Below are 115,343 nucleotides of genomic sequence, written 5' to 3' on the forward strand. Positions count from 1 at the left end.
ACCAGGCCATCCTCGCTCAGCCCGAGGGCGCGGTGCAGGGCCAGATCCGGCTCACCGAGCAGGGCGAGGTGATCGGCGCCAAGTACGGCAACCCGGAAGTGGGCCGGCGCAACCTCGAGGTGCTGGTGGCCGCCACGCTCGAGACCAGCCTGCGCCCGGTCAGCGCCGCGCCCACCCCGGCGGCCTTCCTCGAGGCCATGCAGGCCTTGTCGGACGCCGCCTTCGCCGCCTACCGCGGCCTGGTCTACGAGACCGAGGGCTTCGAGCGCTACTTCTGGGAATCGACCGTGATCAGCGAGATCGCCGCGCTCAACATCGGCAGCCGCCCGGCCTCGCGCAAGAAGAGCACCGCCATCGAGGATCTGCGCGCCATCCCCTGGGTCTTCAGCTGGTCGCAGTGCCGGGTGATGCTGCCGGGCTGGTACGGCTTTGGCAGCGCGGTGCAGGCCTTGCTCGCCCGCCAGCCCGCGGACGGCCTGGCGCTGCTGCAGCGCATGAACCGCGAGTGGCCCTTCTTCCAGACCCTGCTGTCGAACATGGACATGGTGCTGGCCAAGACCGACCTCGCGATCGCCAGCCGCTACGCCGAGCTGGTCAAGGACGCCGCGCTGCGCGAGGCGATCTTCGGGCGCATCCGCGCCGAGCACCAGGCCACCGTCGAGGCGGTGCTCAAGATCACCGGCCAGGCCGCACTGCTCGACGGCAACCCACTGCTCAAGCGCTCGATCCGCAACCGCTTCCCCTACCTGGACCCGCTCAACCACGTCCAGGTCGAGCTGCTGCGCCGCCACCGCGAAGCCGCCGCCGCTGCCGGCAGCGACGAGCGCACCCGCAACGGCATCCATATCTCGATCAACGGCATCGCGGCGGGCTTGCGCAACAGCGGCTAGGGCGCAGCACAGGACGCGCGCCTATACACCAAGCGCCTGGCGGACCGCAGGCCACTGCCTGCGGCTGACCGCCAGGCGCTCGTCCACGCCCTTGAGCAGTACCGCCCAGTGGGCCTCGCCGTCCTGCTCACCGGCGCGCTCGACACCGAGCACCGCCGCACGCGCCACCAGGCAGTTGCGGTGCAAGCGCAGGAAGCGCTGGGGAAACTCCTCCTCGAGCTGGACCAGCGATTCGTCGAGCACGTAGTCGCGCTCTGCCGTGCGCGCTGTGACGTACTTGAGCTCGGCACGCAGGTAAAGCACATCGGCCACCGGCAGCAACAGGATGCGCCCACGCTCGCTGACGCTGAAGTGACGCCGCTCGCCCGGCGCCAGGCCGGCCAGCGTGGCGTCGGCTACACGCGCGGGCGGGCGCAGCTTGCCCAGCGCAGCAGCCAGGCGCTCGGCGCGCACGGGCTTGAGCAGGTAATCGACCGCCGCAAGGTCGAAGGCCTGGACCGCATACTGGTCGTAAGCAGTCACGAAGATAACCGCCGGCGGCTTGTCGAGGCGGCCCAGGTGGCGGGCAAGCTCCACCCCATCCATCACCGGCATGCGGATGTCGGCGAGGACGACGTCGGCCGGCTCGGCCTCCAGGATGCGCAAGGCCTCCACGCCATTGGCCGCCATGCCCACGACCCGGCTCGGCTGCCCCGCACCGATGTCGCCGAGCAGGTCGCGCAGGCGGCTGCGTGCAGGCGCTTCGTCATCGACAATCAGGACCCGCAGTGCGGGCGCTGCTCCGCCCCCCTCAGGCTTCATCGTTCCATGCTCCCAAAGCACCCCCGGTACGGTAAGGCAGTCGGATGCGCACGCGGTATCGCCTGCCATCGTCGTTGATCTCAAGCCCGGCCTCGAGGTCATAGAACAGCATCAGGCGCTCACGGATGTTGTCGAGTGCCATGCGATTGCCGGCATGGTGGCCACCTGCATCGCACACCGGGTTGTCGACCTCGAGCCTCAGCTCCTTGCCGTGGCGCGCCAGACGCACGACCACCTCACCGGCCTGGGCAGCGGGCTCGATGCCGTGATAAACCGCGTTCTCCAGCAGCGGCTGCAATAGCAGCGGCGGGACTCGCGCTTCGAGCAAGGCCTCGCGCCCGCCCTCACCTTCGCCAAGCTCCCAGCGCACATGCAGGCGCTCGCCCAGACGCAGGCGCTCGAGGTCGATATAGCGCTCGCACAGCGCCAGTTCGTCGCGCAGCGGCACCTGCTCGCGGTTGTCCTGCATCAGCGCACGAAACAGGTCTGCAAGCTCTTCGAGGGCGCGCTCGGCCCGACGGGGATCGGTCCGGATGACCCCAAGCACACCGTTGAGGCTGTTGAAGAAGAAATGTGGCCGGATGCGCGCGGTAAGCGCAAGCAGACGCGCCTCGGCAAGTGCGGGCGTATAGCGGCAGCGCACATAGTCGAGGTAAAGCAGGCACAGCATGGCGGCCAGTGCCGCCCACACCGCGCTGCGCGCGCCCTCGGCGACCACATCGCCGCCGACCAGCACCACCCCCGCAAGCGCCGCAGCAACAGCCAGGCCGACAACGGCGAACCACGCGCGACGCGCACCAGCGCGCAGCAATGCGGGTGCCACGCCATAGAGCAGCAGCACGGTGAGCAACAGCGGCAGCGCCACCTGCCCGGCCATCAAGACCAGCGCTGCCGGCAGCTCGGCGGGCTCATCGACACGCACGCCAACGGTGAGAACGACGAGCAGGCTCACCAGCACAAGCACGCGCAGGATGACGCCCAGATTGCGGAAATCCGGCAGGCGGGGCGGGCCAAGCCCGGCTGGCTTTTGCTTTATAATTTCCATCGTTCCCGAGCGCCGTGACCACGGCCTCACATCCACGCGCAGGGCCGGCTTCAATACGCCGGCCGATTCATTTCATCGGCACCATTATGACAGACACCACGACGCCGGCAGCCGGCGGCAACGAACCCGCCAAGGCCTGGTCCGGCCGCTTCACGGAGCCCGTCTCAGAACTCGTCAAGCGCTACACCGCCAGCGTGTTCTTCGACCAGCGCATGGCGACGCAGGACATCCGCGGCTCGCTCGCGCACGCCAGGATGCTCGCCCGCCAGGGCATCATCGGCGCCCAGGATCTCGCCGATATCGAGCGCGGAATGGCGCAGATCAAGGCCGAGATCGAGCGTGGCGAGTTCACCTGGAACCTCGACGACGAGGACGTGCACCTCAACATCGAGAAACGCCTTACCGCGCTCGTGGGCGACGCCGGCAAGCGCCTGCACACCGGCCGCAGCCGCAACGACCAGGTCGCCACCGACATCCGCCTGTGGCTGCGCGACGCGATCGACCAGATCCTGGCGCTGATCGCCGAGTTCCAGAAGAACCTGCTCGATGTCGCCGAGGCCAACGCCGACACACCGATGCCCGGCTTCACCCACCTGCAGGTGGCGCAGCCGGTTACCTTCGGCCACCACCTGATGGCGTATTACGAGATGAGCCGGCGCGACGCCGAGCGCTTTGCCGACTGCCGCAAGCGTACCAACCGCCTGCCGCTGGGCTCGGCCGCGCTCGCCGGCACCAGCTACCCGATCGACCGCGAGTTCGTGGCCGCGGAGCTGGGTTTCGACGAGGTCTGCTACAACTCGCTCGACGCCGTCAGCGACCGCGACTTCGCCATCGAGTTCTGCGCCGCATCGGCGTTGCTGATGACCCACCTGTCGCGCCTGTCCGAGGAGCTGATCCTGTGGATGAGCCCCCGCGTGGGCTTCATCGACCTCGCCGACCGCTTCTGCACCGGCAGTTCGATCATGCCGCAGAAGAAGAACCCCGACGTGCCCGAGCTCGTGCGCGGCAAGACCGGCCGCGTCAACGGCAGCCTGATCGCCTTGCTCACCCTGATGAAGGGCCAGCCCCTGGCTTACAACAAGGACAACCAGGAAGACAAGGAGCCGCTGTTCGACACCGCCGACACCGTCATCGACACCCTGCGCATCTATGCCGACATGATCACCGGCATCAAGGTCAAGGCCGACGCCATGCGCGGCGCGCTCTGCCAGGGCTATGCCACCGCCACCGACCTCGCCGACTACCTGGTCAAGAAGGGCCTGCCCTTCCGCGATGCGCACGAGGCCGTGGCGCTGGCGGTGCGCGCAGCCGATGTCAAGGGCTGCGACCTGCCGCAGTTCTCGCTCGACGAGCTGCGCATCGCCATGGCGCACGTGCCGGGCGCAGCCGAGCGCCTGGGCGAGGACGTGTTCGGCGTGCTTACGGTCGAGGGCTCGCTGGCCTCGCGCAAGCACATTGGCGGCACCGCACCGGAGCAGGTTCGCGCCGCCGTTGCACGCGCGCGCAACCGGCTCGGCTGAGTGCGCCGCAACTCGATGACGGCACACAAAGGCGCTGCGGCGCGGCGACGATGAACACGGCAACGGCTGAGTTCATCGGCAAGTACGAACTTCGCCGCCTCATCGGCCGCGGCGCCACCAGCAGCGTCCACCTGGCCTGGGATCCGTTCCGCCAGACCGAGGTCGCCATCAAGCGCCTGCGTCGCGAGATCGTGAGCGACCCGCAGCGTGGCCGCCTGCTACGCCAGCTGTTTCTCAACGAGGCCACCTTCGCAGGCAAGCTCAAGCACCCCCACATTGTCCGCATCCATGACGCCATGGTGGGCGACGACAGCGCCTGGCTGGTGATGGACTACATACCCGGCGGCACACTCGACGCCATCGCCACCCCAGGGACGCTCGCCCCCTTCGAGCGCGTCATAGAAATCGTCTTCAAGGCCACGCGCGCGCTCGACTACGCCTTTCACCAGGGCATCACCCATCGCGACATCAAGCCGGCCAACATCCTGCTGATGGAACCGGAGGGCACCGACATCCGCATCTCGGACTTCGGCGCCGCGCTGCACACGGCACGCGAGACCACCCAGATCTCCGGCGTCGGCTCGCCTGCCTACATGTCACCACAACAGGTGCGCGAGGTGCCGCTGGACCACCGCACCGACATCTATTCGCTCGGCGTGGTGATGTTCCAGTTGCTCACTGGTCGCCTGCCCTTCGAGCACGACAACAACTACAGCCTGCTCTACAGCATCGCCAACGATACGCCACCACTCCCCTCGGAGCTGCGCCCCGAGGTACCCGAAGCCCTCGATGCGATCGTGCGTCGCGCCACCGAAAAGGACATCGAGCGTCGCTACCAGGACTGGGCCGAGTTCTCGCACGACCTCGCGCTCGCATTCCGCAACCATGGCGTGCACCTGGCCGCAAACAGCGTCCCCGATGCAGAGAAGTTCGAGGCCCTGCGCGCGATCCACTTCTTCCGCCGCTTCTCGGATGCCGAACTGTGGGAGGTCATCGGCCTGTCGCGCTTCAGTCGTGCCCATAGCGGCACGGTGATTTTCAAGGAAGGGGAGCGCGGCGACGCCGTTTGTTTCGTGCTCGAAGGCGAGGCGCATGTGCGCAAGCACGGGCATCTGCTCAACGTGTTGAGCACCGGCGAGTGCTTCGGCGAGGTGGCGGTGTTCTCGGCGGCTGCCGGCATACGCTCGGCCTCGGTCGAAGCGACCACCGACACAGCGCTCATCACCATACGCGCAGCGGCCCTGCAACGCGCCAGCGACACCTGCCGCATGCATTTCTACCAGGGCTTCCTCGAGGTCCTCGCCACCCGCCTGTCCCAGGCCAGCGCACGCATCGCGAACCCATGAGCACACCGCCCCACCCCGCCCTGCCCGACATCGAACACGCAATCCGCAACGCGACCGGCAGTGCCTTCCACATCGCCGAACTGACACCAGCCAGAGGCGGTAGCACCCACCAGGCGATGACCGTCTACGGCACCGACGGCAGCCGCCACTTCGTCAAGGTCGGGCCCCGCGCCTGTGCAGCGATGTTCGCTGCCGAATCAGACGGCCTCGCCGCGATCGCAGCCAGCGCAACGTTCCGCACGCCTGCCGTCATTGCCCGTGGCGAGTCCGCCGAGCACGCCTTTGTCGTCCTCGAGCACCTCGACCTGCTGGCTGTGAGCTCTGCGGCCGACGGCGTCCGCTATGCCGAAGCGCTGGCTGCCCTCCATCACACGACGGGCGACAGCTTCGGCTGGCGATGCGACAACTTCCTCGGCCGCAGCGCCCAGCGCAACACGCCAAATGCGAACTGGGCCCAGTTCTTCATCGAACAGCGCCTGCGCCCCCAGTTCGCCCTTGCGCGCGAGCGCGGCTTCGTCGGCGAGCTGCAGAAGCAGGGAGAACGCCTGCTCCCACGCGTGCCCGCACTCTTCCTCGACTACCGTCCACGCGAGAGCCTCGTCCACGGCGACCTCTGGCACGGCAACGCAGCCCTGCTCGCAGACGGCACGCCGGTTGCGTACGACCCCGCGGTGCACTTCGGCGACCGCGAGTCGGATATCGCCATGAGCGAGCTTTTCGGCGGCTTCCCGTCGAGCTTCTATGCGCGCTACCGCCAGGCTTGGCCGCTGCACGAGGACTACGAGCAGCGCAAGCTGCTGTACAGCCTGTATCACATGCTCAACCACCTCAACCTCTTCGGGCGCGGCTACCTGGGCGAAGCGCTGAGGCTTGCGACCAAGCTCAACCAGGAACTGTCGCTGCGCCGGGATTGAGGACAGGCGTCAAAGTGCGCCGCGCATCACGCCTCGCTGCGAAAGGCCTTGTTGAGCAGATGAACTGCCAGCAATCCTGGCGGCATGCGCAGCCAGTGGCTGCGCACGAAGGCCATCCAGCGCGCAAATCGGACGGACGATGTGGTGCACGAGGGGTGATCGGGCAGAAGAGCGCGGCGCAGCATCCAGTCACGGAGCGCGCCGACGCCGCGCCACGACCGCGCTCGAACGACTTGTGCCAGCTCGACCTCAGGCACAGCGGTATGGAACACCCGCGCACAATGCTGAAGCGCATCGTTCAGCGGCTGCTCCAGCCCAGTCTCGAAAGCCCTGCGCCGCAAGACCGTCCAGAACGCCGGCACATCGCCAAAATGCGTCAGCAGACGATGCAGGTCGTAGAGGTCGCGCAAGCCCTTGTGGAACTCATTGAAGAACAAGTGCGCGGCCGAGTGCAGGACCATGTCTTCCGGCGCCAGCACCCTGAACATGCCCAGCCTGTCGGACTCCAGACCGTTCAGGGGCTGCGCGCGCTCGAGCAGCACATTTGCGTCAGGCACGACACCGGAGGTCGGCGGTACGATCGTGTGGTGCACGTCGAGCACAGTGCCGCGTGATTTGTGTTCAAGCGGCGGAATCTCATGCATCCAGCGCCTGTAGTAGCGCTGGTCATAATCGTTGACGATCTGCGGAATCCAGCCCGCATCGAGCAAGGCGTACTCGACCGTGGTGATCGCGGCATGCGGCACCATGATATCAACGTCATTGAATACGCGGCCTTCCGCCGCCGGATAGTCCGCGAGGGCGTAAGCGGCTCCCTTCAGCAACACCACAGGAACGTCAAGCTTGCGCAGGGCACGCGCGATGTGAAGCACCTCCCAGCGCACGGCCTCGCGATGGCGCATGGACAGTTGCCAGGCTAGATCAAGGTGGCGGCGCGCCGCCTGAGGCGCAAAATGGAGCGCGGCGGCACACGAAAGGCGCGCATGCAACTGACCGAGCATTTCGGCATTTCTGGCCTGTCCGATCAGAACCGACCACGCCGCCGCATCGAGGCCGGCCACCCGCCCAGGCTCGGCAAGCACAGCGGCAATCAGGCTCGTGTCGAGCACGCCGACCCCGCTCATGAGCGATCCGCCGCGGTAAGGCGGTCGATCTCGGGGAGTATCTGCGTCAGACTGCCATAGCCAGCGCGAAAGGTCTCGCTACGCTCGATCAAGCCGGCCAATGCGTCGAAGGCAGAGGCGCCAAGGAAGCCATAGTTGAAGGCGTGGCGCACCATCTCCATGAAAGCGTGCGCCTTGCCGACCGGCTCGACGCTGAGCTGACCGCCGCGCGTGAAGCGAGGAAAAACCAACCAAGCCGGCAGCGCCATCTCCGCTCTCCGCGCCACACTATCGGCAGGCGGGCGCATATGCGCGACGGCGCCCTTGGTCGTATCGGCACATACTGCGCTGAGCTCGACCTCATCGCCAAGACCGCGCACGACCTCGATAGATTCATTCTTGAGGCTGATCGGTCGCGCCACCGGCCGCACACGCCCGGACGACAACTCGAGCAAGGCCAACTCGTCCGACAGCAGGCGCCAGCCCGCATGCACGAGGCCTGCACACAAGGTGCTCTTGCCCGATCCCGGATCAGCAGACAACAGAAGGGCGCGCCCGTCACGCTCGAGAACAGCGGCATGCAGGACGAGATGGTCGTGAGCGTGGGTGGAGATCACCCAGTTGAGCCCCCACTCGAGCATCGGAAAAGCCTGATGACGCGGCAGAGGCTTGAAAGGCGCACGACCATCGCAGTAGAAGCCGACCTGCGGCCGCAGGAAACGCCGAGCCAGGCCTGGCGGACGGACTTCGACCTCGAAATCGACAAAGCCCCCCTCTGGCATAAGGGGGAAGTCTCGATAGAGACGCTGCAAGCCCTCGACGATCTCTGCGCTTCGCGTACGCAATCGGACCACGAAAGGGCCACATGGCAACAATAGCCCGGCGCCCGCCAGCCTTTGCTGCAATTCAACCCGGGAAAGCGCTCCGAGCGTCAATCCCGGCCCCGGAGCGCCGCAAGTCGCAACAATGCGTCCGCCAGCGCGGACTCAGCCTCGCCACCAACCGCTGCCGCGGACCAACCCTCGGCACTCGCGGCGTCAAGCAGAAGCGCCTCGGCTGCACCAGGCAGCATTACGGTCTCGGCACTGCGTGGCGAAAACAGCACCACACCGTCAGCCCAGGCATGCCAGCGCACTTCCGGGTTCAAAAAGAAGGTGGTCATCTATACCTGAGGGAAACTGCACGCCCGTGCGCACGGCCCGCGATACCGCCCCGGTCTGGCGGGCCGCGGTCAATCAGTACTTCTGAGTCCAGTCCTTCTCACCTGTGGTAACGCCGTTGAAGCACCACAACTCGCCAGACTTGTCATACACATCCAGATGGCTCTTGAGCGCATTGAGCGCGCTGCAAGGACTGGGACTCGACAACGCAGTCTGCAGTGCAGCGATCACCGCGCCCGGGGTCTGGTAGCCTGGCGCAGGATAGCGATCACCATAGAAGGACGCATTCAGCAAGCCTGCGATCACATGGAACAGACTGGCCGAGAGCGAAGTACAACCCTTGAGCTTGCTCATCGCAAGTTCGGAGTCCGCGACCTTGTTGCTGCCAGGCCCCAGATCGATCAGCCTGCGGTTGGAGGTTGTCTTGAAAAGCGTGACCCCGAACACTGAATTGAAGGTCTTGTAGGGACCATAGTGCGCGGGAATGATGTCGGTATCGCCCCACTTGATGATCCCGTGCGGGCTGCGCCACCAGAACCCAGGGCTGCAGCCGCATGACGACACCTCGCCATGCCGAGACATTGCCGCCGACACCGACTCCGAGCCACACTGGCCGAAGCCGGTACCGAGCGCCGAGCGGGAACTCAGCGACATCAGCACACCCGCGCCGGCAAGACCGGCCGTAGTCAGCTTGCGTCGCTTGGGATCGGACACGGATTCGACCTGGCCGGAAGCTTCCGCACCAGGATCTGAGGGTTTGTTCGGCGTATTCATCAAGTATCTCCGTCAGCGCACCGCACCGTATCACAGCTCGCCAGTCGCGAGCGTGAACAACGGCACGGATTCGAATGCTGTCATTCCTGCGCTTTTCGAAAGACGTAAAGCAAGATTCACGCCCACCCCTGCAAACAACTGAACAACAAGAACAAATTACCCTGCTGTTGCTACACCCTGCGACCAGAGCAGCGAGAGTGTCAAAAAAACCGACACTGCGAGCAACGCCATGCCTCGACGACTCAGGCGGCGTCGGACACACCTGCATCCTTGAGCATCTGCTGCAGCTCGCCGCTCTCGTACATCTCGCGCATGATGTCGCTGCCGCCGACGAACTCGCCCTTGATGTAAAGCTGCGGGATGGTAGGCCAGTTGGAGAAATCCTTGATGCCCTGGCGGATCTCGGCGTCGGCGAGCACGTTAACCGCCAGCACCTCGCGCACGCCACAGGCCTTCAGGATCTGCACCGCGGTGGACGAAAAGCCGCACTGCGGGAACTGGGGCGAACCCTTCATGTAAAGCACCACGTCGTTGGTGGCGACCTGTTCGCGGATGACGTCCTGGATGTCCATGGAAAAACCTGCAAAAGTTGAGTTAAACAGTCGGAAATTCTAGGGATGGCCCTGGAAGGCGTCAAGCCGGACGCACAAAGCCGGTCGCAGACGCACCCGGTGCTCAGCCCCTGCCCAGCCAGCGCCCACCGGAGACGCGCTCGATTCCGGCCAGATCCCTCCAGGACGCAATCTGCGCGAAGCCCGCATCCGCCAGCAAGCCCCGCGCCGCGGAAGCCTGGTCATAGCCGTGCTCGAGGAAGAGCCAGCCGCCCGGCACGAGACGCGCTGGCGCCCCGGCGACGATCTCGGCGAGGTCGTCCAGCCCCTGCGGGCCGGCAGCCAGCGCGCTGCGCGGCTCGAAGCGCACGTCGCCCTGCTCGAGGTGCGGATCCGCCGCGGCAATGTAGGGCGGATTGGAGACGATGAGCTCGAAGCGCTCGTCCCCCAACGCACCGAACCAATCGCTCTGCACGAAGGACACGCTCGCGCCCAGGCGGGCGGCATTGGCCATCGCCACCCACAAGGCCTCGCGCGAACGGTCGAGGGCGACGACATCCGCCCCGTCGAGCTCGAGCGCAAGCGTGACGGCCAGCGCACCGCTCCCCGTACCCATGTCAAGTACGCGCACGCCGCGCTGTCCGGCGAAGTGCGCCAGCGCCAGCTCGACCAACAATTCGGTGTCCGGACGCGGGATCAGCACCGCGGGCGTGACCAGGAACTCGCGACCGTAGAATTCGCGACTGCCTGTCAGGTAGGCCACCGGTTCGCCCGCGCAGCGGCGCTCGACGAGCGCACGGTACTCCGCCCAATCGGCAGCCTCGAGACGCTGCTCGGGCCAAGCCACCAGGCGCGCCGCAGGGCATTGCAACACATGGCGCAGCAGCACTCGCGCATCGAGCATATCGATGCGCGCGCGCGCCCAGGCGAGCGCACCAGCGATATCGACACCGGCCACCGGCACCCCCGAACGCTCCTCGCCCATCAGTCGTCCGCCAGCGCTGCGAGCAGCGCCGCCTGGTGCTCCAGCGTCAGCGCAGCGACGATCTCGTCGAGTTCGCCCTGCATCACCGCATCGAGCTTGTAGAGGGTGAGGTTGATGCGATGATCGGTGACACGCCCCTGAGGAAAATTGTAGGTGCGGATGCGTTCAGAGCGGTCGCCACTTCCGACCAGGCTCTTGCGCTGCGCAGCCTCGGCGCTCTGCTGCGCACGCACCTTGGCGTCATACAGACGCGCCGCCAGCACAGCCATCGCCTGCGCCTTGTTGCGGTGCTGCGAACGGTCGTCCTGGCACTCGACGACAATCCCGGTCGGCAGATGGGTGATACGCACCGCCGAATCGGTCTTGTTGATGTGCTGGCCGCCCGCGCCAGAGGCACGGAAGGTGTCGATGCGCAGGTCTGCAGGATTGATGTCGACGGCCTCGACCTCGTCCGCCTCAGGCAGCACCGCCACTGTGCACGCCGAGGTGTGAATCCGCCCCTGCGTCTCGGTGACCGGGATGCGTTGCACGCGATGACCGCCGGATTCGAACTTGAGTCTGGAATACGCCCCCGCGCCGACCACGCGCGCGATGACCTCCTTGTACCCCCCCAAGTCAGACTCGCTCGCCGACACGATCTCCACTCTCCAGCGCTGGCGCTCTGCGTAGCGTGTGTACATGCGCAGCAGGTCGCCAGCGAACAAGGCGGCCTCATCGCCACCCGTACCCGCACGGATCTCGAGGAAGAGGTTGCGCTCGTCGTTGGGGTCGCGCGGCAACAAGGCGCGCTGCAACTCGCCATCGAGTTCGCCGATGCGCGCCAGCCCAGCCTCCAACTCCAGCTCGCCAAGCTCGCGCATCTCGGGCTCGGCGATCAGCTCGCGCGCGGTAGCGCAGTCCGCTTCAGCCTGAAGGTAGTCGCGATACAGCGCAACCACCGGCTCGATCTCTGCACGCTCGCGCGAAAGCTCGCGAAAGACGTTCATGTCACGCGCAGCATCTTCTGCCGCGAGCGCACGGTCGAGCTCCTCGAGCCGGCTGGCAAGGTGTTCGAGTTTGTCGCGGATGCTCTGCTTCATCGTGATGAGCGACATGCGCCTGCACCGCCCCTGCGGGCGGCCCGGCGTATGCCGATGGGCCTAGTGTTGATCGCGATGGAGGTCGCGGGGCAGGCTGAAAAGATCGCGCACGACGCGGCCGGCTTCGGCCTTGTGCTCGCCTTCAGCCTGGTTGAGGAAACGGGTGGGCCCGTGCATGAGCTTGTTGGTCAGACCCTGCGACAGCGCATCGAGCACCTTGTGTGGATCCTCACCCTTGGCAAGCAGGCGCATGGCACGTTCGAGCTCGCTGCGGCGCAAGGACTCCGCATGGTCGCGCAGCGCGCGGATCACCGGCACCGCGTCACGATTGGCCATCCAGCTGAGGAAACCGTCGACACGCGTGTCGATGATCTGCTCGGCCTCGATCACCGCCTGCTGGCGCGACTCCATCCCGGCCTCGACGACCTGGGCGAGGTCGTCGACGGTGTACAGGAAGATGTCATCGAGCCCGGCAATCTCGGGCTCGATGTCGCGCGGCACGGCGAGATCGACCATCACCATCGGGCGGTGGCGGCGCGCCTTGACCGCGCGCTCGACCATGCCCAGGCCGACGATCGGCAAGGGCGCGGCCGTACAGGACACGACCACGTCGAAGCGCGGCAGCGCGTCGGCAATCTGCTCGATGCGCATGGTCTGGGCGCCAAAGCGCGAAGCCAGCGCACGCGCGCGCTCCTCGGTGCGATTGGCCACGGTCATGGACTTGGGCTTTGCCCCGCCGAAATGCGCAGCGCAGAGCTCGATCATCTCGCCTGCGCCGATGAACAGCACATGCTGGTCGGACACCCGCTCGAAGATGCGCTCGGTCAGGTGCACGGCGGCGGCGGCCATCGACACCGTGTTGGCCCCGATCGCGGTGGTCGAGCGCACCTCCTTGGCCACCGCAAAAGTGTTCTGGAACAGCTTGTGCAGCAGCACGCCCATGGTGCCCGCCTCTTCGGCGTGGCGCGCGGCATCCTTGACCTGGCCGAGGATCTGCGGCTCGCCGATGACCATGGAATCGAGCCCGCTGGCGACGCGAAAGACGTGGCGAATGGCGTCGCGCTGCGGGTAGGAATACAGGTAGGGCGACACTTCCGGCAAGGGCACGCTGTGAAAGCGCGCCAGCCAGTCGGCCGCGTGCTGAGGCTGCTCGGCCGCGAAGTAGAGCTCGGTGCGGTTGCAGGTCGACAGGATCGCCGCCTCGCGCACCGAATCGGCATGCGTCAGATCGTGCAGAGCCTGATCCAGCCGCTCGGGCTGGAACGCCACGCGCTCACGGATGGCGAGCGGCGCGGTGTGATGGTTCAGGCCAAGGGCGAAGAGTTGCATGCGGAAACCGGGTTTTCGGGCGTGGCGCATTATAGCACCGCGAAACAAGCGTAAAACTTGAGCAGAATCAGCCACTTCTGACCCGAAATTCCAGCCCGGAAAGCAAACGGGCCGACACAAGTGTCGGCCCGTCCTGGGAATCGTGGTGGCCAGTCGCGGAATCGAACCACGGACACGCGGATTTTCAATCCGCTGCTCTACCAACTGAGCTAACTGGCCAACGAGGACGCCATTATAGTGAAATCTTTTCCGATGTCAAAGCCTAATTCAATGCAAATGCGCGACGTGCTGGATGCACGCTCGAGGGAAGACCTCGAGCGCGGCACAAGGCCTCAACCCAGCGGATCATGATCGCCCTGCACGATCGGTGGCGGCTGCAGATTGCTGCGCGGGAAAACCACCCGCGCCAGCGTGCCCTGCCCGGCCGGATTGGCATCCAGCGTCACCGTGGCGCGATGCAACTCGGCAATCTCGCGCACGATCGGCAAGCCCAGGCCGGAGCCATCCACGCCGCTGCCGAGCACACGGTAGAAGCGCTCGAACACGCGCTCGCGGTCGACATCGGGGATTCCCGGTCCGGTGTCCTCCACCTCCAGGATCGGCGATCCCGCAAAGCGGGTGCGCGCCGTCACCCGTCCGCCGTGCGGGGTGTACTTGACCGCGTTGTCGACAAGGTTCTTGACCATCTCACGCAGCAGGACGGGGTTACCCTCGATCACCAGTTCGGTGTCGCCGGCCTCGACGCCGAGGTCGATCTGCTTGACCTGAGCGCGCGGGTAAAGCTCGAGCGCCACCTCCCGCACCACTGCATCGAGACTGACCGGCTCCACGGTATAGAGCTTCTCGAAGCTTGCCTCGGCGCGCGCCAGCGACAAAAGCTGGTTGATCAAGTGGGCAGCGCGGTCGGTACTTTCTGCAATACGCGTGAGCGACTCCCGCAACTGCACGGGGTCGGTCTCGTGCAGCGCAAGATCGGCCTGCATCTTCAGGCCGGTCAGTGGCGTGCGCATCTGGTGCGCTGCGTCAGCAATGAAGCGTTGCTGTGCCTGCAGGTTCTCTTCGAGGCGGACCATCATGTCGTTGAAGGCGACGATCAAGGGACGAACCTCTTCCGGGACGCTGCCGGGCGCGACCGGAGACAGGTCGGTCGGCCGGCGGCGCCGGATCAGGCTCTGCAGCCGGTTGAGCGGCGCAATGCCGCGACTGAGGCCGACCCAGACGAGGATCACCGCGAGCGGGATGATCGCGAACTGAGGCAACAGCACCCCCGTGACCACTCGCGAGGCCAGATCCGTACGCTTGTTGCGCGTTTCAGCCACCTGCACTACCACAAGCAGCTCGGGCCGCGCGGGATCAAGGCGCAGGAAGCGGTAGGCGATACGCACATCTTCGCCGTGGATCAGCTCGTCACGAAAGAAGATCTGCTCGCCGTCGATGGAAACGGGCAAGGGAGCCGGGAGGATCTCGGGGTCGCCGCTGACGGTCACGCCACGCCAATCCGCCACCTGGTAATAAACCGCGTCGTCCTGATCGGCACGAAACAAAGCGCGCGGTGGCGCCGGAAAGTTGACAACGGCACGCCCCTCATCGATGACGACGAAGCGCGCCAACGCCCTCACACTGTCGGCGAGCGCGAGGTCGTAGGGCTGATTGGCGATACTGTCCGCCACGTTATGGGTGACGATGATGGAGATCGGCCACAGGAAAAGCAGCGGCGCGAGCATCCAGTCGAGGATCTCACCGAAAAGCGAGTTTGGGGGCGCAGTCTTGCGCGCCGCCCCCGCCTTCTCAGGCTTTCGCCGCAGGGGCAGCATCGGGGTTTTCCAGACAGTACCCCAGACCGCGCACGGTCACGATGCGCACGCCGCTGTCCTCGAGCTTCTTGCGCAGGCGGTGCACATACACTTCGATTGCATTGCTCGACACCTCCTCGCCCCAGCCGCACAGGTGGTCGACGAGCTGGTCCTTGCTCACCAGGCGACCGACCCGCAGCAGGAAGACCTCGAGCAAGCCGATTTCGCGCGCCGACAGGTCGATCATCTGACCGCCGACCTTCACCACGCGATCGGCCTGGTCGTAGCTGAGCTGGCCGATCTCGATGCAGCGCGGCTGCCCGGTACCGCGCCGCGTCAGCGCGCGCACGCGCGCCTCGAGCTCGGGCAGGGCGAATGGCTTGGTAAGGTAGTCGTCGGCACCGGCGTCGAGTCCGCGCACACGATCATCGACACCGTCCTGGGCCGTCAGGATCAGCACCGGCTGCGCCGATTTGCGCGCCCGCAGGCGTTTTAGGACGTCGATGCCGTTCATGCGCGGCAGACCAAGGTCGAGGATCAGCAGGTCATAGCCCTGGGTGGAAACCGCCGCATCGGCCTCGGCGCCGTCGGCCACATGGTCCACTGCATAGCCGCCACGCCGCAACGCGCGACAGATGCCATCGGCAATCACCGGGTCGTCTTCAGCCAGCAGAATCCGCATAGTGTCCAGGCTGTAAGTGATTTGTAAGCGGACCTTCATACAGTTGGCCCGCTGTTCTCCTTTTGCTCGGCCTTGGGAGCCGCCAGCGCTAGCGCGCTGGCGGCTCCGGGGAGCGGGCGGCCACTGCGCCAGCTCACTCCCCGCCGACCTTTCTCCCTACCAAACCTATGGATTATCCCACGCTTCGCGCGGCTTCGTGCGCGGCGATGCATGCTCGCGCCTGCGTCTTCGGCCCTGCGTAAACGCAGACGGCCCCGCCTGAGCGGAGCCGTCTGCGTTACTGCGGGCGCGACCCGGGCATGCCGGGTCGCAGGCAGGCACTTACATGCCCATGCCCATGCCGCCCATGCCACCCATGCCGCCCATGTCGGGCATGCCACCGGCCGGCTTGTCTTCTGCCAGCTCGCCGACCATGCAGTCGGTGGTCAGCATCAGGCCAGCGACGGACGCGGCGTTCTGCAGCGCGGTGCGGGTGACCTTGGTCGGGTCCAGCACGCCCATCTCGACCATGTCGCCGTACTCGCCGGTGGCGGCGTTGAAGCCGTAGTTGCCCGAACCCTCGACCACCTTGTTCACCACCACGCTCGGCTCGTCACCAGCGTTGGCGACGATCTCGCGCAGCGGCTGCTCCATCGCGCGCAGCACGATCTTGATGCCGGCGTCCTGGTCGTGATTGTCGCCCTTCAGCTCGCCCAGTGCAGCACGGGCGCGCAGCAGCGCCACACCGCCGCCGGGGACGATGCCCTCTTCCACTGCAGCGCGGGTGGCGTGCAGGGCGTCTTCGACGCGGGCCTTCTTCTCCTTCATCTCGACTTCGGTGGCAGCGCCGACCTTGATCACCGCAACACCACCCGCCAGCTTGGCGACGCGCTCCTGCAGCTTCTCGCGGTCGTAGTCCGAGGTCGCTTCCTCGATCTGCACGCGGATCTGCTTGACGCGGGCTTCGATGCGCTCGGCCTGGCCGGCGCCGTCGATGATGATGGTGTTTTCCTTGCCGATCTCGATGCGGGAGGCCTGGCCGAGGTCGTCCAGGGTGGCCTTCTCGAGGGTCAGGCCGACTTCTTCGGCGATGACCTGACCGCCGGTGAGGATGGCGATGTCTTCCAGCATGGCCTTGCGACGGTCGCCGAAGCCCGGAGCCTTGACGGCGCAGGTCTTGAGGATGCCGCGGATGTTGTTCACCACCAGGGTGGCCAGGGCTTCGCCCTCGACGTCTTCGGCGATGATCAGCAGCGGACGACCGGCCTTGGCAACCTGCTCGAGCACCGGCAGCAGGTCACGGATGTTGGAGATCTTCTTGTCGAAGAGCAGGACGAAGGGCTGCTCGAGAATGGCAACCTGCTTGTCCGGGTTGTTGATGAAGTAGGGCGACAGGTAGCCGCGGTCGAACTGCATGCCCTCGACGACGTCGAGCTCGTTCTGCAGCGACTTGCCGTCCTCGACGGTGATCACGCCTTCCTTGCCGACCTTGTCCATGGCGCGGGCAATGATGTCGCCGATGTCGCTGTCGGAGTTGGCCGAGATCGAGCCGACCTGGGCGATTTCCTTGTTGGTCGAGCACGGCTTCGACAGCTTCTTCAGCTCTTCGATGGTGGCCACGACAGCCTTGTCGATGCCGCGCTTGAGGTCCATCGGGTTCATGCCGGCGGCGACGTACTTCATGCCTTCGCGCACGATCGACTGGGCCAGCACGGTGGCGGTGGTGGTGCCGTCACCAGCGATGTCCGAGGTCTTGGAAGCAACTTCCTTGACCATCTGTGCGCCCAAGTTCTCGAACTTGTCCTTCAGCTCGATTTCCTTGGCGACGGAGACGCCGTCCTTGGTCACGGTGGGGGCGCCGAAGGAGCGCTCGAGCACCACGTTGCGACCCTTCGGGCCCAGGGTCACCTTGACCGCGTTGGCCAGGATGTTGATGCCGGCGACCATGCGCTCGCGGGCGGAATCACCAAACTTGACTTCTTTAGCTGCCATTCTTCAGAACTCCTGAATTGTTTCGATTAGCGTTGCAGGGGCTTGCAGGAGGCTCAGGCCTCGACCACGCCCATGATGTCTTCCTCGCGCATCACGAGGAGTTCTTCGCCTTCGACCTTCACGGTCTGGCCGGCATACTTGCCGAACAGCACCTTGTCGCCCACCTTGACGGCCATCGGACGCACCTTGCCGTCGTCCAGGATCTTGCCGTTGCCGACAGCCAGGACTTCGCCCTGATCGGGCTTCTCGCCGGCGCTGTCCGGGATCACGATGCCGCTGGCGGTCTTGCGCTCGGCTTCCAGACGCTTGACGATCACGCGATCGTGCAGGGGACGAATCTTCATCGAGTTCTCTCCTTGTTACGGTTCAACTGTTTGGGTTGATTGATCCGCGGGTAAAGCCCGCGGGTGAATCTGCAGTGGCTTGAGCGCCAACGGGGCGACTGATCGCCGCCACGTGTTAGCACTCACCGCCAACGAGTGCTAATAATAGGGACGGCCCAAATGGATTTCAAGGGTGGGAGGCCGAAACTATTTGTTCGGCAGCATCGCTCATGCGGCGCAGGCTGCCTGCCTCAACACCAGAACTCGACCAGCACAGCATTGTTCAGCACTCGGGGAAGCTCACCGCTAGGCCGCCGCGCGAGGTCTCCTTGTACTTGTCGAGCATGTCGCGACCGGTATCGCGCATGGTGCGGATCGCCTGATCGAGCGAGACCGTGTGTGCGCCGTCGCCGCGCAGGGCAAGTTGGGCGGCGTTGATGGCCTTCACCGAGGCCATCGCGTTGCGCTCGATGCAGGGCACCTGCACAAGACCGCCGACCGGGTCGCAGGTCAGGCCGAGGTTGTGCTCGAGGCCGATCTCGGCCGCATTCTCGACCTGCTCGGGGCTGCCGCCCAGCACCTCGGTCAAGCCTGCAGCAGCCATCGCACAGGCCGAACCCACCTCGCCCTGGCAGCCGACCTCCGCGCCCGAGATCGAGGCGTTCGTCTTGCAAAGCACGCCCACGGCCGCCGCCGCAAGCAGGAAGTCCTCCACGTCGCGCGTACTGCTGCCCGGCATGAACTTCATGTAGTAGTGCAGCACGGCAGGGATGATGCCAGCTGCTCCGTTGGTAGGCGCGGTAACCACGCGACCACCGCCGGCATTTTCCTCATTGACTGCCAGCGCGAACAGATTGACCCAGTCGAGCGCTGCCATCGTGTCGCTGATCAGGTTGCGGCCCGCCGCCCGTGCGCTGAGCTTGCGATGCAGGTCCGGAGCGCGGCGCCGCACATTGAGCCCGCCTGGCAACACGCCCTCATGGCGCATGCCCCGTGCCACGCAGGCCTGCATCACCGCCCAGATGCGCTGCAGTGCCTGCCGCGTATCATCCTCGTTGCGCCAGGCGCCCTCGTTGGCAAACATCAGCTGACTGATGCGCAGACCATGGCGGCGACACTGCGCGAGCAACTCGGACGCGGTGGCGAAAGGGTAAGGCAGCGCCAGCTCCTCCGCGGCCAAGTCACCTGCCTGGGCTTGCGCCTCGTCGATCACAAAGCCGCCACCGACTGAGTAATAGGTGTTCTCATGCAGGAGGCCGGCCTCGCCGTAGGCCGCCAGGCGCATCGCGTTCGGGTGGTAGGGCAAGCTCACGGGTAGCAAGCGCATGTCGCGCGCCCAGTCGAATGCCAGCTCTCCCCCACCGGGCAACGGCAATACGCCATCGATACGTACGGCATCCACCGCATCAACCAGGAAATCGGGATCAACCTCGTCCGGGCGAGCCCCCATGAGGCCTGCAACCACGGCCCGGTCGGTGCCATGACCGACACCCGTCGCCGACAGGGAACCGTAGAGTTTCACCTCGATCCGCGTCACCGCATCCACCAGCCCACGGCCCCCGAGCGCTGCGACGAAATCGTGGGCGGCACGCATGGGGCCGACGGTGTGCGAACTGGACGGGCCGATACCCACCTTGAAAAGGTCGAGGACACTGATGGACATGGTGAAACTCCGGTCTGAAAAGTGGCCTTGCTTCAATTCCGCCAGGGACGCAAATGCTCATACACTCATGAGCGGCATTCTCGACCTTGAAACCAGGCTGCTCAACCGGGGGTTCTTCATCGCCACCCGCATTTATCCGGCAACCTCGGAGCAATCGGCTGGGCTCAGGTCAAGACCCTCAGCGGCGCACGACCCGCTACCCCATCATCTGCCCGGGAAGCCACGTCACCAGCCCGGGAAAGACATAGAGCAGGATCAGCGCCAGCACCATCAACAGGAAGTATGGCAGCGCGTAGACGGCGATGGTGCTGATCTGCTTGCCTGACAGCGCCTGCAGCACGAACAGGTTGAAGCCTACCGGCGGAGTGATCTGCGCCATCTCCACGACCACGATCACGAACACGCCGAACCACAGCGGATCGATGCCCGCCGCCTGGATCGTCGGCAGCAGCACCGCCATCGTCAGCACGATGATCGAGATGCCGTCGAGGAAGCAGCCGAGCAGCACGAAAAAGATCGCAAGGGCGAACAGCAGCATGCCGGGCGTGAGGTTGAGCGTGCCGATCCACTCAGCCAGATGGCGCGGCAGGCCGATGTAGCCCATCGCCAGGGTCAGGAAGGCCGAGCCGGCGAGAATGAGCGCGATCATGCAGTACAGCCGGGTGGCGCCCATGAGGCCGGCAATGAAGCTCTCGCGGGTCAGCGACTTCTGCGCCGCGGCGATGATCAGGCTGCCGATCACGCCTATCGCCGCCGCCTCGGTGGCGGTGGCGATACCCGAATAGATCGAGCCGAGTACGCCGGCGATCAGCAGTACCACCGGGATCAGGTTTCTCGACGCGGCGAGCTTCTGCATGAAGCTGGTCTTGAGGTCCGCCGGCGGGATCTTGCCGCGGTTCATCAGCGACCAGATCACCACCCAGCCCATGAACAAGGACGCGAGCAGAATGCCCGGCAGCACGCCCCCGATGAAGAGCTTGGAGATCGAAACATCGGCCGCCACGCCATACACGATCATGATGATCGAAGGCGGGATCAGCAGCCCGAGCGTGCCCGCGCCGGCCAGGGTGCCCAGCACCATGGACTCGGGATAGCCGCGGCGGCTGAGCTCGGGCATCGCAATCTTGCCGATGGTGGCGCAGGTCGCCGCCGACGAGCCCGACACCGCCGCGAACAGCGTGCAGCCGATCACGTTGGTGTGCAGCAGGCGGCCGGGCAGGCGCTCGAGCCAGGGCGACAGGCCCTTGAACATCTCCTGCGACAGCCGGGTTCGGAACAGGATTTCACCCATCCACAGGAAAAGCGGCAGCGCGGTCAGGGTCCAGCTCGAGCCGTGGCTCCAGATGGCAACGGCCATGCCGTCGCCGGGGGCGCGGGTGGTGAAGCCGAGCATGCCGAGGATGCCGATGGCCATCAGGGAGAGGCCGATCCAAAGGCCGCCGGCGAGCAGCAGTACCATCAGGCCGATGAGAACGAGTGCAGCGGTGAGTTCCATGATGGCCCCTTATTCCATGTGCGCCATTTCTTCGGCGCTGGCCTTGGCCAGGCGCTGCGGCTCGCGCCCGAGGCTGACCTGGATGAAGTCGTCGACCACGGCGATCAGCAGGATCACCGACCCGATCGCCATCGACAGCTGCGGGATCCACAGCGGCGTGGCGTCGATGCCCTGCGAGATCTCCTCGAATTCATGCGACTGCCAGGCCAGGCGTACCGCATACCAGGCGAGCATGGACGCCACTACCACGCCGGCGCCGTGCGCGAACCACTCCGCCACGCGCCGCATGCCCGGCCCGAGGCGCTCGATAACCAGGCTCACGCGAATGTGCTCGCCGTGCTTGAAGGTGTAGGCAAGCGCGAGGAAGCCGCAGGCCGCCATCGCATAGCCCGCGTAGTCATCGGTACCCGGCAGGTAGATGTTGAAAGGCCGGGTGAATACGCCGGCAGCGACCATCACCAGCGTGAAGATCATGCCGACGGCGGCGAGGGCACCGGACAGACGGTACAGCGAATCGAGGAACGCTCTCATGGCGGTCTCCGGAAAGGCCGGGGGCCGCACGTGCGGCCCCCGGCGACGGCACGGACTTACTTCAGCTTGCGGTAGGCGTCGAGGATGGCCTGACCATCGGAGCCTGCCTTCTCGGCCCATTCGGCCGCCATCTGCTCGCCGATCTTCAGCAGGTCGGCCTGCAGCGCGGCGGGCGCAGGCACCACCTTCATGCCGTTGGTCCTGAGCTGATCGATGTACCACGCGGTCTTCTCTTCCGAGACCTTCCAACCGCGCTCCTCGGCAGCGGCAGCCGCCTTGAGCAAGGCGTCGCGCGCGGGCTGGTCGAGCGCATCGAAGGCCTTCTGCGAGACGAACACGATGTTCTTCGGCAGCCAGGCCTGGATGTCGTAGTAGTGGCTGAGCTGCTCCCAGCTCTTGGTGTCATAGCCGGTGGCCGAGGAGGTCAGGTTGGCCGACACCACGCCGGTCGACAGCGCCTGAGTGAGGTCGGCGGCCTGCACGGTCACCGGTTGGCCACCCATGAGCTGGATCATGCGTGCCACGGTCGGGCTGTAGGAGCGGATCTTCATGCCCTTGAGGTCGCCGATCGTGTTGAGTTCGGTCTTCGAATACAGCCCCTGCGGCGGCCACGCCACCGAATACAGGATCTTCAGGCCGTTCTTCGCCAGGCGCGCCTCGACCGCCTCCTTCGACACCTGCCACAGCTTCCTCGAGTCCTCGTAGCCGGTGGCGAGAAAGGGCACGGTGTCGAGCGCATAGAGCGCATCCTCGTTGGCCAGGCCGGAGATGATCACCTCACCGATCTGCGCCTGACCGCCCTGCACCGCACGCTTGATCTCGTTGGCCTTGAACAGCGACCCGTTTGCGTGGACGGTGATCTTGAGCTTGCCGCCGGTGGCCTCGGCGACCTCGTTGGCGAACTGCTGGATGTTCTCGGTGTGGAAGTTGCTGGCCGGGTAAGGCGTGGGCATGTCCCAGACGGTCTGAGCCTGAGCAGCAGCGGCAATGCCGAGCCCAAGCATTGAAGCGGTGATCGCCTTTAGCAAAGGGTGCGAGAAAGTCATGGCATGTACTCCTGAGTATGGGAGGGCAAGCGCCCCGAGAGGCTGGTGATTAGGCGGCAACCTGCAATCCATAAGTCACCGTTATTGCACGATAGAGATTTTATGGTTATCTTGTCAACAAAACGTATACGTTTTTTTAACGAAACATATTTATAACGCACTCGAAATACCTTCAACTCCCTGAACACCCATCCCACCACTGCCCCGGAGACTGTCATGAGTGAGGCCAACCGCATCGTGTCTTCCCAACACCTGGTGTCATCCAAGTCGCCCGAACTGTCCGAGTTCGAGTTCGGCCTGATCATTGCGTGGCACGCCTTTGCGCGCTGGATGACTCGGTGCATGACGGCTGCCGGCGTCAAGGACATGACGCCGACCGACGTGCTGGTCCTGCACCACGTTGCCCACCGCGACATCGAGAAGCGCCTCGGTGACATCGCTTTCGTGCTCAACATTGAGGACACCCACGTGGTTTCCTACTCACTGCGCAAGCTGGCCGCTCTCGGCCTGGTAAAGAGTGCCAGGCGTGGCAAGGAAGCCTTCTTTTCGCTTACCGAACAAGGGCACGATGTGTGCATGGCATATCGCGATGTACGCGAGGATTGCCTGATGCCCGGATTCACCGGCACACCGGAAGACAACGCCCAGATCGGCGAACTCGCCCGTCTGCTGCGCACCCTGTCCGGCCGCTACGACCAAGCCGCCCGTGCGGCATCGACGTCGTCCCTGTAAGCCGGAGCGCGCCAGTGAGCCACCGCATCCTCGACGCCGGCGACGCCGCGCTGACCATCGAGTTCGGCAACGTCATCGACCCCGCCCTGCTCGCCGCCGTGAACGCCCTGGACGCCGCCATCCTGCGCCTGCAACATGGCGGCGGGCTACCGGGCGTGATCGAGTCCATGCCCACCTTCCGCTCGCTGACGGTGTTCTTCGACCCGCTCGTCACCGACCGCGACACCCTGCTCCCAGCGCTGCAGCCGCTGATCGACGCTGTCGAGCACTGCACACCCACGGACGGCCGCCACTGGCAGCTGCCCGTCTGCTACGAGGGCGAGGCCGCACCCGACCTCGCCGAAGTGGCGAGTACGCTCGGCATCGACGCCGCCGAGGTGGTGGCGCTGCACAGCGGCACCGAGTACCTGGTTTACATGCTGGGATTCCTGCCTGGTTTTCCCTTCATGGGTGATCTGGCCGAGCGCCTGCACCTGCCACGGCGCAGCCAGCCCCGCGTGCGTGTTCCCGCCGGCAGCGTGGCGATCGCAACCGGCCTTACCGCCATCTATCCTTGGGAAAGCCCCGGCGGCTGGCACCTGCTCGGACGCTGCCCGGTGCCGCTGTTCGACGCCCGCCGCGCATCGCCCTCACTGCTCGCCGCCGGCGACAAGGTGCGCTTCGTCCCCGTCAGCGCGGACGAATACCGCACACTCGAAGCCGGGCTACGCCGCGGCGAGATCGACCCGATGCAGTGGTGCGTCGCCGATGCCAGCAGCGCCAGAGAGGCTGCCGCATGAACGCCAGAACCGAACTCGAGATCGTCTCACCGGGCGCCTTCGCCTCGATCCAGGACGACGGCCGGCGCGGCTTCCGTCGCATCGGCGTGCCCTGGGCGGGCGTACTCGATCGCCAACTGATGCGCATCGCCAACGCTCTGGCCGGCCGCCCCGAGTACGCACCGGTGATCGAGTGCTTCGATGGCGGGCTGCATGTCGTGGCACACGGCGGCGCGGTGAAGCTGGCGGTCGCAGGGGACGCGGTGGTGGAGATCGATGACACCGGTGGACGCCGGCAGCTCGCCCCCTGGCGCTCGCTGACGCTGGCCGCAGGCGAGGCGCTGCGCATCCGCAAGATGGACAACGGCCGCATTGCCATGGTCGCGGTCGCAGGGCTCGATGTTGCAGCGGTGATGGGCAGTGCCTCGACCTATGCACGCGCTGGCCTCGGCGGGGCAAACGGCAGCGGCCGCGCGCTGACCACCGGCACACGCCTGGCCCTGGCCCCAGCCACTGACGAGAGCCGAGGCCTTGACCGCGTGCTCGCCCAAGCGCCCGCAGCCGACACGCGCCCGATCCGCGTGGTGCCCGGCCCGCAGGCCGACCATTTCGGCACCGATGCGCTGGCGACGCTGGTCAGCGGCAACTACCGCGTCAGCGCGGAAGCCGACCGCATGGGCATCCGCCTCGAAGGCGCGCGCCTCGAGCATGCCGGCGCCGCAGAAATTGTGTCCGACGCCACCGTGCCCGGCTCCATCCAGGTGCCCGGCGCCGGCCAGCCGATCGTACTGCTCGCCGACGCCCAGACCGCAGGCGGCTATCCGAAGATCGCCACCGTGATCACCGCCGACCTCGGCCGACTCGCCGCATTGCGCCCCGGACAGACGCTGCGCTTTGCCGCCGTTACGGCCACCGAAGGGGCACGGATCGCGCGCGCGACAGAGGCCGAGACCCGGGCATTGATCGCCTCGATCCGCCCTCTGCCTGCCGACGGCGTGGACCTGGTGGCGCTTTACAGCAGCAATCTGGTCGACGGCGTCGTTCATGCGCTCGGCCCCGAATACCGGCCGCTGTATTGAAACTCAGAGCCGCCCCTGCCTACGGAGACTTGCACATGAACAAGACCATCAATCTGAACGCCGACCTCGGCGAATCCTTCGGCGCCTGGACGATGGGCGAGGACGAGGCACTACTGCAGGTGGTGCGCTCGGCCAACATCGCCTGCGGTTTTCACGCCGGTGACCCGGTCGTGATGCGCCACACCGTGCGTTGTGCGCTTGCCGCCGGGGTCAGCCTGGGCGCCCATCCCGCCTACCCCGATCTGCAGGGCTTCGGCCGCCGGCCGATGAAGATGGCGCCAGCCGAACTCGAAGCCATGATCATCTATCAGGTTGGTGCGCTCGCCGGCTTGGCCGCGGCCGAAGGTGGGCGCGTCACACACGTCAAGCCACATGGCGCGCTGAACAACCAGGCCTGCGAGGATGCAGCGCTCGCTGACGCGGTGGCGCGTGCGGTGAGCGCCATCGACCCACAGCTCATTCTGCTCGCCCCCGTGTTGTCCGAGCTGTACTTCGCCGGCCAGCGTGCAGGCCTTCAGGTCGCTGGCGAGATCTTTGCCGACCGCGCCTACACCGACAGTGCCACCCTGGTGCCACGCGCTCAGCCGGGCGCCGTCATCCATGACCCTGAGCAGCTCGTCTCCCACGTGCTGCGCATGCTCGACGCCGGCGCCGTAGTCAGCCAGAACGGCAAGGTCCTGCCGGCGACGATGGACAGCATCTGCGTACATGGCGACACCCTGGGCGCGGTGGATAGCGCACGGCTGCTGCGCACTGCGCTGGAAGCGCGCGGCTGGACGGTGAGCGCGCTACCCGCACTGCGCCATGGCTGAAGCGCAGCCTGCATGCTGTGGCGCTGTTCCGCGCACACACTCCACCGCTCGCGGTGAAGGTGTACTCAAAACGCGATGGCGACGCCGAAGTGCAAGCGCAGGCTGCGCGCCTGGTGGCCCCATGCGAGGTCGATTGCGAGCGGCCCAGCCGGGCTGCGCCAGCGCGCTCCAACGCCATAACCGACGCGCAGATCGAAGTCGTCGCGCGTATCCGCGGCATCACCTGCATCCACGAATACGGCGCCCCCCCACTGCGGCTTGAACCAGTGCACATACTCTGCACTCGCCGCTGCGAGGAAGCGGCCACCGACGGTGGCGCTGCCCTCCCTGACGCCGAGGCTCTGGTAGTCGTAGCCGCGCACGGTCTGCGCGCCACCGGTGCGGAAAAGGAAGTCCTGCGGGATACCCTCACGGCTGTCTGCAACCGTCATGCCCGCCTCGGCGCGCAGGATGAAGACATCGCTGCCGCGCACCGGCTGATAGCGAACGAAGCGCGAATACAAGCGGACGAAGTCCTGCTCGGCCAAGGCGATCGCGGTACCACCGCCAACCTGGTACTCGAATACATAGCCACGGGTGGGATCGAGCAGGTCATCAACCGCCCGCTTCACCCATGTCCAGTTTGCGGTAAGGGTGTTGTTGGAACGCTGCGGCGCACCAGCGGGCGCGATGTTCTCGTGCTGCAAGCGCAGCGCCAACTGGGTTTCGATGTCGCCACGGGTTGCACTGCGGGTCGCGCCCACGGCTTGCGAGGTGACGACGAGGTTCTCGAGATCACTGCGCTCGACGAGCGCGCCGAAGCTGTCGCGATGCCGCCCCTTAGGCGGCAGGAACACGTCGGCGTACAGCGCCTGGCGGCGCTGCTCGACACGCAGGCCGGTGGCGAACTCCCAGCCACGGCCACGCAGGTTGGAGTCGCGATAGGTGGTCTCGACGCGCGCCCCGGTGTTGGTGGAGAAACCCGCCCCGAAACCAACGTACTTCGGCAGCGCCTCGGTCACCTGCACCCGTATCGGTACTGCTGCAGCCAATGCGGGGTCGCGCTCGATGTCGACGATCACCGAGCCAAAGTGCGGCGTATTCTGCAAGCCGGTCTGGAAAGCCAGAAGCTCTTCGCGGTCGTATGGCGTACCCGGTCGCAAAAGGCTGTAGCGCTGAACGAGGTCGGCCGGCAGATGCTCGAGCCCCTCGACCTCGAGAGCACCGAGGTAAAAGGCCGGCCCGCTGTCGAGCGTCACGCTGAGCCTTGCCGTTGCGGCCTCGGGATCGATCTCTGCACGGCTGCGAACGATGCGGGCGGCGGCGTAGCGACGCGCGCTTACGGCATCGAGGAGTTGCTGCTTCGCGCCGTCCCACGCGCCCTGAGTGAAGGCGTCGCCCACCGGCAGGGACCAACGCGAACGCAGGTCCTGGAGACGCTCGAGCTCCGCAGTGGCGCCGGGCGCGGCAAGCTCGCCCTCGAACTCGATGTTGACCGCCGCAATCGTGGTACGCGGCCCGGGTTCGACCTGAATTACCCACTGCCCGGCCGCGCTGCGGTCGATGCGGACACGCGGGCTGAAGTAGCCCTCGGTGGCAAGCAACTCGGCGACCTCACGGCGCGTCCGCCGTGTCATCGCCGCGCGGTCGGCGTCCGCCTCGGGAACCACAAGGTCTGCACGACGCAGCAGGCGAACGTGACGCTCGAGCAAGGGCTTGACGGCATCGGGCGCATCCAGGCCGACCGCCAGTGCCTGCTGCGCATACGCGCCGGGCACGGGGAGCAGCGCCAGCCCCCCAAGCACAGCGGCAACCCGCACCAAGCACCGCATCCGACCCACCCGGCTCAAGCCTCGAGGTGATAGGAGACGACGCGCTCGACTTCGTTCTTCGAGCCCAGGATCACCGGCACGCGCTGGTGCAGCTCGGTGGGCTTGAGGTCCATGATGCGCTCACGACCGGTAGAGGCTGCGCCGCCAGCCTGCTCGACCAGCATCGCCATCGGGTTGGCCTCGTACATGAGACGCAGCTTGCCCCCCTTTGCACGGCACTTCTCATCCATTGGGTACATGAAGATGCCGCCACGGGTCAGGATGCGATGGACGTCGGCGACCATCGACGCCACCCAGCGCATGTTGTAGTCCTTGCCGAGCGGGCCGCCCTTGCCCGCCTGCATCTCATCCACGTAGCGCTTCACCGGCTGCTCCCAGAAGCGCGCATTGGATGCGTTGATGGCGAACTCCTGGGTGTCGACCGGGATGGTCATGAACGGCTGGGTATATACGAAGCTACCCATCTCGCGATCGAGGGTGAAGCCATGCACACCATTACCGACGGTGAGAACCAACTGGGTCGACGGGCCATACACCGCATAACCTGCAGCGACCTGCTCGCTGCCCGGTTGCAGGAAGTTGGCCTCGGTCGGCTCGCTGCCGCCCGCGGGGTTGCGCAACACCGAGAAGATCGTGCCCACGGAGATATTCACGTCGATGTTCGAGGAGCCGTCGAGCGGATCGAACAGCAGCAGGAAACCACCTTTGGGATAGTCGAACGGAATCTGGTGCACGGTCTCGACCTCTTCCGAGGCCATGGCCGCAAGGTGGCCACCCCACTCATTGGCCTGCAGCAGGATCTCGTTGGCGATCACGTCGAGCTTCTTCTGCGCCTCGCCCTGCACGTTGTCGGTACCGGCCTCGCCGAGCACGCCGGCGAGCGCCCCCTTGGATACGTTGACGCTGATGGCCTTGACCGCACGCGCAACAACCTCGATCAGCAGACGCAGATCGGGGCTAATGCGACCTGCACGCTGCTGCTCGATCAGGAACTGGGTAAGGGTGACACGGCGCATGAAGGAACTCCAATCGACTCGATAGACGGACAGGCGTGGATTATCGCGGTTCCACGCCGGCAGCGCACGGGGTAAATGCCCTTAGCACTGCCGGCAAGCGGTTCCGCGCGCTGAAGCGCGGGGGTATGATCGCAGCCCCGGAACCCATCCCCGGCCCTCAACAGAAGGCGCACGCCCCACCCATGCATGTCCTGGTCCTCGGTGCCGGCCTCTCCGGCGTCACCACAGCCTGGTATCTGCACCAGGCCGGGTTCGACGTCAGCATCGTCGACCGCCAACCCGCGGCAGCGCTCGAGACCAGTTACGCGAACGGCGGCCAGATCTCGATCAGCCACCCGGAGCCCTGGGCCAACCCGGGTGCACCGCTGCAAGTGCTGCGCTGGCTCGGCCGTGACGATGCGCCGCTGATGTTCCGCCCCACCACCGACCCGGCCCAGTGGCAGTGGGGGGCGCGCTTTCTGTTCGAATGCCTGCCCTGGCGGACACGCCGCAATACGGCTGCGATCGCGCACCTGGCGCGCTGGAGCGGCGAGCGCCTGCGCGCCCTGCGCGCGGAACTCGACCTGCACTACGAACAGCTCGAACGCGGCATCCTGCATCTGTTTCACAGCCCGGCAGAGTTCTCCCAGGCCGGCAGGCGGGTGCAGGAACTCACGCACTTCGGCATCGCAGCCCGGGTCTGCACCAAAGCCGAATGCCTGCGCATCGAGCCCGCACTCGCGGCACAGGCGGACTCGCTGGCAGGCGGGCTGTATGCGCCAGGCGACGAGTCGGGCGACGCCCACCTCTTCACCCAGATGCTTGCCCTGCGCCTGTCGACCGCTGGGGCACGCATGCACTGGGGGTGCGAGATCATGCGCATCCTGAGCGCTGCGGTAGCCGGGCGGGAGTGCGTCGAGGCCGTCGAAATCCGCGACACGCGCGGCGAGTTGCATCTGCTGCATGCCGACGCCTTCGTTGTCTGCCTGGGCAGCTACGGCCCGCGTCTGCTCGCACCGCTGGACGAAAAGCTACCGATCTATCCGGTAAAGGGCTACTCGATCACGGCACCGGTGGTCGACCCGAGCCGCGCGCCCAGCGTAAGCCTGACCGACGAATCCCGCCGCATCGTCTGCTCGCGACTCGGCGATCGACTGCGCATCGCAGGCACGGCGGAACTCAATGGGTTCGATACGAGGATCAGGCCGGAACGCGTAGCGGGAATCCTCGACTGGGCGCGCACCCGCTTCCCGGGTGCAATCGACATCGCCGAGGCCGAAGCCTGGGCCGGGCTGAGGCCGGCAACACCCGGCAATGTTCCGGTGATCGGCCGCGGCCGGCACGACCGGCTGTGGTTCAACACCGGGCACGGAACGCTGGGCTGGACGCTGGCCTGCGGCTCAGCCGCAGCCCTGGCCGAACTCATGAGCGGACGCCAGCCCGCGCTCGACTTTCCTTTCCGCGACGGCCGCAGGACCTGAAAACCGCGTCGCGATCAACTGCAACGCGCAGGGAATACGCCAGCAGAGTGCCCTGGTCAGCCCGAACAGGCCGGGCTACGCGCAGTCTCCGGCTGGCATGCGGACTCCGCACTGAGGCTGGCGCACGCACAGCCTTCACCGCGCTGCTCGCCCTCGGCGAGCGCAGGCAGCACGCCAGCCTCGAAGTCGAACCCTACGCTCTGCAAATGGAATGCGAGCGCGGCATCCATGCCGTCGACATGATTGCGGAACCAGGCCGGCAACTCCTCGACCAGGCGTTTGAAGAAGAAGGTGTCGCCCCCCGCGACGCGCTTGCGGATGTCGTACATGACTGCAAGCACGCGATCGTGCTCGGCGCGATGGCAACCTGGAAAGTCGACGGCTTCCATCCACCCGTTCTCGAGCGCAAAGTGCTCTTCGGTGTGCGCGATGAGCGCATCGAAGGCCGCCAGCAACTGCTCGGGCGCCGCCTCGACTACCGCGTTGTAGCACGCCACGAACTCGCGGTGGGTGGCGTCCATCGGCTCGAGCTTGTTCTCGAGCGCTTCGCTCCAAACCAGACCTGTCACGGCATGCTCCTTACTTGACCAGCTTGAGATGACTGCCGCGCGGCGGGCGTGGAGAGGCATCGCCGGCGCCATCTGCAGCTTCGGCGCGGGCCTGTGCCGCCGCGTCGCCCATGTCTTCGACCACGGCCTCCGTGCCGGCAGCTTCTTCGCCGTCGACAGCCTCATCCTCGAGGCCGGCCGCGTCCTCTTCGAACTCAGGCTCGAAGGCCATGCCCTGCCCGTTCTCCCGCGCATAGATGGCGATCACGTTGGCGACAGGGATGACCAGCGAGTGTGCAACACCACCGAAGCGCGCCTGGAAGCTGATGAAGTCGTTCTCCATCTGCAGTTGGCCCGTGGCGTCAGGGGCGAGATTCAGCACGATCTGGCCATCGCGGGCGTAACCGGGCGGAACACGCGTGTGCTCGTCAACGGCAGTTGCGATATAGGGCGTGAAACCCTGGTCGATGCACCACTGCCAGATTGCGCGCAGCAGATACGGCTTGGTCGAAACGATGCTCATCTTCACTCCGTTGATCGGGGCTGCGCCACATGGACGCCCGCCCCGGCCCGCTCAGCGGCGCATGACCTTCTCGGACGGGGTCAGTGCGTCAATGAAGCCCTGGCGGCTGAAAATGCGCTCGGCGTATTTCATCAACGGCGCGGCAGCCTTGGGCAGCTCGATACCGTAGTGCTCGAGGCGCCACAGCAGCGGCGCGATCGCGACGTCAAGCATCGAGAACTCGTCACCCAGCATGAACTTCTGCTTGGTGAACACCGGCGCGAGCTGAGTCAGGTGGTCACGCACATGGGTGCGCACCTTGTCGACACCCTTCTGCCCGGCCTCGAGCGCCTCGAGGTGCGTGAACAGCTCCTGCTCGAAGGTATGCAGCAACTGACGTGCACGAGCGCGCATGATCGGGTCGGGCGGCATCAGCTGCGGATGCGGGAAGCGCTCGTCGATGTACTCGTTGATGATGTTGGACTCGTAGAGCACGAGGTCGCGATCCACCAGCACCGGCACGCGGTTGTAGGGATTGATGACGGCGATGTCTTCGGGCTTGTTGTAGAGATCGACGTCGATGACTTCGAAATCCATGCCCTTTTCGAACAGCACGATCCGGCAGCGGTGACTGAAGGGATCGGTCGTGCCGGAATAAAGGTTCATCATGGTGTTGCCACTCCGGAATTCATAAAGCAAAAGCGCACCACGCGGTAGCGCGTGGTGCGTCTGGGGTCGGACCGCGCTAACCGGCCTTGCGGCCTGCCGCGTTTTCGATCAATGAATGTCCTTCCAGTAGTTCTTCTTCAGCGCGTAGCTGAGCACGAACATGCCGGCCAGGAAGATCAGCACGACGGTACCGATCGCCTTGCGCTTCTCGGCGATCGGCTCGCTCATCCAGACCATGAAGGACACGAGGTCGGCGACGGCCTTGTCGTACTCTTCTACGCTCAGCTTGCCCGGCTTGGCGAGCGACAGCTGCACGTTCTTGGTGCCATCGGCGTTCTCGGTGATGTTGGCCACCTGCTCGCCCTGCAGCTCCCAGAACACGTGCGGCATGCCCACGTTCTCGAACACCACGTTGTTCCAGCCCGAGGGACGCTCCGTGTCACGGTAGAACTGACGCAGATAGGTGTAGAGCCAGTCCGCACCACTGCCGTCCCCCGAGTTGCGCTGGCGCGCTACCAGGGTCAGGTCGGGCACCGCGGTGCCGAACCAGACCTTGGCATCGGCCGGGCGCATGGCCACAGTCATCAGATCACCGACGCGCTCGGCGGTGAACATCAGATTGTCACGGATTTCCTGCTCGGACAGGCCGATGTTGGTGAGCATGTTGTAGCGCTTGAAGCTCGCGCTGTGACAGCTCAGACAGTAGTTGACGAACAGCTTGGCGCCATGCTGCAGGGCAGCCGGATCTGTACTGACCGGGGCCTTGTCGAGCTGCACCGAGGCCGCCGCCGCCAGCGCCACGGCCGGGGCGAACAGCAGCACCGCTGCTGCCCGCTTGATGAGGTTGATCACGCGCATTTTCATTTGAAAGTCACCCTTTCCGGTTCGGGTTTGCACTTGTCGAGCTTGCTGTACCACGGCATCAGCAGGAAGAAGGCGAAATACAGCACCGAGCAGATCTGCGACACCAGGGTGCGACCCGGGGTCGGCGGCAGCACGCCAAGGTAACCGAGGATGATGAAGCACACCACGAAGATGGCAACTGCAGCCTTGAAGATCGGGCCCTTGTAGCGCATCGACTTCACCGGGCTGCGATCCAGCCACGGCAGGAAGGCGATGATCACCACCGAGGCCCCCATCGCGACCACACCCCAGAACTTCGCATCGAGGCCGAACAGCGGGAAGGTGACCGCGCGCAGGATCGAGTAGAAGGGCGTGAAGTACCAGACCGGCGCGATGTGCGGCGGGGTCTTCAGCGGGTCAGCGGGAATGAAGTTGTTGTACTCGAGGAAGTAGCCACCACCTTCAGGCGCAAAGAACACCACCGCGCTGAAGAAGAACAGGAAGGCGACGACGCCGACGATGTCCTTTACCGTGTAGTACGGATGGAAGGGGATGCCGTCGAGCGGGATGCCGTTGGCGTCCTTCTTCTTCTTGATCTCGACACCGTCCGGGTTGTTGGAACCAACCTCGTGCAGCGCGATGATGTGCGCAACGACGAGGCCGATCAGCACCAGCGGCACGGCGATGACGTGGAAGGAGAAGAAGCGGTTCAGCGTGGCGTCGGACACGACGAAATCGCCGCGGATCACCAGCGCCAGATCGGGCCCGATGAGAGGAATCGCCGAGAACAGGTTCACGATCACCTGCGCGCCCCAGAAGGACATCTGCCCCCACGGCAGCAGGTAGCCCATGAAGGCTTCGGCCATCAGCACCAGGAAGATCAGGGTACCGAAGATCCAGATCAGCTCGCGCGGCTTGCGATAGGAACCGTAGAGCAGGCCACGGAACATGTGCAGGTACACAACGACGAAGAACGCCGACGCGCCGGTCGAGTGCAGGTAGCGGATCAACCAGCCACCCGGCACTTCACGCATGATGTACTCGACACTGGCGAAGGCCACCGGCACGCCCGAGGCGTTGAGCGAGGCATCCGGCTTGTAGTGCATGACCAGGAAGATGCCGGTGAGGATCTGGATGACCAGCACCAGCAGGGCGAGCGAACCGAAGAAATACCAGAAGTTGAAGTTCTTCGGCGCGTAGTACTCGGTGAGATGCCCCTTGATCGACGACGTAAGCGGAAAACGCTCGTCGATCCAGTTGAGCAGGGCTTGTGATTTGGTCGTCATCGCTTAGGCCTTCCCGTCTTCGCCAACAAGAATGGTGGAATCCGCGAGGTACTGGTGCGGCGGCACTTCGAGGTTGTCCGGCGCCGGCATGCTGCTGTAGACGCGACCGGCCAGATCGAAGAGCGAGCCATGGCAGGGGCACAGGAAGCCACCCTGCCAGTCGGCGCCCATGCCGCTCTCGGCACCCATCTTGAACTTCTCGGACGGGGAACAGCCGAGGTGGGTACAGATACCCACGGCGACGAGGTACTCCGGCTTGATGGAGCGATGCTTGTTCTTTGCGTAGTCCGGCTGCATCGGCTTGTCCGAATTCGGATCGCTGACGCGCGCATCGGTCGCATCGAGCGACGCGAGCATTTCGGGCGTGCGGCGCAGCACCCACACCGGCTTGCCCCGCCACTCCACCGTCATCATCTCGCCCGGAGCGAGCTTGCTCACATCAACTTCGACCGGCGCACCGGCTGCCTTGGCGCGCTCGGACGGCGTCAGGCTGGCAACAAACGGCACCGCGGTCGCCACTGCGGCCACGCCGCCGGCGGCGGACGTAGCGAGCAGCAGAGTGCGGCGGCTGCTGTCCATCTTTTGATCAACGCTCATGACCCTCTTCCCAGAAAGGAAAATGAAAGACCTGGATACAGATAACCCGAGAATTATACCGGAGTCACCGCAGCAGAGAAAGCGCAAAGCGCGCATCGCCTTCTGCCACAAGGCTTTCCGCGACAATGCGAGGGCTTTCGGTCGGTCTCCGGGCGGGTCAAATGTGGCGCTGCAGCATCCTCGCCACCGGCCGCGTCATGAAGCCTGGGATGGGTCAGAGCGCACGCCGCTCCACCAGGGCCTGGGCAATGGTGCCGGTGTCGGTATGCTCGAGCTCTCCACCAACCGGCACCCCACGCGACAGGCGGCTCACCTTGACCCCACGCGCTGCGAGCAGGGTGGCCACCGTGTGCGCCGTTGCCTCGCCCTCGTTGGTGAAGTTGGTGGCAAGGATCACCTCGCGCACGCTGTCGTCCGTCGCCCGCGCGATCAGCTTGTCCAGGCCGAGCTCACGTGGCCCGATGCCATCGAGCGGCGACAAGCGCCCCATCAGCACGTAGTAGAGGCCATTGTAGGTCTGGGTCTGTTCGATCATCGCCAGATCGGCCGGCATTTCCACCACGCACAACAGAGACGCGTCGCGGCGAGGATTTGCGCAGCGCTGGCACACCACCTCCTCGGAAAACGTATTGCAGCGCTCGCAGTGACGCAACACTTCGAGCGCATGCGTGAGCGCACGACCAAGGCGCGCTGCGCCGCGCTGGTCGCGCTGCAGCAGGTGGTAGGCCATGCGCTGGGCCGACTTCGGCCCCACTCCGGGCAGGCAACGCAGCGCCTCGATCAGCTCGTCGAGGCTGGACGGCGACATCGGACGGCTGCGCTCAGAACGGCAGCTTCATGCCGGGCGGCAGATTCAAGCCCGCGGTGACACTCGCCATCTTGTCCTGGGTGGCGGTTTCGACCTTGCGCACCGCATCGTTGAGCGCCGCGGCGACGAGATCCTCGAGCATCTCCTTGTCATCCATGACCGAGGCATCGATGGAGACGCGGCGCACATCGTACTTGCAGGTCATCTGCACCTTGACCATGCCGGCACCGGACTGCCCCTCGACTTCGATCGAGGCCAGTTGGTCCTGCATCTTCTTCATGTTTTCCTGCATCTGCTGGGCCTGCTTCATCAGGCCGGCAATACCGCCTTTCATCATGATGTGCGCTCCGTCGTATGGTTGGGATTCAGGGTAAATGTTTCAGGAAGGGTGTGCCGCAGGCCGACACCGCAAGCAGCGGCTCAAAGCGGCTTCACGGTACTCTCGACGAGCGTGGCATCGAAACGTTCGATCAGCTCGCGTACGAAGGGATCGGCCTCGAGCGCGGCAACGGCCTCGGCATGGCGCGCACGACGCTCGACCTCGTCGCGCTGCGCCGGCGTCTCACCGGCAATGTCGCCGACGATGATGCGCAGTTTGAGCGTACGCCCGAGGGCCGACGACAGACTGTCCTGCAGGCGCTCGAGCGCCCCTGGATTCATGTCGAGCAGATGACGGTGCGCCACTGACAGGCGCAACTGCAGGCCCTCATCGCTGAAATCGACCCATTCGCAATGCTGGGCAAGTTCGCGCACGAGGCCACCGAGTTCAAGCGCACGCACCAGCCCGCGCCAATCACCAAGCGCGAACAGGGTCGCAGCATCGCCGCGTGCAGGCTTGCCGGCAGCTGCATCCGGCGCCATCGTCGCCTCCGGCACTACCACGGACTTCTCTGCGGCAGCAGCCACTGAGGCAGAAGCCACCGGGGCAGGAGCGGGCGCTGACGCAGCCTCGCTCGCTGCTCCCAGCGAAGACGACACGGCATGCACGCGTTCGACAACGGCCGCGCTGTCGGCATAGGCCTCGGGCGGCAGATCCTCCCACGGCGGCACGTCATGCCCCGACACCGCTTGCGCGGTGCCGACCGCCGCCGGCTTGGCCTCGGCAGGCTGCGGAGCCATCGCTGGCGGCCGCTCTGCGGCAGGCTGTGCGACCGCGGCAGGTGGCGGTGTTATGGCCGCGACCGGCGGCTCCGGCCTCGCCGCAGCAACCGACGCGGACACCGTTGGCGCCGGCCTCGCCGACGCAGGCACCGCCCGCGCCAAGCCACCACCCCCAGGCGCCACGCCCGGCCCACCGAGCGCTGCGGGTTGCTCGGGACGGAATGCATGCAGGCGCAGCAGCGTCATCGTGAAGCCGGTGTACTCATCCGGCGCAAGCGGTAGCTCGTCACGGCCGTGGATGGCGATCTGATAGGCAAGCTGCAGGAACTCGGCATCGAAGGCCTGCACGTAGGCCGCCACGCGCGCGCGCTCGAGTTCGTCGGTGATCGCCTCGGGCGCAAACTGCGCCAGGGCAATGCGGTGCAGCAGCGTCGCCAGCGACTGCAGGGCCGCATCGAAGGCCAAGCTGCGCGCCTCCATGCCATCAGCCACTCGCAGCAGCGCAGGGACATCAGCCGCGACCAGGGCATCGAGCACCGCGTACAGATGGTCGTCGCCCACCGTGCCCAGCATGTGGGTAACCTGCTCCTCCTCGACCTTGCCCGCGCCATGCGCGATCGCCTGGTCGAGCAGGGACAGCGCATCTCGCATCGAGCCGTTCGCCGCCTTGGCGAGGTGGCGCAATGCACCAGGCTCGAATGACACCTGCTCAGCCTGCAGGATGCGCGTGAGGTGCTCGACGATATGCCCCTGCGGCATCTGCTTGAGGTTGAACTGCAGGCAGCGCGACAGCACCGTTACCGGGATCTTCTGCGGGTCGGTGGTGGCGAGGATGAACTTGACGTGCTCGGGCGGCTCCTCGAGCGTCTTCAGCATGGCGTTGAAGGCATGCCCGGTGAGCATGTGCACTTCGTCGATCATGTACACCTTGTAGCGCCCCTGCACCGGCGCATACACCGCCTTGTCGAGGAGCGCCGCCATATCGTCCACGCCACGGTTCGAAGCCGCATCCATCTCGACGTAATCGGGAAAGCGGTCGGCGTCGATCGCGCGACAGGCGTCGCAGGTGTTGCACGGCTCGGGGGTGATGCCGGTCTCGCAGTTGAGCGCCTTGGCCAGAATGCGGCTAATCGTCGTCTTGCCGACACCGCGCGTGCCCGTAAACAGCCAGGCGTGATGCAGACGGCCGGTGGCGAGCGCATGCGACAGCGCACGCACCACGTGCTCCTGACCGACCAGCGTACCGAAGGACTTCGGCCGCCACTTGCGCGCAAGGACCTGATAGCTCATGGCGGGCGATTCTAGCAGAGCGTGGCCGCCGCGCCCCCCCCTGCAGTAGCAGCGCCCGCCGCGAGGGCCCGAAGGAGACTGCACTCGGATCTGCCGGGGTATCAGCGGAATCGATGGCCTGCGCCGCTGCGCCCGTGGGCTGCTCCACCGAACTGATTGGCATCGAAACTTCCTGCCGCCGGGAAAGTGTCGGCATTCCTTACACATGCCCGCCCCAACTCGGCGTCGATCACAGCCGGCTGCGACTTGCCAGCGGGATATACCACTCGCACAAAAATTGCTTCGACCACTCTGTCCGGGCGAACACCGGACACCTACAAAACAACAACCCGCAGGAGACTCGCATGAACACAAGAAACAGCTTATCGCCGCAGAGGGTAGCCCTGACGGCGGCAATGAGCCTTTGCCTGCTGCAGGCGAGCACGGCGGACGCCGCCATCACCGTCAGCGACAGCTATCACTTCCTGGACAATCGCAGCGACAACTCCGTACGCATCTTCGCCGGCGTAAGGCAGACGATCGGCGCCTTGAACGTCACCCCCAATCCAGGCTCCACACCCAGCGCCGCCACCCAGATCATCGCCACCCAGGACGGTGTGCACTACACCAGTCTCGTCTACGATCCGGTCACCGTCGCGCCGAACCAGTATGCGCGCTCGGTCGGGGACGGCATGCTGTTCTTCAATGCCGAGTTGGGTGAGAACGTGCCCTACAACCCCAGCACGGCCGGCTGGAGCCTGTTCGGTCGGAGCGACCCGACGGATGCATATGCCGCTGTCGGCACCCTGCCCTCCATCGAAGGCGCAACTGTGCTGCCCTTCGTCTCCAACATGCGTGTCAGCGGCAGTGGCGAGGACATGACCTTCAATTGGGGGGTCTATGAAGATTCGAGCCACGACAGCGTGCGGGTGCAGATATGGAGCCTGGACTACAAGCCCGGTGACTCCATCTCGGGCGACATCCTGTTCAGCCGCAGCTTCATGGCGCCCGATGTGTCCTCGTTCCGGATCGGCGATTATGCCGATCTCGGCACCCTGCTGAGCGGCGACAAGATGTACTCGGTCGAGGTCAGCCTGATCGACCGCCGCGACGAATCCGCGCCGGTGTCGAACGCCAACATCCTGAGCCGCTCGCGCAGCTTCTTCGACTTCATGCTGCTGCCCGAAGGGGCGCCGGACGGTGTCTACCTGCCCAGCGGCGGAATCGACCCGACCGGCGATACGGTATTCAAGTTCACCATCGAGCGCGTCACTCCCGACGAGATCATCTTCATAGATCCGCTCGTGGCTGTCGGTTACGACTATGCCATCGGCGCTGGCGACCCGCTGATCCGCGCCGTGCTGCTCCCGACCGGGATCGGCGATTCACTCTACGATATCGAACTCTGGGACGGCAGCGCGTGGGTGCCCTTCAAGACCAACATCCTTGGCGGCGAAGAACTCGTGTTCGATGACGACGGCGTCGACCGCTTCCGCGTGCTTGGGATCGAGACCACCGCCGGACTGGACCCGGCCAACCCGCTGGCCTTCATCACCGGCCTGCGTTTTGCCGAGGAAGGACGCTTTACCGGCACGATGACACCGCTGACCGAGTTCGTCGCCCCCGTCCCCGAGCCCGGCGTCCTCGTGCTCATCGCTGCGGGACTGCTCGGCTGGTGCCTGACGCGTCGGGCCTCCTGAGCTGTCTCGTGCTTCCGGACGGGCATTGCCGAGGCCAATCGGCGCGATGATGCGTTTCGATTGGCCTCTCCTGAGCGAGCGACGTAAGCTGCCTCTAGCGGGATGGGGCTTGCAGGAGCAGGGACGAGGCCACCCGGGCTTGTTCGACAGGCGCGCGCCCCACTTGTCGCCGCGAATCGGAAGGAGCCGATGATGAACACCGGACGCAAGGAACTTGAAACGCTTTTCGACCTGCTGTGCGAGATGTGCGCCGATTACGCGCAGTCTCAGTAACTGAGGGCAAGGGTGGGGTCGCCCCCATCCTTGCTCAGTGCTCGATTCAACGCACGAGCATTCCCCGCGCCTCGAGCCATGCCAGCACGGTGTCGGCCGCCGCGTCGAGGTCAAGCCGGGTGGTGTCGAGGCGCAGTTCAGGCTCTTCCGGCGCCTCGTAGGGCGAGTCGATGCCAGTGAAGTTCTTCAGCTCGCCGCGCCGGGCCTTCTTGTAGAGGCCCTTCACGTCGCGTGCCTCGGCGACTTCGAGCGGGGTGTCGACAAAGACCTCGACGAACTCACCCTCTTCGACCAGGCCGCGCGCCATACGGCGTTCGGACTTGAAGGGCGAGATGAAGGCGGTGAGCACGATGAGGCCGGCATCCACCATCAGCTTTGCGACTTCGGCCACGCGGCGGATGTTCTCGACGCGATCGGCGTCGGTGAAGCCGAGGTCCTTGTTCAGCCCGTGGCGCACGTTGTCACCGTCGAGCAGGTAAGTGTGGTGGCCCAGCGCGTGCAGCTTCTTCTCGACCAGGTTGGCGATCGAGGACTTGCCCGCACCCGACAGGCCGGTGAACCAGAGCACGCAACCGTGCTGGTTCTTGAGCGCAGCACGCGCCTGCTTGTTCACGTCAACGTGTTGCAGGTGGATGTTGTGTGCCCGGCGCAGCGCGAAGTGCAGCAGGCCAGCACCGACGGTGTTGTTGGACAGCCGGTCGATGAGGATGAAGCCGCCGGTGTCACGGTTGTCGCGATAGGCATCGAAGGCGATCGGACGGTCGAGGCTGATGTTGCACACGCCGATCGCGTTCAGTTCGAGCTTCTTGACCGCGACATGCTCGAGCGTGTTCACATTGACCTGGTACTTGATGTCGGTGATCGTTGCCGTCACCGTGCGTGCGCCGATCTTGAGCAGGTAGGGTCGCCCGGCGAGCATGGGCTCGTCGTGCATCCAGTTGATCGTGCATTCGAACTGGTCGGCGACCTCGGCCGGCGCCTCGACCGTGGAGATCACGTCGCCGCGCGAAATGTCGATCTCGTCGGCCAGCGTGAGCGTGACCGACTGCCCGGCCACCGCCTGTGCCAGGTCGCCGTCCAGAGTCACGATCCGCGCTACCGTGCTCTCGCGCCCCGAGGGCTGAACGCGGATGCGATCACCCGGCTTGACCACACCGCTGGCGATGGTGCCGGCAAAACCGCGGAAATCGAGGTTCGGGCGATTGACCCACTGCACGGGCAGGCGGAAGGCGGCGCGCTGCATGCGGCAATCGTCCACCTCGACGGTCTCGAGATAACCCATCAGCGTGGTGCCGTGGTACCAGGGCATGTTGTCGCTGGGGGCAATGATGTTGTCGCCCTTGAAGGCGGACATCGGGATGAAGGTGATGCCCTCGAGACCGAGCTGCGCTGCGAAGGCGCGGTAGTCCTCGACGATCTCGCGGAAGATGGGCTCGGCGTAGCCCACCAGGTCCATCTTGTTGATGGCGACCACGACGTGGCGGATGCCGATCAGCGACACCAGGTAGCTGTGGCGGCGCGTCTGGGTGAGGATGCCCTTGCGCGCATCGACCATCAGGATCGCCGCATCCGCCGTGGAAGCGCCGGTGACCATGTTGCGGGTGTACTGCTCGTGTCCCGGGGTGTCGGCGACGATGAACTTGCGCTTGTCGGTGGAGAAGAAGCGGTAGGCCACGTCGATCGTGATGCCCTGCTCGCGCTCGGCCGCCAGGCCATCGACCAGCAGCGCGAAGTCGATCTGGTCGCCCTGGGTGCCGAACTTCTTCGAGTCGGCCTCGACCGCGGCAAGCTGGTCCTCGAACAGCATCTTCGATTCGTAGAGCAGGCGGCCGATGAGCGTACTCTTGCCGTCATCCACGCTGCCGCAGGTGATGAAGCGCAGCAGGCTCTTCTTCTCGTGCTGACGCAGGTACTGCTCGATGTCGGTGGCGATGAGGTCGGAAACGTGTGCCATGTCAGAAGTACCCCTCTTGTTTCTTCTTTTCCATGGAAGCGGCGGAATCGTGGTCGATCACCCGGCCCTGGCGCTCGGAGGTCTTGGTGAGCAGCATTTCCTGGATGATCGCCGGCAGCGTGTCGGCCTCGGACTCGATGGCGCCGGTCAGCGGGTAGCAGCCCAGGGTGCGGAAGCGCACCTTCATCATCATCGGCACCTCGCCGGGCTTCAAGGGCATGCGGTGGTCGTCGACCATGATCAGCGTGCCGTCGCGCTCGACCACCGGGCGCTCGGCGGCGTAGTACAGCGGCACGATGGGGATGTTCTCGAGGTAGATGTACTGCCAGATGTCGAGTTCGGTCCAGTTCGACAGCGGGAACACACGGATCGACTCGCCCTTGTGCTTTCTGGCGTTGTAGAGCTTCCACAGCTCGGGGCGCTGGTTCTTCGGGTCCCAGCGGTGCTGCGCGGTGCGGAACGAGAACACGCGCTCCTTGGCGCGCGACTTCTCCTCGTCGCGGCGCGCACCGCCGAAGGCGACGTCGAAGCCGTACTGGTCGAGCGCCTGCTTGAGGCCCTCGGTCTTCATGATGTCGGTGTGGATCGCCGAGCCGTGGGTGAAGGGGTTGATGTCCTTCTCCACACCCTCGGGGTTGATGTGCACCAGCAGGTCCATGCCTGTCTGCTGGGCCATGCGGTCGCGGAAGCGGTACATCTCCTGGAACTTCCAGCGCGTATCGACGTGCAGCAGCGGAAACGGCGGCACCGCGGGGTAGAAGGCCTTCATCGCCAGGTGCAGCATCACCGCGCTGTCCTTGCCGACCGAGTACAGCATGACCGGGTTGTCGGCTTCGGCGACGACCTCGCGCAGGATGTGGATGCTTTCGGCTTCGAGCCGTTGCAGGTGGGTCAGGCTGCTCGCTGCGGGACTGTGCATGGGCATCGGTCGCTCTGTTCGGTTCTGGACGTTGAGCGCGCACTTCACCCTCAGCCATTCATGCCTGCTCCGGGGCAGGCACGGAGGAAACTGCAACAGGGCCCTGTTCCAGCGTGCGCGAAGACGATGCAATATATCGCCGAAGGCTAGACTATGCCACTCGACATCACCCATGCCCCTTGCTTGGAGTCCGCCCGTGACCTTGCCACCGCTCGCCCCGCTACTCGAACGCCTTGTGCCGATCATCCGTGCTGCCGGCGATGTCGTGATGAAGGTCTACGCCACCGATTTCGCCGTACGTGGCAAGGACGACGCCTCTCCGGTGACCGAAGCCGACGAGCGCGCCGAGGCGCTGATCCTGCCTGCCCTTCAGGACCTGCTGCCCGGCGTGCCGGTGGTGGCGGAGGAGGCTGTCGCTGCAGGACGAGTACCCGAATTCGACCGCCACTTCTGGCTGGTGGACCCGCTCGATGGCACCAAGGAATTCATCGGCCGCAACGGCGAGTTCACCGTCAACGTCGCACTCATCGAGGACGGCAACCCGGTGCTGGGAGCCGTGCTCGCGCCCGCACTCGACCGCCTCTTTCTCGGCGCCCACGGCGTGGGCGCATTCATTGAGGAAGGCGGCGCACGCCGTCCGATCCGCTGCCGGCATAGCCCTGCGGCGGGGCTCACGGTCGTTGCCAGCCGCTCACACGGCGATGCTGCGGCGCTCGACGCCTTCCTTGCCGGCCGTCCGGTTGCTGCGCTGAAAAGCGCGGGTTCTTCGCTCAAGCTCTGCCTCATCGCCAACGGCGAAGCCGACCTCTATCCGCGCCTGGGCCGTACCATGGAATGGGACATCGCCGCCGGACACGCCGTGCTGGCAGCTGCCGGCGGCAAGGTACGCACGCTCGCCGGCGACGCGCTGCGCTACGGCAAGCCTGGCCTGGACAACCCGCACTTCGTCGCCAGCGGCCTGGACTGAGTGGCCACCGCGACCCACGCATGACAGCTCACCTCGTCCTCGGCTCGATCGGTCTCCTGCTGGCGCTGCTGATTCACGGCCGGATCAGCCCGGCGATCCTGTTCGCGAGTTGGGCCGGCATCTACCACCTGCTCGGTCTGGCCAGCCAGCAGGCCCTGCTGTCGAGCTTCTCCAACCCGGCGCTGGCCACCCTGATCCTGCTGCTGCTGGTATCGCTGGCACTGGAGCGCTCTCCCTTCCTAGACCTGCTCTCCCAGCTCCTGCTCAAGGGGCGCACCCGCCTGGCGACCCTCAAGCTGGCCACTTTCAGCAGCCTTGCCTCGGCCTTCATGAACAACACGGCGGTGGTCGGCGCCTTGCTCGGCACCATCACCCAGCAGCACCGGCACCCGGCCTCGAAGCTGCTGATTCCACTCTCCTACGCATCGATCCTTGGCGGCATCACCACCCTGGTGGGCACCTCGACCAACCTGGTGGTCAACTCCTTCGTCGTCGAAGCAGGCCTGCCGGCCTTGCACATGTTCCAGTTCACGCTGGTCGGCCTGCCGGTGGCGCTTGCCTGCATTGCGGTGCTCACGCTCAGCGCCCGCCTGCTGCCTGCGAACGCCTCGACCGGCAACGATGTACGCTCGGCCTACTTCCTCGAGGCCCGCGTCATGCCCGGCTCGCCGATGATCGGCCGCAGTATCGAGCACAACCGCCTGCGCAACCTCGAGGGACTGTTCCTGCTCGAGATCGAGCGTGAGGGTCGGCTGATCTCGCCCGTCGGGCCAGCCGAACTGCTGCACGCCGGCGATGTACTGGTATTCACGGGCGAGGTGGACAAGGTGCAGGCCCTGCAGCGCTTCTCCGGCCTGGCGGTGTTCGGTGCCGGCGCCGACGCGCTGCTCAAGTCCAACCTGGTGGAGGTCGTGCTGTCGAGCGAATCGGACCTTGCCAACCGCACGCTGCGCGACGTCGATTTCCGCACCATGTTCGACGCCGGGGTGGTAGGCATTCGCCGCGGCGACAAGCGCCTCACCGGGCAGCTCGGCCGCATTCCGCTGCGCGTGGGCGACAGCCTGCTGCTGGCGGCGGGGCCGGACTTCTTCCAGCATCGCAACCTCGACCGCAACTTCCACGTACTCAACGGCTCGGGCGTACGCCCGAAGATGAGCCCTGCGCAGAGCACGGCCGCGCTGACGGGCTTCGCGCTCGCAATCGTGCTATCGGCGGTGGGCGTGCTGCCGCTGTTCTCGGGGCTGTTGCTGCTGCTCGCCGGCCTGCTCGCCAGCGGCCTGCTGACCTTGGGCGAAATGCGCCGGCGATTTCCTTTCGAGCTGCTGGTGGTGATCGGCTCGGCGCTGACGATCGCCGGAGTCGTCGAACGCTCGGGCGCCGCTGCACTGATGGCGGGCTGGATGCGCGCCCTGTTCGATGGCTACGGCGTGTATGCAGCACTGGTCGGCGTGTATCTGATCACCATGGTGCTCACCGAGCTCGTCACCAACAATGCGGCGGCAGCCCTCGCGTTTCCGATCGCGCTGGGTACGGCGCGTGCGTTCGGCGTCGATCCGACGCCTTTCATCATGGTGGTGGCCTATGGCGCCAGCGCCGGTTTTCTGATCCCTTTCGGCTACCAGACTCACCTGATGGTGTATTCGGCCGGCCGCTACCGCATGCGCGACTTCCTGCGCGCAGGCTTGCCGGTGAGCCTGACCTATGCTGCGGTTGTGCTAGCCCTGGTGCCGGTGTTCTTCCCGTTCAGGCCGTCGTAGCCGGCACGCCGAACGATCGCCTCAGCCCTGCTGGCGGGCGGTGAGGCGTTCCACGAAGTCGACCACGGTGGCCACCGACGCAAACGAATTGCCATCGACCTCGTCGTCGGGGACCTCGATACCGAAGCGGGCTTCGATCTCATGGATCACGGCGATCACGGCCATCGAGTCGAGCTCGGGCAGATCGCCAAGCAAGGGCGTGTCGGCGCTGAAGCCCAGGGCGCGACCATCGAGGCTGAGCACCTCGTCCAGCAGCGCCAGCACTTCCTTCAGAATCTGTTCTGACATCTTCTCTCCCTTGCGGACCACGCGCGCGCACGGCAAGCCAGCGCGAAAACGCGCGCATTATACTTCCGCATCCGGTGCGAATTGCGCACTGCGACAATTCAGACTCATTCAAAAAGAGCAGCAATGCACGCCAGGCACCTCCTTCATCATCTCGTTTCCGCCCCAGCCGTACACGCCCCGGAGCGCATTGCACTCGTAAGCGGCTCGCAGCACATCAGCTATGGCGCGCTGCAGACGAGCATCGACGGCTTTGCAAGCGGCTTGGCAGGGCTGGGCCTGGCGCGCGCCGAACGGGTCGCGATCTACCTCGACAAGCGCCCGGAGTTCGTCGCCGCCGCCTTTGGCTGCAGCGCCGCCGGCGGAGTGTTCGTGCCGGTCAACCCCATCCTCAAGGCCGATCAGGTCGGGCACATCCTGCACGACTGCACCGTCCGCGTCCTGGTCACCACGCCGGAACGCTTCGGCGCCCTGCGCGCCACGCTGGCAGCTTGTCACGACCTGCGTCATGTCGTGCTGGTCGGTCGCCCCGCAGAGCGTCCGCAGCTCGATGGCCTGTCGCTGCACCTTTGGGATGAGCTCGTGGCCGCCCCGTCCATGGCCGGGCACCGCGTCATCGACACCGACATGGCGGCCATCCTGTACACCTCGGGCAGCACCGGGCGACCAAAGGGCGTGGTGCTCGCGCATCGCAACATGATGGCGGGCGCGCGCAGCGTTGCCTCTTACCTCGGCAACCACGCCGACGACACCCTGCTCGCCGCGCTGCCGCTGTCCTTCGACGCCGGCCTGTCGCAGCTCACCACTGCCTTCCATGCCGGTGCCCGCGTGGTGCTGCTCAACTACCTGATGCCGCGCGATGTGCTCAAGGCGGTCGAGCGCGAGCGCGTGACCGGACTCACCGCAGTACCACCGCTGTGGATACAACTGGCACAGCTTGAATGGCCCGCCGGTGTCAGCGAGCACCTGCGCTACTTCGCCAACACAGGCGGGCGCATGCCACTCGACACCCTCACCCGCCTGCGCGCGCAGCTACCTGCAAGCAGCCCCTTCCTGATGTACGGGCTCACCGAGGCATTCCGCGCGACCTACCTGCCACCCGAGGAGATCGACCGCCGCCCCGACTCCATCGGTAAGGCCATCCCCGATACCGAGGTGCTGGTATTGCGCGAGGACGGCAGCGAATGCGCCCCCAACGAGCCTGGCGAACTGGTGCAGCGCGGCGCGCTGGTAGCGATGGGGTACTGGAACGACCCCGAGCGCACCGCCGAACGTTTCCGCCCCCTGCCGCCGCGCGCGCCCGGACGCGAGCCCGGCCTGGTGCTACCGGAGATTGCCGTGTTCTCGGGCGATACGGTACGCCGCGACGAGGACGGATTCCTCTACTTCATCGGCCGCCGCGACGAGATGATCAAGACCTCGGGCTACCGCGTGAGCCCCACCGAGATCGAGGAGATCCTCTACGCCACCGGCATGGTCGGCGAGTGCGTCGCCTTCGGCCAGCCGCACCCCACGCTGGGCCAGGGCATCGCCGTGATCGCAACCCCCCTGCCCGGTACCACCCTCGATACCGCGGCACTGCTGGCCGAGTGCCGCGCACGCATGCCCGCCTACATGGTGCCGACACGCATCGAGCTGCGCTCCGGTCCGCTGCCGCGCAACCCGAATGGCAAGCTCGACCGCAAGGCGCTCAGCGCTGACTGAGCTGCCACCCTCCTGCCAACCGCATCGCCACTGACACCGCCATGCCCGCCTCCACTCCTGCCGCCAAAGCCTCGCCCGTACACGCCGCCATGGACCAGTTCGCGGTGCGCGACGGCGAACTCCTGGTCGGCGGCATCCCGCTACGCAGGCTCGCCGCCCGCGTCGGCAGCACCCCTTTTTACGCCTACGATCGCACGCTGCTGAGCGCGCGCGTGGCACAACTGCGCAGCGCCCTGCCCAAGGGGATCGAGCTGCATTACGCGATGAAGGCCAACCCGATGCCGGCGCTGGTCGGCCACATGGCGCCCCTCGTCGACGGCATCGACGTCGCCTCGGCGGGCGAGCTGAAGATAGCGCTCGACGCCGGCACCGACCCCCGGTGCATCAGTTTTGCCGGGCCGGGCAAGCGCGACGCCGAACTGCGCCAGGCGGTCGCTGCCGGCATCCTGATCAATGTCGAGTCCTTCCGCGAGCTCGCGGTGCTTGCCGAAACCTCGCAGGCGCTTGGGGTGCCGGCACGCGTGGCCGTACGCGTCAATCCGGACTTCGAGCTCAAGTCATCGGGGATGAAGATGGGCGGCGGCCCCAAGCCCTTCGGCGTCGATGCCGAGCAGGTACCGGCACTGCTGCGGGCGATAGGCAGGGCGGAGCTCGCCTTCGAGGGCTTTCATCTCTTCGCCGGTTCGCAGAACCTGAAGGCGGAGGCCATCGTCGAGGCCCAGCAGAAGAGCTTCGCGCTCGCCCTTCGCCTGGCCGAGCACGCACCGGGGCCGGTGCGCACGCTCAATCTCGGCGGCGGCCTCGGCATCCCCTACTTTCCTGGCGAGCAGCGCCTGGATCTCGCCCCCATCGGGACAGCGCTGGGCAACATCGTGGCCGAGGCAGCGACCGCGCTGCCCGGGGCAGCCATCGTGCTGGAACTCGGCCGCTACCTCGTCGGCGAGGCAGGGATCTACGTGTGCCGCATCACCGACATCAAGGTCTCGCGCGGCCACACCTACCTGGTCACCGACGGCGGGCTGCATCACCACCTTTCGGCCAGCGGCAACTTCGGCCAGGTGCTGCGCAAGAACTACCCCGTGACGATAGGCACCCGCATGGGCGAGCCTGCGGCCGAGGCCGTGTCAGTAGTCGGCCCGCTATGTACGCCGCTCGACCTCATCGCCGAGCGCATGGCTCTGCCGCAGGCCGCGGAAGGCGACCTGGTGGTGGTGTTCCAGTCCGGTGCCTACGGTGCATCGGCCAGCCCACAGGCCTTCCTCGGCCACCCAGGCGTAGCCGAGGTCCTGGTATAGCGGCGCCGGCGTGGGTCAGAAACCGCAGGACTGCTGGCCGGGCCGCACCGTGGCGTCGTGAACCTCGTCGCCATTGCAGAAGCTGTAAAGTCCGCCACCGTTGCTGACGACGCGGTAGGTGTAGGTGCCACCGGAGCCGTAGTTGTAGACCATGCGCGCGTTGGCGCCCGTGCCATTCACGCTCCAGGAACCGACCTGCTTGGTCGGGTCGACCGGGTCGGTGGGCCCCTTCTTCCAGTCGACGAGCGCCCCCCCCGCCTGGTGAAACGCCTGCCAGCGATTGCTGCCTCGTGCCGCGCAGACGGTGTTGCCGGAGAAGGTGCTGTTCAATTCCGTATGATTCATCGTGTTGTTGGCCGGGCATGCCGCGAGAGCCTGGCCCGAGCCCACTACACCAAGGACCGCGAACGCGGCCGCCGCACATTTGAATGCCTTCATGTCTGCTCCCTCGTGAGTTCGGATCGCGCCGGGTCTGGCGTCAATTTTCAAGATAGCAGTTTGCAGCGCGGCGTACGACAATTGAACCTCAACGCCGCAGGAAAAAGATCACACGATGCACGATCCGCGCTCCGCCGCCCCCGCCAGGGCCTGGCAGCACGCCCGAATCGCCCTGCTGTGGGCGGTTTTCGTCGCCTACGGCAGCCTGGTGCCGCTGGAGTACCGCCCACGCGAGGACGCCTGGCAGGCATTCATGAACACCCCCTGGCTGGACCTGGGCGTAGGCTCGCGTGCAGACTGGGTGGCAAACATCCTGCTGTACATCGTGCTCGCCTACTTCGCCACCGGCGCAGTGTGGGCGAGCCGGATGGGACGTGCGGCCCGCGTGCTCGTGCTCATGGTGGTAGTCACGGCAATCCTGGCGATGGCCGTGGGCATCGAGTACCTGCAGTTGTTCTTTCCGCCGCGAACGGTCTCGCGCAACGACCTGCTCGCGGAGGGCCTGGGCACCGGGCTGGGGCTGGCGCTTTGGTTCGTCGCCGGGCAGCGCATCGCCGGGCTGTGGCAGCGCTTCGTCCATGGCGGAGCGCACAGTCTGCTCGCCGTGCTGGGGCTGTACGCCCTCGGCTACCTCGGCTTGAGCTTCTTTCCCTACGACTTCCTCGTCAGCAGCGAAGAGGTTGCGGCCAAGCTCGCCCGCCCCGACAGTCTCAGCCTTGGCCCAGGGCTGTCCTGCGGTGCAGCCTTCACCTGCGGGGTGAAGTTGCTGGTGGAGGCCGTACTGATGGTCCCCGTCGGGCTGCTGCTGGCGCTCGGCCTGAAGGCGCGCTCGCCCGGCCGGCGCAGTCCTGGCCTTGTCACCGGGGTTGTGGCGGGCGCCGCCGTCGGGCTGCTCATCGAGGCAGTGCAGATCGTGCTCGCCTCGGGCACCACCCAGGGCATTTCCATCCTCACCCGCGCGCTCGGCATGGCTTGGGGAGTGGCACTCGCGCGCAGCCACCCGCTGCAGTGGCTGCACTACTCGCCCGCCCGGCTGTTACGCTGGAGCCTGCTCCTGAGCCCCGTCTACCTTGCCTTGGTGCTCGCACTCCACGAAGTGCTGCCGCTGGCGCTCCAGCCTGCCTGGGCAGCCACGGAGAAGCTCGAGACGCTGCGCTTCCTGCCTTTCTATTACCACTACTACACCACCGAGACGGCCGCGGTGCGCAGCCTGCTCTTCGTCCTGGGGAGCTACGCGCCAATCGGCCTGGTCGCCGCACTCGCCTTTCCCCGCCTGCAAAGGGGGGCAATGATCCTCGCCGTGCTCGTAGCGCTCGCGCTGTGTTTCGGCGTCGAGGTCTTGAAGCTGTTCACCGTGGGCAAAAAGCCCGATCCGACCAATCTGCTGATCGCCGCGAGCAGCGCCTGGTTCATGCACTGGGTCGCCAGCCGCATCCTCGCGCTGATGCAGGCCCACGCGACCACGTCCCATGCCACCGCACACGATGAGGGCCTTGGTTACCCCGCACGCACCGCAAGCGCGGACTGGCGCAAGGCCCTACTGGTCGGTGTGCTGCCGGCAGCCCTGATCATTGCCGGTGTGGCGCTGACCGTACCCGATGCGCCGCCTGCCGCCGGCGCGAACACGCCCAGCGTCACGTACCCGCCACCGTCGGCGCTACCAGGGCCGCAGTTGCCCGGCTTTCGCATGGCGCACCCCCGCCTGCCACATCCGTCTCCCGCCGACATCGCCACCCTGCGCGCAAGGAACCCGCGCCTTCTGGAGCAGTTGTCCTCTGCCGCACGCAACAATCCCAATGCCATCAACGCCATCATGCAGGCGGGCTTCATCCAGCCGGGGGTGTTCAACCTCGCCCCCCTGCATGCGAGATTGATGGAAACGCGCTTCGTCGACCGCGGACACGGCCAGGTCATGCCACTGGCAATCGCCTACGACTGGCTGCACGACCAATGGACCGCAGCCGAGCGCGACGCCCTGCGCGACAAGCTCGCCGAAGGCTGCGACTATCTCATCGACGTCATCCGCCGCGACCAGCTGTCGCCCTACAACGCCTTCCTCTACAACGCACCGCTGCAGGCGTTGATGGCATGCAGCATCGCGCTCTACGGCGACCACCCGCGTGGTGAAGCGCACATGAGCTTCACCCACGAACTCTGGAAGAACCGCGTGCTGCCGGTGTGGCGCCAGGTTTTCGGCAACAGCGGCGGCTGGCACGAGGGCGGCGAATATGTCGCCGTAGGCATCGGCCAGGCCATCCACACCCTGCCCGCGCTATGGCGCGCCGCAACGGGCGAGGACCTCTTCGCCAGCGAGCCAGGCATCCGCGGCTTCCTCGACTTTCTTGTCTACCGCACCCGCCCCGACGGCACCCACATGCGCTGGGGCGACGGCGCCTGGTTCAATCGCCACCCCAGCGATGCGGCAGCTCTGGCGCTGGAGTTCCGCCACGCCGCAGCCTATTCGCTGGTCCCGCCAAAGGGCGGCCCGGTGCCAACGGGCTGGCCCTGGGGGCCGCTGTCGGACGATGGCCTCATCGACCCGCAAGCCGCCGCGCGCCTGCCACTGGCCAAGCTCTTCGACGGCATCGGCATGCTCATCGCCCGCAGCGACTGGAGCGAGCACGCAACCTGGGTGAGCTTCAAGGCGGGTGACAACTTCTGGTCGCACAGCCATCTCGACCAGGGCGCCTTCACAATCTACAGCGGCGGCCCACTTGCCATCGACAGCGGCTGGTACGGCCCGGCCTACGGGTCGGAACACCACATGAACTACGCCTACCAGAGCATCGCCCACAACCTCGTCACCGTCACCGACCCTGCCGACAACCAGCCGGGCCCTGGTTTCGACCACGCCAACCCGCGCCACTACGCCAACGACGGCGGTCAACGCCGCATCGGCTCGGGCTGGGGCGTCGACGGCGCACCGCTCGACGCCAAGCAATGGGCACAGCGGCGCGAGACCTACCACACCGGCCGCATCGTCGCGCACATGGCCGAGGACGACCTGGCAGTCGCCGTTGCCGACATCACACCGGCCTACACCAACAGTCAGTCGGGGCGAGGCAGCTTTGCCGACCGCACCCGGCGTGTGGAGCGCATGTGGCGGGTATTCGGCTACGACCGCATCAACAATGCGGTGGTCGTATTCGACGATGTCGTCGCAACCCGGGCCGAGTTCCGCAAGCGCTGGCTGCTGCACTCGATCGAGCCTCCCATTCTCGGCCCCGACCGCTTCGACCTCTTCATCCCGGCCAATCAGAACCCAGGACGCAGTGGCGGTCGCCTGCACGGCTACGTGCTGCTGCCACGCGAGCCGATGCTCAACAGCATCGGCGGACCCGGCTTCGAGTTCTTCGTGGACGGCCGCAACTACGATCAGGACGGCAGCGCACAAGCGGCCATCGCCCAACTCGGCCACGGCCGCGCCGAGCCTGGGGCCTGGCGGATCGAGCTGATGCCACTGCGCGACGCTCGCGAGGACCAGTTCCTGGTCGTCATGTTCCCAACCGCAGCGGGCGCCAGCCCCGCCGCCAGCGTTCGCCGTATCGAGGCCGATGGCCGCATCGGCGCCGAAATCGCAGGCCCCGAGCGCACCACGCGCTGGTGGTTCACGCCTGGCCAGCTCGGCGCCACCGTCGAGGTCGTCGGCGGTAGCACGCACCACCTCAACGAGTAGCAGGCTTGCCGCATTGGGCCAGACGTGCGGCGGTTTGCTGCAAGCGCGGCGCCAGCCGCGAGCTTCTCGTCGCCCCACCCAAGCCGCATCGCCTTCAACCCCTCGCGGCTCGCGCCGCTCCCACTGGGGGAGCGAGCCGCGTTGGGCTTGCTGTAGGAGCGGCGCCAGCCGCGAGCTTCTCGTCGCCCCGCCCAAGCCCCATCGCCTTCAACCACTCGCGGCTGGCGCTGCTCGTACGGGGGCTCTCGACAGCCGGCCCCGGGGAAACTGGAAGTACAATAGCGGCTCGATGCGTCCAATGAAGCACCTGCCGAATGACCGCCATGCCCGATCCTGACGCCATCCGCCACGCACTGCGGCGGGTGATCGACCCCGAAGTCGGAATGAACATTGTCGATCTGGGGCTCATCTACCGCATCGAGTGCGGACCGGGAACGGTCCACATCGACATGACCATGACCTCACCGGCATGTCCGTTGGCCGACGTGATCCTGGACGAGATCGACGCGGTTCTCGATCCGCTGCTGCCGCCCGAGATCGATATTCGCGTCGATGTGGTGTGGGAGCCGCCGTGGAGCCCAGACATGATGGCCTCCGACGCCCGCGACCACTTCGGCTGGAACAGATGACCGCACTGCCAGCGCCGGCGCGCATCCCGCTGCTCATCCTCGGTCTCGCGGCGCTGCTTACGGGCGTGCTCGCCGGACTCGCCCGACTGGGCGTGGACGTTCCCAGTATCGCTGCCACCCAGGCCGGCACGCATGCGGCCTTGATGATCTGCGCGTTCTTCGGCACCGTCATCAGCCTGGAGCGCGCAGTCGCGCTCGACGGGCTGTCGGCCTATCTCGGCCCAGCCGCCGCGGGTACAGGCGGCGTGCTGCTCATCGCCGGCGCCCCGCTATGGGTGCCGCAGTCGCTCTTCGTTGGTGCGGCGCTGGTGGTGCTGCTCGGTAGTTTTCAGGTCATGCAGCGTCAGTTTGCGCTCTTCACCGTCATGCTTGCGCTGGGTGCGGTGTGCTGGCTGCTGGGCAATCTGGTGTGGTTCGTCAACGGCGACCTGCAAGGGGCGGTGCCATTCTGGCTGGCCTTCCTGGTCGTTACCATCGCAGGCGAACGCCTGGAGCTCACGCGCTTCCTGCCCGTGCGCCGCGCCGCCGCGCCGAGCTTCATCGCCCTTTCGTGCCTGGTCCTCGGCGGCATGCTGTTCACGCCCGTCGAACCGGAGCACGGGCGCATCGCCTTTGCCGCCGGCCTGCTCGCACTGGCGGCATGGCTGCTGCGCTACGACATCGCCCGCCACAACGCGAGTCAGCAAGGCCTCACGCGCTTCATCGCGATCTGCCTGCTATCGGGCTATGTGTGGCTTGCCACCGGAGCGATTGCCGGGCTGGCTGGCGGCTTCACCCCCGGGCACGCGCTCTACGACGCCGCCATGCATGCCGTAGCGCTGGGCTTCGTGTTTGCCATGGTGTTCGGCCACGCACCGATCATCTTCCCCGCGGTGGTGAAGGTGAAGATTCCCTACCACGCGGCCTTCTACCTGCCGCTGACGCTGCTGCACATCTCGCTCGCCCTGCGCGTGTTCGGCGACGTGGTCGACAGCCTCGCACTGCGCCAGTCGGGCGCAATTGCCAATGCGGCGACGCTGGCGGTGTTCATTGCCACGATGCTGTTAAGCGTGGCGCGCGGAGCATGGCAACCTGCCAAGAGCAAACGCAGCAGGGCACGCCTCACGCCAGGCGGCTGAGCCTGCCGGCAACGCCAGGGGCGTGAAATCGTTCCACGCCTGCACCACACCATTCGTCTAACCTCGCGGGACATCTGCATGGGCCGGCGTGGTCTTCCACGCTCGACGCCCGGCTCCGAACCATGCGCGACGCAGCATTCGTCCCGCCCGACGACAAGACACGGTAATGCCGGCTCGACAAGAGAAAATCAAGATCTGCTTCGTGACCGGCAGTGCGGGCGACTGGGGCGGCGCCAGCCGTGTGCTGTACACGAATCTTCGCCACATCGACCGCAGCCGCATCGAACCGATCCTGCTGCTGCCGCGTGACGGCCCCATCGTCGCCGAACTGAACCGCCTCGGCCTGCGCCATCACATCTGGGGCAGTCCGACTGAGCCTGGTCAACGGCTCGGCTTCGCACGCAACCTGGTACGCGCGATCAGGCTTTTCCGGCGCGAGAAGGTGCGGCTGGTTCACTTCAATAACCGCCCGTGGCGATCGGCCGAAGCCCTCGCCGCACGTTTGCTTGGCATCCCGATCCTGCTCCATTTCCATGTGGTGAATGAAGCCATCAGCCCGGTGGTGCGCTGGGCAAGAGGCGTAGTCGTGGTGTCCAGGTTCGTGGGCCAGGCCTCGGTGCCTGCGGCCCTGCCCAAGCATGTGGTACACAACCCCGTCGACTTGCAGCGCTTCCGCCTTGGCCGCTCGATACGCGAAGCACAAGGCATCGAAGCAGGTCGAGTCGTGGTGAGCTTTGTCGGGCAGATCCGCGACATCAAGGGCGTGCAGGACTTCATCGCCATGGCACGCCTGATCAAGGCCCCCGATCTCGTCTTCCTGATTGCCGGCGAGTGCCGGGACCCCAAGGTCTTCCCTGGCGCCTACAGCGAGCACGACGTGCAGGGGATGGCCGGGGGCGATCCGCGCATCCGCTACCTCGGCTACATCACGCGGGTCGAAGACGTCTACACGAGTTCCGACATCGTCGTCGTCCCGTCACGCTGGCAGGAGCCCCTGGGGCTGATCGCGATCGAGGCAGGCGCCTGCCGCAAGCCGGTGATCGCGACCCGCGTCGGCGGCCTGCCGGAGATCATCGATGACGGCCGCACGGGCTATCTGGTGGCCCCGGAATCCCCGCACGAACTGGCCGAGGCCGTCGAGCGCCTCGTTGCCGACCCCGACGCCAGGCATGCGATGGGAGAGGCCGCGTACCTGCGCATCACGCAGCACTTTGCCGAGCAACCCGTCGCTGCATTCGAGGAGGTGCTCGTACGCCATGCGGCAGGCACACTGTCATGACGGCGGAAAGGTCGTCCTCTACGGCGCAGACGCTCGACATCAGCAACCGTGATGCCATAATTCACGGCTGCGTCATGACGATGCGGGCACAATGCGCTCCGCAACATCGGAGCCCTGCATGAATGGCATTACCTCCGTAGAGCAGCTCGTGCAGCCCCATCCGGTCGCATGCAGGCGCTTCAAGCGGCGCTTGCCTGCATGCGTCCGTCACTTTATTGATCCGCAGCGATTCGCAGCTTTTGCCGGCCGCGCAGGCAAGACCGGTTGCGGACGACACCGGAAGCGAGTCCTCACCGAAGAGCGCAGTCGATGATCTCAACCCCAGCGGCACATCTGCATGCCGAAGGCGCCTGCGGGCATATGCGCGCTCGCACTGTCATTGGCGCTGAACAACCACGATACCGAAACTGCATGCTCCTCCCGAACCATTCACCTCGCAACATGCTTCTGGCCTCATGAGCGCCGCAAACTCGATCCGGGCCGGGATCAAGTGGCTGATCACTGGCAGCTTGGGTACGCAGATCCTGCAGTTCGCATTCGGGATCGCGCTTGCACGCCTGCTCGTCCCCGAGGACTTCGGCTTCATCGTCACGATCCAGATCTTTACCGGCTTCGTGGGACTCCTCAGTGGCGGAGGGATGGGACAGGCACTGGTCCAGTCGAAGGATGCGAGCGCGCGGGATTTCGATGTCGTATTCACGGCGCAGTTGGCGGTTGGCGCCCTCATCTTCATTGCGTTCTATTTCGCCGCCCCCTGGTTTGCCACCACCTTCGGAAACCCGTTGTACACGGACCTGGTGCGTGTCTCGGCAATCAGCTTCCTGTTGCGCCCCTTCGTCAATACGCGCGCGAGCGCACTGCATCGTGAGATGCGCTTCAAGGAGCGCTCCCTGATCGGCCTTGTGGTGGGCGTCCTCACGGGACTGGCGAGCATCTGGCTTGCCATTGTGGGCGCAGGTCCGTGGAGCCTGATCCTGTCGGGGATTCTGGGTAGCCTCATCACGCTTGTACTGCTTGACCGCGTCAGCGATCGTCGTCCGCAATTGAGCGTCGACATGGCAGTGGCAAGACGGCTGGGGGCTTATGGCATCAAGGTCTCCCTCAATGACCTTGCCTCGTACTTCACCAAGCAGGCGAGCAACGCCATTATCAGTCGCGTCTCAGGCCCTTCCGCGGTCGGCCTCTTCAACAAGGGCGAAAGCCTGGCCTGGCTGCCATTCTCGACCGTCAGCGGAGCGGTATACGAAGCCGTGTTTCGTGCGATGGCAAAGGCTCAGGACCGTCCGGACGAGGTCAGGTACCTCTTTTACCGCATGATCATGCTGATGGTCGTCTACACCCTGCCGATCTATATCGGCCTGGCCTGGATGGCCGAGCCCTTCATGCACTTCGTCTACGGCGAAAAATGGCTACCTTCGGCCGACCCCTTGCGCATCGTCTCCCTCGCCGGCCTGCTGATCTGTATTGGCCACCCCTGCGGCGCAGTCCTTGCCGCCATGAACCGCCTGGGCAGGGAAGTATGGATCCACACGAGCCAGGGGCTGCTCGTGGCCGCGGCATGCTACTACGGGCTCCAGGCATGGGGTCTCGTCGGTGCAGCCTGGGGCATTTTTGCTGGAATCGCGTACTCGACCCCGGTCATGTACTACCTGGCCACGCGATGCTTCCAGAGCTCCTTCGCCCACCTTGTCAATGCGCTCGCACCGGGTCTGAAGCTCAATCTGCTGTTCCTCGGCATGCTCGCAGTGGGCCATGCCATCCTGCCTACCGGTTGGCGTGACACCCAGCCGGCCCTCTACATGCTGATTGTCGGAGGCTCCGCCGGGCTGGCCTACGCAGCGGCGTTCCTGTTCATTCCCCTCAACGCGCTTGCAGACGAGAGCCTGCGTTGGCGCCGAACTCTTCGCCTCGCGCGCTAAGGCATGATGAAGTCACTGGATCTCACCCAAGGTTTCGAGACCATCACAAGCGCTCCCACGGTGGCGCTACAAGGAGCCAGCCGCCACATCTGGTCATGTGATGGAATTGAGTTCGTGCGTGACGACTTCCCGCTCGACGGGGCGAGTTGCCTATTTGTACGCGCCCACCCTTCCGCCGGCGGCGACGAGCTCCGTATCTTTCTCGGTGGCAAGCACCTCCTGCGCCGCTGCGGCGGTGTTGGTGGCTGGCTGCTGGAACCGGAGACTCAGGACAAAGCCGTATTCTGGCTACCGCGCCTGCCCGCATTACGCACTCTGGACGGCTTCGGCCGTATCACGGCCGAAGCCGATGCCACGCTGACCGACTTCGTCATGAACGACAGTGGTGCTTCGGCGGCTTATCGGCTGCCGGACGAGCAGTCCCTGGATTTCGTCGTATGGCGACTGCAACCGTCGGCCGAGCACACCGCAGACATGGAGTTCTGCACCGCGAGCACGCTCGAGCGCAAGCCGTTCTTCATCTACGCTTCGCACAGCGCCACACGGAGCGCTGCCGACTTCTACTCCCACCTGGTGCACGGCAAGGTGTATGGCGCATGCTGGGCTTGGCCAAAGAAGCTCAAGATCTGCGACGAACTCGACGCCCTGTCGCTTCACATGATCGCCTGCGCACTCGGGCGCAGTACCGGCAAGCGGCTCTACCGCCTGCTACGACGCCAGATCGTCCTCGCCTTGCTCGCCAGGCAGGAGGCAGATGGCAGCTTTCGGCACGGTGAATGGACGGACGAGTACGAGAGTCACAATCGCCTGATCAACGGCGCCGTGCAGTTGCTGGCGAGCGAGTTCGAGATTGCCCCGGAACCAGCCATCGCCGATGCATTGAAACGGATCGCGAATTTCATATCCACACAGGTTGACCAGACCGCAGCCGGCCCATGGTTCCTGCACGACTCTCTCGAACAGTCCGAAGAGGGCATGCGGCACTACCCCCTGAACTGGGAGCGCGGACAATGGTTGGGCAAGTCGACTACCAACCTGCTCATCCTCAATACGCATCTCGACTGCATGCTCGCACTTGCGCGCCATGGCACGGTGTGCGACGACGCGACTTACGACGCGCTCTTCAAATCCGCCGAAGGCAGCCTGCGCACAGTGATGTCCGCACGCCCTGCCGAATGGCTGTTCCGCCGCCTGCTCTCGATCATCAAGCTGTCACTGCTGCCGAAAGCGGAACAGGCGCGCTTGTCTCTCGGCGCACGTGCGCTCAAGCGCTTCGGCTGGAAGTACGTGATCCCGCGCTGGCACCTCATCCGTCGCCGCTTTCCACGCCTGGCGATGCCCGACGGATATATTGAGCGCAGCCTCGGCCAGGCTGATTTCGTACATCGCTACCATGGCGTACACCTGATGGATTTCGAGCGTTTGCTGGCATGCCCGGGGGTGGACGCAAAGGATCCGCAATGGACAGCAATCAGCGACGGGCTGGTTCATTTCGGCATCACCAGCCGTGTCCCCCTGCTCTGGAAGGAAAGCGAAGCGAGCAAGGACTCCCTGGCATTCTGGGCCGAGGGGCTGTACCGTCGCTGCCTGCGCACGAATGCGGACAGCGACCACGCCTTGCTGGCTGACGCTGTACTGCACCTGCACGATGCCGGCCTCGGGCTGCCACCATCACTGCTTGGTGGCAACGGTGAGATCCTGCCGCCCCATCTCGTCACGCCCACGCCATCCGCCACTGACGAACGCCTGTGGGTGATCAACCTTGGCAATCGGGACAGAGCCAGCCTCCTCGTCGTCAATACGGCCACGACCGCCCTGACGATCGCCTTCGAGCGTGGGCCGGACAGCGGCGTATCCCTGCCTGAGCAAACAATCGCTGCTCGCAGCTGGGCACTCCTGCGCGCCTTGTCAGCGCCGACTGCCCGCACGATCGGCAGCACGGCCAACATCGCCCCCTCGAACCCATTCTTGACACCTCCCCAGCCCCAATGAGCAACGCACGCGCAATCGCCTTTCACTTGCCTCAGTACCACCCGACTCCCGAGAACGACGAGTGGTGGGGTAAGGGCTTCACCGAGTGGACGAACACGGCCAAGGCCAAGCCCCTTTACCCTGGGCATTACCAGCCGCACCTGCCTGCCGACCTCGGCTACTACGACCTGCGCCTGCCAGAGGCACGCCATGCCCAGGCCGAGCTCGCTCGCGCCTACGGCATCGAGGGCTTCTGCTACTACCACTACTGGTTTGGCGGACGACGCATCCTGGAGCGCCCGGTCAACGAGATCATCGCCAGTGGCGAGCCGGACCTCCCATTCTGTCTGTGCTGGGCCAACCACAGCTGGAGCAACATCTGGCAGGGCGTCGCCGACCGTATGCTGATCGAGCAGACCTATCCGGGCATGGAGGACCACCGCCGTCACTTCGAATGGCTTTTGGCGGCATTCAACGACCCGCGCTACATCCGCGTCGATGGCAAGCCGATGTTCCTGATCTACAACCCGCCGGATATCCCCGACGTCGCACAAGTGATGGATTACTGGCGCCAGCTCGCCGCACAGTCGGGCTTGCCCGGCCTGCACCTCGTAGCGGTCAATTACCTTGGCTCCCCGGTGGATCCGTCCAGCTTCGGCATGGACGCCTCGACCTGGCAACCGCTGCCGTCCAAGAGCGGCAGCATCCCATGGCGCTACCCCGCGCTCAAGGCGCGCATGCGCATGGCGCGCGGCAAGTACAAACTCACCGTCCTCGACTATGAGCGCATCATGAGCGGACTGACCCGCTCTCGCCTGCCTGACTTCGTCGAATACCCGACCGTGCTGCCCAACTGGGACAACACCCCGCGCTCCGGCCTGAACGGCCTGGTGTTGCATGGATCGACACCGGAGTTGTTCAAGACCGTCCTGCGTCGCGGTGTCGACCTGGTGCAGGAATACCCGAGCGAACAGCGCATCGTGTTCATCAAGGCGTGGAACGAATGGGCCGAGGGCAACTATCTCGAACCCGACCAACGTTTCGGCCACGGCTACCTGAGTGTCGTCCGCGACGTCCTCACGGAGCAGCGCTGACGTGTGCGGCATCAACGGCATCTTCGCCTATCGCCCAAGCGCGGCTGCGGTAGACCGGGACGAGCTGCTGCGCGTGCGCGAGACGATGACCGCGCGCGGTCCCGACGGCGCTGGGGTTTGGATCGCCGACAACGGCCGGGTCGGACTCGCGCACCGGCGCCTGGCCATCATCGACCTCAGCCCTGCGGGCGCCCAGCCGATGCAGACCGCCGACGGCCTCACGGTCGTCAGCTTCAACGGCGAGATCTACAACTATCCTGAGCTACGCAGCGAGCTCGAGCGCGACGGCGTGCGTTTCGACTCACACTCAGACACCGAGGTATTGCTGCACCTTTACCGCCGCCAGGGCCCGACGATGGTTGGGCGTCTGCGCGGCATGTTCGCCTTCGCGCTGTGGGATGCGCAGGCGCGCAGCTTGCTGCTCGCGCGCGACCCCCACGGCATCAAACCACTCTATTACGCTGACGACGGCGGTACGCTGCGCTTCGCATCGCAGGTCTCGGCCTTGCTGGCCGGCGATGGCATCGACAAGCGCCCCGAGCCAGCAGGGGCGGTCGGCATGCTGCTGTGGGGCTCCGTTCCGGAACCATTCACGCTCTACCGCGGAGTCCGTCTGCTACCGGCAGGCTCCACACTGCTCGTGACCGAGACGGGCGCCGCCGCGCCAGTGCGCTACTGGACCCTGTCTGCAGCCATGGAGCGATCGCTCGAAGCGGCGGCCTCGATCCCCCTTGGCAGCGAAACAGCCTTCATGCGCGAACAGCTCCTCGACAGCGTGCGAGCCCACTTGCTTGCCGATGTGCCAGTTGGGGCCTTCCTGTCCGCCGGGCTCGACTCCTCGACCCTGGTCGGCCTCGCCCGCGAGGCCTCATCTGCCCGCCTGCGCACGCTCACCTTGACCTTTGACGACCTGCAAGGCACACAACACGACGAGTGCCCGGCCGCGAGCCTGATCGCCCGCCACCTGGACGTCGACCACACCTGCATCGTGCTTTCAGCGGGCGAGCAAGAGGAAGAACTCGACCGCTTCTTCACCGCCATGGACCAACCGACCATCGACGGAATCAACACTTGGTTCGTCAGCCGTGCCGCGCAACAAGCGGGTCTCAAGGTTGCGCTGTCAGGGCTTGGCGGAGACGAACTACTGGGAGGCTACGCAAGCTTTACAGAGGTTCCAAGACTGCGCGCGAGCGCGCAAGGCAGTCCGTGGCGGCACGCCCCCAAGCTCTACCGCAGCATGCACCGCTTGCTCGGAGCCAGGCTAGGCTGGTCAGCCAATGCCGCGGGGATACCCGAATTCGGCACCACGCCCGAGGGGGCCTACCAACTGTCCAAGGGGGTCTTCATGCCCTGGGAGCTGGAGGGCATACTCGGCACGGACATTCTGCGCGAGGGTCTGCGCGCCCTCGCCGAGCACGACGCCGCTTACGCCGAAGCACACACCGGCCTCAATGACTTCGGCCAGGTCGCCTGCCTGGAGTCGGTCCGCTACATGCGCAACCAGTTGCTGCGTGACACCGACTGGGTCAGCATGTCGCACTCGCTCGAGATCCGTGTGCCACTGGTCGACCATGTGCTCAGCGAGACCCTGCTGGGCCTGGCTGCAAGCGGACGCCTCGGCCCGGGCAAGAGCGCGCTCCCGCGCACACTGTCCTGCGGTTTGCCCACCGAGATACTGAACCGCCCCAAGAGCGGCTTCGTCGTTCCCACCTGGCGTTGGCTGCGCCACCACCCCGGGCTGGACGCATGGAAATCCGTCCCCGCACTCCGGCAAGCGCGCATGTCGGACAGCCGGCGCTGGGCCTTCACGCTGCTGAGCCGCCACCCGTCAGGCAAGGCACTGCTGCGCAACTGAGCCCTGAAAACGTTCACGCCCCTATTGTCCGCCCCCATGGAAACGACATCTGCTCCGCTCCCGTCCGCCGCCCGCGCCTGCATCAGCGTGGTCATGCCTTGCTACAACGCCGCGCCCTTCGTGCAGGAGGCGGTGGAGTGCGTGATGGGACAAACACACGGCAACGTCGAACTGATCGTGATCGACGACGGATCAACGGATGCGAGCAGGGAAATTCTTCAAGCTCTGGCAACGACTCATGGTCAGCGCATGCGGGTATTGGAGCAGAACCGCAAGGGCCCCTACCCCGCGCGCAACCTTGGCCTGCGCCAGGCCAAGGGAAGCCTGATCGCGTTTCTGGACGCCGACGACTACCTTAGCCCCGACTGCCTCGCAAAGCTTGCCGCCGCCCTCGACGAGGCTGCGGCGGACATCGCCTACTGCGGCTGGCAGAACGTCGGCGAGGGCGCTCCGGGGACGGCACCGCATGTTCCCCCCGACTACGCAAGTCTGGACACTGCGGCCGAGTTCCTGCGCACCTGCCCATGGCCGATCCACGCCGCACTCGTGCGCAGGGCCGCGATCGATGCGGTCGGCGGCTTCTCGGAGCGCTGCTTCTCGGCAATGGACTACGACCTTTGGCTCCGCCTCTATGCGCACACGCAGAAGATCGTGCGCGTACCCGAAGTGATGGCGTTCTACCGCTGGCACAGCGGCGGGCAGATCTCCAAGACGCGCTGGAAGCAGGTCCTAGACGCCCTGCGGGTGCGGCGCGATTTCATCGCTGCACACCCCGACCGTGTCTCCCACATCCCGGTGGCCAAACTCGCCGATCTCACCGAAGGCTACCTGCGCCGCGAGGCCTATCGCGCCTACTGGCGGCGCGACCTCGGCGACGCGCAGGCACTGTTCCGGGCGGCATGGAGTGAAGGCGCATGGCAAGCGAGCGACCTCAAGTACATCCTGCCTGCCGCCCTTCCTGCCCCGCTGTTTCGACATATCGTACGTCTTGCAGGAGGCAACTCTTGAGCGCGGATCCAACGCTTTATCTGATCTTCACGCACGAACGGCCGCGGCAGATCGTGCGCCTGGCACGCGCTATCCGGCAACTGAGCCCGAACGCACTGATCGCGATCCACCATGACCCGGGTGGCGAAGCGCTCGACCAGAGCATGTTCGAGGGCATCGCCGGGATCCACTTCATCCCTGATCCGGTGCGCGGCGAGTGGGGCGCCTTCTCGCAGGTGGAGCAATACCTGCATGGCTTGCGCTGGTGTGCCGCCAATCTCAACTTTGACTGGTGCTGCACGCTGACCGGACTCACATATCCCCTGCAGCCGCTCTCCGAGTTCGAGGCCTTTCTGCAGCGCTCGGAGTACGACGTCTTCATCCACCATTTCGACGCCTTCGATCCGGTGCAGTGGCCGCCGGGCACGGCCGAGCGCCGTTATCTGTTCGCCTACTATCGGCTGCCACGCTTTCCCTACATGCACCGCGTACCACAAACCCTCCAGCGGCTGCTCGAGCGTAGCCGGGAGGTCTTCAACAGAGCCCAGCCGTTGTTCCGCATCGTTCCCCTGCCACGCAGAGCCCCGACCCGTTTCGGTATCCGCAGGCTGAAGCGCCCGATAGGCAAGGACTTCCTGCTGTGCGGGGGGCGGCAGACTCTCAACCTCAACCGGCGCGCCCTCATGCGCACTCTGGAATTCGTCGACGCCCATCCGGAGTGGACGCAATACTCGCGCAGGGCGTTGCATCCGGACGAATCGTTCTTCGTTTCGATCCTGGCCAACGACAAGGAACTGCGCATCTGCAATGACGTGCTGCGCTACATCAAATGGCCTAAGCTGCATGCTGCCAGCGGCGCCACGATCGACACCGACGAGGTCGAACAAGCACTGCGCTCGGGCGCGCCGTTCGGGCTCAAGTTCGATGAACTCGCAGCACCCGATGCACTCGCCGTGATCGATGCCCGCCTCGGCATCGCTCCAGACTCCAACCCCGCACATCCCCCATGCTGAACACGACCATGACGTCCCCCGCCCAACGCGTCCCGGTCCTGATGTACCACCGCATCGGCGCCGCACACAACGACTGGGAGCGCAAGTATTGCGTAAGCCCGGAGACCTTCGCTGCGCAAATGGAGGCGCTTGCACGCGCCGGATGGAAGGCCGTCTCGATAGAGGACTTCTTTGCCTGGCTGGACGGCACGCGCGACCTCCCGCAGGGGGCGTTCCTGCTCACTTTCGACGACGGTTTCGCCGGCGTGCATGACCACGCGGCCCCGGTGCTGCGCAGGCTCGAATGGCCGGCAACGGTGTTCCTCGTCAGCGGCCTGATCGGCGAACGCGACGCCTGGTGCGAGAAACACAACCCGGACGGCCATACCTACCCGCTGATGGATCGCGAACAGATCCTCGCGCTGCGCGCTCAGGGCTTCAGTTTCCACTCCCATACGCGCGACCATGCCGACCTTCCAACACTCGACGACGGCGCCTTGCAGGCCCAACTCGCCGGTGCCCGCCACGACCTGGAAACGCTGCTCGGCGAGCCGGTCGACTACCTTGCCTACCCGTATGGGCGCTACGACGAGCGCGTGCTGGAGCAGGCGCAAGGTGCCGGCTACCGTGCTGCGTTTTCAGTTCAGCCCGGATTCAACCGTCCCGACGTCCATCGCTTCCGTCTCCGCCGACTCGACGTGTTCGGCACCGACACGCCAGCGATGCTGTGCCGCAAGATCACACTCGGCAGCAACGATGGCCGCCTCATCGCTGCATGGCGTTACAACGCCGACAGGGTTCTGGCCCGGCTCGGCATTCGACACTGACCCGCGATCATGCACCCTTCCCTCCCCTTCATCACGGTCGCGCTGTGCACCCATAACCATGCGGACCGCCTGGAGCGCACGCTCAAGACCCTCGCCGGGCTGCATCCTACCGAGCAGCCTTGGGAAATGCTCGTCATCGACAATGGCAGCACGGACGGCACACCGTTGCTTCTCGCAGACAACGGCTGGCATCCTGCCGGTATCGCTGTGCGGGTCGTGCGCGAAGAGCGCCTCGGGCTCTCGAACGCGCGCAATCGGGCGCTGCGCGAGGCACGCGGTGAATACCTGCTGTTCATGGACGACGACGAAACCCCCGACCCGGACTGGCTGTGCGCCTACGAACGCGCGATGCAGGAGTGGCGGCCGGATGCACTCGGCGGCCGCATAGAGGTGTTCTTCGAGGACGGCGTGCGCCCGCCTTGGCTGCAGGACGAGTTGCTCGGCTTCCTCGGCAAGCTCGACCATGGCGCGGCGCGCTGGCTGGATGCTCCCGGCACACCGATCTTCGGCGGCAATTTCGCCTTCCGTCGCAGCGTGTTTGGCACCATCGGAGACTTTGACGCCCGTCTCGGGCGCATGGGCAAGGCAAACATCGGCGGCGAGGACACCGAGATCTACCGCCGCCTGCTGGCACACGGCTGCCGGGTGCGCTGGGTGCCGGAGGCGATCATTCACCACCGCATCCAGACGCCCAAGCTGCGCCGCGGCTACTTCCTCGACCTGCATTTCCGCCAGGGGCGCAGCGAAGGGGCGGCCAAGCGCGGAAGCGGCCGGCGCATCCCCCCCCCTTACCTGTTCGCCCAATGGCTGCGCGCCCTCGGTCGCGCAGTCGGGCGCAGGCTGGGCTCAGGCGCTGACCAATCGCTGCGGCTCGAGATGAACGCAGCCTATTTCTGCGGCTTCCTTCTCGGCTGGATACGCGACCGCGGCTGAGTCGTCACCCCGCCCACCCCGTACACCTGATCGAACCTGCCCCGATGCCCTCACTCAGGCTTCCCCACCTGCACAAACTGCTCGACCCCGAGATCCGCGCCAAGAACGTGCAATGGCTGCGCTGGCGTGCCAGGGAGCATTACTACGCGCTCGCACACCCGGACATGCCCGATCCGGTCTTCGTAATCGGCTGCTCGCGCTCGGGCACCACCATCACCTTCGAGACGCTCGCGGCGGGCGGGCACTTCCTGCACTTCGACTATGAGTTGCCGCAGTTCTGGAACGGACTTTACGGGCCGAATAACAACGGCTGGATCTCGGAGGCGGCAGGCCCCGAGCAGGCCGACCCCGAGCACCGCCAACGTGCGCTCGCCTACTTCTACGCCCGCCTCGGTGCCGGCCCGGTGCTCGACAAGACCTGCATCAACACGCTGCGCGTGGGCTACCTGCACAAGCTCTTCCCGCAGGCAAGGTTCGTGTTCATCCACCGTGACGGGCGCGACAACATCAGCTCGATGATCGACGGCTGGCGCCTGGGCCGCAGCGACGGCGGTTTCGGCCTGGAGAAGTTCTTCGGCCCCTCACCCGTGCCTGTAGCGATCAATGATGGAGAGTTCAGCGAATGGCATTTCTTCCTCCCGCCCGGCTGGCGTGACTACAACCAGGCCAGCCTCGAGGAGGTTTGCGCATTCCAGTGGCTCAGTGCCAACCGGCTCGCCCTCGATGCGGCACGCGACGTGCCGGCTGCGCAGTGGGTACAGGTGCGCTACGAGGATATCTTCGAGCACCCGGTCGAGATGTTCCGCTCCGTGTTCGAGCGCCTGGACCTGCCCTTCGATGCACGCATGCAAGCGCATTGCGCCAACCTCTCCGGGCGTCCGACGAGCATCGTGAAGGGTGCGCCGAAGAGGCAGAAGTGGAAGGAGAGCAACCCTCGGGCGATCGAGCGCATCCTGCCGACCATCGCTCCACTCATGTGCGAACTGGGCTATGCAATCGACGACTGAACCGACGGTCAGCGTCGTCATCCCTGCCTTCAATGCGGCGTGGTGCATCCGGCACGCGATCGACAGCGTGCTGGCGCAGAGCTTCCCGGACTTCGAGTTGATCGTCGTCGACGACGGCAGCACCGACGACACGGCCGAGATCCTGCGCAGCTACGGCGATGCGCTGCTTGTCGTATCACAGCCGAACGGCGGCATGAGCAGTGCGCGCAATGCCGGCATCCGCAACGCACGCGGACGCTACCTCGCCTTCCTTGATGCGGACGATCGCTGGTTGCCAGCCAAGCTCGAGCGCCAGGTCGCGCTACTGGACAATCGGCCCGAACTTGCGTTCTGCGCAGCCACCGCAACCCTCGAGGCTCCCGACGGTCAGGTGGTCGGCGCCTGGGCCTGCCAGGGCAATGGCACCGCCTCGGTCACCGAGGTCTTCGCCGCCCACGCGCTGATTGCTGGCGGCGCCTCATCGGTGCTGGCGCGGCGCGAACTCGTACAAGCGCTCGGCGGCTTCGACGAGACCCTGTTCGGTGCGGAGGATACAGACCTGTGGATCCGCCTCGCTGCACGTGGCGGCTTTGCATGCATTCCCGAAGCCCTGGTGGTGGTCCTCAAGCGTCCGGGCAGCGTCAGCCGGAACCGCAAGCGAATGCGCGCGGGCGCACTGGCGATGACGCGCAAGAACCGCCACCTCCTGCCGGCCAACAAGCGCGGCGCCTACTGGCGCGCACTCTACGCAGGCACCTTGTGCGACTACGCCAAGTGGGCGTGCCGCGAGGGAGATCGTGGCGCAGCACTCGCCGATCTTGCACGCGCCCTCATGCTCGCCCCCCTGAGCCATGGGAGACTGGTGGCGGGGATCACCCTGGCTTTGATCACCGGAGCGAGACTGTGAAACCTGAACGCCCCGCGCCGAACACCCTCACCATCCTGATCTGCACCCACAACAGGGTGGATCTGCTCTCTCGCGTCATCGCATCGCTGGATGGCGCAACACAGCCCGCGGGATGGCGGATCCGCCTGTTCGTGGTCGCCAACGCCTGCTCTGATGGCACGCACGCGTTTCTGACGGCTCGCGGCGCAAACCCCGACGGCGGCCTGCCGCTCACCTGGGTCGCCGAGCCTACGCCGGGCAAGTCTCACGCGCTGAACCGTGCGCTCCCTCTGCTCGAGGACGAACTGGTGGCCTTTGTGGACGACGACCACCGGGTGGACGCGAGCTATCTGGAGGCAATCACCGGAGCGGCAAGCAGTTGGCCGGAGGCCGACCTCTTCTGTGGCCGTATCGTCCCCGACTGGGACGGCACCGAGCCCGCCTGGGTGCACGACGAGGGCCCCTACCGAATCTACCCGTTACCCGTACCGCGCTACGACCAGGGCCAGGATGACTTCGCAATCGATGTCGACGGCCCCATCCCCGGCGGAGGCAATCTGGTCGCACGCCTGGCGGTGATCGCACGGACTGGCCCGTTCGCAATCGAACTCGGCCCTACTGGGCACGACCTTGGCGGCTCCGAGGACGCAGACTGGATCCTGCGCGCACTGCGCAACGGTACGCGTCTGCATTACGTGCCCGCAATCCTCCAGTACCACTATGTGGACAGCGAGCGGCTGACCCTCTCGTATGTGGCGCGCAAGGGGTTCCAGCGTTCGCAGTCGGTCACGCGCGTCCGTGCGGAATTCGAACGCGTACCGCGCTACATGTGGCGCAAGGCCGCAGGCTACGCCGCCGGTCTCGCGCTGTCGTGGCGTCTGCAGGCACGCCGCTTCTACTTGGTCCGGCTGTCGTCCGCGCTGGGCGAGATCTCGGGCATCCGCGACCAGCACCGGCGGCGGCGCAAACGGGCGGCACTGCCGATGCTCGGTGCCGAATACCTGTCGGCCAGCCTGTTGGCGATCGCCGCCACCGCGCTCGCCCTGGCGGCGATGCTGGGGCGGGACTGGCTGGGCGAGGCTGCATTCGCATCCGGACTCGTTGGCGCCTTCACTGCAGCGCTGCTCGTGGTCAAGTCGGTGCGCGATTTCTCGCGCACCGGCCCCGGGCTGCGCGACGAGATCGTCAACCGCTACCGCAACTACATCGTCTTCGCGCTCGCACGCCTGGCATTTGCGTCACTTTGTGTTGCGGCATTCTGGGCTTTCCCCGGCGCGGCGCTCTGGATCAGCGCGGCCGAAGCCATGGGGCGCGAACCGCCACTGTGGTCGACCGCAGCCGGGGGCGCGCTGACCCTTGCGCTCGCGACAGTGTATGCCGGCTGCCGGGCACTTTCGCTGAACCCAGGGCTGGTCATCGCATCCTGGCAGTACCGCACCGTGCGCATCCATCGCCTGTGGCGAGCACTGTCCCGCCGCGGCCTGGACCTGATCGCCCGCATCGTGCTGTTTTCCGGCATCGCCTTGGTAAGCGCGCTTGCCGTGCTGCGCTACCACCAAGACAGTGCGGCCGACGCCGGCACCCTGCTGCTCGCCGCATGCGGCTACATCGCGCTTCTGCTCTATGCGATCTGGGAGCCGGACGGCGCTCACGCACGCACGACGGCGTCAAGCGGGCGACGAAACGTGGTGATGATCGGCAGCGACACCCTGCGTGCAGACCGCATCGGCGCACAGCGCGACGGAGTCTCGATCACGCCCCACATCGACGCGCTCGCCGCACAGGGGGCGCTGTTCAGCGCCTGTTACGTTCCCTGCGCCCGCACCGCCCCCAGCCTGATCTCCCTGTTCACGGGGACCTGGCCCCACCACCATGGCGTACGCGACAACTATGTTACGGAGGCCGAGACGCGACTCAAGGACAAGACACTGCCCAACGTGTTGCGAGCCCTCGGATATCGCACCGCGGCGGTCTCGGATTGGTGCGGGGCCGACCTGGGCAAGTTCGACTTCGGCTTCGACATCACGGACCTGCCCGCCGACCAATGGAACCTGAAGTATCTGGTCCGCCAGGGTCCAAAGGACATTCGACTGTTTCTGTCACTGTTCCTGCACAACCGCCTCGGCCGTCAGTTGCTTCCCGAGATCCACTACCTTGGCGGCGTTCCCCAGACCGGCATGCTCGGCCGCCGTGCGCGCCGCACTCTGACGAGGCTTGCCAACACCAGCGAACCCTTCCTGCTCAACATCTTCTACTCCACCACCCACCCGCCGTTCGCGTCCGAGCACCCCTACTACACGCGGTTCTCCGACCCAGCCTATTCCGGCGCATCGAAATTTGCCATGGCTCGCCTGACCGAGCCGTTCGAGATCATCCGCCGTCAGGGCGAACCTCGTGAGGAGTTCGACCTCGACCAGATCCTCGACCTCTATGACGGTTGCGTCGCACAGTTCGACGATGAGGTCGGACGTCTGATGCGACAGATCGAGGCCAGCGGGCTCGCCGAGAACACCGTCATCGTCCTCTACAGTGACCACGGCATGGAGTTCTTCGAGCATGGCACCTGGGGACAGGGCAACTCGGCGCTCGGCGACTTCAGTGCGCGAGTACCGCTGGTCGTCGTGGACGCCAAGCAAGCGCGTGGGCAGCGCATCGACCAGGTCGTACGCAGCGTCGACATCATGCCAACCCTGCTCGAACTGCTCGACGCGCCCTCCGTTGGCTGCGATGGCGTCTCGCTCGTGCCGACCATCGCCGACCCGACCACTGACCTGCACCTGAAGGCGTTCAACGAGACCGGGATATGGATTGCGCCTGTACCTGGGCTCCCCGAAGGCCACCTCAGCTACCCCAACCTGCTCGAACTACTCGACATTCCCGACCCCGACTCGGGTAGCCTCGCCATCCGGGCGCACTACCAGCAAGAGGTCGTGGTGGCAAAGGACCGCATGGTACGCGACGGTCCCTGGAAACTCGTCTACCAGCCGCTGGAGTCCGGTCGCAAGCTCAGCCTCTACAACGTCGCAGCCGACCCGGGATGCACGAGTGACGTGGCGGCGAAGTATCCCGAGGAAGTCGTGCGGCTTTGGGGCGAGTTGCACGCCTGGATGGCAAACGACCCGGCCCTTCGGGAAGATCGACGCCTGGAGTTGGATCCTGCCGAAGCGGGCTGAGAGCAGGCTCGGGCCACAGCCCCCTTTCGCATCCGCGGCGGGGGAGGTCAGCGACCAAGGTGCTCAAGCACGAAACCGCCCGCCCGCAAACGCTCGGTAGCGCCCAGCAAGGGCGCGACCTGATCGCGCCTCAGATTGAATACACGCCCTGCCTCCACTGCTTCAGGCAACGCGGATTCTCCTGCAAAGCCAGTGCAGAAGCGGACTGGTTCATCAGGGCGGTCAAGCTTGTGCTCGCAGGCGCCCGGATTGGTGGGATCCCCTACAAGCGCAAGGCGTGCATCACTCGAGTAGGAGGGTCCGAAGAAGCGAATCAGGTTGAGGTACTCCTGCTGTACCGTCACGCCGCGCAGCAGAACCGTCGGCACGGCCTGCGCATCGAAAACGTGCGCGCTGATCACTGCCATCGCCTGCGGCTGGTAATCGATGCGCTCGTACTTCGGCACGAACATGGCAGCACCGAGTCGCTGGATACGCCACACACCCGGCTGCTCGACCAGCCAACCGTAGACGGGCGGCCGCACGATCAAGAGCAGCACCAAGGTGGCACCTAGCATCCCGCGCCGCATCGGCGTGCGCCAGCCTCCAAACACCCAGCACCATCCAAGCGCAGACAGCAGAACCAGAGGTGGCACCAGACCGATCAACATTCGCGTCTGCACCTCGGAGCCTGCCGCGACCAACCACCAGGAAGGAAGCCCTGCAAGCAGGAGCCATAGCCCGCCAAAGCGCACCAGGGGCGATCTGACGAACAAGGCAAGGGCGAGCGCAGCGCCAAGCCATAGCATGCCACCGACCACGAATACGAGATTCAACGGATGCACTCCGCTCCTGGCCCTGTTCACCAGGCTGCCCGCAAACTCGAGGTAGTGGCGCGGGTCCGCCAGAGGATGGAAAAACCAGGCGTAGAGTGCATAACCGAGCAGCGCCACCGCGCCCGCGATGACGTAGCAGCGTAGCAGCGTCTGGCGTGCCGGCTGCGCCGGTGAGAACGCCAGGAAGGCGAGCATGAATGCCAACCATGCCCAGACGCTCTCCACCCGGACCATGTAACCCAGCACGGCGAGCACGCCCGAGACCGCCGCCAGCATCACGGCGCCAGTGCTTACGGCCGCCAGCAGCGCCCACACCGCCGCCCCCCCCAGGCCGAAGCTGATCACCTCGCTGACCAGATTGCCACTCAGGTAGGCGTAGATATCCGAAAGAACGAAGAGGAGCGCAGAGAAGCACAGGCCAAGCCCGAGCCGTTCATCCGGGTCGATCAGTCTCCCCGCAAGCAGGGCAACCCGGCACCACGCGAACAAGCCAAGCGGCATCGCGATGACAAACAGCCAATGCGCGGCGAGAACCGCGTTCGCCGTGCTCCCGAGCGCATCGACAAGCACGCCCAGGATCGCGATGTGGCCCAGACGACTGGCCCGCCAGTAGGCCTCCGAATAGCCCTCATCCTCTGGCCAGTTTCCCGCGATCTGGGCGACGATCTGCCTGGAACTCGCAGCAATGTCATGAACATACGGCGTCTCGGCAAAACGCTTGGCTTGGTATAGATAGATCGGTGAGTCCCAGTGCACATCCCCGAGCGGAGTGCGGGCGAACGCGACGATCACGACTGCGCCCACGAGCGCCAGCCAGAGCAGGCGCTTGAAAAGATGGCCACCGGCTCCATCCGCAAGATGCGATCGCACATCCTGCGCACAGCCGGATCTCTGGGATGAGCGCTTCAAAGCGCGGCGAGGACCTGGTCGATGATCCCGGCCTGCTCGTCCTCCATGCCCAACCATACGGGAAGGCGGACCAGCCGCTTGGCGACATCCTCGGTCACCGCCAAAGTGCCGTGCGGTCGTCCGAAGCGGCGACCCGCCGGCGCATCATGCAGGGGGATGTAGTGGAACACGCAGTGAATGCCCAAGCGGCGCAGGCGCTCGATGAAGGCGGTGCGTACGTCCAGGTCGGGCAGCAGCAGGTAATACATGTGGGCATTGTGTGCGCAGTGAGGAGGGACCACCGGGCGCCGGAGGCGACCCTGGCGCTCGGCTTCGGCGAAGCCATGATGGTAGGTCTCCCAAATGCCCAGCCGACGCCGGGTGATGCTGTCAGCTTCCTCCATCTGAGCCCACAGGAAGGCCGCAATCAGTTCCCCCGGGAGGTAGGATGAGCCGATGTCGACCCAGGTGTATTTGTCGACTTGGCCACGGAAGAACTGCGAACGGTTGGTGCCTTTCTCGCGCACGATCTCGGCTCGCGCGGCGTGATGCACCGAATTGACGAGCAGCGCCCCCCCTTCCCCGGAAATGATGTTCTTGGTCTCATGAAAGGACAGCGCCCCCATGTCGCCTATACCACCCAGCGGTCGGCCCTTGTAGCTCGCCATGACCGCCTGTGCAGCATCCTCGATCACCAGGAGCTCATGGCGGCGGGCGATATCGATGATCGCATCCATCTCGCAACCGACACCTGCGTAATGGACAGGGACTATCGCCCGCGTGCGCGCCGTGATGGCTGCCTCGATGAGTTGCTCATCGATGTTCAGGGTGTCGGCGCGAACATCGACGAAAACAGGTACGGCCCCACGCAACACGAAAGCGTTGGCCGTCGAAACGAAGGTGTAAGAGGGCATGATGACCTCATCACCAGGCTGAAGATCGGCCAGGATGGCGGCCATCTCCAGCGCTGCAGTGCATGAATGGGTCAACAAGGCCTTGGAAGCGCCGGTGCGAGCCTCGAGCCAGCGCGAACACAGGCCGGTGAAGCGCCCATCGCCAGCGAGGTGTCCATTGGCATGTGCCTGGGCGATGTACCAGAGTTCCTTGCCCGTCATGTGGGGCTTGTTGAAGGGGATGTTCATGGCAGTGGCCCGGTCGTTTGCGTGGAGACGGTCAGCGGTCTGAAGACCCAGTACTTCTGCAGCAGGAACAGCAACATCGCCAACCCGAGGATGAACAGCCCCTGGACGATCTGGTGCGGATATCCGAGTACGTCCACGAATACCAGCAAACCGCCGAGATTCATCACATAGCCGAGTGCATAGGATATGGCGTAGCGAACGAAGGCAGTGCCCCGCACACCCCCATGGGCAAACGACCAGCGCTTGTTGAAGCCAAAGGTCTGCAGCACGCCCAGGACATAGAGCAGCGTCATTGCGCGCTTGGCCTCGACACCCAAGGCAGTGAGCCCAAGATATGCGAGGTAAAGAATTGCGTTGGACACCAGGCCTACCGTGGCATAACGAAGAAACTGGCGCAGTGCGACACGACCGCTCATGCGCTGCGCACCCAGTGGAAGGTCATCGATGGCGCGGGGAACACGAAACCTAACCGTGCGTATAGGTTCAGCACACGGTGGTTCCGCGCGACGAAGCTAGTACGCACCCGACGCGCCCCATCCTTGAACGCCTGATGCATCATCTGCCGCCAGGCTCGCAGCCCATAGCCCATGCCTTGCCGTGCTGGCGAGACAGCATTCAAGTGCCAGTAGCAGGTACCGTCGACGAGCATCTCGACGACGAAGAACGCCACCAGGTCCCCGGCCTCTCTAAGCGCATACAGGCGCTGCGAAGGATGCTCCAGGCAGTTGCGCACCCAGTTCTGGTAACGCAGGTCACCCAGACCGGACGGCAGTCTGGGATCCATGTGGAAACGCTCGCAGCCAAAGGCGGTGCCAGCCAGTTCGACGATCGCCGGAAGATCAGGTGCCGATGCAAGGACAAGTTCCAGCCCCCTCTCATCGCCTGTCTGTGTCCATTCCGAGCAGGCGAATTCGGGCTGGTAGACCATTTCGATGAAGCGAAAACCGATCTCCTCGAGCAGCATGGACTCGCGCAAGCGATCGTGCGCCAGGCGGCAACTTGCCAACTCAACGCCACCCGCCTCGCATGCGACGACGAAAGGTGCGAGATCGTCCGCTCTTGCACCGAGGTCGGCCTCGATCCGCGAAATCTGCACGACAGGATGACCAAGTACCGCCGTATCCCACGGCGCCTCCGCCCAGACGAGGCGAAGCGGGCCGGCAGTGATCTCCCCATGTAGAAGAGCAGATCTGCGCGACTCACTCACGTTGTCCACAGCCGCCCTCCGTATCGGCAGGCATGCGCGTCGTCGACATCAGCGCGTAGGGCGGGCGCTCCATCGAACGAAAATGCATTCTCGCCAGATATTCGCCAAAGATCCCGAGCGCAAAGAGCTGCACCCCCGAGAATATGGCGATGATCGATGCGAGGAAAGGGAAGCCTGGCACCGCGCTGCCATCGACCAGATAACGCAGCAACACATAGAAGAGCACGAGAAAGCCCAAGGTGCCGAAGACAATTCCCAGCACGCTTGCGATCTGAAGCGGCAACACCGAAAAGCCCGTCATCATGTTGAGTGCATGATTGAAGAGCTTCCTCAGCGTATAGCCCGAGTCACCGATGGCCCGCTCATCCTGCCGAACCTGTACGGCAGCGAATCGCGTGGTACCCCAGGTCAACAACACGTCGATATTGACCGATGGGCTTCGATAGGCGGCGAACGCCTCGCGCAGACGAGTCCGAAAAACCCGAAACGCACTCACCTTGCTGGCCGACTCCACCCCCATCGCCCCCTGCAGCGCAAGCTTGGTGATCCGGGAAGCCTGGTCGCGCAGAAAACCGTGCGTCTCGGCCCGAGGCGCACCGTACACGACGTCATGGCCCTCATCCAGCTTGGCAAGTAAGCGCGGAATCTCCTCAGGGGGGTTTTGCAGATCGTCATCAAGAGTGACGATGCACTCGCCGCGTGCGGCCCGGATACCACATAACAGGGCGTTGTGCTGGCCGTAGTTGCGCGCAAGGCGCAAACCCAGCACCCTGGCGTCCGCGGCGGCAAGCGCCTCAATGACAGCCCAGGAATCGTCGCCACCACAATCCTCAACGAAGAGTATCTCGAAGGTCTCTCCCAGCTCTTCGAGAACAACCAGCAGGCGTCGATGAAGGTGCGGCAGCGTCTCCTGTGAGCGATAGACCGGAACGACCACCGAGATTCGAATCGGAACGCTCATCTCACTCGATCCATCATGGAATTGACTGGCCGGTCAAACTGCCATGCCCGCCGCGCTAGTTGCGAAACCCTTCGCGCCAACGCTCCTCGACCTCATCGGGCGGACAAAATCGGCAGTTCCTCGATTGCCCCGACGAGGCTGGGGACGCCTCGCTCGGCGCATTCTCCTCGGCCACCTCGCTGTCACCCGCCTCCTTGCGCTCCGTTGCGGCAGACTCGGCCTGACTGGTGTCAGCGCGAGTCGCTTCGGGCGGTGCATCTCGACCCGCCCCCCGACCCGTGGTCGCCGCTCTGGCAGGCGTGGGCAAAGGCTCCTTGCCGCCGAGATCGAAATACAGCTTCTTGAGCTCGGCTGAGTTTGGGAGGTGTCTGAGCCCCTCTTCTGCAACAGTGAGCGCAGTAGCTTGTTGTCCCTTGCTGCGAAGTTCGGATATCAACGCCAGGTAGGCCGGCTGATAGTGAGGATTGAGCCGGATCGCGTCGGAAAAAAGCGCCGTCGCCTGCGCAGCCTGCCCCAGTAGCAGGTGAACCCGGCCAAGCTCGAGATTGAGTTGCGGGCGCATCCAGAAATCGGGTTTCGCAGCCTTGAGCACATAGGAGAACTCCTTCACGGCCAGCGAACGCTGATAGTCCTGATCCCGCTTCGTCGACGCTTGGGCCGCACGGAGAAGAAAGACCCTCCCATAGCAGTAATGGTGCATGTGCACCCAGTTGTCGGCGCCGAACTGAGCAAGGTAGCGCTGCCCCTCCGCGCTGCGATCATCGTTGCGGAGCTTGACTGCACACACTTGCGGCAACTGTGCTTGCTCCGCCGGCGTTCCGCCGGGGTTCCACTGCGCCATCGCTGGCGAAAGCAGGACGGGCACGAGCCCCACACCAAGAAAACCAATCAAGTTCCTGATCATGACCCTCATCACCCTCAGCTGCGCAAGTTCAAGGCGCTGGTCCGCTGAGCCACCGCAGTCCAGCTCAGCATAGCGTGCGCGCGCTCCATCGCGGCCGCGCTCATCGTGTCGCGGAATCCGCTGTCCCCCAGCAAGCGGCAGATCGCCTGCTGCAACTCGTCAAGGTTGCTCGTCTCAACCCTCAGCCCCGTCACGCCGTCGAGCACGGCTGAACCCGTTCCACCCGCGCGGCCGGCAATCGCGGCCTTTCCGCACGCCGCCGCTTCAATATAAACAATTCCGAAGCCTTCGGTATCGCCTTCGATATCCCGATTGGCGAGGACGAAAAGGTCGCAGGCGTTGTACCAGCGCGGCAGATCGTCCATGGGCACATGACCGAGCAGGTGCACGCGCCCGCCCACACCGCACTCGTCAACCAGGCCGGCTAGATAGTCGCGATCCTCGCCGATGCCGATGACGGCGTAGTGCACGTCCACCCCGGCCTCGAGTACAGCGGGAAGGCAGCGGATCACAGTGTCGAAGCCCTTGCGCCGGCTCAAGCGGCCCACCGACAGGATGAGTCTCACCCCATCGGCCAGCCCCAGGCTGTCGCGCAGATCCTGAAAAGGCAGCCCGGGTCGGAAGCGTTCGGTATCGACACCGGGATGAATCATCTCGATGCGTTCGGGCGCGACCCCCATCTCCACCAGGGTGTCGTGGGTGAAGTCGCTGTTGGCGATCACCTTGTCCGCATGGCGCAGCGCAAAGCGCATGGCCCTGTACTTGTTGCCCCGCCCCCAGCCGGTAAGCTCCTCGCCATGTGCGTAGATCGCCACTGGCCGGCGGGTTAGGCGTGCGACCAGCCACGCCACCAGGCCCTCGGGCAATGCTCGGCCAGCATGGATGGCGTCGAAACGGTGGGTCAATGCCAGCCATAGCGAGGTAAAGAAGAAGCGCAGGTACATCAGCAGCGACTCCGGCTTCAGCCAGGGTACGCGCTTGAGCGACAGCCGGTGAATGGAGTTCGGGTGATCGCGGTCGTACTCCTCCGCGCCCGGCACATCCGCGGTGACGATGTGGATGTCCTTGCCGCCGAGGCGGCGATAGACCTCGTCGAACCATACGGCCGTGCCTCCCTTGGTCGGCAGAAAGAGTTCGGTCAGGACCAGATAGCGTTTTTGCATGATGGTTTCCAGTGCGGCGGGGCGGATGCTAACACCCTCAGTGCCGACCCGCTGCGGACGGAGTCACGGCGGCCAGCAGTCGCACGGCCATCGGCAACACGAAGTAGAGCCCGCACAACTTGAGCGGACGCGACAGGCCTGCCTCGGCAAGCAAACGGCGCAGGAATGTCACGCTGCGTGCACGCATGCTGCGCTGCCACAGCGCATGCTGCCGATCGGTATAGGCGTCGGCCAGCCGCTCCGTGCTGATGAAGCACACGTCGGGGTGACGCTCGACGACGCCAGCAAGTGCTCGCTCCAGTTCGGCCAGCGCGGTGTCGCCATGGTCAGCGTCGATGAAGCTCTCCCGATGCGTCTCGAGCAGGGTGGGTCGTCCCAGGGCTGTGCGCCGCGCCACAGCTTCCCACACCTGCTCCGCGCGGTGGCCGAGGATCGGCTCGAAGTAGGCATCTCGCACAAGGTAGCGCACACCGCTCTGCCCCGACTCTCCGTTGACGATACGTCGCGCGGATGCCGCGAGCGTGCCATCCGCGCCACGCGCCTGGTACTGACGCCCGCATGTGACGACACAACGTACCCCACTCTGCACCCAGGCACGCTCGACCGCGTCGTCCCACACAAAGGTATTCGGCACGGCAACCGGGGGACAAATGCCGAACAGGGTCAGAAAGACCTCCGCTTCGTCCATGACCGCACGCCGGACCTCTGCGTCCGGCAAGGGGCGGCTCGGAAGCGTTCCGGCGTCCACCCAGCGACTCTGCAGCGCGGACGGCAAGGCCTCGCTGCGTGCTTCGGGGTCCGCCAACCATGCGCGCAGCACGCCGTCCTGACGGGCACGCACAAGCAGCGACTCAGGCCAGCAGTGCTCAAGACCATGGCGCTGAAGTGCGAAGACCCCCATTTCGCACCCCTGCCGCATGGCCCCCACGATCGGCGCATAGCGTGCCTCGCCCAGGCCGCTACGGTGATAGTGTCCGCAGTTGTCGGCGAGAATGGCCGCGCCATCGGGCTTTCCCAGCACGACACCGAGCGTCATCACCGCAGGCCGATGCTCCCGGTCGCGCACTCGCGCAAGTATTGCTGCGATGCGCTGCAACGCTTGCGCATCCGCCTCTGGCCCCGGCCCCCAGTCGTCGCTCTCGACGATCACTACCGGCCGCAGCAATGTGGGCTCGCGCCACAGTCGCAGCAGCAGGTCGCGGTTCGCGAAAAAAAACAACACCCATGCTGCAAGCAGAGAGAAACCGGCAATCAGGAGAAAAGCGTACATTTGTCCGGCAAGTCAGAAACACTAGAAATCAAAATAGATGAACTTCTGCGTCGGCCCGCCGAACGTCACCAGCGCAATGACAAGCGATGCGTATGCCGTACCGCGCAGCAGAAACGGTACCCGCCACCACCAGTCAATCCCTCGGCGCCGGCAGGCATCGACGATCCGGGGCTCGAGCAGAACGAGGACGACCGTCGACAGGACGCCCAGCGCCTGATAGAGACGTACAGGCGCAAGCACGACCGGGTCCGCCAACCCCATCATCGCCACACAGATCTGCCATGCATCGGCAAAGGTCGGCGCACGAAAGAACACCCAGGTGAAATGTACGGTGACGAACATGACCGGCCAACCCATGAGAGAGACCAGGCGGTCAAGCCTGCCCCCCTCGCGGACGTCCAACAGCCGCAGAGCATTGTTCAGCAGGCGATTGAGCACCAACAGAGCACCATGTAGGAACCCCCAGAACACGAAGGTCCAGTTTGCGCCGTGCCACAGACCGCCCAGCAACATCGTCAGCATGAGGTTGCGATACGTATCGAAGCGCCCGCCCCGGTTGCCGCCAAGCGAGACATAGAGGTAATCGCGTAGCCAGCGGGACAAGGTGATGTGCCACCGGCGCCAGAACTCGGACGGGTTGCGGCTGATGTAGGGGAACTGGAAGTTCAGCGGCAAGACGACCCCGAACATGCGCGCAAGCCCAAGCGCCATCTCACTGTAGCCCGAGAAGTCCAGGTAGATCATCATCCCGAAGGCAAGCGTGGCCAGCCAAGCCCGCATCAGGTCCAGACGCTCTGGATGGGCATAGAGGTCATCGACAACCGGCCCCAGGTTGTCAGCAAAAAGCGCCTTCTTGATCAGGCCACCGACAAATATGAAGGCCCCTATCCTGAGGTTGTCCCAAGCGATCGGCTTGAGGGTCTGCAACTGCTCGACCAACTCATGAACGTGCAGGATGGGACCGGCAATGAGTTGCGGGAAGAACGTGACGTACAGACACCAGTCTCGATAGCCGATCTCTTTCGTGCAGTCACCACGATAGACGTCGATCATTGCACTGAGCATCTGGAACGTATAGAAGCTGATTCCCAGTGGCAGCACCCAGTCGATCCAGCCCGGCCGTGCAACGACCACCTCGCCACCTGCGGCGCTGGCCACCCACAAGGCGGACTCGATGATCAGCCCAAGATACTTGAAGCCCGCGAGCACCCCGAGATCAGCAACGATCACGACCGTGAGCAACGCACGGGATCGCGTCTTCAGCATGGCCTTGTAGGCATACCAGTTGGCCGTGACGGAAAGACCGATCAGCAACAGGTAGATCGGCTTCCAGCTCGCGTAGAACAGAATGCTGGCCGCCAGCAGCACGCCCGCCCGCTGCCCCGGCGTACGCGCACCGGCGTACACCGCCAGCACCGCGATGAAGAAGAGCATGAAGCTCGCGCTACTGAAAATCATAGTGCGCCCACCCGCTCCACCTCGCCGTGCGTTCCTCCCGAAAGCGCCCGCCCGAGTGCACGGCTGAAATACTGGGCCCCCAGATCGTTCAGATGACCCGCGTTGACGAAACCTTCAGGCGGCAGCTTCAGATCGGCGGACAAAGCGAACATTGGAACTCCTCGTGCGAGCAACTCCCGACGCAAGGCAAGGTAGGGCGATGAGGCGGGGTGCGCACCCTCAAGGTAGAGCACACGGCGGTTGAGCAAGGGGGGAAAGACGACCACAACGCTCACCTGCCGTCGTTCAAGGAGGTCGAGCAAGCTCCAGAAGTCCGCAACCACCTTCGGGTCCGGCGGATGGGTGGAGCCCGCTTCCTGGCGCGCCACCTGCCCGGCGTCCTGGTTGTCGCCAAACCCGGGGCGATACCCGAGCCGCTCGGCGGCCCCGCCCCCGACTGGTTCGACCTCCTCCGTCAGCGCCGTCGCGAACTGGATCAGCTTCGCCGGCTCACGCAACTGTTTCAGGTTATCGGCGTAGCCCCACAGCCTCAACGTTGAGCGCAGATAGGCCTGCGCGCCCTCTTCCCATATATCCGGCTGACCAAAGAAAACATCATAGCCAAGCGCATCCCCGGCGTGGAGCAGGCTCTCGTCCAGCCCGATCAGCACGCGCTCGACCTTTCCGCGCCCAAACAAACCGCACTCGTCAAACCGATGGGCGATCCCAAGCAAGGCGCTCGCATTGGCCCCCGGCAAGCCCAGGTTGAAGCCGCCACGCCCCGCAGCGAAAGCAGCACCCAGCGTGCGCGGATCGATCGCGTTATCCACTCGGCTGTTGCCCAACACGAGCATGCGAGGAGCTTGCTGCTCCACATACAGAACTTTGTCATACGCCCGACCTACCGCGAACACCGAGCGCAATCGATGCATGAACACATCCGAATGGAGGAGCGCCTCGGCTCCAAGCAGGAGCGCCACAGCGCATACGACACCCGCGCCGGGCATGCCCGCTCTCCACCAGCCATTGATGCGCATCGCCATGAACTTGATCCCGAGTGATTCGTGCCGCACTTGCCCGCTTGCAACCTCGGCTACCATAGTGGCCATTCCGATGGGTTTGGGCATTTTAGAGCGATGACATCAAGACGAGTACTTTGCGGCTGGGTTAACTTCGACGAACGTGTTGCATCGCACGATGCCTTGCACGCGATGCTGGCAGCCGAAGGGCTGTCGTCCGCCGACATGCAGGTGCAGGCCAGCGATGCCGGCATGCTCGCCACCAGCCACCCGGCCTGCTCTACAGCAACCGATCTTGGCGCAGGTTGTCTGGCTGCAGTGCTCGGGCGGCCGCGCTGGGTCGATGCGTCACTCGCCGCGCGCGCCCGCGCGGAAGGCGTGGCCGCGGCCGCGCTGGCGGCTTACCGCGATGGCGGCGAAGCCTCTCTGGGCAGACTGCAGGGCAATTTCGCCATCGTGCTGATCGACATGCGTCAACGGCGGGCTCTGCTCGCGATCGACCGCACCGGCACCGAGCGCCTGTGCTTCGCCCAGGTGGGCGCGACGCTCGTCTTCTCCACCAGCGCGCGCGCGGTGGCGAAGCACCCGCTGGTTTCGGCCCCGATCGACCGGCAGGCGCTGTTCGAGTACCTCTACTGCCACATGGTACCCAGCCCCGACACCGCCTTTACCGGCATCACCAAGCTGTTGCCTGCACAATGCGCCAGCTTCGACGGCAGGAACGCAGTGCGAAACTTTCACTGGCAGCTTGCCTACGACGCCAGCGCCGCAGGCGACGAAGCCGCACTGCGCAAGCGCTTCCTTGACCTCACCGAACAAGCCGTAGCCCGCCAGGCCGACGATGGCCGCCCAACCGGCGCTTTCCTCTCCGGCGGCACCGACAGCTCCACCGTCAGCGGCATGCTGGGCAAGGTCAGCGGCAAACCGGTCGAGACCTTCTCGATCGGCTTCGACGCCCAGGGATTCGACGAGTTGGAATTCGCCCGCATCACCTCCCGCCATTTCGGCACCAATGCGCACGAGTACTACGTGACCGCCGACGATGTCGTCGAGGCGATGCCGCTCATTGCCGCGGCCTACGATGAACCATTCGGCAACGCATCCGCGGCACCGACCTATTTCTGCGCGCGCATGGCGCGCGAGCACGGCATCGAAGTGGTGCTGGCCGGCGACGGCGGCGACGAGTTCTTCGGCGGCAACGAACGCTATGCCAAACAGGGCGTCTTCGAGCATTACCACCGCGTTCCCCCCGTGCTGCGCAATCTGCTGGAGCCGGTGGTGATGCACTTTCCACTTGGCGCTTCGATCATGCCAGTGCGCAAGGCGCGCAGCTACATCGAGCAGGCACGGGTGCCCTTGCCAGACCGCATGGAGACCTACAACTTCCTGCACCGCAGCCCGCTGCAAGACATCTTCGAGCCTGAATTCCTCTCCGCGATCGACACCAACCGCCCGCTGGAGCTCGCGCGCGAGGCCTACTTCCGTTGCGCTTCACCCGAGCCGATCGAGCGCATGATGCACCTCGACCACAAGATCACGCTGGCCGACAACGATCTGCGCAAAGTCACGCGCATGTGCGAGGCCGCCGGCGTAGAGGTGCGCTTCCCCTTCCTCGACGACGACCTCGTCGCCTTCTCCGGGCAGCTCAAGCCAGAACAGAAAGTGCGCAAGGGCCGGCTGCGCGTGCTGTTCAAGGACGCCCTGCGCGGCTTCCTGCCCGACGAGACCATCTCCAAGAGCAAGCACGGCTTCGGCCTGCCTTTCGGACTGTGGCTGAACGCGCACGCACCGCTCAAGGCGTTGGCCGAAGACGCCCTGGCCAGCCTGGGCCGGCGCGGTATCGTGAAACCGGCGTACCTGGCCTACCTACGTCGCGAACACGCCAGCGGCCATGCAAGCTATTATGGAGTCATGATCTGGGTACTGGTGGAACTGGAGCTCTGGCTCCAAGCCAACGCGTGACGAGAGCCGGCACGCATTTTCGTTCCCGGGGGGCATGGTGTTGAAGCCTCTCTTCCTGCGCTTGGCGAAGGGCCTGGGGCTGTTCGCGCTGTCCAGGATGCTGACGCGGGGGCAGCTGCGCATCCTGTGCTATCACGGCATATGGCTGGGCGGGGAACCGCACTACGGCGACTGCCTGTTCATGAGCGCGGACCGTTTCCGCAAGCGCATGGCACTGCTCGCGCGATGCGGGTACCGGGTCATCCCGCTGCGCCAGGCCTGCGACGACTTGGCCAACCGGCGCGTCCGTACACGCGATGTCGTAATCACCATTGACGATGGCTGGGTCGGCACCTATCTCCACATGCTGCCCGTTCTCGAGCAACACGGTTACCCTGCAAGCCTGTATCTGACGACAAAGGATGTCGTGGATCAGGAGCCGGTCGTCTACGTGCTGGCCACCTTTCTTGCCGGCCGCGCCATCCACCCACCCGACCTGCGGCGCCTGTTCCCCGACCAGACACTGCCACACCCCTCCACGCAGCAGCTATCACGCGCAATCGCCGCCCGGATCCTGTCCCAGCCCACAGCAGCAGCCAGGCGGGCCGAAACCCTCAGGATCGCCGATCTGCTCGGCATCGACCTCGATAACCTGGAAGCCCGCAGGGTCTTCATGCTCATGAAGCCAGGGGAGGTACGCGATGCTCACGAAAGGGGCCTGGACATTCAGCTCCACACCCATTCGCATCGGATGCATGGCTTCAACCCCGACCGGCTGCGCCAAGAGCTCGAACGCAACCGTGATGTACTCGGCCAGATGCTTGGCAAAGCCCCAGCGCAGCTGAACCACTTCTGCTACCCGAGCGGCCTCTACCGGCCCGAGCTGTTTCCGGTCCTTGCAAGCAGCGGCATCCAGTCCGCCACCACGACCGAATTCGGACTCAACCCCCCTGGCACTTCACCTTACGCGCTCAAGCGCATCCTCGACGGCGAATCCCTCTCCGACATCGAGTTTGAGGCCCGTCTGAGCGGATTCTGGAGCCTCATGTCGGCACTGCGCTCGCGCCTGGGGCAGATCGTGCGCACAGTCGGATCCCTGAAGCGCGATACGATCGCCTGACCCAGCCGAGCAGAGCCCACATGACACGCTTCGATACGCTCTCCGCCAGCACCAGAGATGCCTGGGCAGAGACCTGTGACCGGTTGTGCTTGCCACCCGAGAATGCGCGGCGACTCGTATCGGAACTCATGCTCACGCTCGAAGGCGCAAGCGGCAAGCATCCGCCGCGGCCACGCGGCTATACCGATCTGCCCGTGGCCTTCCATGCACAGGTGAGCGCATTCGCGCATAGCGAACCCGCGGGCCAGGCCCCAGGACTGCTGGATCTACTTCTCCTGGAGTTGATCCGACAGTTCGAGAGGCGATTCACGCAGGCGGCGCTCCCGGAGAGCCTGCTACCGTATTACCTCGAAAACCTCGATCGCATGCTGCAGCGCACGACACTGTCCCCCCAGTGGGCCCGCTCGTCACGCGACGACATCTTTCTGAAGGATCTCGGCATTCTGCGCATGTGGCTCATCCCTTGCGCGTCCCATCTGGTCTACCGTCACTCGGGAGTGCCGCGCTCGCTTGTTCTGCGGCAGGCACCGGGCAATCTCATGCGCGCCCTGGTCTACTTCGGGCTGCGCAGCCACGGCTTCGCACCTTTCCTCGAAAACCATGTTCACCCGGCGATGCTGTCGCACTTCAACCCGGAAGGACGGCAACGCTGCTACGCCCTCGTCGCCGAACTGTTGCAGCGCTGGCCCGAAAGCCGGGGGCTGATGGGCATCAGTTGGTACTACGATCCGGCCGTCCGCACCATCAGCCCGCACCTTGCCTACCTGCGTGATGAACCAGAGCGAGGTGGCGCACTTTTCCTTCCCGCAGGCAGCGGCCCCGATGCCATAGCGGGCGCAACAGCCACCTCGGACACCCGACGGCGCCTTCATGAACAGGGTCGATACACACCGACCCGCTACCTGATGGCCTGGTCCCGCACAGCCCTGATGAACGCTCATGGGGCCTAGGCCCCGCCCTGGCGCCTGGATGCAGAACCGAACGCGAGCGGTGGCCGCCCGGCGCTGCTCCTTGCTCTTTTGCTAGGACAGCGCCATTCGGCCCGTGTCTCGCTCCAGTGGTGCTCTATCCCGCTGCAGAGCAGGCTGTTGCCCCCGCATCGCATCCAGTTCCTTCTGAACCAGGATCTTCGAGATCACGATGATGGCGATCAGATGGTAGAAGAGGTCGAAGTACTGCAGTCCGAGGAAGGACCCCGCAGACATGTAGCCGATCAGGCTCACCTGAACCATCGCCGCAAGGTCGCGCGCCCAGGTCAATGATGCATGCGGCTTCGACCAGCGGATGACCTGCGAAGCCGACAGCCAGGTGAAGATGTGCAGCAGCACGAACATGCCCAGGCCCACCCAGCCAAGTTCGCCCAGCACACCGAACCAGTTACTGTGCGAATCCGTGCCCCCGTAGCCGGTGATCGCGCGGAAACCACCGCCGAAGAAGAACATGTTCGCCAGCGTGATGGCATTTCCCCAGGCGTAGATCCGCCCCATCGCAGAGGCATCCTCGTCGTAGGTCTGGATCGTATGCATGCGCTCGAACCACTCCGGCGGCATCACGTACAGCACCACCAGGAAGACCGGGATCAGCGCCAGGATGACACCAAAACGGTTGCGTGCCTTCATCAGGAAAAAGAACCCGACGGCGGCAAGGCCGACCAAGGCCCCGCGCGAATTGGTACCGATGATCGCAACCAGGGTCAGCGCACCACCGGCGAGCAGCGCGCGCCTTGCCCAGACATTCGTGGTCTGAAGCCTGACATACCAGAGCAGCGGCACGGTCATGAGCAGTGCCAGTCCGACCGAGTTGCGGTCTGCGATGAAGGAGCCCGACGGCCCCATCACGTTGTTTCCACTCCCGCCGGTCAGGATGAACACCCCGCCCTTGAAACCATAGAAGCCGATCGACAGCGCAATCACCACCACCAGCCAGTGCAGCCGCTGCCTGTCGGTGATCAGCATCATGGTGATGTAGGTCATGAGGATGATCCGCCACACCTTGTCCCATTGCGGCCAGGCCATGCCTGGATACTGGGCCATCAGGGTGGATACGAACATCCAGCCGGTGAAGATCAGCAGCAACACGGTCTCGCGCGTCCACGGGATGCGCTTTTCCTCCTTGCAGAACAGGATTGCCGCAAACGTGGTCAGTGCCACGATAAGCGCCACCGGCATCGAGGTGACGAAGCCCCAGGCCATGCGATGCGGATTCATGTAGCCCAGCCAGGACCACATCAGGATGCCGAGCCACGGCCTCTTGAGGATGAAGGGCAGCGAACCGAAGACGACGAGCGCGACGAACAGATCCCTCATGCCGCCCCCGCCGCGTCGACCTTGCTCACGATATAGCGATACTTCCCGGACTTCTCCGGCGGGATCTCATCGACCTGCTCCACCTCGACGCTCACCCCCGCTCCCAGGCGCGCGCACAGGCCGCGCTGGATACGCTCTACGGTCGCACCATCGAAGCCTGCGCCGGGTACGACCTGCACCCGCGTCAACTCCAGGCTCTCCTGCACCACACGGAAGCCCCCCACCTGCGGTAGGTCGCGCAGCACGTAGATCAGCGCCAGCCCATGCATCACGGTGCCATCACGGGCGACGACGAAGTCGGTCGTGCGTCCCTGGATCTCCTTGAGCATGGGCAGGCCGCGACCACATGCGCACGCGCCGGTGTCCAGCGTGGCGACATCGCCGGTGCGATAGCGGATGAAGGGAAACTCCCGCGTCGCCAGGTGGGTGACCACGATCTCACCCGACTCACCGGCCGGCACCACCTGGCCAGCGCTGTCGACGATCTCGACGACGACGTCCTCGGCGGTCAGGTGCATGCCGCCCGCCGGGCACTGGTGGGCGATGAAGCCGGCATCCCGGGAGCCGTACCCATTGGCGACCGGGCAGCCGAAGGTACTTTCGATGAGCTCGCGCTGATGCTCGTACAGGCGCTCGGAGGTGCAGAACGCCACCTTGATGCCGAGCCCGTCCATGCGGACCCCGCGCCTGTTTGCATGCTGGGCAATGTGCGAGAGTGCCGACGGATAGCCGAACAGCATTCTCGGCCGGCGGACACGAATGCGCTCGATGAAGCCGTCGAGCTTGGCATCGGACATCTCGAATGCCGGCAGCAACTCGGTACGCAGGAGTTTGTCGCGAACGGCGCGGATGCGGTCCTGAGCGCTCAGTTCGATCGGCGAGCCCCAGACGACGATCTCCGGATCGCCGATGTCGACACCCCACCAACGCGTTGCGCGCCACTTGGCCGCGACGTCGTGGCTGACACGCTCGTTACCGATGTAGAAGATCAGCGGCTCGCCGCTCGACCCCCCCGTATTGAAGCGCGCCAGCGCACCGGCATCGTCGGCCTTCAAGTCGTCGGTATGCGCACGGATCTCGGCCTTAGTCAGGAACGGCAGCTTACCGAGGTCCGAGATCGACTGCACCTGCTCGGGGTCGAAGCCGACACGGGCAAAGAGCGCCTTGTAATAGGGCACGTGCTGTCCGGCATGGCGCAACAAAGCACGCAGGCGCTCGACCTGGAATCGCGCCAGGCGCTCACGCGACCACCACTGGCTGTCCTCGAGCTGCTTGCGGACGGCGACCGTGTCATGGCGCTTGAGGCGCTCGTGTAACGGGAACACCACATCCGCGATGAAGCGCGTGTAGGGCGAGCGCGCATCCTTGTTCATCAGTCGCTCCCGGCCCGCCATCAGCGTTCAGCCGTCTGCTGCAGCATCGACTGCAGCGCCGGGCCGGCATCCTCGATGAAGGCCTTCAGGCGGGCCTCGCCGGTCTCGCCATGACCTTCCACATACGCGGTGCTGAACATGACCACGGCCGAGTCGTCACCTTCGCCCGTGAGGCGCGACAAGGCAAGATAGACCTTCGCAACATAGGGACTCACCGTCCACCGACCGTCGATCCAGTTGGTGTACCAGACCATCATGCGCCGCCCGTCGTTGCTGAGCATGGTCAGGCCACGCAAGGGAACGGCACGATCGCCAATCTGAATCGAGTGCAGGCTCTCGCCCGTGCGCCGCCACACCGGGTGCTTGCTGACCAGCACCCGGTTGTCGAAGTTGATGAGCTCCTCGCCAGGCCCCTGGTTGCGATAGAAGCCGACATAGAGACCGACTGCCCCATCTTCGCCGGCCCAGGTCTGGGTGAGCTTGCCGCGCATGCCGGAATAGCTCGGCTCCCACTCCGGCAAGCTGGCAACGCTCGCCGGCTGCCACGTCGCAGGCAGGGAAAATGCCGCGAACGCCACCGGCCCATGCTGCCCCTGGCGATCGATGAAGGCCAGCACCGGGTTCCACATCGACACCACCACGACGGCCGCGACCAGCCAGCCGGCACGACCGGCACGCGCAGTACCGGCCGTCGTCGGTGTCGAGACCGGTGCCGCCGGCGCCGACTCCTCGGGCTCCTGCCAGCGCGAACCGACCCAGAACAGGATCATGATGATGATGCCGAAGAACACCCAGCCATAAATGAGGTGGTCCGCCCCGGCAGCCAGCTTGTTGTCGGTGAGATGGCCGAGCATCACGATGCCGTAGGCGCGCAGCCAGTTGGCGAACACCGGCAGAACGATGGAGGCGGCGACAAAGATGAGCCGCCGGCGGGTCGAGGTGTAGTTGAGATAAGCGAACAGGCTGCCGACCACCACCGAGGCCATCAGGTAGCGCACGCCGCTGCAGCCCTCGACCACTTCCCAGCGCCCCGACGGGATGACCAGGTTGTAGCCTTCGGCATAAACCGGCACGCCCGACGCGCGCACGGCCCAGATGATGAAGTTGGCGGTCCAGTCCATCATGCTCGGGAACATGAACTCGCCGAACGGCACCATGAAGAACAGGAAGCCGATCGGGAAGGCATAGGTGCGTATCACCGCCGTGCCCATCACCGCCCAGACAAAGGCCACCAGCATGCCGACGACGGCGAACTGGGACACGGCATCGACGCTGGCAAGCTCGCCGAGCAGCCATGCAAAGCCCGCGCCGACGCCAAGCACGACGCCCAGCAGCGACGGTTCGATCGGCAGGTTGCGGATGAAGTGGCGCCGCCGCCAGACCAGCCAGGCCGAGATCGGTGCAATCACGAAGCCGTGGGCGAAGGTCTCCGAGCGATCCCAGATGTGGACCATCGCCATGAAGGTGTCGCGGTACCAGAACAGCAGCCACAGCAGACCGACGGCAAGTACCGCGAGGTGAAGCCTGCGTGCGGGCGCATCACCTGCAGCGTTGGCTTGGCCAGGATCGTGGCTGGCATTGGTCACACTCATTGCACCTTCCTTCATGTTCATTTGCGCCTTGCTTCCTCGCCCTGCATCGCATCCTGGTAGGCCGCAAGCAGTTCGGCACGCACCGAGGGCCAGCAGTAGCGTTGCACCTCATCGAGCCCGCGCGCCCTCAGCGCCTCGTAAAGGGCCGCATCATCCAGCACCACCCGCACCGCCTCAGCAAGCGCCGCTGCATCATCGACAGCGACAAGCATCGCAGTTCGCCTATGCTCGACCATGAAGGGGATGCCGCCGGCCGCGGTCGTGACCACCGGCAGGCCGCTTGCCAATGCCTCGAGGATCGCGTTGGGCATGTTATCCACTCTGCTCGCATTGAGCATGAGATCTGCATCACGGTAGAGCGCAGCCATCTCGTCGCGATCGAGCCGACCGCTGAACCTGACACGGTCGGCGACGCCAAGTTCGCGCGCAAGCCGTTCCAGCGCCTGCGCCTGAGGTCCTTCCCCGGCAAGTGTCAGGGTCGCCGCGGGATAGTGCGCGGACAGCAGTGCGAACGCATGCAGCGCAGTATCGTTGCCGTAGATGGCTTCGAGATTACGCGCCACCAGCAGGTGCGGGGCCGCAGCCGGCCGACGCGGCTGCGGCGCGGGATGGAAGCGCGCCAGGTCGATGATGTTGGGAACGATGCGCGCCGGCATGCCATGCTGCGCAAAGACCTTACGCAGAAAGCCGGAGGGTACGGCAAGCAGCGCAGCACGGCGCATGCTCGTGCGCACGGCACCGGCGGCGTGCGCAAGAAAGCTGCCGGCCTCGCCACCGCGGTAGTTCACCACCACCGCCACGCCACGCAGGCTCGCAATCCACACCGCAGGGGCCGCGAACAAGTGCCAGGACCAGCCCGAGTTGGCCATCACATGGGCAACGTCTGCCCGCCCTGCCCCGCGCCAGAGCTGGACGAGATAGGGCAGCAGCCGAAACAGGGCGCGGATGCCCTTGAGACGTTCGGCCCATGCCGGACGATACGGCGCATTGACGCGCACCAGCTCGACGCTCGCCCCCTCGCTGCGCAGCAGTTCGGCGAGCTGCCGCGTCTGGTTGGCCATGCCGCCGGCGGGGGGCGGCAACGGCCCGACGAGCAGGACACGAAGACCGGAAAACGACATCCGCGTGCGCTCAGGCTGCGCGCCGGGTACGACCGGCGAGTGCCTCATACACTGCACGGTAATGGGCGACGCTGTTCGTCCAGTTTCGCACTTCCTCGACAAAGTGGCGCCCTGCCGCGCGCATGGTCGGCCAGCGTCCGCGGTCGGCGAGCATGGCGTCGATGGCGGCGGCGAGTGCCTCGGCGCTCCCGGCCTTGAACAGCTTGCCGGTCTCGCCGTCGCGGATCAGTTCCTTGTGGCCGCCGACGTCCGAGGCCACGAACAGCCGCCCCTGGGCCATCGCCTCGAGCGGCTTGAGCGGAGTGACGAGTTCGGTCAGGCGCATGGAGTGACGCGGATAGGCAAGCAGGTCGATCTGGTCGTAGTAGCGACTGACTTCGCTGTGCGGCACCCGGCCGGTAAACACCACCTTGTCCGCCACCCCCAAACGCTCGGTCTGAGCCTTTAGCTTGGCGTCCTGCGGACCGCCACCAACCAGCAGCAGACGCAGATCGGGGCGCTTGGCGAGCAGCGCGGGGAAGGCGTCGAGCAGCAGATCCAGGCCTTCGTAGGCGTAGAACGAACCGACGAAGCCGATGGTCGTGCAGCCCTCCAGCCCCAGCTCCCGGCGCAGAATCGGGTCCGCGTCGCCCGAGAGCTGAAAGCCTTCTACATCCACCGCATTCGGGATCACCGTGACCCTGGCCGCCGGAATGCCGCGCGCGACGATATCCGCGCGCAGGCCTTCGCAGATGGTGAAGGCGTGATCGACCCGCTTGAGCGCCCAGGTCTCCATGGCACGCGTGGCGCGATAACGCAGGCTGCCCTCGGCCGTCGTGCCGTGATCGACCGCAGCGTCTTCCCAGAAGGCGCGAATCTCATACACCACCGGGATTCCAAGCCGCTTGCCCACGCGGATGGCGGGGATGGCATTGAGCACCGGCGAGTGCGCGTGCAGTACATCGGGCCTGAGCTCCCGCGCAAGCTGCTCCAGCCGGGCCTCGGTCGCACGCATCAGGCGCAACTCGTTGATCCCGGCCGGGCCGGGCGCAGGCACCGGACTGCGGTAGAAGCGCAGGCCGTCGACATCCTCCACCTCGGCCGCAACCTGGCCCTGCTTGGGCGACGTCAGGTGAAAGGTCTCCCAGCCCAGTGCCCGCTGCTCACGCAGGATGGCTGCAGTGCGGAAGGTATAGCCGCTGTGCAGCGGGATGGAGTGGTCGAGGATGTGAAGGATGCGCATGAGATTCAAGCCGCCGCAGCCACTTCCGCTGGCGCGCGTGTCGGTGCGGTGTTGTTCCTGATGAAGGCTTCGAACATCAACAAGGTCCACAGCGGCGCGCTGTAATCGCGGGCGCCGGACTGATGAGCGTCGACCAGATGCTGGAGGTAGTCACGGTTGAATATACCGGTCGCGGCCAGGGTTTCGCCCAGCACTGCGTCACGCACGCGCTGCTTGAGCGGGCCGCGGAACCAGCGTGCAAGCGGCACGGCGAAGCCCATCTTCGGACGGTAGAGCACATCGTCGGGGAGGAAGGGCTCCATCGCCTTCTTGAACAGGTACTTGCCTTCGTTGCCCTGGATCTTGAGGCCGGACGGCAGCGTGGCGAGCCATTCGACGAGCTTGTGGTCCATCAACGGTTCGCGCACTTCCAGCGAATGGGCCATGCTGGCGCGGTCGACCTTGGTGTTGATGTCGCCGACCAGGTAGGTCTTGAGATCGAGGTACTGGATGAGGGCGAGCGGATCGTCGGTGTTGGCGGCGCCGGCATGGCGGCGGAAGACCTCGAGCGCGTCGTAACCGCCGAGCCTGGCGCGGAAATCCGCGCTGAAGAGCTTGTCGCGCATGTCGCCGCGCAGGATGGAGACACTGTGAAAGTAGGCCTCGGTGGCGTCGCGCGCCATGGCCTGGAAGGTGGTCTTGGCGCGGAACACCCGCGGCGCCCAGTCAGCCTTGGGATAGAGGCGGCCGAGCAGGCCGAACATGGGCCGGCGCACGCCCATCGGCAGCGCAGCGCGCATCTTCTCTTCCAGCAAATGCATGCGATAGCGGCGGTAGCCACCGAAGCTCTCGTCACCGCCATCGCCGGACAAGGCCACTGTGACGCGCTTGCGCGCAAGCTGGCATACCCGATAGGTGGGGATGGCGGAACTGTCGGCGTAGGGCTCGTCGTAGAGCGCGGCCAAGGTGTCGATGAGGTCGAAGTCGTCGGACTTGACCGTCTCGACGAAGTGGTTGGTGCGGTAGCGGTCGGCGACCTTCTGGGCGAATTCCGATTCGTTGAACTTGGGGTCGTCGAAGGCGATGGAGCAGGTGTTCACTGGCTCGCTGGAGAGCCCGGCCATGGTGGCGACGACCGCGCTGGAGTCCACCCCGCCTGACAGGAAGGCACCCAGCGGCACCTCGGCAATCATGCGCAGGCGCACGGATTCGCGCAGGCGCTCGGTGAGCTCTGCGGTGGCTTCCTCGAGGCTGATGTCGTTGTCGAGCGTGAAGCTCACGTCCCAATACTGCCTGGGCTCGGGGATGGGCTGGCCGCGGCGGATGCAGAGCGATTCGCCCGGGCCGAGCTTTCTGGCGCCGCGGAAGATGGTGCGCGGCTCGGCGACGTAGCCCAGCGCAAAGTACTCCTCCACCGCCAGCGGGTCGATGCGGCGATCCAGATCGGGGTGTTGCATCAGCACCTTGAGCTCGGAACCGAAGGCGAGCGTGCCGTCGGGCAGCAGCGCGTAGAACATTGGTTTGACGGCGAGGCGGTCGCGCGCCATGAAGAAGGTGTCGCGGTTGCGGTCGTGCAGGGCGAAGGCGAACATGCCGCGAAAGCGCTGTACGCAGTCCTCGCCCCAGGCCTCCCAGGCGTGCACGATGACCTCGGTGTCGCTGCGGGTGTGGAAGACGTGACCCAGCGCCTCGAGTTCGGGCACCAGCTCCTGGAAATTGTAGATCTCGCCGTTGAACACCACCGCCACCGAGCCGTCCTCGTTGAACAGCGGCTGCTGGCCGGTGGCAAGATCGATGATGGACAGCCGGCGGTGCGCAAGCGCCACGCCGGGCTCGAAGTGGTAGCCGCCTTCGTCCGGGCCGCGATGGTGCTGGACGTCATTCATGCGCTGCATGAGCGCGCGCTCGAAGTCGCGCTTGCCGCGGGTATCGAAAAGGCCGGCGATGCCGCACATGGTCGGGCTTCCTTTAGGATCTGGCAGGCGCTACGCCGGCGCGCTGCAGGAGTTGGTCATACATTGCGGTGTAGCGTGCCACCATGCCGTCGAGACTGAAGCCGTGCTCGACGCGTCGGCGGCCTGCCGCCCCCTGCGTTTGCCGCAATGCAGCATCGGAAGCGTAGCACAGCAGCGCCTCGGCCATGCGATCCGGGTCCTGCGCGGGCACGAGGGAGCCGGTCTCGCCCTCGGCAACCAGCTCGCCGTTGCCGCCGACTGCGGTGGCGACCACTGGCAGGCCGCTGGCCATGGCCTCGAGGATGGTGTTGGAGATGCCTTCGGCCTGCGAGGGCAGCACGAAAACGTCGAGCGCACGCATGACCGCCGGAACATCCGTGCGCTCGCCGGCAAGCCAGACCGCGTCGCCGATCCCGGCGCGGCGGATCTCGGCCTCGACCTCGCCGCGCAGCGGGCCATCGCCGGCAATGATCAGGCGCAGCCTCTGCCCCACCCCACCCCGTGCGCGGGCAAGCTCGAAGGCACGCACCAGGGTGAGTTGGTCCTTGACTGCCTGCAGCCTGCCGACGGTGCCGACGACGACCACGCTCGCATCGGCGAATGGGCTGCCGGCCAGGATCTGGCGCGCACCGGTTGCGGCGGGGGTGAAACGCAGGGTGTCAACCCCGTTGCAGATGCGCTCGACACGCGCGGGCGCGATCCCGACCCGCCCGGTCAGGTAGGACTCGATGTGGCCCGAGAGCGCAACATAGCGGCTCACGAAGGGGCTGTAGAGGCGCCGCAGCACCTGGAACTTGCGCCGAGTGCCGCCAGGGTCGGAGACGTCCCAGCCGTGCTCGCCATGCACCCGCACCGGAACACCCGCCAGACGCGCCGGCACGACCGCCTCGAGCGCGGCAAGGTTGCGGCTGTGCACGATGGCTGGGCGCCGCTCACGGAACAAGCGGTACAGGCGCGGATAGAGCTTGATGCCATGACCAGCAGGCTTGTGCAGCGACACGAAGCCGACATCCTCACGCCGGATGCGCTCGCAGAACCCTTCGGCACAGCGCGTGAGCGCAACCACCGTGTGGCGGTAGCGCTCCGGCGGCATGCGATTGATGAGGTTGACCACGCCGTTTTCCAGCCCGCCGACATCGAAACTGTAGACGAGGTGCATCACCAGCGGCCGCAGTTCGCGCATCAAGCCACCTGGGACGGTGCAGCGTCGGCGAGTTCGCCGATCACGGTCGGAATGTCCTCCTGGCCGCCGGGCTCGGGCGGTTGCACGTCGAGCAAGCCGTCGAGCACGCGCAGATGCGCCGACCAGCTGTATGCGCGCAGCACGCAGTCAAGCGCCGCCTCACCCATACGGGCACGGCGAGCGTCATCGCCAAGCAGACCGAGCACACGTGCAGCAAGATCCGCCTCGTCGGCAGCCACCTCGCAGTCGCGGCCGTTCTGCGCGGCGAGCCCGGCTGCGGGCGCCTGGGTAAGCACCACCGGGCGCGCCATGGCCATGGCCTCGAGCACCTTGTTCTGGATACCGCGCGCAATGCGCAGCGGGGCGACAACGACCTGCGCATGAGCGAGAAAGGGGCGCACATCCGGCACGGTACCCGTGACGACCACGCCGCTGCCCTCGGCAGCCAGTGCCTGCACGGCCGGCGCCGGGTTCATGCCGACGATCCAGAAGCGCACCTGAGGCTGCTCGGCGCGGATGCGCGGCAGCACCTCGCGGGCGAACCAGGTTACGGCATCGATATTCGGCCAGTAATCCATCGCGCCGCTGAACACCAGCACCGGCCCACCCGGCGGATACGGTGACTCGAAACGGTGTTCAGGCGAGAAGTACTCCGCATCGACCCCGTTCTGCATGACGCCGACACGCGCCGAAATCTCGGGCGCCGCGCCACGAAAAAGCTCGGCCTCGGCCTCGGTGACGAACAGGCTGGCATCGCAGCGCGCTGCGCTGGCACGCTCGAAGGCAAGCAAGCGCTCACCCTCGCGTCGATACAGCCAGGACATGGGCCAACGCCGGTCACTGGCGTACTGCGACCACTTGGCTGAATCCACGTCGCAGAAGTCGATCACCCGTCGATCGAGTCCAGGCAGATCCAGGTACTGTGCCATCGGCCCCGAGAACGCAACCGCGCTGCGGATGCCGTGCTCGATGACAACCCGGCGCACCCAGGCGCGCAAGCGCGGGCTGCGGTAATAGGGCAGGCTCAGCGCCTCGCCGCGCAACAGGCCGCGCAGGCTGGCAATGCGGCGGATACCGGGTTCGATGGGCACCACGCAACTGTGTTCACACCACTTGCGCAAGGCCGGGATGTGCTGCTTGTCGTCGGGATGGTCGACGAAGCAGCCCAGGAAGACGCGGTGGGTCCGCGCAAGCTGGCGCAGGATGTTGAACGAGCGCACCTTGTCGCCCTTGTTGGGCGGGTACGGAACGCGGTGCGTCAGGTAGAGCAGTGGGGGGCGGCTGTCCTCCACCGCCCTACCCCAGGTTACGCACGATATGTGGCCCCAGGCGGTTGGCGACGCCAATGGGCAGACGCTTCCACAGCGCAATGAAGGCGCGGTACTTGGGGTTCATCGGGTTGTTCTGGGGCACGCTGTCGCGCTTGTAGAGACGGTACTCGTAGGACAGCGGCTGCGGATCGAAGCCCCAGTTCTTCTTGAAGCTGTATGGACCCGTGCCGACCTTGCTGCGACCATAGTCGAAAACCTTGCAGCCGCGCTCGCAGGCGCGCCGCATCAGCTCCCAATACTTGAAGTCGTTGGCAGCGAGATCGCGCGCAGCGGTATCGTCACCCGCGTAGTAGGGCAACACCTCGTCGCGGAAGTAAAAACTGAGCACGCTCGACAGCGGCTTACCCGCCGGGTCGGTCACGGTGAGCACCTCGCAGGCCTCGCCGAAAACCGCCTTGAGGCGTTCGAAGAAGGTCTTGGGCAGTGCGGGCGTGCCATGGCGAAGCACGTTGTCTGCATAGAGGGCGAAAAAGCGCTCGATGTCGTCGTCTACGTGGCTGACAAGGCCGTTCTTGATGCCTTTGCGCACCATTGCGCGCTGCTTGCGCGGGATGGCGAGCATGTTGGCCTCAACATCGGGCAGCAGGGCCTTGCGGAAGGTGACGTAGAGCTCCTGGCGCGGCCAGTCAGCATGCACCGGCTTCAGGTTACGGTACTCTGTGTGCTGCACACCAAGCGCGGTTGCCAGAGCCTCTGCCCGCATCTCAAGCATGTGGAAGACTTCGGGACCCGCATCGACGTCGGCTGCAATTCCACCATACACGCAGAAAGGCAGCGAGGTCAGCGCATGCCCGAACACGCGGCTACGTACCTCGGCCAAGGGCAGCACGGCGACGATATCGCCCGCGCGCTCGGCATACAGGTAGAAGCTGCGGTGCTTGAACACGCCTTCCAGGATGTCGCGCCAAGCCGACAGGTGGAAGAACGTGGCCTGCGGGCACCGGCGCACGAAGTCATCCCAGCGCTCGACCTCGGCAGGGGTGAGCATGCTGACGTGAATCGGCAGTCTGTCCATTGCGCGCATCCCGCTCCAGTCTGGTTCAGGCGGCGTCGCGGAAGACTTCGTCTGCGCGCCCCCAGGAAAAATCGGAAAGCAGGCGATCGAGCCGTGCTTCGGTGTGTTCAAGGTTAATGTAGTGCCGGAAGCGGGTTTTGGCTGTGGCGTCGGTCACACGCGGCTGCTCGGGGTCAATTTCCCAGGGGTGGAAGTAGAAGATCGCCGGCCTGCGATCATCGGCATTGACACGGGCAATCTGCCAGCGCGACAAGGAATAGGGCAACAGACGGAAGAAGCCGCCACCACCGGCGGGCCAGTTGCGCCCGAACATGCGCACGGTACTGACGGGAACCTCGACCAGTCCGTTGGGCAGGCGCCAGGGGAAGCGTGGCGCATCGGGGATACCGTAGTGGTCGTGTTTGACCGGGTACACGCTGGAGCTGTACCGGTAACCCGCCTCGGCAATGCAGTCGTGCGCCCACAGGTTGGCGGTGCCGATCGAGAAGCTGGGCGCGCGATAACCGGTGACCGGCTGACCGGTGATGTCCTCGAGGACAGCCTTGGCGAGACGGATGTCGGCGCTGAAGGACTCGGGCGTGAGGTCACTGGCACGTTCATGGGCATAGCCATGACTGGCCACCTCATGCCCTGCGCCGGCAATACGGCGTACCAGCTGCGGATAGCGCTCGGCGACCCATCCCAGGGTGAAGAAGGTACCGCGCGCACCGTGACCGTCGAGCAACTCGAGGATACGGTCGACGTTGCGCTCGACGCGGCAAGGCACACTGTCCCATTGACTGCGCGGAAAGTGCGGCGCAAGCGCGGAGACCTGGAAGTAGTCCTCGACGTCGCAGGTGAAGGCATTGGTGATACGGGAACTCATTGCAGCCTCAGGCCTTGCTGTCGTGGGCGAGCAGCCAGTCGTGCAGGTGGGCGGCGATGCGCTCGGCGCAGCGGCCGTCCCAGTACTCGGGCACGCGGCCCGCCTTGCCACCGGTCGCGAGCACGCTGTCGGCTGCCGCGATGATGGCTGCAGGGTCCACCCCGACCAGGGTGTTGGTGCCCTGCTCGACCGTGATCGGGCGCTCTGTATTCTCACGGATGGTGATGCACGGCACGCCAAGCGCAGTGGTCTCCTCCTGGATGCCGCCCGAATCAGTCAGCACCATGCGCGCACCGGAGAGCAGACCGAGCATCTCGAGATAGCCCTGCGGCGGCAACAGCAGGAATCCGGGCGTATCGATGCGCCCGAGCATGCCGAAGCGCTCGAGGTTGGCGCGCGTGCGCGGATGCAGCGCGATGACCAGCGGCAACCTGGCACTCACGACATGCAATGCCTCGATGATCGGCCCAAGCACTTCCGCATGGTCGACGTTGGATGGACGATGCAGGGTGACAACACCGTAGCCCCCCTCGATGCGCTGCGGGTCGAGACCGGCCGCAGCCAGCAGGCTTGCGGCGGGTACGGCCTTGGGCAAGCTCGCGCGCAGGCTGTCGATCATGACGTTGCCGACGAACACCGCACGCTCGGGCGCAATGCCTTCGCGCGCGAGGTTATCGTGGGCGGAACGCTCGGTCGTATAGAGCACGTCGGATATCTGGTCGGTGAGGATGCGGTTGATCTCTTCGGGCATACGGCGGTCGTTGCTGCGCAGCCCAGACTCCACATGTACCACCGGAATGTGACGCTTGCTCGCAACCAAAGCGCACGCCAGCGTCGAGTTAACGTCACCCACCACGAGCACGGCGCGCGCACCGTGCTCGTCGATGACGGGCTCGAAACGCTTCATGACCTCGGCCGTCTGCACTGCATGCGACCCCGAGCCAACCGCCAGGTTGACGTCGGGCTCGGGGAGCGCCAGGTCGGCGAACAAGCGGTCCTTCATTGCCGGGTCGTAGTGCTGCCCGGTATGCACCAGCAGCGTACGGATCGGCGGATTGTGCGCAGCGAAGGCGCGGATGATGGGTGCAACCTTCATGTAGTTCGGGCGCGCCCCGACCACGCAGATGACCGGGGGTAGCTCATCGATCGGCAACGGGCTCACTGGCGCTCCTCCCCTGCGGGTCTCTCACGACGTACTGCCTGAAGCAACTGGGTGAGCAGGCCGAGGGTGGCGGCGGCAGACTGCTCCAGCCCTGCCAGGCGCGCCTCGATGCGTTGAAGGTCGTAGCCGGCCGCAAGTCCGGCCGCCCGCTCGGCAAGCTCAGGCGACACCTGCAGCCGATCAAGATCCAGCTGGATTGCTTCAATCCCTGCCTGCGCCGTGGCTACGGCATTGACGGCGCTGTCGAGCGCACCCGTGAGGCTTGCGTCCGGACTGCTCTCGATCGGCAACGGCCGCCGCGGCGCAGCGAACTCCTGCTTGAGCTCATCGATGACCTCGCGAACATCGTCCTCCGCGATGACATGACGCTCAGCAATGTAGGCAGCGAGCATGAGCCGGTCGCACAAGGTGTTGATGCGGCGCGGAATGCCCCCGGTGTAGCCGTAGATTGCCGTATAGGCCCCGGGCTGGAAGATCGGATCGCCCGCCCAGCCAACGTGTGTCAGGCGATGCTCGATGTAGCCCTGGGTTTCCTGCAGGTCGAGCGGACCAAGGTGGTAGGACGCGATCACGCGCTGACGCAACTGCTGCATCTCACCGCGCTGCATGATGTCGCGGAACTCGGGCTGGCCGACCAGGAAGCTTTGCAGCAGGGCATGGTCTTCGAGCTGGAAGTTGGACAGCATGCGCAGTTCCTCGACCGCCGCCGGCGTGAGGTTCTGTGCTTCATCGACGAGCAGCAGGGCGCGCTTGCCGGCTGCGGCAACCGACACCAGATAGGTTTCGAGCGCGAGCAGCAGCCCCGCCTTGTCGAGGCTTCGGCTGGGCACGCCGAAGGCGGCCGCGACCATGCGCAGCATATCGCTGGCATCGATCTGCGTACTGACGATGTTGGCAGCGACCACCTTGTCCGGATCGAGCTGCTCGAGCAGGCTACGCACGATCGTGGTCTTGCCCGCGCCGATCTCGCCGGTGATGACGATGAAGCCCTCGCTCTGGTGCAGACCGTACTCGAGATAGGCCATTGCACGGCGATGCCCACGGCTGCCATAGAAAAACGCGGGGTCGGGGTTGAGCTGGAAGGGCTTGCCGGAAAGCTTGAAGAAGGATTCGTACATCAGGGTTCCGCTTAGAAACGCATGCCGAGCGTGGCCGTGACCGCATTCTCGGTGTAATCGGTACTCCCCTCCGCCTTCTGGTAGCGATAGCGCAGGCCAGCCTGGGTCTGCGGGCCAAGCTGCCGGCTCAGGCCCAGGGAAGCGAGCAGGCGCTTCGTCTCCAGCCCGGAGCTATCTCGCCCCTCGGAGTTCGTCCGGGTCAGGCTGGCATCGAGCGCACTGGTGCCGGTGAGGCGATGGCTCCACGCCACGGTTGCCGAGGTAGTGAGTACGTTGTCGGTGTTCTGGAAGTCATCGGTACCGGGCAGCAGGCTGGAGATGTTGCTGACCAGCGAGCGATCCGCCCGCGAGACCGAGAAGCTGAGCGTATTGCGCACCCCCAGCAACGAGAAACCCGCACTCAGCGACTGATTGACGTACGCCGCATTGGAGCGCAGCGTAAGCCGCGCAATGCAGTTCAGGAGAAGCTGGAAACGGTCGAGAGGGTCGGTGATCTCAGGAAAGTTCGCCGGATTCGAGACGAAATCCAGGCATGCCTGGCCCGAGGCCTCCGTCAGCCCGGGCCCGAGTTCCTGCGCGGTCGAGGACAGATCCCGACTCGCACTCAGGTACCACACCGAGCGCCGCATGCGGTGATTGAGGCCCAGATTGTAACCACGCCCGAAGAGGCGGTCCTCAACCGTGGCCGTGATCGAAGTACGGTCGGTGGGATACCAGTCAAAACCGGCCCCCACGATATCGCCACTGGTCCTGCGGCCGCTTGCATAGTCGTTGGATTCGTGACCGCCGATTGCACGCAGGCGGAACTGCGGCGACAGGTTTGCAAACAGCGTGCCGCGCAGGGTCTCTGCGCTGCGCGAGCTGCTCTCGGCCGTGCCGCCATCCGAGTCGGTGCGCGTATAGGCCACCCCCCAACCCAGGAAGCGCCGGCCGCCGGGGTCGGAGAGGCGGACGCCCAGGGTCTCGACGTTCTGGTTGCCGAGCCCATCGCTGCCGGAACTGATCCCGCGCGACGAATACTCGACGGCACCGACCGCCGCCTCGCCGAAGCGCAGGTCCGACTCCAGTCGGGGCGCAATCGACCAGGTACGCGTTTCACTCGAGCGCTGGCTCGACAGCCGGTCGCCAGAGGCCCCGCCGGAAAACGCCGACAGATTGTTGCGGCTGATGCCGGCGTCGAAATCGATGAAAAGCAGATCCTCTACCGCCTCGAAGCTGCCGCGCCCCTGCAGGCTCAGGTAAGAGCTGTTACGGTCCGTGTCGTCGGCATAGACCAGGTTGCGCAGGCGCGCACTCAGGCCACCGTTGAGCCGGCCACTGGTGCGCGACACGGAGATGCCGGGAGAAACCTCGAAGACCCAGTCCGCCTCGCCGCCTCCCGACACGCCACCCGCCGCGCCGGCGTTGTCGGTCCAGGTGAGCGAGGTATCGAGGGAGGGCGTGACGGTGACCGACTGTGCGAGCACGCTGCCACAGCCAAGGAGCGCGCCGACAAGCACCCCGATGACAGGCGCACGCCCGACGAGACGGACGTCAGGCAGCTTCCGGGCGGGTTTCCGGCGTTTGTCCATATCCATATCCGTATCCGTAACCGTAGTAACCGCCGACTGCACGCTCGCGCGACTTGTTCAGCACCATGAGCCTGACCGGGCAGCTATCGACGGTGGCGAGCGCCTGTCGCACGTGAGCATGCGTGGTGCGCTCAGCCTCGACCACAATGACGACCTGCCCCATGTGGGTCGCCAGCACGCGGGACTCGGTGGTCACCAGCACCGGCGGCGAATCGAACACGATGATGCGGTCCGAATAGCGGTGGGCCATCTGCGCAAGCATGCTCGTCATCGCCTCGGACGCCAGCAACTCGGTGGCGCGCTGATGCGGCATGCCGGCAGGCAGGATCGACAGCTTGTCGATGTTGGTGCGCAGCATCACGTCACCCAGATCGGGCACCTCGCCCGACAGCACATCCATCAATCCACGCTGGGCGGGCAGACCGAGCTCGCGCAGCACGGACGGGCGCGACACGTCGGCATCGACCAGTAGTACGGTGTAGTCGAGTTCCATCGCCATGCTGATGGCGAGATTGATTGCGTTGAACGTCTTGCCTTCGCCGGGCAAGGCACTGGTGATCATGATCAGGTTGCCGTTCTCGATCGCAGCCGGCCCGGCATCGGTGGCGTTGCGCAGCAAGGGCCGCTTGATGATGCGGAACTCCTCGGCGATCGAACTGCGCGGCTGGTCCGGCGTGACGAAGCCGCGCGCAGCCAATCTTTCCAGGTCGATTCGGATCGAGCGCCCCACAGCCCGGGCCGCCTTGGGGGCATCGTCCGCCGCCGGCGCCACGGCTTCCGCTGTCCGGATGACCTGCTCAGGCTTGGCCAGGCGGTCTCCCTTGGGAGCGGCATCCGGCGCCGCCGCTGCAGACGGGGCAGGCGCCCGCGCGCCCTCGACTACCACGGCCGCTGCCTGCTGCTCGCCATCGGGCTCGCGGGCCGCTTGCTTGAGCCTGTCCAGGCGCTCGACTGCTTTTTCGATAATGCTCATCGTGTGTATCCGTTCAGCCCTGCAGTATCTTGAGTGCGGCGGTGGCGAAGGCGAAGGCCCCGGCGTAGGCGGCCAGCCCACCTCCGAACGCGATCAGGCCGTTGCGACGCTTGCGCCGGCGCTCAGGCGTCGGCAGCATCGACACCGTACCCAGCACCGGCAGGCCGCTGATCTCGCGCAGCTGACGCGGATCGCCGAAGGACGGTCGCAACTGGCTGATCAGGAAGGTCAGCGCAAACCCGGCCCCCAAGCCCACCAGCGCAGCCAAAGGCAGCAACAGCAGACGATTCGGTGCAGACGGCTTGGTCGGCATCGACGGTGGATCGATGACGCGGAAGTCGGCAATACCAGCCTGGGTGTTCATCTCGGCAGCGATGCTGGCCGACTCGCGGCGCGACACGAGCGCATCGTAGTTGGATTTATGGACGCTGTAGTCGCGATTGAGCTGCGCCATCTCCGTCTCGAGTTGCGGAATACGTTGCGCGTCGGCCTGCAAGGTCTCGAGCCTGCTTTCGAACTCGGTCACGCGAGCACGCAAGGAGGCCACACGCGCTTCTCCCTGGGCCAGTGCAAGCCGCGTCTGCTCGATCCCCGACCCCATGCCAAAACCGCCCATCGGACTGGCGACCGGATTCTCGCGCATCTGCGCGAGGAGATCCTGCTTCTGCTTCTCGAGCTCCTCGATCACTCGCCGAGCACCGACCACATCCGGATGGCGCTCGGTGTAGCGCTGCAGCAAATCGTCGAGGTTGCGCTGAAGCGTCTCGATGCGTGCATCGATCTCCGGGGTGGCCAGCATCGGCGGCGGCGCAAAATCGGCCTCGGACTGCCCGCTTGCCAACTGCTGCTTCATCGCATCACGCGAGTTCTCTGCCTCGCGGAGCTCGAGACGGGCCTGACGCAGCTGCTCGTTAACGTCGGCAATCTGCGTGATGTAGTCGCGCGTGCCGGCGCCAAGCAGCGCCATGTTGCGCAGACGGAAGTCCTTCAGCCGGTTCTCCGCCTCGGTCAGCTTCTGCTCGTAGCTGCGGATCTGCTCCTCGATGAACCTGCGCGCGGCGTCGGCATCCTGGCGGTTGCTCCCCAGGCCCGACTCCACGAACAAGGACAGCAAGGACTGGACTACGCGCTGGGCACGCTCGGGCCTCGTATCGGCGTAGGCGAGGGTGAACAGGTTGTCCCGCCCGGTGGAACGGATCTGCAGATCGCTCATCAGGGCGTTGATCAGCGCCTCGCGCTCCGCCGGACTGCGCACGCCCAGATCAAGGTCGGCCATGGTGATGAGCTTCTCGACGTTCGGCCGGCTGATCAGCGTGCGGCTGAGCATGTTGATCTGCTGACTGACGTTGGGCTGCACCGCGAGGCCCGACATGAGCGGCCGAAGCACGGACTGCGTATCGACATTGATGCGAGCAGTAGACTCGTACTTGTCGGGCATGAGATAGATCGCCACCCCGCCGGCGACGCCGACCAGCCAGGCCAAAGCCAGGCCCCACCAGCGGAATCGCCACATGCCGCGCAGGTAGCCTGTGACTTGAGATACGAGTTCTTCCATGTGTCCTTGCCGTGCTGCACGCCAAGACCCCAGCCACAAGCGGGCCGGGTGCCGACGTTCGAGTGAGAGATCAGAACCAGCTCTGCGGAATGATCAGTACGTCGCCCGGACGCATCTCGACGTTGGCCGAGACGTCGCCACGCTTCACGAGATCGCGAATACGGACGCTGTACTGCTTGTTGCCTTCGGCCGTGCGCAGGATGGTCGCTGCATTGCCATCGGCGAAGTCGGTGAGACCGCCGACTGCAATCATCACGTCGAGCAGGGTCATCTTCTGCTTGTAGGGCAGCGTCTGCGGATTGCCTGCCTCACCGATCACGCGGATCTGCTCGCTGTACGGCCCGACAAACCCGGTGACGATGACGGTGACGACCGGATCACGGATGTACTTGGCGAGGTGCTGTTCAATGTCGCGGGCAAGCGTGGTCGAATCCTTGCCCATTGCAGGCAGATCCTCGACGAGCGGCGCCGTGATCTTGCCGTCGGGCCGCACAGGCACCGACGTTGACAACTCAGGGTTGCGCCACACGTTGATCGAAACGGTGTCCCCCGGGCCGATCACATAGTTGTAGTCCGCGTCTGCCGCGGAGGGCGGAGCGGGTGGAAAGCTCGACGCACATCCAGCCAGCACACCCACCGCCAGCACCGGCATCAAGCACCGCCCAAGCGAACTCCATGCGCCCCGTAAGCTGCTCACCATGACAAGCCCCCTGTTCTGTCTCAAGATTCGCAATGATACGACGTCGATCCACGATTGGGGATGCTAGGCGGATGCAGGTTTGCGTCGACAGGAACAAATGCACACAATCGCTTACACTACGCAGTGATCGACGTCTGTAGATTCTGGAACATTTGTTGCAACAGAAAGGCCTGCGCGCGGCAGATATGGCGAGCAGGTCGGCGCTATACTGTCCTGAACATCACTCGAGAACTCGGCCACTTCCATGCATGGATCACAACCTGCGCCTGACGCCTTACATGCGTCCATGGCGGTCAGTAGTGCGCGCGCGCCTCATTCCGACGCCGCCCAGCCTGGCAATGCCGGCTTCGTCAACGCGCTCCCTCCCCCGCTCGATGCGGCCAACGGCCTGGCTTTCGAGCAGAACGGGTTCCAGATTCGCATCGCCAACGGCTGTGACGATCTGAAACGCCAGAGCAGCAGACTGGTGGAGCGTATGTATTCGGCTCGCGGCCTGTTCCCTTACGGGATGCACGCCGAGCTCGATCGCCGGGACATCACCGTGGTCGCGCTGCGCGAAGGACATGCGGTTGCGACGCTCACTCTGCGCATGGATCTGGGCTCCGGCCTGCTGGCAGACACTTTGTACAGCAATGAGATCGACGCTGTCCGAAAAACCGGCGGCAAAGTGTGCGAAATCACACGACTCGCAATCGATCCCGACCTTGGCTCGCATGATGCGCTCGCCGGACTGCTGCAGGCGCTCTACGTGCTGGCGAAGCTGACCCAGCGAATGTCGGACGTCTTCATCGAAGTCCATCCTCGCCACGCACGCTTCTATCAGCGCATCTTCGGGTACAGGGTTGCCGGCCCCGAACGCGTCTGCCCTCGCGTCGGTGCTGCAGCGGTACTGCTTCACCTTTCGCACCGGCAATTCGAACGCGCTTTGGCCAGGCATGACGACGAAGCCGGCCGACCGCCACCGCGCGCAATCCGCCTGCTCCCGTCTGAAACCACCCTCCAAGACCTGCTGGCAGGACTCAAGCGCAGCTGAGCCGCGCTCGATGAGGCTGTCGCAAGCGCGCCGAACACTGCGTTGGAGCGCATGATCATTGCTGTCACGTGCTACGCGACGGACAAGCACTGACCGAGGTTTCGGCCCACGCCTCAAGCCGCCCCAACGGCAAGGCCGCGCGCTCCTGTCGGCACTCAGAACCAGTGACGAACCTCCACGTAGGCACGGTCACTGCGATCGAAAGCACTCAGGCGTCCCGTACCACTGCCGCCAAACACATCGACACCAGTCACGGCACGCCAGGCCGGCGCGAACTTCCAGGTCAGCTTCGGCCTGAGCATGTAGTCCGAACGGTTGAGACTGGAAACGGCCAGGAACTCGAGTTCCAGCTCATTGCCGATCGAATGCACAGCCTGGAAGGTCAGGCCGGACTCGAGCCTGTCGCTCACCATGGTGCTGCGATGCTCATCGAGCCAACGACCGTATAGCTGGGTGTTGAAGCGCCAATCGGCACCTGCCGGGATATCGGCACCGATCGCATAGTCGATCATGTCCGTCTTCTCGAGCCCGAGCAGCCTGCCGCCCGGAACCGGCGCCGCGACCAGTGTGTTGACGCCACGCCCACGGGTATGAACCGCCTCACCCTTGAGTACGAAGCTACCCAGGTCCTTGCTGAAGGTCGCACCGATCTGATGCAGTCGCTCGTGCCGCAAGGAGGCGGTGCCCACCCCCACTTCGTACAAGGTCGGCGCGACGTCGTAGCTGCGGTAGTAGAAGGCCGACAGATCCCAGCCACTCACCAGATGGGAGACGCGTGCGCCCCAGTTGCTGTTGCGCAGACTGTCAGAGGGCTTGTGCTCGGTCACGACGGTATTCGCCGGCAGTGCGGCAAAGGTGTAGAAATCGCCACCCGGCTTGCCGATCTCGTCGAAGCTGGGCTTGGGGATCCAGACCAGCTCGAAGTGGCTGCTGCCGGCAAAGTACTCCGCCCGCGCCGCCCACTGCGCAATGCGCAGGCTTTCGAACTCGGGCAGCAGGAACTCTCGCATGTCGCGGGCCGAGACGACGTCGGCAAAGAAGAAGCCGACCATCTCGCCCCAGATGATGTGCTGGCGGCCGAGGCGGAACTCCCAGTCGCCCTGACCAAGATCCACGTAGGCCTCGCGCAGGATCAGATTGCGCCGCTGGTCCCTGCGCACGGCGGCCGGGTAGTGCTCATCCTCGAGATCGAAGGCCGCATCCGCATCGGCACGCGCGTTGAGCTTCCAGCGCACTCGAGGCGCAAGCTGGCCACTGCCGGCAAGCTCGACGCGGGCACGCAGTCGCGACCAGTGCTCGGGGTCGGGCAGTGTGTAGGCGGCCCCCAGCTCGGCATAACCGCTCCACTTCATGCCGCTGCCCGCAGCGGCGCCTTCCGGGGCGCCGACATCGAAGAGCGCATCGAGCTCTGCATCGAACTCGGCATCCTCCGCAGCGTCACTGGCATCATCGGCCGCATGCGCCGGCGGGAGGATCATGAGCAACGCCACGGCGGAAAGGGTGGCAAGGGCGAGTCGATTCAAGGCAGGCATGGTGTGCTTTCTCACTAGATTTCCGGGTCTTCTTCATCACGCGGCCGACGGTCCTGCACGAACACCCAGCGCCCCTCGGCTTTCATGCCGAGTGCGGTGATCTGGCCGTCGGCGATGCGCACCAGACGGTCAGCCATGTTCATGACCTTGCGGTCGTGAGTGGAGAACACGAAGGTGGTGCCGGACTGGCGGTTGATGTCGCGCATCAGCTTCAGGATGCTCGAACCCGTCTTGCTGTCGAGGTTCGCAGTGGGCTCGTCGGCAAGCACGATCTTTGAATGCGTGGCGAGCGCGCGCGCAATCGCCACGCGCTGGCGCTGACCGCCCGAAAGCTGGTTCGGGCGATGGTCGGCATACTTGCTCAGGCCTACCATGCCAAGATAGTGCCGGACCCGCTCGGCACGTTCCTTCTTCGACAACTCCGGCATCTGCAGCAACGGATACTCGACATTCTCCTCTGCCGACAGCACCGGCAGCAGGTTGAAGGTCTGGAAGATGAAACCGATGGTGCGCGCGCGCAGGTCGGCAAGCTGATCGGGCGTGCGATCGGATACGTCATGGCCGTCGATGACCACACGGCCCGCGCTTGGCGTGTCGATACAGCCTATGATGTTGAGCAGGGTAGACTTTCCGCTACCGGACGGCCCTGCGATGGCGAGAAACACGCCGGGCTCGATCGACAGGGTGACGTCTTCGAGCGCCTGGACGAGTTGATCCCCCAGCAGGAAACGCTTGCTCACGTGTTCGACCTGGACGATGGGCATGTGCAGGGCTGAAAATCTGATTGGACGCCGAAAGGATAGCACTCATGACGCACAGTTTACGATCCCGTCGCCGCTTCGTTGCCGCCCTGGCGAGCGGCCTGCTGCTCCCCACCCTGCTGCGGGCAGCCGACGCCCAGGACGACGACGAGGCTGTCAGTGTGGTGGCCGCCGCCGATGCGGTGCGCTTTCCACGCGAGAGCTTCCAGACCGAAATCTCGGTCGCCAACCTCAGCGACGGCAAGGAGGGCGACACGCGCAAGTATCGCGTCCTGTCACGCGGCAACGAGAACACCATCGTCCTCACTCTCGAGCCCGCCACCGAACGCGGCCAGGCACTGCTCATGCGGGGCCGCGATCTATGGGTGTTCATGCCGGCGGTGTCGCAGCCGGTACGCCTGTCGCTGGCGCAACGGCTCACAGGCCAGGTGGCCAATGGCGACCTCGCGCGCGCAAACTTCGCCGGCGACTACCGGCCGACCATCGCCGGCCGCGACAGCGTGGGCGGCACGCCGGCGGTGGTGCTGGACCTCACCGCGGTGGACCGCAGCGTGACCTACGCGCGGGTGAGGTACTGGGTGGCGGAAGCCGACAAACGCCCCCTCAAGGCCGAGTTCTATGCGCTCTCGGGCCGACTGCTAAAGACCGCGTTATACGAGGACTTCCGCCAGATGGCAGGGCAGCTGCGCCCAACTCGGCTGGTCATGGAAGATGCGCTGAAAAAGGGGGAGGTCTCCGTGCTGACCTACGAGAACATGAACGTCCGCGACCTGCCCGAACGCATGTTCACCCGCGAGTACATGCGCCGGCTGCAGCAATAGCCTCATGGCACGACCCGGATCTTGCCGCCGGTGACGGCAAGCAGATGGCGCGCCAAGGCTTCGCGCACGCTGTCTTCGCCATGGACGAGGCGTACCTCGGCCGGCAGGTGGCGCATACGGGTAACGAAGCGAGTGAGGTTGTCGCGGTCGGCATGTGCCGAATAGCCTGCAAGCGTGTGGATGCCGGCACGGATATCGACACGTTCGCCGTCGAGTTCCACGTAACCGCCGCGCGGCCCGTAGGTCTGGATCGCATGCCCGGGCGTGCCGCGCGCCTGATAGCCGACGAAGACGACGTCGTGGCGAGCGTCGCCGAGCATGGCCTTGAGGTAGTTCACCACCCGGCCACCAGCGCACATGCCGCTGGCGGCAATGACGATAGCCGGTTCGCGACTGCGCGCGAGGCGGCGTACGTTGGCTTCGTGCAACGCATGACTATCGATCGCGACCAACTGCTCGTAGGAAAGGGGCTTACGCCCGGCGCGCACCCTGGCCTTGGCCTCTGCATCCCAGAACGGCTGCAATTCCCGGTAGAGCTCGGTGAAACGCAACGCCAATGGTGAGTCGAGAAAGATCCTGAGCTGCGCCCACTGCCCGGCAAACTCGCCGGGGCGCCGACGCTGCCGGTACAGGATGTCCTCGAATTCGTACAGCAACTCCTGCGTGCGGCCAATGCTGAAAGCCGGGATGATGACCGTGCCGCCATCACGCAACGCATGCTCGACCACGGCCTGCAGGCGCTCGCGACGGCTGCGGCGATCCTCGTGCGCACGGTCACCATAAGTGCTCTCGAGCACCACGACATCGGCCTGCCAAGGCGGCTGCGGCGCGGGCAGCAAGGGCGCATGGGGTGCCCCCAGGTCTCCCGAGAACAGCACCCGCTTGGGCTGCGGCCAAGCCGCGCCGGAAAGCTCGCATTCGACATAGGCCGAGCCGAGGATGTGACCAGCACGCTGGAGGCGGATGCGGCAGATGGCGTCCGGGCTGCGGTACACCGTATGCCACTGGCGGTAGGGCAAGGCGCGGATGCGCGCTTCAACAAGCTTGAGATAGCGCTCGACGATCTCCTTGTTGCGGCTGACACCAAGCTCGAAGGCATCGGCAAGCACCGTAGGCAACAGCCGCGCCGAGGGCTCGCTGCAGAAGATCGGCCCCTTGAAACCCGCCGCAAGCAGCCAGGGCAGGCGACCGCAATGGTCGATGTGCACATGGGTAAGAACGAGCGCACCAATGCCCCTGACCGGGAAGTCGATGTCCAGCCGGTCCGCTGCAGCGCGACCATCGGGCGCGGTCTCGGCGCCCTGGAACAAGCCGCAGTCGACCAGCAGGCTGTTGTCGTCCTCGATGAAAAGCTGATGGCAGGAGCCGGTCACGCCGTTGCGCGCGCCGTGATGCACGATCGTCGGGTTCATGCCGGGATTCTAGCGGCACCACCTATTAATGCCAAATGGAAGTCCGTTCCAGGACGACCCTGCAGCGCCAACCGCTTGCCCTGCCCGATGGCTTACTCCATGCCCCACTTCTGCAGCCGATAGCGCAGCTGGCGCAAGGTCATGCCGAGGTTGCGCGCCGCCGCACTGCGATTCCAGCGCGTCTGCTCGAGCGCGCGGATGATGCGCAGACGCTCGGCGTCGTCGGCAGCGGGTTCCTGCCCGGGCTCTCCGCCGCCGCCATGGTCGCCGAAATCGCCTGGCACCTGAAAGCCAAAAGGCCCCGCGGCACTGTCGGTAAGCCAGCCAGACGCCGTCTGGTCCGGGTAGAGCTCGATGTCGGCGGCGTCGATCTCGTCGCCCTCGCACATCGCGCAGGCACGCTCGAGCAGGTTCTCGAGCTCGCGCACATTGCCCGGGAAGGCATAGCCCTGCAGCGCATGCAGCGCGGCGGCCGACAGTCGGCGCGGCGCCCCGCCCTCACGCGCAGCCAGGCGAGCGAGGATGTGCTCGGCAAGCGCGGGAATGTCCTCACGGCGCTCGCGCAGCGGCGGCATGCGCAAGGTGATGACGTTGATGCGGAAGAAGAGGTCCTGGCGGAAGCGCCCTTCCGCGACCAGTCGCCCGAGATCCTGATGCGACGCCGACAACAGGCGCACATCGACCGGCTCCTCGGCATGGGCGCCGACCGGCCGTACCGCGCGCTCCTGGATGGCGCGCAACAGCTTGACCTGCATGGCCAGCGGCAACTCACCGATCTCGTCCAGAAACAGCGTGCCGCCGCTCGCAGCCTGGAACAGGCCCTGCTTGTCGCTGGCCGCGCCGGTGAAGCTGCCCTTGCGATGACCGAAAAACTCGCTTTCCATCAGCTCGGGCGAGATCGCTCCGCAGTTCACCGGCACAAAGGGCCCGGCGGTACGCGTCCCCAGGCTGTGGATGAAGCGGGCGATGACCTCCTTGCCGGTCCCCGACTCACCATGGATGAACACGGGCGCCTGGTTGCGCGCAAGCTTCTCGGCCTGGGCGCGCAACTGCATGAAGGCGGGCGAATGCCCGATCAGGGCACGTTCGGGCGTGGTTCCCGCAGCCTTATCCCCGGTCGCGCCCAGCCTGAGGGCATGGGTGACGAGCTCGCGCAGGGCCTTGAGCTCGACCGGCTTGGTGACGAAGTCGAAGGCACCGAGCTTGAGTGCCCTGATCGCGGTCTCGATACTGCCGAATGCGGTGATCACCGCCACCGGCAAGCCCGGGCAGTGTGCCTGGATGTGCTCCACCAGGCCAAGCCCATCGCCATCGGGTAGCCGCATGTCGGTCAGGCACAGGCGATAACGGCGAGCCTCCAGTCGGGCGATCGCATCGGCGACGGTGCCCACTGCGTCGCAAGCCAGGCCAAGACGCATCAGCGACAGTTCGAGCAGTTCGCGGATGTCTTCCTCATCGTCGACGATGAGCACGTCGACTGACTGGGGGCGTTGACGGCGTTCGACGGCATTCATGGTGTCGTGCGTCCGGTAAGAACCAGGTGGGCGCCCTGGGTGGAGGGCGCAAGCTCTAGCGTGGCGTCGTTGGCCTCGGCAAGCTCGCGTGCGATGTAAAGGCCCAGCCCCGTGCCCTTGGGGTGGGTGGTGAAGAAGGGCTCGAACAACTGCGCGCGCATCGCCTCATCGAAGCCCGGGCCGTCGTCGCTGACGTGCAGCGCCGCGCGCCCCCCAGCCAGGAGTTCGGCACTCAAGCGCACCGAGCCCGGCGCACCCGAGCAATAGCGGCTGGCATTTGCAAGCAGGTTGTCGAGGACCTGATGCAGATGGGCACGATCAATCGCAAAGGTTAGACCAGGGTCGATGTCGACATGGTACAGGCCCTCTTCCTGGGCAGCGCGGAACACCCTGGCGTCGATCACCTCGGCGACGAAGGCGGCAAGCGGCAGCGCCTCGGGCATCGCCTGTTCGCGCCGGCCCAGCGCCAGCACGTCGCGAATCATGCGCTCGATACGGTGGGCATTGTCGTTGATGATGCGCACGAGCCTGAGCTGCATCTCGCCGCGCTTCTCCTCACGCAACAGTTCGGCCGCCTGGGTGACGGCCGACAAGGGGTTGCGGATCTCATGCGCCATGCTGGCGGTCAGCCGTCCGAGTGCCGCCAGCTTGATCTGCTGCAAGTGGCGCTGAATGTCCTCGAAGTCGGTCAGATAAAGCAGCGTATCGCCCGCGGCTGCGCTCCCGGCCTCTCCCGCCACGCTGCGGCAACGCAGCAGACGGCCGTCCGCGCCGATACGCAGCAAGCGCCCCTCGTCACCAAGCGCCCCCTGCAGGATCGGTCTGAAACCCTCGTCGAGGTCGGCCAGCGCCAAGCCCTCGAGGGCTTCCGCGCTCGAGTGGGTCAGGCCCAGCAGCGCTATCGCCTGCGCGTTCAGGTGCAGGATCCTGCCCTGCGCATCGACCACGATCACGCCGTCCTGCATGTCGCGGATGATGTGCTCGCTGACCGCCTGTTGCTTGGCGAGCGCCAAACCACGCTCGGCGGCCAGGGTGGCGTTGGCCTTGGCGCGCAGGGCAAGCAGGCGGGCGACGAGGGCGATGCCGAAGAAGCCCGCGCAGAATATGCCCACCTGCAGGAAATCGACCGAGTCGCTGCCTGCCGCATGGCGCCAGGCGTTCTCGATGAGCACCGCCAGGGTGGCCAGGGCCGCGAAGAACAGCACCATCCGCCCTTCCATGACCAGGCCCGCGCCCGCGAGCACGATCATCATCAGCACCGGCATACCGCTGCGGTAACCGCCGCTCGCCCACATGATGACGGACAGTGCGAGCACATCGACCAGTACCTGCAGGATGATGACACGCTCTGCGCCGAGACGCCGCGACGCATCGGGGAAACCGAGCGCGAGAACCAGGCCCAGGTAGGCAAAGGCTGCGACCTGGAACACCAATGGTCGCTCCCCGCCCAGGCCGAGGTCGCGGCCCGCGACA

Annotated in this window: 98 protein-coding genes and 1 tRNA gene (1 of these 99 running past the window's edge); 34 read left to right on the forward strand and 65 right to left on the reverse strand. The window is 65.4% G+C overall.

Features of this window, described 5'->3' with window-relative positions:
• The coding region (locus tag C662_RS07255; protein ID WP_002926752.1) for a phosphoenolpyruvate carboxylase at window positions 1-890 on the forward strand (890 nt) is incomplete at its 5' end.
• A gap of 21 nt (window positions 891-911) precedes the next feature.
• Here C662_RS07255 and C662_RS07260 read toward each other — a convergent pair.
• Together C662_RS07260 and C662_RS07265 are read right to left on the reverse strand one after the other, a co-directional pair.
• Complete coding sequence (locus C662_RS07260; RefSeq protein WP_002926753.1) at window positions 912-1,691, reverse strand: LytR/AlgR family response regulator transcription factor; 780 nt, start codon at window positions 1,689-1,691, stop codon at window positions 912-914.
• Entirely contained in the window at window positions 1,681-2,736 is a 1,056-nt protein-coding gene (locus C662_RS07265) for a sensor histidine kinase (protein ID WP_002926756.1), read from the reverse strand. The genes C662_RS07260 and C662_RS07265 overlap by 11 nt, the downstream gene beginning before the upstream one ends.
• Window positions 2,737-2,822: 86 nt before the next feature.
• On the opposite strand from C662_RS07265, the gene argH reads away from it, so the two are divergent.
• Genes argH through C662_RS07280 form a run of 3 tightly spaced genes read left to right on the forward strand, consistent with a single transcriptional unit; the run spans window position 2,823 to window position 6,516 of the window.
• Complete coding sequence (gene argH / locus C662_RS07270) at window positions 2,823-4,256, forward strand: argininosuccinate lyase (RefSeq protein WP_002926758.1); 1,434 nt, start codon at window positions 2,823-2,825, stop codon at window positions 4,254-4,256.
• A gap of 50 nt (window positions 4,257-4,306) precedes the next feature.
• A complete protein-coding gene (locus tag C662_RS07275; RefSeq protein ID WP_002926761.1) occupies window positions 4,307-5,602 on the forward strand; it encodes a serine/threonine protein kinase in 1,296 nt (431 codons plus the stop codon).
• Complete coding sequence (locus C662_RS07280; RefSeq protein ID WP_002926763.1) at window positions 5,599-6,516, forward strand: fructosamine kinase family protein; 918 nt, start codon at window positions 5,599-5,601, stop codon at window positions 6,514-6,516. The genes C662_RS07275 and C662_RS07280 overlap by 4 nt, the downstream gene beginning before the upstream one ends.
• Window positions 6,517-6,542: 26 nt before the next feature.
• On the opposite strand, the gene C662_RS07285 is transcribed toward C662_RS07280, so the two are convergent.
• The 17 genes from C662_RS07285 to dctP form a co-directional block, all read right to left on the reverse strand.
• Complete coding sequence (locus C662_RS07285) at window positions 6,543-7,640, reverse strand: nucleotidyltransferase domain-containing protein (RefSeq protein WP_002926765.1); 1,098 nt, start codon at window positions 7,638-7,640, stop codon at window positions 6,543-6,545.
• Window positions 7,637-8,554 carry an HprK-related kinase A gene (locus tag C662_RS07290; RefSeq protein WP_037983054.1) on the reverse strand — a complete coding sequence of 306 codons (918 nt, stop codon included), beginning with the start codon at window positions 8,552-8,554 and terminating at the stop codon, window positions 7,637-7,639. The genes C662_RS07285 and C662_RS07290 overlap by 4 nt, the downstream gene beginning before the upstream one ends.
• A complete protein-coding gene (locus tag C662_RS07295) occupies window positions 8,551-8,781 on the reverse strand; it encodes a hypothetical protein (protein WP_002926771.1) in 231 nt (76 codons plus the stop codon). Before C662_RS07295 ends, C662_RS07290 begins: the two co-directional genes overlap by 4 nt.
• A gap of 73 nt (window positions 8,782-8,854) precedes the next feature.
• Window positions 8,855-9,553, reverse strand: coding sequence for a hypothetical protein (locus tag C662_RS07300; protein ID WP_002926773.1), 699 nt, complete (start codon window positions 9,551-9,553; stop codon window positions 8,855-8,857).
• Window positions 9,554-9,795: 242 nt separating this feature from the next.
• Window positions 9,796-10,125: a Grx4 family monothiol glutaredoxin gene (gene grxD / locus C662_RS07305; RefSeq protein WP_002926774.1), complete on the reverse strand. Its 330-nt coding sequence runs from the start codon at window positions 10,123-10,125 to the stop codon at window positions 9,796-9,798.
• 103 nt (window positions 10,126-10,228) lie between these two features.
• Entirely contained in the window at window positions 10,229-11,089 is an 861-nt protein-coding gene (gene prmC, locus C662_RS07310) for a peptide chain release factor N(5)-glutamine methyltransferase (protein WP_002926775.1), read from the reverse strand.
• On the reverse strand, window positions 11,089-12,168 hold the full coding sequence (gene prfA / locus C662_RS07315) for a peptide chain release factor 1 (RefSeq protein WP_002926776.1): 1,080 nt from the start codon (window positions 12,166-12,168) through the stop codon (window positions 11,089-11,091). Before prfA ends, prmC begins: the two co-directional genes overlap by 1 nt.
• Window positions 12,169-12,228: 60 nt before the next feature.
• Window positions 12,229-13,497 (reverse strand): glutamyl-tRNA reductase, encoded by a 1,269-nt coding sequence (gene hemA, locus C662_RS07320; RefSeq protein ID WP_002926778.1) that lies wholly within the window; start codon window positions 13,495-13,497, stop codon window positions 12,229-12,231.
• Window positions 13,498-13,640: 143 nt separating this feature from the next.
• Window positions 13,641-13,716: transfer RNA gene (locus tag C662_RS07325), tRNA-Phe, on the reverse strand.
• A 113-nt stretch (window positions 13,717-13,829) separates the two neighbouring features.
• The gene (locus tag C662_RS07330; protein WP_002926780.1) at window positions 13,830-15,311 is read right to left on the reverse strand and encodes a sensor histidine kinase; all 1,482 of its coding nucleotides are present in this window, start codon (window positions 15,309-15,311) and stop codon (window positions 13,830-13,832) included.
• Entirely contained in the window at window positions 15,286-15,972 is a 687-nt protein-coding gene (locus tag C662_RS07335; RefSeq protein ID WP_002926782.1) for a response regulator transcription factor, read from the reverse strand. The genes C662_RS07330 and C662_RS07335 overlap by 26 nt, the downstream gene beginning before the upstream one ends.
• 321 nt (window positions 15,973-16,293) lie before the next feature.
• Window positions 16,294-17,943, reverse strand: a complete 1,650-nt coding sequence (gene groL, locus C662_RS07340) for a chaperonin GroEL (RefSeq protein ID WP_002926784.1) — start codon at window positions 17,941-17,943, stop codon at window positions 16,294-16,296.
• A gap of 53 nt (window positions 17,944-17,996) precedes the next feature.
• A complete protein-coding gene (gene groES, locus C662_RS07345) occupies window positions 17,997-18,287 on the reverse strand; it encodes a co-chaperone GroES (protein WP_002926786.1) in 291 nt (96 codons plus the stop codon).
• A gap of 262 nt (window positions 18,288-18,549) precedes the next feature.
• Window positions 18,550-19,929 carry an L-serine ammonia-lyase gene (locus C662_RS07350; protein WP_002926788.1) on the reverse strand — a complete coding sequence of 460 codons (1,380 nt, stop codon included), beginning with the start codon at window positions 19,927-19,929 and terminating at the stop codon, window positions 18,550-18,552.
• Window positions 19,930-20,125: 196 nt separating this feature from the next.
• Window positions 20,126-21,424 (reverse strand): TRAP transporter large permease, encoded by a 1,299-nt coding sequence (locus C662_RS07355; RefSeq protein WP_002926789.1) that lies wholly within the window; start codon window positions 21,422-21,424, stop codon window positions 20,126-20,128.
• 9 nt (window positions 21,425-21,433) lie between these two features.
• Window positions 21,434-21,955 carry a TRAP transporter small permease gene (locus C662_RS07360; RefSeq protein WP_002926790.1) on the reverse strand — a complete coding sequence of 174 codons (522 nt, stop codon included), beginning with the start codon at window positions 21,953-21,955 and terminating at the stop codon, window positions 21,434-21,436.
• A gap of 56 nt (window positions 21,956-22,011) precedes the next feature.
• A complete protein-coding gene (gene dctP / locus C662_RS07365; RefSeq protein ID WP_002926792.1) occupies window positions 22,012-23,001 on the reverse strand; it encodes a TRAP transporter substrate-binding protein DctP in 990 nt (329 codons plus the stop codon).
• Window positions 23,002-23,217: 216 nt separating this feature from the next.
• Here dctP and C662_RS07370 point away from each other — a divergent pair, with 216 nt between their 5' ends.
• Genes C662_RS07370 through C662_RS07385 form a run of 4 tightly spaced genes read left to right on the forward strand, consistent with a single transcriptional unit; the run spans window position 23,218 to window position 26,382 of the window.
• Entirely contained in the window at window positions 23,218-23,733 is a 516-nt protein-coding gene (locus tag C662_RS07370; protein WP_002926793.1) for a winged helix DNA-binding protein, read from the forward strand.
• 14 nt (window positions 23,734-23,747) lie between these two features.
• Window positions 23,748-24,512, forward strand: coding sequence for a 5-oxoprolinase subunit PxpB (gene pxpB, locus C662_RS07375; RefSeq protein WP_002926796.1), 765 nt, complete (start codon window positions 23,748-23,750; stop codon window positions 24,510-24,512).
• A complete protein-coding gene (locus C662_RS07380) occupies window positions 24,509-25,570 on the forward strand; it encodes a biotin-dependent carboxyltransferase family protein (RefSeq protein ID WP_002926797.1) in 1,062 nt (353 codons plus the stop codon). Before pxpB ends, C662_RS07380 begins: the two co-directional genes overlap by 4 nt.
• A 35-nt stretch (window positions 25,571-25,605) precedes the next feature.
• A complete protein-coding gene (locus tag C662_RS07385; protein WP_002926799.1) occupies window positions 25,606-26,382 on the forward strand; it encodes a LamB/YcsF family protein in 777 nt (258 codons plus the stop codon).
• 65 nt (window positions 26,383-26,447) lie between these two features.
• On the opposite strand, the gene C662_RS07390 is transcribed toward C662_RS07385, so the two are convergent.
• On the reverse strand, window positions 26,448-28,193 hold the full coding sequence (locus tag C662_RS07390; protein ID WP_037984273.1) for an autotransporter assembly complex protein TamA: 1,746 nt from the start codon (window positions 28,191-28,193) through the stop codon (window positions 26,448-26,450).
• Window positions 28,194-28,207: 14 nt separating this feature from the next.
• Window positions 28,208-29,209 (reverse strand): class 1 fructose-bisphosphatase, encoded by a 1,002-nt coding sequence (locus tag C662_RS07395; protein ID WP_002926803.1) that lies wholly within the window; start codon window positions 29,207-29,209, stop codon window positions 28,208-28,210.
• Between the two features lie 182 nt (window positions 29,210-29,391).
• On the opposite strand from C662_RS07395, the gene C662_RS07400 reads away from it, so the two are divergent.
• Window positions 29,392-30,669, forward strand: coding sequence for a D-amino acid dehydrogenase (locus tag C662_RS07400; protein ID WP_002926805.1), 1,278 nt, complete (start codon window positions 29,392-29,394; stop codon window positions 30,667-30,669).
• A gap of 56 nt (window positions 30,670-30,725) precedes the next feature.
• On the opposite strand, the gene C662_RS07405 is transcribed toward C662_RS07400, so the two are convergent.
• From C662_RS07405 to dnaX, 9 genes are all read right to left on the reverse strand, one after another.
• Window positions 30,726-31,238, reverse strand: coding sequence for a hemerythrin domain-containing protein (locus C662_RS07405; protein WP_002926807.1), 513 nt, complete (start codon window positions 31,236-31,238; stop codon window positions 30,726-30,728).
• A gap of 10 nt (window positions 31,239-31,248) precedes the next feature.
• On the reverse strand, window positions 31,249-31,740 hold the full coding sequence (locus C662_RS07410; protein WP_002926808.1) for a ClpXP protease specificity-enhancing factor: 492 nt from the start codon (window positions 31,738-31,740) through the stop codon (window positions 31,249-31,251).
• A 51-nt stretch (window positions 31,741-31,791) separates the two neighbouring features.
• Window positions 31,792-32,388 carry a glutathione S-transferase N-terminal domain-containing protein gene (locus C662_RS07415; protein ID WP_002926809.1) on the reverse strand — a complete coding sequence of 199 codons (597 nt, stop codon included), beginning with the start codon at window positions 32,386-32,388 and terminating at the stop codon, window positions 31,792-31,794.
• Between the two features lie 108 nt (window positions 32,389-32,496).
• On the reverse strand, window positions 32,497-33,252 hold the full coding sequence (locus C662_RS07420; protein ID WP_037984276.1) for a cytochrome c1: 756 nt from the start codon (window positions 33,250-33,252) through the stop codon (window positions 32,497-32,499).
• Entirely contained in the window at window positions 33,249-34,517 is a 1,269-nt protein-coding gene (locus C662_RS07425) for a cytochrome b (protein WP_002926815.1), read from the reverse strand. The genes C662_RS07420 and C662_RS07425 overlap by 4 nt, the downstream gene beginning before the upstream one ends.
• Before the next feature lie 3 nt (window positions 34,518-34,520).
• Window positions 34,521-35,114 (reverse strand): ubiquinol-cytochrome c reductase iron-sulfur subunit, encoded by a 594-nt coding sequence (gene petA, locus C662_RS07430; RefSeq protein ID WP_002926818.1) that lies wholly within the window; start codon window positions 35,112-35,114, stop codon window positions 34,521-34,523.
• Between the two features lie 214 nt (window positions 35,115-35,328).
• Window positions 35,329-35,922, reverse strand: coding sequence for a recombination mediator RecR (gene recR, locus C662_RS07435; RefSeq protein WP_002926820.1), 594 nt, complete (start codon window positions 35,920-35,922; stop codon window positions 35,329-35,331).
• Between the two features lie 13 nt (window positions 35,923-35,935).
• Window positions 35,936-36,259, reverse strand: a complete 324-nt coding sequence (locus C662_RS07440; RefSeq protein WP_002926821.1) for a YbaB/EbfC family nucleoid-associated protein — start codon at window positions 36,257-36,259, stop codon at window positions 35,936-35,938.
• A gap of 83 nt (window positions 36,260-36,342) precedes the next feature.
• Complete coding sequence (dnaX, locus tag C662_RS07445; protein ID WP_002926822.1) at window positions 36,343-38,313, reverse strand: DNA polymerase III subunit gamma/tau; 1,971 nt, start codon at window positions 38,311-38,313, stop codon at window positions 36,343-36,345.
• A gap of 344 nt (window positions 38,314-38,657) precedes the next feature.
• Here dnaX and C662_RS07450 point away from each other — a divergent pair, with 344 nt between their 5' ends.
• Window positions 38,658-39,992, forward strand: coding sequence for a PEP-CTERM sorting domain-containing protein (locus C662_RS07450; RefSeq protein WP_232433233.1), 1,335 nt, complete (start codon window positions 38,658-38,660; stop codon window positions 39,990-39,992).
• Between the two features lie 319 nt (window positions 39,993-40,311).
• Here C662_RS07450 and cysN read toward each other — a convergent pair whose 3' ends face one another.
• Both cysN and cysD read right to left on the reverse strand, forming a co-directional pair.
• Complete coding sequence (cysN, locus tag C662_RS07455) at window positions 40,312-42,219, reverse strand: sulfate adenylyltransferase subunit CysN (RefSeq protein WP_002926824.1); 1,908 nt, start codon at window positions 42,217-42,219, stop codon at window positions 40,312-40,314.
• A 1-nt stretch (window position 42,220) separates the two neighbouring features.
• Window positions 42,221-43,144 (reverse strand): sulfate adenylyltransferase subunit CysD, encoded by a 924-nt coding sequence (gene cysD / locus C662_RS07460; protein WP_002926825.1) that lies wholly within the window; start codon window positions 43,142-43,144, stop codon window positions 42,221-42,223.
• Between the two features lie 166 nt (window positions 43,145-43,310).
• Here cysD and cysQ point away from each other — a divergent pair, with 166 nt between their 5' ends.
• Window positions 43,311-44,105 (forward strand): 3'(2'),5'-bisphosphate nucleotidase CysQ, encoded by a 795-nt coding sequence (gene cysQ / locus C662_RS07465; RefSeq protein ID WP_051018553.1) that lies wholly within the window; start codon window positions 43,311-43,313, stop codon window positions 44,103-44,105.
• Window positions 44,106-44,125: 20 nt separating this feature from the next.
• Window positions 44,126-45,862: an SLC13 family permease gene (locus tag C662_RS07470; protein ID WP_002926827.1), complete on the forward strand. Its 1,737-nt coding sequence runs from the start codon at window positions 44,126-44,128 to the stop codon at window positions 45,860-45,862.
• Window positions 45,863-45,883: 21 nt separating this feature from the next.
• On the opposite strand, the gene C662_RS07475 is transcribed toward C662_RS07470, so the two are convergent.
• A complete protein-coding gene (locus C662_RS07475) occupies window positions 45,884-46,150 on the reverse strand; it encodes an acyl carrier protein (protein WP_002926828.1) in 267 nt (88 codons plus the stop codon).
• A gap of 123 nt (window positions 46,151-46,273) precedes the next feature.
• Here C662_RS07475 and C662_RS07480 point away from each other — a divergent pair, with 123 nt between their 5' ends.
• The gene (locus C662_RS07480) at window positions 46,274-47,851 is read left to right on the forward strand and encodes an acyl-CoA ligase (AMP-forming), exosortase A system-associated (RefSeq protein ID WP_002926829.1); all 1,578 of its coding nucleotides are present in this window, start codon (window positions 46,274-46,276) and stop codon (window positions 47,849-47,851) included.
• 41 nt (window positions 47,852-47,892) lie between these two features.
• On the forward strand, window positions 47,893-49,146 hold the full coding sequence (locus tag C662_RS07485; RefSeq protein ID WP_443080826.1) for a pyridoxal-dependent decarboxylase, exosortase A system-associated: 1,254 nt from the start codon (window positions 47,893-47,895) through the stop codon (window positions 49,144-49,146).
• 15 nt (window positions 49,147-49,161) lie between these two features.
• Here the strand turns inward: C662_RS07485 and C662_RS07490 are convergent, their stop codons facing one another.
• Complete coding sequence (locus C662_RS07490; protein WP_002926832.1) at window positions 49,162-49,584, reverse strand: hypothetical protein; 423 nt, start codon at window positions 49,582-49,584, stop codon at window positions 49,162-49,164.
• A 115-nt stretch (window positions 49,585-49,699) separates the two neighbouring features.
• On the opposite strand from C662_RS07490, the gene C662_RS07495 reads away from it, so the two are divergent.
• The 15 genes from C662_RS07495 to C662_RS07565 all read left to right on the forward strand — a co-directional run bounded on the left by C662_RS07495 (window position 49,700) and on the right by C662_RS07565 (window position 71,909).
• Window positions 49,700-53,260, forward strand: coding sequence for a VanZ family protein (locus tag C662_RS07495; protein ID WP_002926834.1), 3,561 nt, complete (start codon window positions 49,700-49,702; stop codon window positions 53,258-53,260).
• A 314-nt stretch (window positions 53,261-53,574) separates the two neighbouring features.
• Complete coding sequence (locus C662_RS07500) at window positions 53,575-53,889, forward strand: metal-sulfur cluster assembly factor (RefSeq protein ID WP_002926836.1); 315 nt, start codon at window positions 53,575-53,577, stop codon at window positions 53,887-53,889.
• Entirely contained in the window at window positions 53,886-55,007 is a 1,122-nt protein-coding gene (locus tag C662_RS07505; protein WP_002926838.1) for a hypothetical protein, read from the forward strand. Before C662_RS07500 ends, C662_RS07505 begins: the two co-directional genes overlap by 4 nt.
• A 166-nt stretch (window positions 55,008-55,173) precedes the next feature.
• Window positions 55,174-56,286 carry a glycosyltransferase family 4 protein gene (locus C662_RS07510; protein WP_002926840.1) on the forward strand — a complete coding sequence of 371 codons (1,113 nt, stop codon included), beginning with the start codon at window positions 55,174-55,176 and terminating at the stop codon, window positions 56,284-56,286.
• Between the two features lie 455 nt (window positions 56,287-56,741).
• Window positions 56,742-58,205 (forward strand): lipopolysaccharide biosynthesis protein, encoded by a 1,464-nt coding sequence (locus C662_RS07515; RefSeq protein WP_002926841.1) that lies wholly within the window; start codon window positions 56,742-56,744, stop codon window positions 58,203-58,205.
• Window positions 58,206-58,208: 3 nt separating this feature from the next.
• Entirely contained in the window at window positions 58,209-60,197 is a 1,989-nt protein-coding gene (locus tag C662_RS07520; RefSeq protein WP_232433234.1) for a hypothetical protein, read from the forward strand.
• Window positions 60,194-61,270 (forward strand): glycosyltransferase WbsX family protein, encoded by a 1,077-nt coding sequence (locus C662_RS07525; protein WP_002926845.1) that lies wholly within the window; start codon window positions 60,194-60,196, stop codon window positions 61,268-61,270. The genes C662_RS07520 and C662_RS07525 overlap by 4 nt, the downstream gene beginning before the upstream one ends.
• A 1-nt stretch (window position 61,271) precedes the next feature.
• Window positions 61,272-63,125 (forward strand): asparagine synthase (glutamine-hydrolyzing), encoded by a 1,854-nt coding sequence (gene asnB / locus C662_RS07530; protein ID WP_002926846.1) that lies wholly within the window; start codon window positions 61,272-61,274, stop codon window positions 63,123-63,125.
• Window positions 63,126-63,218: 93 nt separating this feature from the next.
• A complete protein-coding gene (locus tag C662_RS07535) occupies window positions 63,219-64,133 on the forward strand; it encodes a glycosyltransferase (RefSeq protein ID WP_002926847.1) in 915 nt (304 codons plus the stop codon).
• Window positions 64,130-65,125 carry a hypothetical protein gene (locus C662_RS07540; protein ID WP_002926848.1) on the forward strand — a complete coding sequence of 332 codons (996 nt, stop codon included), beginning with the start codon at window positions 64,130-64,132 and terminating at the stop codon, window positions 65,123-65,125. Before C662_RS07535 ends, C662_RS07540 begins: the two co-directional genes overlap by 4 nt.
• Before the next feature lie 8 nt (window positions 65,126-65,133).
• Entirely contained in the window at window positions 65,134-65,931 is a 798-nt protein-coding gene (locus C662_RS07545) for a polysaccharide deacetylase family protein (protein WP_232433235.1), read from the forward strand.
• A gap of 9 nt (window positions 65,932-65,940) precedes the next feature.
• Window positions 65,941-66,864, forward strand: a complete 924-nt coding sequence (locus tag C662_RS07550; protein ID WP_002926850.1) for a glycosyltransferase family 2 protein — start codon at window positions 65,941-65,943, stop codon at window positions 66,862-66,864.
• A 44-nt stretch (window positions 66,865-66,908) separates the two neighbouring features.
• On the forward strand, window positions 66,909-67,871 hold the full coding sequence (locus tag C662_RS07555) for a sulfotransferase family protein (protein ID WP_002926851.1): 963 nt from the start codon (window positions 66,909-66,911) through the stop codon (window positions 67,869-67,871).
• Window positions 67,855-68,757: a glycosyltransferase family 2 protein gene (locus C662_RS07560; RefSeq protein ID WP_002926852.1), complete on the forward strand. Its 903-nt coding sequence runs from the start codon at window positions 67,855-67,857 to the stop codon at window positions 68,755-68,757. The genes C662_RS07555 and C662_RS07560 overlap by 17 nt, the downstream gene beginning before the upstream one ends.
• On the forward strand, window positions 68,754-71,909 hold the full coding sequence (locus C662_RS07565) for a sulfatase-like hydrolase/transferase (RefSeq protein ID WP_002926854.1): 3,156 nt from the start codon (window positions 68,754-68,756) through the stop codon (window positions 71,907-71,909). Before C662_RS07560 ends, C662_RS07565 begins: the two co-directional genes overlap by 4 nt.
• A 47-nt stretch (window positions 71,910-71,956) precedes the next feature.
• Here C662_RS07565 and C662_RS07570 read toward each other — a convergent pair whose 3' ends face one another.
• The 10 genes from C662_RS07570 to C662_RS07615 are packed head-to-tail and all read right to left on the reverse strand — an operon-like array spanning window position 71,957 to window position 82,739.
• Entirely contained in the window at window positions 71,957-73,594 is a 1,638-nt protein-coding gene (locus C662_RS07570; protein WP_002926856.1) for a hypothetical protein, read from the reverse strand.
• Between the two features lie 35 nt (window positions 73,595-73,629).
• Window positions 73,630-74,754 (reverse strand): dTDP-4-amino-4,6-dideoxygalactose transaminase, encoded by a 1,125-nt coding sequence (gene rffA / locus C662_RS07575; RefSeq protein WP_002926858.1) that lies wholly within the window; start codon window positions 74,752-74,754, stop codon window positions 73,630-73,632.
• Complete coding sequence (locus tag C662_RS07580) at window positions 74,751-75,170, reverse strand: GtrA family protein (RefSeq protein ID WP_002926860.1); 420 nt, start codon at window positions 75,168-75,170, stop codon at window positions 74,751-74,753. The genes rffA and C662_RS07580 overlap by 4 nt, the downstream gene beginning before the upstream one ends.
• Window positions 75,167-75,970, reverse strand: coding sequence for a GNAT family N-acetyltransferase (locus C662_RS07585; protein WP_037984280.1), 804 nt, complete (start codon window positions 75,968-75,970; stop codon window positions 75,167-75,169). The genes C662_RS07580 and C662_RS07585 overlap by 4 nt, the downstream gene beginning before the upstream one ends.
• The gene (locus tag C662_RS07590; protein ID WP_002926864.1) at window positions 75,954-76,922 is read right to left on the reverse strand and encodes a glycosyltransferase family 2 protein; all 969 of its coding nucleotides are present in this window, start codon (window positions 76,920-76,922) and stop codon (window positions 75,954-75,956) included. Before C662_RS07590 ends, C662_RS07585 begins: the two co-directional genes overlap by 17 nt.
• Before the next feature lie 55 nt (window positions 76,923-76,977).
• The gene (locus tag C662_RS07595; protein WP_002926865.1) at window positions 76,978-77,835 is read right to left on the reverse strand and encodes a hypothetical protein; all 858 of its coding nucleotides are present in this window, start codon (window positions 77,833-77,835) and stop codon (window positions 76,978-76,980) included.
• Window positions 77,836-77,840: 5 nt separating this feature from the next.
• The gene (locus C662_RS07600; protein ID WP_002926868.1) at window positions 77,841-78,989 is read right to left on the reverse strand and encodes a glycosyltransferase family 4 protein; all 1,149 of its coding nucleotides are present in this window, start codon (window positions 78,987-78,989) and stop codon (window positions 77,841-77,843) included.
• A 37-nt stretch (window positions 78,990-79,026) separates the two neighbouring features.
• Complete coding sequence (locus C662_RS07605; RefSeq protein ID WP_002926869.1) at window positions 79,027-80,259, reverse strand: hypothetical protein; 1,233 nt, start codon at window positions 80,257-80,259, stop codon at window positions 79,027-79,029.
• Between the two features lie 21 nt (window positions 80,260-80,280).
• The gene (locus C662_RS07610) at window positions 80,281-81,693 is read right to left on the reverse strand and encodes an MBOAT family O-acyltransferase (protein WP_232433236.1); all 1,413 of its coding nucleotides are present in this window, start codon (window positions 81,691-81,693) and stop codon (window positions 80,281-80,283) included.
• A gap of 20 nt (window positions 81,694-81,713) precedes the next feature.
• A complete protein-coding gene (locus C662_RS07615) occupies window positions 81,714-82,739 on the reverse strand; it encodes a hypothetical protein (RefSeq protein WP_232433237.1) in 1,026 nt (341 codons plus the stop codon).
• A gap of 93 nt (window positions 82,740-82,832) precedes the next feature.
• On the opposite strand from C662_RS07615, the gene C662_RS07620 reads away from it, so the two are divergent.
• The 3 genes from C662_RS07620 (at window position 82,833) to C662_RS07630 (ending at window position 86,726) form a co-directional block, all read left to right on the forward strand.
• Window positions 82,833-84,677, forward strand: a complete 1,845-nt coding sequence (locus C662_RS07620) for an asparagine synthetase B family protein (protein WP_232433238.1) — start codon at window positions 82,833-82,835, stop codon at window positions 84,675-84,677.
• A gap of 61 nt (window positions 84,678-84,738) precedes the next feature.
• Window positions 84,739-85,776, forward strand: coding sequence for a polysaccharide deacetylase family protein (locus C662_RS07625; protein ID WP_232433239.1), 1,038 nt, complete (start codon window positions 84,739-84,741; stop codon window positions 85,774-85,776).
• Between the two features lie 20 nt (window positions 85,777-85,796).
• Window positions 85,797-86,726, forward strand: a complete 930-nt coding sequence (locus tag C662_RS07630; RefSeq protein ID WP_002926883.1) for a hypothetical protein — start codon at window positions 85,797-85,799, stop codon at window positions 86,724-86,726.
• A 72-nt stretch (window positions 86,727-86,798) separates the two neighbouring features.
• Here C662_RS07630 and C662_RS07635 read toward each other — a convergent pair whose 3' ends face one another.
• From C662_RS07635 to C662_RS07710, 16 genes are all read right to left on the reverse strand, one after another.
• Window positions 86,799-88,082: a putative O-glycosylation ligase, exosortase A system-associated gene (locus C662_RS07635; protein ID WP_002926884.1), complete on the reverse strand. Its 1,284-nt coding sequence runs from the start codon at window positions 88,080-88,082 to the stop codon at window positions 86,799-86,801.
• Window positions 88,079-89,455 (reverse strand): AMP-binding protein, encoded by a 1,377-nt coding sequence (locus tag C662_RS07640; RefSeq protein ID WP_037984301.1) that lies wholly within the window; start codon window positions 89,453-89,455, stop codon window positions 88,079-88,081. Before C662_RS07640 ends, C662_RS07635 begins: the two co-directional genes overlap by 4 nt.
• Window positions 89,456-89,475: 20 nt before the next feature.
• Complete coding sequence (xrtA, locus tag C662_RS07645; RefSeq protein WP_232433240.1) at window positions 89,476-91,047, reverse strand: exosortase A; 1,572 nt, start codon at window positions 91,045-91,047, stop codon at window positions 89,476-89,478.
• A gap of 17 nt (window positions 91,048-91,064) precedes the next feature.
• Window positions 91,065-92,168, reverse strand: coding sequence for a glycosyltransferase family 4 protein (locus tag C662_RS07650; protein WP_002926887.1), 1,104 nt, complete (start codon window positions 92,166-92,168; stop codon window positions 91,065-91,067).
• 10 nt (window positions 92,169-92,178) lie between these two features.
• A complete protein-coding gene (locus C662_RS07655; protein WP_002926888.1) occupies window positions 92,179-93,390 on the reverse strand; it encodes a TIGR04063 family PEP-CTERM/XrtA system glycosyltransferase in 1,212 nt (403 codons plus the stop codon).
• A gap of 5 nt (window positions 93,391-93,395) precedes the next feature.
• A complete protein-coding gene (locus C662_RS07660) occupies window positions 93,396-95,324 on the reverse strand; it encodes an XrtA/PEP-CTERM system amidotransferase (protein ID WP_002926889.1) in 1,929 nt (642 codons plus the stop codon).
• 13 nt (window positions 95,325-95,337) lie between these two features.
• Window positions 95,338-96,507, reverse strand: a complete 1,170-nt coding sequence (locus C662_RS07665) for a TIGR03088 family PEP-CTERM/XrtA system glycosyltransferase (protein ID WP_002926890.1) — start codon at window positions 96,505-96,507, stop codon at window positions 95,338-95,340.
• Window positions 96,507-97,799 (reverse strand): TIGR03087 family PEP-CTERM/XrtA system glycosyltransferase, encoded by a 1,293-nt coding sequence (locus C662_RS07670; protein WP_002926891.1) that lies wholly within the window; start codon window positions 97,797-97,799, stop codon window positions 96,507-96,509. Before C662_RS07670 ends, C662_RS07665 begins: the two co-directional genes overlap by 1 nt.
• Window positions 97,800-97,803: 4 nt before the next feature.
• Window positions 97,804-98,853: a FemAB family XrtA/PEP-CTERM system-associated protein gene (locus C662_RS07675; RefSeq protein WP_037984287.1), complete on the reverse strand. Its 1,050-nt coding sequence runs from the start codon at window positions 98,851-98,853 to the stop codon at window positions 97,804-97,806.
• A gap of 25 nt (window positions 98,854-98,878) precedes the next feature.
• Window positions 98,879-99,718, reverse strand: a complete 840-nt coding sequence (locus C662_RS07680; RefSeq protein WP_002926893.1) for an XrtA system polysaccharide deacetylase — start codon at window positions 99,716-99,718, stop codon at window positions 98,879-98,881.
• 7 nt (window positions 99,719-99,725) lie between these two features.
• Window positions 99,726-100,880: a non-hydrolyzing UDP-N-acetylglucosamine 2-epimerase gene (wecB, locus tag C662_RS07685; protein WP_002926894.1), complete on the reverse strand. Its 1,155-nt coding sequence runs from the start codon at window positions 100,878-100,880 to the stop codon at window positions 99,726-99,728.
• On the reverse strand, window positions 100,877-101,998 hold the full coding sequence (locus tag C662_RS07690) for an XrtA/PEP-CTERM system-associated ATPase (protein ID WP_002926895.1): 1,122 nt from the start codon (window positions 101,996-101,998) through the stop codon (window positions 100,877-100,879). Before C662_RS07690 ends, wecB begins: the two co-directional genes overlap by 4 nt.
• Window positions 101,999-102,009: 11 nt before the next feature.
• The gene (locus C662_RS07695; protein WP_002926897.1) at window positions 102,010-103,569 is read right to left on the reverse strand and encodes a TIGR03016 family PEP-CTERM system-associated outer membrane protein; all 1,560 of its coding nucleotides are present in this window, start codon (window positions 103,567-103,569) and stop codon (window positions 102,010-102,012) included.
• Entirely contained in the window at window positions 103,532-104,542 is a 1,011-nt protein-coding gene (locus C662_RS07700) for an XrtA-associated tyrosine autokinase (protein ID WP_002926899.1), read from the reverse strand. The genes C662_RS07695 and C662_RS07700 overlap by 38 nt, the downstream gene beginning before the upstream one ends.
• Window positions 104,543-104,555: 13 nt before the next feature.
• Window positions 104,556-106,097 (reverse strand): XrtA system polysaccharide chain length determinant, encoded by a 1,542-nt coding sequence (locus C662_RS07705; RefSeq protein WP_002926900.1) that lies wholly within the window; start codon window positions 106,095-106,097, stop codon window positions 104,556-104,558.
• A gap of 70 nt (window positions 106,098-106,167) precedes the next feature.
• Entirely contained in the window at window positions 106,168-106,749 is a 582-nt protein-coding gene (locus tag C662_RS07710; RefSeq protein WP_002926902.1) for an XrtA/PEP-CTERM system exopolysaccharide export protein, read from the reverse strand.
• Between the two features lie 334 nt (window positions 106,750-107,083).
• On the opposite strand from C662_RS07710, the gene C662_RS07715 reads away from it, so the two are divergent.
• A complete protein-coding gene (locus tag C662_RS07715; RefSeq protein WP_002926903.1) occupies window positions 107,084-107,830 on the forward strand; it encodes an N-acyl amino acid synthase FeeM domain-containing protein in 747 nt (248 codons plus the stop codon).
• Between the two features lie 155 nt (window positions 107,831-107,985).
• Here the strand turns inward: C662_RS07715 and C662_RS07720 are convergent, their stop codons facing one another.
• Both C662_RS07720 and C662_RS07725 read right to left on the reverse strand, forming a co-directional pair.
• Window positions 107,986-109,362 carry a DUF1302 family protein gene (locus C662_RS07720; protein WP_002926906.1) on the reverse strand — a complete coding sequence of 459 codons (1,377 nt, stop codon included), beginning with the start codon at window positions 109,360-109,362 and terminating at the stop codon, window positions 107,986-107,988.
• Between the two features lie 14 nt (window positions 109,363-109,376).
• Window positions 109,377-110,126 carry an ABC transporter ATP-binding protein gene (locus C662_RS07725; RefSeq protein WP_002926907.1) on the reverse strand — a complete coding sequence of 250 codons (750 nt, stop codon included), beginning with the start codon at window positions 110,124-110,126 and terminating at the stop codon, window positions 109,377-109,379.
• Window positions 110,127-110,170: 44 nt separating this feature from the next.
• Here C662_RS07725 and C662_RS07730 point away from each other — a divergent pair, with 44 nt between their 5' ends.
• On the forward strand, window positions 110,171-110,944 hold the full coding sequence (locus tag C662_RS07730) for an outer membrane lipoprotein-sorting protein (RefSeq protein ID WP_002926908.1): 774 nt from the start codon (window positions 110,171-110,173) through the stop codon (window positions 110,942-110,944).
• Window positions 110,945-110,946: 2 nt separating this feature from the next.
• Here the strand turns inward: C662_RS07730 and C662_RS07735 are convergent, their stop codons facing one another.
• The 3 genes from C662_RS07735 to C662_RS07745 all read right to left on the reverse strand — a co-directional run.
• Window positions 110,947-112,356 carry an MBL fold metallo-hydrolase RNA specificity domain-containing protein gene (locus C662_RS07735; protein WP_002926910.1) on the reverse strand — a complete coding sequence of 470 codons (1,410 nt, stop codon included), beginning with the start codon at window positions 112,354-112,356 and terminating at the stop codon, window positions 110,947-110,949.
• Window positions 112,357-112,448: 92 nt separating this feature from the next.
• Complete coding sequence (locus C662_RS07740) at window positions 112,449-113,870, reverse strand: sigma-54-dependent transcriptional regulator (protein WP_002926913.1); 1,422 nt, start codon at window positions 113,868-113,870, stop codon at window positions 112,449-112,451.
• Window positions 113,867-115,343, reverse strand: partial view of a sensor histidine kinase gene (locus C662_RS07745; protein ID WP_002926916.1) — the 3' portion only. It continues 104 nt past the right edge of the window; only the last 1,477 of its 1,581 coding nucleotides appear in the window; its start codon lies off the right edge, out of view; its stop codon occupies window positions 113,867-113,869. Before C662_RS07745 ends, C662_RS07740 begins: the two co-directional genes overlap by 4 nt.

It is taken from the genome of Thauera sp. 28 (genome assembly GCF_000310145.2).
Classification (GTDB): Bacteria; Pseudomonadota; Gammaproteobacteria; order Burkholderiales; family Rhodocyclaceae; genus Thauera; species Thauera mechernichensis.

Excerpts from the sequence above, each read along its gene's own strand:
- C662_RS07260 (WP_002926753.1), bottom strand. The coding sequence starts at position 1,691 with ATGAAGCCTGAGGGGGGCGGAGCAGCGCCCGCACTGCGGGTCCTGATT.
- C662_RS07265 (WP_002926756.1), bottom strand. The coding sequence starts at position 2,736 with ATGGAAATTATAAAGCAAAAGCCAGCCGGGCTTGGCCCGCCCCGCCTG.
- argH (WP_002926758.1), top strand. The coding sequence starts at position 2,823 with ATGACAGACACCACGACGCCGGCAGCCGGCGGCAACGAACCCGCCAAG.
- C662_RS07275 (WP_002926761.1), top strand. The coding sequence starts at position 4,307 with ATGAACACGGCAACGGCTGAGTTCATCGGCAAGTACGAACTTCGCCGC.
- C662_RS07280 (WP_002926763.1), top strand. The coding sequence starts at position 5,599 with ATGAGCACACCGCCCCACCCCGCCCTGCCCGACATCGAACACGCAATC.
- C662_RS07285 (WP_002926765.1), bottom strand. The coding sequence starts at position 7,640 with ATGAGCGGGGTCGGCGTGCTCGACACGAGCCTGATTGCCGCTGTGCTT.
- C662_RS07295 (WP_002926771.1), bottom strand. The coding sequence starts at position 8,781 with ATGACCACCTTCTTTTTGAACCCGGAAGTGCGCTGGCATGCCTGGGCT.
- C662_RS07300 (WP_002926773.1), bottom strand. The coding sequence starts at position 9,553 with ATGAATACGCCGAACAAACCCTCAGATCCTGGTGCGGAAGCTTCCGGC.
- grxD (WP_002926774.1), bottom strand. The coding sequence starts at position 10,125 with ATGGACATCCAGGACGTCATCCGCGAACAGGTCGCCACCAACGACGTG.
- prmC (WP_002926775.1), bottom strand. The coding sequence starts at position 11,089 with ATGGGCGAGGAGCGTTCGGGGGTGCCGGTGGCCGGTGTCGATATCGCT.
- prfA (WP_002926776.1), bottom strand. The coding sequence starts at position 12,168 with ATGAAGCAGAGCATCCGCGACAAACTCGAACACCTTGCCAGCCGGCTC.
- hemA (WP_002926778.1), bottom strand. The coding sequence starts at position 13,497 with ATGCAACTCTTCGCCCTTGGCCTGAACCATCACACCGCGCCGCTCGCC.
- C662_RS07330 (WP_002926780.1), bottom strand. The coding sequence starts at position 15,311 with ATGCTGCCCCTGCGGCGAAAGCCTGAGAAGGCGGGGGCGGCGCGCAAG.
- C662_RS07335 (WP_002926782.1), bottom strand. The coding sequence starts at position 15,972 with ATGCGGATTCTGCTGGCTGAAGACGACCCGGTGATTGCCGATGGCATC.
- groL (WP_002926784.1), bottom strand. The coding sequence starts at position 17,943 with ATGGCAGCTAAAGAAGTCAAGTTTGGTGATTCCGCCCGCGAGCGCATG.
- groES (WP_002926786.1), bottom strand. The coding sequence starts at position 18,287 with ATGAAGATTCGTCCCCTGCACGATCGCGTGATCGTCAAGCGTCTGGAA.
- C662_RS07350 (WP_002926788.1), bottom strand. The coding sequence starts at position 19,929 with ATGTCCATCAGTGTCCTCGACCTTTTCAAGGTGGGTATCGGCCCGTCC.
- C662_RS07355 (WP_002926789.1), bottom strand. The coding sequence starts at position 21,424 with ATGGAACTCACCGCTGCACTCGTTCTCATCGGCCTGATGGTACTGCTG.
- C662_RS07360 (WP_002926790.1), bottom strand. The coding sequence starts at position 21,955 with ATGAGAGCGTTCCTCGATTCGCTGTACCGTCTGTCCGGTGCCCTCGCC.
- dctP (WP_002926792.1), bottom strand. The coding sequence starts at position 23,001 with ATGACTTTCTCGCACCCTTTGCTAAAGGCGATCACCGCTTCAATGCTT.
- C662_RS07370 (WP_002926793.1), top strand. The coding sequence starts at position 23,218 with ATGAGTGAGGCCAACCGCATCGTGTCTTCCCAACACCTGGTGTCATCC.
- C662_RS07380 (WP_002926797.1), top strand. The coding sequence starts at position 24,509 with ATGAACGCCAGAACCGAACTCGAGATCGTCTCACCGGGCGCCTTCGCC.
- C662_RS07385 (WP_002926799.1), top strand. The coding sequence starts at position 25,606 with ATGAACAAGACCATCAATCTGAACGCCGACCTCGGCGAATCCTTCGGC.
- C662_RS07390 (WP_037984273.1), bottom strand. The coding sequence starts at position 28,193 with ATGCGGTGCTTGGTGCGGGTTGCCGCTGTGCTTGGGGGGCTGGCGCTG.
- C662_RS07395 (WP_002926803.1), bottom strand. The coding sequence starts at position 29,209 with ATGCGCCGTGTCACCCTTACCCAGTTCCTGATCGAGCAGCAGCGTGCA.
- C662_RS07400 (WP_002926805.1), top strand. The coding sequence starts at position 29,392 with ATGCATGTCCTGGTCCTCGGTGCCGGCCTCTCCGGCGTCACCACAGCC.
- C662_RS07410 (WP_002926808.1), bottom strand. The coding sequence starts at position 31,740 with ATGAGCATCGTTTCGACCAAGCCGTATCTGCTGCGCGCAATCTGGCAG.
- C662_RS07415 (WP_002926809.1), bottom strand. The coding sequence starts at position 32,388 with ATGATGAACCTTTATTCCGGCACGACCGATCCCTTCAGTCACCGCTGC.
- C662_RS07420 (WP_037984276.1), bottom strand. The coding sequence starts at position 33,252 with ATGAAAATGCGCGTGATCAACCTCATCAAGCGGGCAGCAGCGGTGCTG.
- C662_RS07425 (WP_002926815.1), bottom strand. The coding sequence starts at position 34,517 with ATGACGACCAAATCACAAGCCCTGCTCAACTGGATCGACGAGCGTTTT.
- petA (WP_002926818.1), bottom strand. The coding sequence starts at position 35,114 with ATGAGCGTTGATCAAAAGATGGACAGCAGCCGCCGCACTCTGCTGCTC.
- recR (WP_002926820.1), bottom strand. The coding sequence starts at position 35,922 with ATGTCGCCGTCCAGCCTCGACGAGCTGATCGAGGCGCTGCGTTGCCTG.
- C662_RS07440 (WP_002926821.1), bottom strand. The coding sequence starts at position 36,259 with ATGATGAAAGGCGGTATTGCCGGCCTGATGAAGCAGGCCCAGCAGATG.
- dnaX (WP_002926822.1), bottom strand. The coding sequence starts at position 38,313 with ATGAGCTATCAGGTCCTTGCGCGCAAGTGGCGGCCGAAGTCCTTCGGT.
- C662_RS07450 (WP_232433233.1), top strand. The coding sequence starts at position 38,658 with ATGAACACAAGAAACAGCTTATCGCCGCAGAGGGTAGCCCTGACGGCG.
- cysN (WP_002926824.1), bottom strand. The coding sequence starts at position 42,219 with ATGGCACACGTTTCCGACCTCATCGCCACCGACATCGAGCAGTACCTG.
- cysD (WP_002926825.1), bottom strand. The coding sequence starts at position 43,144 with ATGCCCATGCACAGTCCCGCAGCGAGCAGCCTGACCCACCTGCAACGG.
- cysQ (WP_051018553.1), top strand. The coding sequence starts at position 43,311 with ATGCCCCTTGCTTGGAGTCCGCCCGTGACCTTGCCACCGCTCGCCCCG.
- C662_RS07470 (WP_002926827.1), top strand. The coding sequence starts at position 44,126 with ATGACAGCTCACCTCGTCCTCGGCTCGATCGGTCTCCTGCTGGCGCTG.
- C662_RS07475 (WP_002926828.1), bottom strand. The coding sequence starts at position 46,150 with ATGTCAGAACAGATTCTGAAGGAAGTGCTGGCGCTGCTGGACGAGGTG.
- C662_RS07480 (WP_002926829.1), top strand. The coding sequence starts at position 46,274 with ATGCACGCCAGGCACCTCCTTCATCATCTCGTTTCCGCCCCAGCCGTA.
- C662_RS07485 (WP_443080826.1), top strand. The coding sequence starts at position 47,893 with ATGCCCGCCTCCACTCCTGCCGCCAAAGCCTCGCCCGTACACGCCGCC.
- C662_RS07490 (WP_002926832.1), bottom strand. The coding sequence starts at position 49,584 with ATGAAGGCATTCAAATGTGCGGCGGCCGCGTTCGCGGTCCTTGGTGTA.
- C662_RS07495 (WP_002926834.1), top strand. The coding sequence starts at position 49,700 with ATGCACGATCCGCGCTCCGCCGCCCCCGCCAGGGCCTGGCAGCACGCC.
- C662_RS07500 (WP_002926836.1), top strand. The coding sequence starts at position 53,575 with ATGACCGCCATGCCCGATCCTGACGCCATCCGCCACGCACTGCGGCGG.
- C662_RS07505 (WP_002926838.1), top strand. The coding sequence starts at position 53,886 with ATGACCGCACTGCCAGCGCCGGCGCGCATCCCGCTGCTCATCCTCGGT.
- C662_RS07510 (WP_002926840.1), top strand. The coding sequence starts at position 55,174 with ATGCCGGCTCGACAAGAGAAAATCAAGATCTGCTTCGTGACCGGCAGT.
- C662_RS07515 (WP_002926841.1), top strand. The coding sequence starts at position 56,742 with ATGAGCGCCGCAAACTCGATCCGGGCCGGGATCAAGTGGCTGATCACT.
- C662_RS07520 (WP_232433234.1), top strand. The coding sequence starts at position 58,209 with ATGATGAAGTCACTGGATCTCACCCAAGGTTTCGAGACCATCACAAGC.
- C662_RS07525 (WP_002926845.1), top strand. The coding sequence starts at position 60,194 with ATGAGCAACGCACGCGCAATCGCCTTTCACTTGCCTCAGTACCACCCG.
- C662_RS07535 (WP_002926847.1), top strand. The coding sequence starts at position 63,219 with ATGCCTTGCTACAACGCCGCGCCCTTCGTGCAGGAGGCGGTGGAGTGC.
- C662_RS07545 (WP_232433235.1), top strand. The coding sequence starts at position 65,134 with ATGACGTCCCCCGCCCAACGCGTCCCGGTCCTGATGTACCACCGCATC.
- C662_RS07550 (WP_002926850.1), top strand. The coding sequence starts at position 65,941 with ATGCACCCTTCCCTCCCCTTCATCACGGTCGCGCTGTGCACCCATAAC.
- C662_RS07555 (WP_002926851.1), top strand. The coding sequence starts at position 66,909 with ATGCCCTCACTCAGGCTTCCCCACCTGCACAAACTGCTCGACCCCGAG.
- C662_RS07560 (WP_002926852.1), top strand. The coding sequence starts at position 67,855 with ATGCAATCGACGACTGAACCGACGGTCAGCGTCGTCATCCCTGCCTTC.
- rffA (WP_002926858.1), bottom strand. The coding sequence starts at position 74,754 with ATGAACATCCCCTTCAACAAGCCCCACATGACGGGCAAGGAACTCTGG.
- C662_RS07580 (WP_002926860.1), bottom strand. The coding sequence starts at position 75,170 with ATGAGCGGTCGTGTCGCACTGCGCCAGTTTCTTCGTTATGCCACGGTA.
- C662_RS07590 (WP_002926864.1), bottom strand. The coding sequence starts at position 76,922 with ATGAGCGTTCCGATTCGAATCTCGGTGGTCGTTCCGGTCTATCGCTCA.
- C662_RS07595 (WP_002926865.1), bottom strand. The coding sequence starts at position 77,835 with ATGAGGGTCATGATCAGGAACTTGATTGGTTTTCTTGGTGTGGGGCTC.
- C662_RS07600 (WP_002926868.1), bottom strand. The coding sequence starts at position 78,989 with ATGCAAAAACGCTATCTGGTCCTGACCGAACTCTTTCTGCCGACCAAG.
- C662_RS07605 (WP_002926869.1), bottom strand. The coding sequence starts at position 80,259 with ATGTACGCTTTTCTCCTGATTGCCGGTTTCTCTCTGCTTGCAGCATGG.
- C662_RS07610 (WP_232433236.1), bottom strand. The coding sequence starts at position 81,693 with ATGCTCTTCTTCATCGCGGTGCTGGCGGTGTACGCCGGTGCGCGTACG.
- C662_RS07615 (WP_232433237.1), bottom strand. The coding sequence starts at position 82,739 with ATGGCGATGCGCATCAATGGCTGGTGGAGAGCGGGCATGCCCGGCGCG.
- C662_RS07620 (WP_232433238.1), top strand. The coding sequence starts at position 82,833 with ATGACATCAAGACGAGTACTTTGCGGCTGGGTTAACTTCGACGAACGT.
- C662_RS07630 (WP_002926883.1), top strand. The coding sequence starts at position 85,797 with ATGACACGCTTCGATACGCTCTCCGCCAGCACCAGAGATGCCTGGGCA.
- C662_RS07635 (WP_002926884.1), bottom strand. The coding sequence starts at position 88,082 with ATGAGGGATCTGTTCGTCGCGCTCGTCGTCTTCGGTTCGCTGCCCTTC.
- C662_RS07640 (WP_037984301.1), bottom strand. The coding sequence starts at position 89,455 with ATGAACAAGGATGCGCGCTCGCCCTACACGCGCTTCATCGCGGATGTG.
- xrtA (WP_232433240.1), bottom strand. The coding sequence starts at position 91,047 with ATGAGTGTGACCAATGCCAGCCACGATCCTGGCCAAGCCAACGCTGCA.
- C662_RS07650 (WP_002926887.1), bottom strand. The coding sequence starts at position 92,168 with ATGTCGTTTTCCGGTCTTCGTGTCCTGCTCGTCGGGCCGTTGCCGCCC.
- C662_RS07655 (WP_002926888.1), bottom strand. The coding sequence starts at position 93,390 with ATGCGCATCCTTCACATCCTCGACCACTCCATCCCGCTGCACAGCGGC.
- C662_RS07660 (WP_002926889.1), bottom strand. The coding sequence starts at position 95,324 with ATGTGCGGCATCGCCGGCCTTTTCGATACCCGCGGCAAGCGCGACTTC.
- C662_RS07665 (WP_002926890.1), bottom strand. The coding sequence starts at position 96,507 with ATGCGCGAACTGCGGCCGCTGGTGATGCACCTCGTCTACAGTTTCGAT.
- C662_RS07675 (WP_037984287.1), bottom strand. The coding sequence starts at position 98,853 with ATGGACAGACTGCCGATTCACGTCAGCATGCTCACCCCTGCCGAGGTC.
- C662_RS07680 (WP_002926893.1), bottom strand. The coding sequence starts at position 99,718 with ATGAGTTCCCGTATCACCAATGCCTTCACCTGCGACGTCGAGGACTAC.
- C662_RS07690 (WP_002926895.1), bottom strand. The coding sequence starts at position 101,998 with ATGTACGAATCCTTCTTCAAGCTTTCCGGCAAGCCCTTCCAGCTCAAC.
- C662_RS07695 (WP_002926897.1), bottom strand. The coding sequence starts at position 103,569 with ATGGACAAACGCCGGAAACCCGCCCGGAAGCTGCCTGACGTCCGTCTC.
- C662_RS07700 (WP_002926899.1), bottom strand. The coding sequence starts at position 104,542 with ATGAGCATTATCGAAAAAGCAGTCGAGCGCCTGGACAGGCTCAAGCAA.
- C662_RS07705 (WP_002926900.1), bottom strand. The coding sequence starts at position 106,097 with ATGGAAGAACTCGTATCTCAAGTCACAGGCTACCTGCGCGGCATGTGG.
- C662_RS07710 (WP_002926902.1), bottom strand. The coding sequence starts at position 106,749 with ATGCCGGTGCTGGCGGTGGGTGTGCTGGCTGGATGTGCGTCGAGCTTT.
- C662_RS07715 (WP_002926903.1), top strand. The coding sequence starts at position 107,084 with ATGGCGGTCAGTAGTGCGCGCGCGCCTCATTCCGACGCCGCCCAGCCT.
- C662_RS07720 (WP_002926906.1), bottom strand. The coding sequence starts at position 109,362 with ATGCCTGCCTTGAATCGACTCGCCCTTGCCACCCTTTCCGCCGTGGCG.
- C662_RS07725 (WP_002926907.1), bottom strand. The coding sequence starts at position 110,126 with ATGCCCATCGTCCAGGTCGAACACGTGAGCAAGCGTTTCCTGCTGGGG.
- C662_RS07730 (WP_002926908.1), top strand. The coding sequence starts at position 110,171 with ATGACGCACAGTTTACGATCCCGTCGCCGCTTCGTTGCCGCCCTGGCG.
- C662_RS07735 (WP_002926910.1), bottom strand. The coding sequence starts at position 112,356 with ATGAACCCGACGATCGTGCATCACGGCGCGCGCAACGGCGTGACCGGC.
- C662_RS07740 (WP_002926913.1), bottom strand. The coding sequence starts at position 113,870 with ATGAATGCCGTCGAACGCCGTCAACGCCCCCAGTCAGTCGACGTGCTC.